Annotated in this window: 104 protein-coding genes (2 of these 104 running past the window's edge); 72 read left to right on the top strand and 32 right to left on the bottom strand. The window is 64.3% G+C overall.

Features of this window, described 5'->3' with window-relative positions; all coding sequences use genetic code 11:
- The 18 genes from GCN78_RS13940 to GCN78_RS13855 form a co-directional block, all read left to right on the top strand.
- A protein-coding gene (locus GCN78_RS13940; RefSeq protein WP_152252249.1) for a methyltransferase crosses the window boundary here: on the top strand, positions 1–446 show its 3' portion. It extends 157 nt beyond the left edge of the window; 446 of the gene's 603 nt are visible here — the last part of the coding sequence; its start codon lies off the left edge, out of view; its stop codon occupies positions 444–446.
- A 91-nt stretch (positions 447–537) separates the two neighbouring features.
- Positions 538–846 carry an FmdB family zinc ribbon protein gene (locus GCN78_RS13935; RefSeq protein WP_152252248.1) on the top strand — a complete coding sequence of 103 codons (309 nt, stop codon included), beginning with the start codon at positions 538–540 and terminating at the stop codon, positions 844–846.
- 40 nt (positions 847–886) lie between these two features.
- On the top strand, positions 887–1,528 hold the full coding sequence (locus GCN78_RS13930; protein WP_152252247.1) for a DUF502 domain-containing protein: 642 nt from the start codon (positions 887–889) through the stop codon (positions 1,526–1,528).
- Positions 1,529–1,597: 69 nt separating this feature from the next.
- On the top strand, positions 1,598–3,394 hold the full coding sequence (aspS, locus tag GCN78_RS13925) for an aspartate--tRNA ligase (RefSeq protein ID WP_070221635.1): 1,797 nt from the start codon (positions 1,598–1,600) through the stop codon (positions 3,392–3,394).
- 87 nt (positions 3,395–3,481) lie between these two features.
- Positions 3,482–3,946 (top strand): dihydroneopterin triphosphate diphosphatase, encoded by a 465-nt coding sequence (gene nudB, locus GCN78_RS13920; protein ID WP_152252246.1) that lies wholly within the window; start codon positions 3,482–3,484, stop codon positions 3,944–3,946.
- 19 nt (positions 3,947–3,965) lie between these two features.
- Complete coding sequence (locus tag GCN78_RS13915; protein WP_071079701.1) at positions 3,966–4,259, top strand: hypothetical protein; 294 nt, start codon at positions 3,966–3,968, stop codon at positions 4,257–4,259.
- A gap of 85 nt (positions 4,260–4,344) precedes the next feature.
- A complete protein-coding gene (locus GCN78_RS13910; protein ID WP_152252245.1) occupies positions 4,345–5,166 on the top strand; it encodes an endonuclease/exonuclease/phosphatase family protein in 822 nt (273 codons plus the stop codon).
- A 9-nt stretch (positions 5,167–5,175) separates the two neighbouring features.
- Positions 5,176–6,339 carry a cardiolipin synthase ClsB gene (gene clsB, locus GCN78_RS13905; protein WP_152252244.1) on the top strand — a complete coding sequence of 388 codons (1,164 nt, stop codon included), beginning with the start codon at positions 5,176–5,178 and terminating at the stop codon, positions 6,337–6,339.
- On the top strand, positions 6,336–6,725 hold the full coding sequence (locus GCN78_RS13900; RefSeq protein ID WP_077398991.1) for an RNA-binding S4 domain-containing protein: 390 nt from the start codon (positions 6,336–6,338) through the stop codon (positions 6,723–6,725). Before clsB ends, GCN78_RS13900 begins: the two co-directional genes overlap by 4 nt.
- A 257-nt stretch (positions 6,726–6,982) precedes the next feature.
- A complete protein-coding gene (locus tag GCN78_RS13895; RefSeq protein WP_034753385.1) occupies positions 6,983–7,585 on the top strand; it encodes a TetR/AcrR family transcriptional regulator in 603 nt (200 codons plus the stop codon).
- Positions 7,586–7,663: 78 nt separating this feature from the next.
- Entirely contained in the window at positions 7,664–9,454 is a 1,791-nt protein-coding gene (locus GCN78_RS13890; protein ID WP_152252243.1) for an acyl-CoA dehydrogenase C-terminal domain-containing protein, read from the top strand.
- A gap of 14 nt (positions 9,455–9,468) precedes the next feature.
- Complete coding sequence (locus GCN78_RS13885; protein WP_152252242.1) at positions 9,469–11,868, top strand: 3-hydroxyacyl-CoA dehydrogenase/enoyl-CoA hydratase family protein; 2,400 nt, start codon at positions 9,469–9,471, stop codon at positions 11,866–11,868.
- A gap of 11 nt (positions 11,869–11,879) precedes the next feature.
- Positions 11,880–12,377 (top strand): PaaI family thioesterase, encoded by a 498-nt coding sequence (locus GCN78_RS13880; protein WP_226939635.1) that lies wholly within the window; start codon positions 11,880–11,882, stop codon positions 12,375–12,377.
- A gap of 68 nt (positions 12,378–12,445) precedes the next feature.
- On the top strand, positions 12,446–13,642 hold the full coding sequence (locus GCN78_RS13875; protein WP_076565392.1) for an acetyl-CoA C-acyltransferase: 1,197 nt from the start codon (positions 12,446–12,448) through the stop codon (positions 13,640–13,642).
- 74 nt (positions 13,643–13,716) lie between these two features.
- Positions 13,717–14,496, top strand: a complete 780-nt coding sequence (locus tag GCN78_RS13870) for an enoyl-CoA hydratase (protein ID WP_152252241.1) — start codon at positions 13,717–13,719, stop codon at positions 14,494–14,496.
- 137 nt (positions 14,497–14,633) lie between these two features.
- On the top strand, positions 14,634–15,245 hold the full coding sequence (locus GCN78_RS13865; protein ID WP_152252240.1) for a TetR/AcrR family transcriptional regulator: 612 nt from the start codon (positions 14,634–14,636) through the stop codon (positions 15,243–15,245).
- A gap of 81 nt (positions 15,246–15,326) precedes the next feature.
- Positions 15,327–16,484, top strand: coding sequence for an iron-containing alcohol dehydrogenase (locus tag GCN78_RS13860; protein WP_152252330.1), 1,158 nt, complete (start codon positions 15,327–15,329; stop codon positions 16,482–16,484).
- 22 nt (positions 16,485–16,506) lie between these two features.
- Positions 16,507–17,184 (top strand): type 1 glutamine amidotransferase domain-containing protein, encoded by a 678-nt coding sequence (locus tag GCN78_RS13855; protein ID WP_152252239.1) that lies wholly within the window; start codon positions 16,507–16,509, stop codon positions 17,182–17,184.
- A 7-nt stretch (positions 17,185–17,191) separates the two neighbouring features.
- Here GCN78_RS13855 and GCN78_RS13850 read toward each other — a convergent pair whose 3' ends face one another.
- Entirely contained in the window at positions 17,192–17,779 is a 588-nt protein-coding gene (locus GCN78_RS13850; RefSeq protein WP_193316733.1) for a TetR/AcrR family transcriptional regulator, read from the bottom strand.
- Positions 17,780–17,820: 41 nt separating this feature from the next.
- On the opposite strand from GCN78_RS13850, the gene GCN78_RS13845 reads away from it, so the two are divergent.
- Complete coding sequence (locus GCN78_RS13845) at positions 17,821–18,348, top strand: dihydrofolate reductase family protein (protein ID WP_152252237.1); 528 nt, start codon at positions 17,821–17,823, stop codon at positions 18,346–18,348.
- On the opposite strand, the gene GCN78_RS13840 is transcribed toward GCN78_RS13845, so the two are convergent.
- Positions 18,345–19,202: a metallophosphoesterase family protein gene (locus GCN78_RS13840; RefSeq protein WP_226939634.1), complete on the bottom strand. Its 858-nt coding sequence runs from the start codon at positions 19,200–19,202 to the stop codon at positions 18,345–18,347. The two genes, GCN78_RS13845 and GCN78_RS13840, sit on opposite strands and share 4 nt — an antisense overlap.
- A gap of 86 nt (positions 19,203–19,288) precedes the next feature.
- Here GCN78_RS13840 and bla point away from each other — a divergent pair, with 86 nt between their 5' ends.
- The 3 genes from bla (at position 19,289) to GCN78_RS29345 (ending at position 21,903) form a co-directional block, all read left to right on the top strand.
- Positions 19,289–20,233, top strand: a complete 945-nt coding sequence (bla, locus tag GCN78_RS13835) for a subclass B3 metallo-beta-lactamase (RefSeq protein WP_152252236.1) — start codon at positions 19,289–19,291, stop codon at positions 20,231–20,233.
- A 276-nt stretch (positions 20,234–20,509) separates the two neighbouring features.
- Positions 20,510–21,718 (top strand): RtcB family protein, encoded by a 1,209-nt coding sequence (locus tag GCN78_RS13830; protein ID WP_152252235.1) that lies wholly within the window; start codon positions 20,510–20,512, stop codon positions 21,716–21,718.
- Between the two features lie 11 nt (positions 21,719–21,729).
- Complete coding sequence (locus GCN78_RS29345) at positions 21,730–21,903, top strand: hypothetical protein (protein ID WP_193316732.1); 174 nt, start codon at positions 21,730–21,732, stop codon at positions 21,901–21,903.
- A gap of 7 nt (positions 21,904–21,910) precedes the next feature.
- Here GCN78_RS29345 and GCN78_RS13825 read toward each other — a convergent pair whose 3' ends face one another.
- Entirely contained in the window at positions 21,911–22,714 is an 804-nt protein-coding gene (locus tag GCN78_RS13825) for a metallophosphoesterase family protein (RefSeq protein ID WP_152252234.1), read from the bottom strand.
- A 46-nt stretch (positions 22,715–22,760) separates the two neighbouring features.
- Positions 22,761–23,666: a LysR family transcriptional regulator gene (locus GCN78_RS13820; RefSeq protein WP_152252233.1), complete on the bottom strand. Its 906-nt coding sequence runs from the start codon at positions 23,664–23,666 to the stop codon at positions 22,761–22,763.
- 119 nt (positions 23,667–23,785) lie between these two features.
- Here GCN78_RS13820 and GCN78_RS13815 point away from each other — a divergent pair, with 119 nt between their 5' ends.
- Both GCN78_RS13815 and GCN78_RS13810 read left to right on the top strand, forming a co-directional pair.
- Positions 23,786–24,652: a pirin family protein gene (locus GCN78_RS13815; protein ID WP_152252232.1), complete on the top strand. Its 867-nt coding sequence runs from the start codon at positions 23,786–23,788 to the stop codon at positions 24,650–24,652.
- A 57-nt stretch (positions 24,653–24,709) separates the two neighbouring features.
- Positions 24,710–25,411: an isochorismatase family protein gene (locus GCN78_RS13810; RefSeq protein WP_226939633.1), complete on the top strand. Its 702-nt coding sequence runs from the start codon at positions 24,710–24,712 to the stop codon at positions 25,409–25,411.
- Positions 25,412–25,416: 5 nt separating this feature from the next.
- Here GCN78_RS13810 and GCN78_RS13805 read toward each other — a convergent pair whose 3' ends face one another.
- The gene (locus tag GCN78_RS13805; protein WP_226939632.1) at positions 25,417–26,172 is read right to left on the bottom strand and encodes a substrate-binding periplasmic protein; all 756 of its coding nucleotides are present in this window, start codon (positions 26,170–26,172) and stop codon (positions 25,417–25,419) included.
- 229 nt (positions 26,173–26,401) lie between these two features.
- Between GCN78_RS13805 and pnuC the strand changes: the two genes are divergently transcribed.
- Both pnuC and GCN78_RS13795 read left to right on the top strand, forming a co-directional pair.
- The gene (pnuC, locus tag GCN78_RS13800; protein ID WP_152252230.1) at positions 26,402–26,992 is read left to right on the top strand and encodes a nicotinamide riboside transporter PnuC; all 591 of its coding nucleotides are present in this window, start codon (positions 26,402–26,404) and stop codon (positions 26,990–26,992) included.
- 332 nt (positions 26,993–27,324) lie between these two features.
- Positions 27,325–29,883 carry a TonB-dependent receptor gene (locus tag GCN78_RS13795; protein WP_193316731.1) on the top strand — a complete coding sequence of 853 codons (2,559 nt, stop codon included), beginning with the start codon at positions 27,325–27,327 and terminating at the stop codon, positions 29,881–29,883.
- 2 nt (positions 29,884–29,885) lie between these two features.
- On the opposite strand, the gene GCN78_RS13790 is transcribed toward GCN78_RS13795, so the two are convergent.
- On the bottom strand, positions 29,886–30,692 hold the full coding sequence (locus tag GCN78_RS13790) for a response regulator transcription factor (protein ID WP_152252229.1): 807 nt from the start codon (positions 30,690–30,692) through the stop codon (positions 29,886–29,888).
- A 350-nt stretch (positions 30,693–31,042) separates the two neighbouring features.
- Between GCN78_RS13790 and GCN78_RS13785 the strand changes: the two genes are divergently transcribed.
- From GCN78_RS13785 to GCN78_RS13770, 4 genes are all read left to right on the top strand, one after another.
- Complete coding sequence (locus tag GCN78_RS13785; RefSeq protein WP_152252228.1) at positions 31,043–31,573, top strand: Csu type fimbrial protein; 531 nt, start codon at positions 31,043–31,045, stop codon at positions 31,571–31,573.
- Between the two features lie 12 nt (positions 31,574–31,585).
- Complete coding sequence (locus GCN78_RS13780) at positions 31,586–32,314, top strand: fimbrial biogenesis chaperone (protein WP_226939631.1); 729 nt, start codon at positions 31,586–31,588, stop codon at positions 32,312–32,314.
- Positions 32,315–32,378: 64 nt separating this feature from the next.
- On the top strand, positions 32,379–34,745 hold the full coding sequence (locus GCN78_RS13775; protein ID WP_152252227.1) for a fimbria/pilus outer membrane usher protein: 2,367 nt from the start codon (positions 32,379–32,381) through the stop codon (positions 34,743–34,745).
- Entirely contained in the window at positions 34,745–35,749 is a 1,005-nt protein-coding gene (locus GCN78_RS13770) for a Csu type fimbrial protein (RefSeq protein WP_193316730.1), read from the top strand. The genes GCN78_RS13775 and GCN78_RS13770 overlap by 1 nt, the downstream gene beginning before the upstream one ends.
- On the opposite strand, the gene GCN78_RS13765 is transcribed toward GCN78_RS13770, so the two are convergent.
- Entirely contained in the window at positions 35,746–35,982 is a 237-nt protein-coding gene (locus GCN78_RS13765) for a hypothetical protein (protein WP_152252225.1), read from the bottom strand. The two genes, GCN78_RS13770 and GCN78_RS13765, sit on opposite strands and share 4 nt — an antisense overlap.
- A gap of 253 nt (positions 35,983–36,235) precedes the next feature.
- On the opposite strand from GCN78_RS13765, the gene GCN78_RS13760 reads away from it, so the two are divergent.
- From GCN78_RS13760 to GCN78_RS13750, 3 genes are all read left to right on the top strand, one after another.
- Entirely contained in the window at positions 36,236–36,793 is a 558-nt protein-coding gene (locus GCN78_RS13760) for a winged helix-turn-helix transcriptional regulator (RefSeq protein ID WP_034753667.1), read from the top strand.
- 154 nt (positions 36,794–36,947) lie between these two features.
- Positions 36,948–37,385, top strand: a complete 438-nt coding sequence (locus tag GCN78_RS13755; protein ID WP_152252224.1) for a CHRD domain-containing protein — start codon at positions 36,948–36,950, stop codon at positions 37,383–37,385.
- Positions 37,386–37,484: 99 nt separating this feature from the next.
- Complete coding sequence (locus GCN78_RS13750) at positions 37,485–38,438, top strand: AEC family transporter (RefSeq protein WP_152252223.1); 954 nt, start codon at positions 37,485–37,487, stop codon at positions 38,436–38,438.
- Here the strand turns inward: GCN78_RS13750 and GCN78_RS13745 are convergent.
- Both GCN78_RS13745 and GCN78_RS13740 read right to left on the bottom strand, forming a co-directional pair.
- Positions 38,422–39,075 carry an FMN-binding negative transcriptional regulator gene (locus GCN78_RS13745; RefSeq protein WP_152252222.1) on the bottom strand — a complete coding sequence of 218 codons (654 nt, stop codon included), beginning with the start codon at positions 39,073–39,075 and terminating at the stop codon, positions 38,422–38,424. The genes GCN78_RS13750 and GCN78_RS13745 overlap by 17 nt on opposite strands.
- Positions 39,076–39,537, bottom strand: coding sequence for an OsmC family protein (locus GCN78_RS13740; RefSeq protein WP_152252221.1), 462 nt, complete (start codon positions 39,535–39,537; stop codon positions 39,076–39,078).
- A gap of 106 nt (positions 39,538–39,643) precedes the next feature.
- Here GCN78_RS13740 and pdxR point away from each other — a divergent pair, with 106 nt between their 5' ends.
- From pdxR to GCN78_RS13685, 11 genes are all read left to right on the top strand, one after another.
- A complete protein-coding gene (pdxR, locus tag GCN78_RS13735; protein WP_152252220.1) occupies positions 39,644–41,140 on the top strand; it encodes a MocR-like pyridoxine biosynthesis transcription factor PdxR in 1,497 nt (498 codons plus the stop codon).
- Between the two features lie 38 nt (positions 41,141–41,178).
- Positions 41,179–41,742, top strand: a complete 564-nt coding sequence (locus tag GCN78_RS13730; RefSeq protein WP_152252219.1) for a DNA-3-methyladenine glycosylase I — start codon at positions 41,179–41,181, stop codon at positions 41,740–41,742.
- Entirely contained in the window at positions 41,742–43,373 is a 1,632-nt protein-coding gene (gene mnmC1, locus GCN78_RS13725) for an FAD-dependent 5-carboxymethylaminomethyl-2-thiouridine(34) oxidoreductase MnmC1 (RefSeq protein ID WP_152252325.1), read from the top strand. The genes GCN78_RS13730 and mnmC1 overlap by 1 nt, the downstream gene beginning before the upstream one ends.
- A gap of 213 nt (positions 43,374–43,586) precedes the next feature.
- Complete coding sequence (locus GCN78_RS13720) at positions 43,587–44,084, top strand: rhodanese-like domain-containing protein (protein ID WP_152252218.1); 498 nt, start codon at positions 43,587–43,589, stop codon at positions 44,082–44,084.
- A gap of 19 nt (positions 44,085–44,103) precedes the next feature.
- Positions 44,104–45,090, top strand: a complete 987-nt coding sequence (gene epsC / locus GCN78_RS13715) for a serine O-acetyltransferase EpsC (protein ID WP_152252217.1) — start codon at positions 44,104–44,106, stop codon at positions 45,088–45,090.
- Positions 45,091–45,097: 7 nt separating this feature from the next.
- A complete protein-coding gene (locus GCN78_RS13710) occupies positions 45,098–45,322 on the top strand; it encodes a helix-turn-helix domain-containing protein (RefSeq protein WP_152252216.1) in 225 nt (74 codons plus the stop codon).
- Positions 45,323–45,439: 117 nt separating this feature from the next.
- The gene (locus GCN78_RS13705; RefSeq protein ID WP_092718515.1) at positions 45,440–46,369 is read left to right on the top strand and encodes a family 2A encapsulin nanocompartment shell protein; all 930 of its coding nucleotides are present in this window, start codon (positions 45,440–45,442) and stop codon (positions 46,367–46,369) included.
- Positions 46,344–48,149, top strand: a complete 1,806-nt coding sequence (locus tag GCN78_RS13700; protein ID WP_152252215.1) for a family 2A encapsulin nanocompartment cargo protein cysteine desulfurase — start codon at positions 46,344–46,346, stop codon at positions 48,147–48,149. The genes GCN78_RS13705 and GCN78_RS13700 overlap by 26 nt, the downstream gene beginning before the upstream one ends.
- A 157-nt stretch (positions 48,150–48,306) precedes the next feature.
- A complete protein-coding gene (locus tag GCN78_RS13695) occupies positions 48,307–49,026 on the top strand; it encodes a sensor histidine kinase (RefSeq protein ID WP_152252214.1) in 720 nt (239 codons plus the stop codon).
- A gap of 11 nt (positions 49,027–49,037) precedes the next feature.
- Positions 49,038–50,768: a tetratricopeptide repeat-containing response regulator gene (locus tag GCN78_RS13690; RefSeq protein ID WP_152252213.1), complete on the top strand. Its 1,731-nt coding sequence runs from the start codon at positions 49,038–49,040 to the stop codon at positions 50,766–50,768.
- On the top strand, positions 50,752–51,048 hold the full coding sequence (locus GCN78_RS13685) for a hypothetical protein (RefSeq protein ID WP_226939630.1): 297 nt from the start codon (positions 50,752–50,754) through the stop codon (positions 51,046–51,048). Before GCN78_RS13690 ends, GCN78_RS13685 begins: the two co-directional genes overlap by 17 nt.
- Before the next feature lie 21 nt (positions 51,049–51,069).
- On the opposite strand, the gene GCN78_RS13680 is transcribed toward GCN78_RS13685, so the two are convergent.
- Positions 51,070–51,786 carry a PhaM family polyhydroxyalkanoate granule multifunctional regulatory protein gene (locus tag GCN78_RS13680; protein WP_152252212.1) on the bottom strand — a complete coding sequence of 239 codons (717 nt, stop codon included), beginning with the start codon at positions 51,784–51,786 and terminating at the stop codon, positions 51,070–51,072.
- 149 nt (positions 51,787–51,935) lie between these two features.
- On the opposite strand from GCN78_RS13680, the gene GCN78_RS13675 reads away from it, so the two are divergent.
- The 8 genes from GCN78_RS13675 (at position 51,936) to GCN78_RS13640 (ending at position 61,476) form a co-directional block, all read left to right on the top strand.
- Positions 51,936–53,054, top strand: coding sequence for a DUF3108 domain-containing protein (locus tag GCN78_RS13675; protein WP_226939629.1), 1,119 nt, complete (start codon positions 51,936–51,938; stop codon positions 53,052–53,054).
- Between the two features lie 3 nt (positions 53,055–53,057).
- Positions 53,058–53,819, top strand: a complete 762-nt coding sequence (locus tag GCN78_RS13670; protein WP_152252211.1) for a DUF3108 domain-containing protein — start codon at positions 53,058–53,060, stop codon at positions 53,817–53,819.
- 223 nt (positions 53,820–54,042) lie between these two features.
- Complete coding sequence (locus GCN78_RS13665) at positions 54,043–55,413, top strand: hypothetical protein (protein WP_092608970.1); 1,371 nt, start codon at positions 54,043–54,045, stop codon at positions 55,411–55,413.
- Positions 55,406–56,152, top strand: coding sequence for a hypothetical protein (locus GCN78_RS13660; RefSeq protein ID WP_152252210.1), 747 nt, complete (start codon positions 55,406–55,408; stop codon positions 56,150–56,152). Before GCN78_RS13665 ends, GCN78_RS13660 begins: the two co-directional genes overlap by 8 nt.
- An 8-nt stretch (positions 56,153–56,160) precedes the next feature.
- The gene (locus GCN78_RS13655) at positions 56,161–58,992 is read left to right on the top strand and encodes an ATP-binding protein (protein ID WP_152252209.1); all 2,832 of its coding nucleotides are present in this window, start codon (positions 56,161–56,163) and stop codon (positions 58,990–58,992) included.
- Positions 58,993–58,997: 5 nt separating this feature from the next.
- Complete coding sequence (locus GCN78_RS13650; RefSeq protein WP_193316729.1) at positions 58,998–59,996, top strand: DUF4424 family protein; 999 nt, start codon at positions 58,998–59,000, stop codon at positions 59,994–59,996.
- Between the two features lie 4 nt (positions 59,997–60,000).
- A complete protein-coding gene (locus GCN78_RS13645; protein ID WP_193316728.1) occupies positions 60,001–60,579 on the top strand; it encodes a nucleotidyltransferase family protein in 579 nt (192 codons plus the stop codon).
- Positions 60,580–60,666: 87 nt separating this feature from the next.
- Positions 60,667–61,476 carry a hypothetical protein gene (locus GCN78_RS13640; protein ID WP_152252207.1) on the top strand — a complete coding sequence of 270 codons (810 nt, stop codon included), beginning with the start codon at positions 60,667–60,669 and terminating at the stop codon, positions 61,474–61,476.
- A gap of 6 nt (positions 61,477–61,482) precedes the next feature.
- Here the strand turns inward: GCN78_RS13640 and GCN78_RS13635 are convergent, their stop codons facing one another.
- The gene (locus GCN78_RS13635) at positions 61,483–62,001 is read right to left on the bottom strand and encodes a hypothetical protein (protein ID WP_152252206.1); all 519 of its coding nucleotides are present in this window, start codon (positions 61,999–62,001) and stop codon (positions 61,483–61,485) included.
- A 209-nt stretch (positions 62,002–62,210) separates the two neighbouring features.
- Here GCN78_RS13635 and GCN78_RS29340 point away from each other — a divergent pair, with 209 nt between their 5' ends.
- Both GCN78_RS29340 and GCN78_RS13630 read left to right on the top strand, forming a co-directional pair.
- Entirely contained in the window at positions 62,211–62,363 is a 153-nt protein-coding gene (locus tag GCN78_RS29340) for a hypothetical protein (RefSeq protein ID WP_180277129.1), read from the top strand.
- A 24-nt stretch (positions 62,364–62,387) separates the two neighbouring features.
- Positions 62,388–62,627: a hypothetical protein gene (locus GCN78_RS13630; protein ID WP_152252205.1), complete on the top strand. Its 240-nt coding sequence runs from the start codon at positions 62,388–62,390 to the stop codon at positions 62,625–62,627.
- Positions 62,628–62,701: 74 nt separating this feature from the next.
- Here the strand turns inward: GCN78_RS13630 and GCN78_RS13625 are convergent, their stop codons facing one another.
- Entirely contained in the window at positions 62,702–67,129 is a 4,428-nt protein-coding gene (locus GCN78_RS13625; protein ID WP_152252204.1) for a translocation/assembly module TamB domain-containing protein, read from the bottom strand.
- Positions 67,129–69,018 carry an autotransporter assembly complex protein TamA gene (locus GCN78_RS13620; RefSeq protein ID WP_152252203.1) on the bottom strand — a complete coding sequence of 630 codons (1,890 nt, stop codon included), beginning with the start codon at positions 69,016–69,018 and terminating at the stop codon, positions 67,129–67,131. Before GCN78_RS13620 ends, GCN78_RS13625 begins: the two co-directional genes overlap by 1 nt.
- Positions 69,019–69,239: 221 nt before the next feature.
- Between GCN78_RS13620 and queC the strand changes: the two genes are divergently transcribed.
- Entirely contained in the window at positions 69,240–69,953 is a 714-nt protein-coding gene (queC, locus tag GCN78_RS13615) for a 7-cyano-7-deazaguanine synthase QueC (RefSeq protein ID WP_101483693.1), read from the top strand.
- 78 nt (positions 69,954–70,031) lie between these two features.
- A complete protein-coding gene (locus tag GCN78_RS13610) occupies positions 70,032–70,937 on the top strand; it encodes a sterol desaturase family protein (protein ID WP_152252202.1) in 906 nt (301 codons plus the stop codon).
- Here the strand turns inward: GCN78_RS13610 and GCN78_RS13605 are convergent.
- Entirely contained in the window at positions 70,921–71,664 is a 744-nt protein-coding gene (locus GCN78_RS13605) for a helix-turn-helix transcriptional regulator (protein ID WP_152252201.1), read from the bottom strand. The two genes, GCN78_RS13610 and GCN78_RS13605, sit on opposite strands and share 17 nt — an antisense overlap.
- A gap of 199 nt (positions 71,665–71,863) precedes the next feature.
- On the opposite strand from GCN78_RS13605, the gene GCN78_RS13600 reads away from it, so the two are divergent.
- Positions 71,864–74,902, top strand: a complete 3,039-nt coding sequence (locus GCN78_RS13600; protein WP_226939628.1) for a sensor domain-containing diguanylate cyclase — start codon at positions 71,864–71,866, stop codon at positions 74,900–74,902.
- Here GCN78_RS13600 and GCN78_RS13595 read toward each other — a convergent pair whose 3' ends face one another.
- Entirely contained in the window at positions 74,903–75,277 is a 375-nt protein-coding gene (locus tag GCN78_RS13595; protein ID WP_152252200.1) for a hypothetical protein, read from the bottom strand.
- Between the two features lie 212 nt (positions 75,278–75,489).
- Between GCN78_RS13595 and GCN78_RS13590 the strand changes: the two genes are divergently transcribed.
- Together GCN78_RS13590 and GCN78_RS13585 are read left to right on the top strand one after the other, a co-directional pair.
- Positions 75,490–75,726, top strand: a complete 237-nt coding sequence (locus tag GCN78_RS13590) for a hypothetical protein (RefSeq protein WP_152252199.1) — start codon at positions 75,490–75,492, stop codon at positions 75,724–75,726.
- A gap of 123 nt (positions 75,727–75,849) precedes the next feature.
- On the top strand, positions 75,850–76,362 hold the full coding sequence (locus tag GCN78_RS13585) for a hypothetical protein (protein ID WP_152252198.1): 513 nt from the start codon (positions 75,850–75,852) through the stop codon (positions 76,360–76,362).
- A 120-nt stretch (positions 76,363–76,482) separates the two neighbouring features.
- Here the strand turns inward: GCN78_RS13585 and GCN78_RS13580 are convergent, their stop codons facing one another.
- The 5 genes from GCN78_RS13580 to GCN78_RS13560 form a co-directional block, all read right to left on the bottom strand.
- Entirely contained in the window at positions 76,483–79,653 is a 3,171-nt protein-coding gene (locus tag GCN78_RS13580) for an efflux RND transporter permease subunit (protein ID WP_152252197.1), read from the bottom strand.
- A gap of 25 nt (positions 79,654–79,678) precedes the next feature.
- Positions 79,679–80,884, bottom strand: a complete 1,206-nt coding sequence (locus GCN78_RS13575; protein ID WP_152252196.1) for an efflux RND transporter periplasmic adaptor subunit — start codon at positions 80,882–80,884, stop codon at positions 79,679–79,681.
- Between the two features lie 12 nt (positions 80,885–80,896).
- Entirely contained in the window at positions 80,897–82,129 is a 1,233-nt protein-coding gene (locus tag GCN78_RS13570; protein WP_152252195.1) for a TolC family protein, read from the bottom strand.
- Between the two features lie 107 nt (positions 82,130–82,236).
- Positions 82,237–82,599, bottom strand: a complete 363-nt coding sequence (gene czcI, locus GCN78_RS13565) for a cation efflux protein, CzcI family (protein WP_152252194.1) — start codon at positions 82,597–82,599, stop codon at positions 82,237–82,239.
- Positions 82,600–82,628: 29 nt separating this feature from the next.
- Positions 82,629–84,176 (bottom strand): C13 family peptidase, encoded by a 1,548-nt coding sequence (locus GCN78_RS13560; RefSeq protein ID WP_152252193.1) that lies wholly within the window; start codon positions 84,174–84,176, stop codon positions 82,629–82,631.
- Between the two features lie 185 nt (positions 84,177–84,361).
- On the opposite strand from GCN78_RS13560, the gene GCN78_RS13555 reads away from it, so the two are divergent.
- Positions 84,362–86,305, top strand: coding sequence for a GAF domain-containing sensor histidine kinase (locus GCN78_RS13555; RefSeq protein ID WP_152252192.1), 1,944 nt, complete (start codon positions 84,362–84,364; stop codon positions 86,303–86,305).
- A 133-nt stretch (positions 86,306–86,438) separates the two neighbouring features.
- Here the strand turns inward: GCN78_RS13555 and GCN78_RS13550 are convergent, their stop codons facing one another.
- Entirely contained in the window at positions 86,439–87,944 is a 1,506-nt protein-coding gene (locus tag GCN78_RS13550) for a DUF3369 domain-containing protein (protein WP_152252191.1), read from the bottom strand.
- A 434-nt stretch (positions 87,945–88,378) separates the two neighbouring features.
- On the opposite strand from GCN78_RS13550, the gene GCN78_RS13545 reads away from it, so the two are divergent.
- On the top strand, positions 88,379–88,882 hold the full coding sequence (locus GCN78_RS13545) for a DUF3016 domain-containing protein (protein ID WP_152252190.1): 504 nt from the start codon (positions 88,379–88,381) through the stop codon (positions 88,880–88,882).
- A 157-nt stretch (positions 88,883–89,039) separates the two neighbouring features.
- Positions 89,040–89,582 (top strand): DUF3016 domain-containing protein, encoded by a 543-nt coding sequence (locus GCN78_RS13540; protein ID WP_152252189.1) that lies wholly within the window; start codon positions 89,040–89,042, stop codon positions 89,580–89,582.
- Here GCN78_RS13540 and GCN78_RS13535 read toward each other — a convergent pair whose 3' ends face one another.
- From GCN78_RS13535 to GCN78_RS13525, 3 genes are all read right to left on the bottom strand, one after another.
- A complete protein-coding gene (locus tag GCN78_RS13535) occupies positions 89,583–90,368 on the bottom strand; it encodes a substrate-binding periplasmic protein (RefSeq protein ID WP_152252188.1) in 786 nt (261 codons plus the stop codon). It abuts the gene before it with no gap.
- Positions 90,369–90,420: 52 nt separating this feature from the next.
- Positions 90,421–90,864 carry a thioesterase family protein gene (locus GCN78_RS13530; RefSeq protein ID WP_034784316.1) on the bottom strand — a complete coding sequence of 148 codons (444 nt, stop codon included), beginning with the start codon at positions 90,862–90,864 and terminating at the stop codon, positions 90,421–90,423.
- Positions 90,865–90,965: 101 nt separating this feature from the next.
- The gene (locus tag GCN78_RS13525) at positions 90,966–92,408 is read right to left on the bottom strand and encodes a PQQ-dependent sugar dehydrogenase (protein WP_152252187.1); all 1,443 of its coding nucleotides are present in this window, start codon (positions 92,406–92,408) and stop codon (positions 90,966–90,968) included.
- 216 nt (positions 92,409–92,624) lie between these two features.
- On the opposite strand from GCN78_RS13525, the gene GCN78_RS13520 reads away from it, so the two are divergent.
- On the top strand, positions 92,625–93,731 hold the full coding sequence (locus tag GCN78_RS13520; protein ID WP_070217735.1) for an S-(hydroxymethyl)glutathione dehydrogenase/class III alcohol dehydrogenase: 1,107 nt from the start codon (positions 92,625–92,627) through the stop codon (positions 93,729–93,731).
- Between the two features lie 116 nt (positions 93,732–93,847).
- Positions 93,848–94,081 carry a hypothetical protein gene (locus GCN78_RS13515; RefSeq protein ID WP_152252186.1) on the top strand — a complete coding sequence of 78 codons (234 nt, stop codon included), beginning with the start codon at positions 93,848–93,850 and terminating at the stop codon, positions 94,079–94,081.
- Positions 94,082–94,085: 4 nt separating this feature from the next.
- Here GCN78_RS13515 and GCN78_RS13510 read toward each other — a convergent pair whose 3' ends face one another.
- Positions 94,086–95,090, bottom strand: coding sequence for a GlxA family transcriptional regulator (locus tag GCN78_RS13510; protein ID WP_152252185.1), 1,005 nt, complete (start codon positions 95,088–95,090; stop codon positions 94,086–94,088).
- A 115-nt stretch (positions 95,091–95,205) separates the two neighbouring features.
- Here GCN78_RS13510 and GCN78_RS13505 point away from each other — a divergent pair, with 115 nt between their 5' ends.
- The 3 genes from GCN78_RS13505 to GCN78_RS13495 all read left to right on the top strand — a co-directional run bounded on the left by GCN78_RS13505 (position 95,206) and on the right by GCN78_RS13495 (position 99,495).
- Positions 95,206–98,151, top strand: a complete 2,946-nt coding sequence (locus GCN78_RS13505) for a polymer-forming cytoskeletal protein (RefSeq protein WP_152252184.1) — start codon at positions 95,206–95,208, stop codon at positions 98,149–98,151.
- An 88-nt stretch (positions 98,152–98,239) separates the two neighbouring features.
- Positions 98,240–98,938 (top strand): dienelactone hydrolase family protein, encoded by a 699-nt coding sequence (locus GCN78_RS13500; protein WP_152252183.1) that lies wholly within the window; start codon positions 98,240–98,242, stop codon positions 98,936–98,938.
- 140 nt (positions 98,939–99,078) lie between these two features.
- The gene (locus GCN78_RS13495) at positions 99,079–99,495 is read left to right on the top strand and encodes an SRPBCC family protein (RefSeq protein WP_077399161.1); all 417 of its coding nucleotides are present in this window, start codon (positions 99,079–99,081) and stop codon (positions 99,493–99,495) included.
- A 38-nt stretch (positions 99,496–99,533) separates the two neighbouring features.
- Here the strand turns inward: GCN78_RS13495 and GCN78_RS13490 are convergent, their stop codons facing one another.
- Positions 99,534–101,150, bottom strand: coding sequence for a M28 family peptidase (locus GCN78_RS13490; RefSeq protein WP_152252182.1), 1,617 nt, complete (start codon positions 101,148–101,150; stop codon positions 99,534–99,536).
- Between the two features lie 127 nt (positions 101,151–101,277).
- Here GCN78_RS13490 and GCN78_RS13485 point away from each other — a divergent pair, with 127 nt between their 5' ends.
- The 3 genes from GCN78_RS13485 to GCN78_RS13475 all read left to right on the top strand — a co-directional run bounded on the left by GCN78_RS13485 (position 101,278) and on the right by GCN78_RS13475 (position 106,608).
- Positions 101,278–102,159 (top strand): alpha/beta fold hydrolase, encoded by an 882-nt coding sequence (locus GCN78_RS13485; protein ID WP_152252181.1) that lies wholly within the window; start codon positions 101,278–101,280, stop codon positions 102,157–102,159.
- Positions 102,160–102,359: 200 nt separating this feature from the next.
- Entirely contained in the window at positions 102,360–104,510 is a 2,151-nt protein-coding gene (locus tag GCN78_RS13480) for a DEAD/DEAH box helicase (RefSeq protein WP_152252180.1), read from the top strand.
- Between the two features lie 442 nt (positions 104,511–104,952).
- Positions 104,953–106,608 carry a methyl-accepting chemotaxis protein gene (locus GCN78_RS13475; RefSeq protein WP_152252179.1) on the top strand — a complete coding sequence of 552 codons (1,656 nt, stop codon included), beginning with the start codon at positions 104,953–104,955 and terminating at the stop codon, positions 106,606–106,608.
- A gap of 84 nt (positions 106,609–106,692) precedes the next feature.
- Here GCN78_RS13475 and bamE read toward each other — a convergent pair whose 3' ends face one another.
- From bamE to GCN78_RS13450, 5 genes are read right to left on the bottom strand one after another with little or no spacing between them, the layout of a single operon-like run.
- On the bottom strand, positions 106,693–107,001 hold the full coding sequence (gene bamE, locus GCN78_RS13470; RefSeq protein WP_152252178.1) for an outer membrane protein assembly factor BamE domain-containing protein: 309 nt from the start codon (positions 106,999–107,001) through the stop codon (positions 106,693–106,695).
- Positions 106,998–107,786: a hypothetical protein gene (locus GCN78_RS13465; protein WP_152252177.1), complete on the bottom strand. Its 789-nt coding sequence runs from the start codon at positions 107,784–107,786 to the stop codon at positions 106,998–107,000. Before GCN78_RS13465 ends, bamE begins: the two co-directional genes overlap by 4 nt.
- 48 nt (positions 107,787–107,834) lie before the next feature.
- A complete protein-coding gene (locus GCN78_RS13460; RefSeq protein WP_152252176.1) occupies positions 107,835–108,194 on the bottom strand; it encodes a nucleotide pyrophosphohydrolase in 360 nt (119 codons plus the stop codon).
- A complete protein-coding gene (locus GCN78_RS13455) occupies positions 108,191–108,652 on the bottom strand; it encodes a GNAT family N-acetyltransferase (protein WP_152252175.1) in 462 nt (153 codons plus the stop codon). The genes GCN78_RS13460 and GCN78_RS13455 overlap by 4 nt, the downstream gene beginning before the upstream one ends.
- 35 nt (positions 108,653–108,687) lie before the next feature.
- Entirely contained in the window at positions 108,688–110,130 is a 1,443-nt protein-coding gene (locus tag GCN78_RS13450) for a cytochrome P450 (protein ID WP_152252174.1), read from the bottom strand.
- A 113-nt stretch (positions 110,131–110,243) separates the two neighbouring features.
- On the opposite strand from GCN78_RS13450, the gene GCN78_RS13445 reads away from it, so the two are divergent.
- Complete coding sequence (locus GCN78_RS13445; RefSeq protein WP_226939627.1) at positions 110,244–111,101, top strand: helix-turn-helix domain-containing protein; 858 nt, start codon at positions 110,244–110,246, stop codon at positions 111,099–111,101.
- Between the two features lie 32 nt (positions 111,102–111,133).
- Here the strand turns inward: GCN78_RS13445 and ilvB are convergent, their stop codons facing one another.
- Positions 111,134–112,894: a biosynthetic-type acetolactate synthase large subunit gene (gene ilvB / locus GCN78_RS13440; RefSeq protein WP_152252173.1), complete on the bottom strand. Its 1,761-nt coding sequence runs from the start codon at positions 112,892–112,894 to the stop codon at positions 111,134–111,136.
- A gap of 99 nt (positions 112,895–112,993) precedes the next feature.
- Between ilvB and GCN78_RS13435 the strand changes: the two genes are divergently transcribed.
- A protein-coding gene (locus tag GCN78_RS13435; protein ID WP_034784295.1) for an Lrp/AsnC family transcriptional regulator crosses the window boundary here: on the top strand, positions 112,994–113,133 show its start. It continues 322 nt past the right edge of the window; only the first 140 of its 462 coding nucleotides appear in the window; its start codon is at positions 112,994–112,996; the stop codon falls past the right edge of the window.

Genomic DNA, 113,133 nt, shown 5'->3' with positions numbered 1-113,133 from the left:
GCGGCTCCGCGTATGAGCTGGTTTTCATGCTCGATCACGGCTGGGATGCCACGGCCATCGACTTTTCGCCGGCCGCCGTGGCCGCCGCGCGCGGGCAGCTGGGCGAACGGGCGGGGCAGGTGGTGGAAGCGGATTTCTTTGCCTGGGAACCCGTTGCGCCGCTGGACCTGATCTATGAACGAGCCTTCCTGTGCGCCATGCCGCGCGCCATGTGGCCGCAAGTGGCGGCCCGCTGGGCGCAGCTGCTGGGGCCGGGCGCCATGCTGGCCGGTTACTTTTTCTTTGACGACAATGCCAAGGGGCCGCCATTTGGCATGTCGCGCGAGACACTGCAGGAATTGCTGGCGCCGCATTTCGACTGCCTGGCCGACGACGCCGTGGACGATTCCATTGCCGTCTTCGCCGGCAAGGAGCGCTGGATGAGCTGGCGCCGCCGGGCGGACTGAGCCTGACTGGCCGAGCGGGCGGGCATTTTCCGCTGGGAATGGCGGAAAAGCTTTATAATTCAGGGTTTTTGATGATTTTCTCGGAGTAGAGATGCCGATTTACGCTTACCGTTGTGACGAGTGTGGTTTTGCCAAGGATGTCTTGCAAAAGATCTCCGATCCAGTACTGACGGTGTGCCTGTCGTGCGGCAAGCCCAGTTTCAAGAAACAATTGACGGCCGCCGGTTTCCAATTGAAGGGCACCGGCTGGTACGCGACCGATTTCCGCGGCGGCACGGCGCCCACCACGGCCATTCCGACGGGCCCGGCCGATGGCGCCAAGCCTGCCGCGGCCGCCGAGAGCGCGCCTGCCGCGGCGCCTGCGCCCGCGCCTGCCGCCGCTGCGCCGAAAGCGGACTGACACGCGCGCCGCGCCGACCCATTCCATTACCGAGAAACCGATGCGTAAATACTTTATTACCGGATTACTGATTTTGGTGCCCCTGGCCATTACGGCCTGGGTCTTGAATCTGGTGATCAGCACGATGGACCAGTCGCTGTTGCTGGTGCCCGGCAGTACGAAGCCCAGCGTCTGGTTCGGCCACCTGGTTCCCCCGCTGAGCAGCATTCCCGGCCTGGGCACGGTATTGACGGTACTGATCGTGTTCTTCACGGGCTTGCTGACGAACAACCTGGTCGGCAATTACGTGGTGAAACTGTGGGAAAAATTGCTGCAACGCATACCCATCGTCAATTCCCTGTATTCGAGCGTCAAGCAAGTCTCCGATACCCTGTTTTCCCCGTCGGGCAATGCCTTCCGCAAGGCCGTGCTGGTGCCGTATCCGCACCAGAACTCCTGGACCATCGCTTTCCTGACCGGCGTGCCGGGCGGCGATGCGGCGAACCACCTGGTGGGCGACTATGTCAGCGTGTACGTGCCGACGACGCCGAATCCCACATCGGGCTTTTTCCTGATGATGAAACGCAGCGATGTCGTCGAACTCGACATGAGCGTCGATGCGGCGCTCAAATATATCGTCTCGATGGGCGTGGTGGCGCCTGCGGAAGTTGTTGCTGTACCGGCCCCGGCAGCCAAAGAATAAAGGCAGGCGTCCCATGCGGGACGTGGCCGGATTGAACACTCACTAACCTGAACTGAGAATTTTATGTCTATGCGTACTGAATACTGCGGCCTCGTTACCGAAGCCATGCTGGGACAAACCGTCAGCCTGTGCGGCTGGGTACATCGCCGCCGCGACCACGGCAGCCTGATTTTCATCGACTTGCGCGACCGTGAAGGCCTGGTGCAAATCGTTTGCAACCCGGAACAAGCGGAGATGTTCAAGGTCGCCGAAGCCGTGCGCAACGAATTCTGCCTGCGCGTGACGGGCGTCGTGACCAACCGTATCGAAGGCACGATCAACAACAACCTGAAATCGGGCAAGATCGAAGTGGTCTGCTCGGAGCTGGAAGTGCTGAACCCTTCCGTGCCCGTACCGTTCCAGCTGGACGACGACAACCTGTCGGAAACGACGCGTCTGACGCACCGCGTGCTGGACCTGCGCCGCCCGCAAATGCAGAACAACCTGCGCCTGCGCTACAAGGTGACGATGGAAGTGCGCAAGTACCTCGACGCGCTGGGCTTCATCGACATCGAAACGCCGATGCTGACCAAGTCGACGCCGGAAGGCGCGCGCGATTACCTGGTGCCGTCGCGCGTGAACGCGGGCAGCTTCTTCGCCTTGCCGCAATCGCCACAGTTGTTCAAGCAACTGTTGATGGTCGCTAACTTCGACCGTTACTACCAGATCACCAAGTGCTTCCGCGACGAAGACTTGCGCGCTGACCGCCAGCCTGAATTCACGCAGATCGACTGCGAAACCTCGTTCCTGACGGAACAGGAAATCCGCGATCTGTTCGAAGACATGATCCGCGTCGTCTTCAAGAACACCTTGAACATCGACCTGCCGAACCCGTTCCCGGTGATGGATTTCGCCGAAGCGATGGGCCTGTACGGTTCCGACAAGCCGGACATGCGCGTCAAGCTGGCCTTTACGGACTTGACCGAAGTCATGAAGTCGGTCGAATTCAAGGTCTTCAACGGCGCCGCCAACATGAAAGGCGGCCGCGTGGTGGCCCTGCGCGTACCGCAAGGCGGCAGCATGCCCCGTTCGGAAATCGACGCCTACACCCAGTTCGTCGCCATCTACGGCGCCAAGGGCCTGGCCTACATCAAGGTCAACGAGAAAGCCAAGGGTCCTGAAGGCTTGCAGTCGCCGATCGTCAAGTTCCTGCCTGCCGACGTGCTGGCCACGATCCTCGAGCAGACGGGCGCGCAAGACGGCGACCTGATCTTCTTCGGCGCGGACAAGGCCAAGGTCGTCAACGACGCCATCGGCGCGCTGCGCGTGAAAATCGGTCACAGCGAGTTCGGCAAGAAAGCCGGCCTGTTCGAGGACGTGTGGAAGCCATTGTGGGTGGTCGATTTCCCGATGTTCGAGCATGACGAAGAAGCGGACCGCTGGACGGCGACCCACCATCCATTCACGGCGCCGAAAGACGGCCATGAAGACATGCTGGAAAGCGATCCGGGCGCCTGCATCGCCAAGGCCTACGACATGGTCTTGAACGGTTGGGAACTGGGCGGCGGTTCCATCCGTATCCACCGCGAAGAAGTGCAAAGCAAGGTCTTCCGTGCACTGAAGATCGACGCCGAAGAAGCGCAGCTGAAGTTCGGCTTCCTGCTCGACGCCCTGCAATACGGCGCGCCACCGCATGGCGGCCTGGCATTCGGCCTGGACCGTATCGTGACCATGATGACGGGTTCCGAATCGATCCGCGACGTGATCGCCTTCCCGAAAACCCAGCGCGCGCAAGACTTGCTGACCCATGCGCCGTCGGAAGTGGACGAGAAGCAATTGCGCGAACTGCATATCCGTTTGCGCAGCGCCGAGCCAAAAGTAGTGTAATGAAGCATGCGGCCGCTCAGGCGGCCGCTACCGTTTTACTTGCTGAGGCAAAAAAAGGCGCTGCGAGGCGCCTTTTTCATTCGTGATATGAGCCATAAAATTCCCGTTTCCGTGCTGGTCGTCATCCATACGGCCGACCTTGACGTTTTGCTGATCGAGCGCGCGGGCCAGCCCGGTTTCTGGCAATCGGTGACCGGTTCCGTCGACGCCGTCGACGAGCCGCTGCTGCAGACGGCCGCGCGCGAATTGGCTGAAGAAACCGGCATCGTCGTCGATGGACAGCACATCGCGCTGCGCGACTGGAACTTGTCGAATGTGTATGAGATCTATCCGATCTGGCGCCACCGCTATGCACCGGGCGTGACGCGCAACACGGAACACGTGTTCAGCGTGCAAGTGCCGCGCGACGTCGCCATCACCCTGAGTCCCCGCGAACACTTGCAGTACGCGTGGCTGCCCTACCTGGCGGCGGCCGACCGCTGTTTCTCGTCGTCCAACGCGGAGGCGATCTTGCAACTGCCGGCCATGACGGGCCTGGCGCGCCATAGTTGATCTCATTCGAAAGCCATCCATGTTGAACTGGTTTAATCTCTCCCTGCAACAAAAACTGGCCGGCACATTCTGCTTGGCGCTGTGTCTGGTCGTGATTGCGGCGGCCAGCCTGTACACGCCGCCCGAACGCACGCCGCCGGTCGGCTTGCCGCTGATGGCGATCGGCTGGCTGCTGCATCCGGGCGCCTTTGCCACGGGCAAGCGCACGGTGGCCTGGCGCGGCGCACCGTTGCTGGTCAAGGTGGTGTGGGCCGCCGGCATCGCGGCGGCCGGCGTCAGTGTTGCCAGCGGCCTGGCGCGCATGTTTGCCTGATTGCGTTCTTGATTGTGTCAGTTTAGGTGCGCACGCGCACCTACGCTGGCGCCGCGCGGGGCCCGTCTGGGAGTAGAATCAAGGCATGAAAATCCGCGTAGCAACTTATAATATCCACAAGGGTGTCTCCTCCGTGCGGGGCTTGCCCAGAGTTCATGCATTGAAGCAGGCGATCGCTCTCTTCCATGCCGATGTCGTCTTTTTGCAGGAAGTGCAGGGCAAGCACGACCGCAATGCGGCCCGCTATGGCGCCGAAAAACATGGCCACAAGCACTGGCCGGAAGCGTCGCAGCATGAATTCTTTGCCGGCGCCGAGCACCATTCCGCGTATGGCATGAATGCCGTGTATGACCATGGCCATCATGGCAACGCCTTGCTCAGCAAATTTCCCATCGCCTCGCAAACCAACCACGACGTATCCGACCATGCCTACGAGCAGCGCGGCATCCTGCATTGCGTGCTCAAGACGCCGCAGGCCGACGTGCACTGCTACGTGGTGCACCTGGGCCTGTTCGAATCGGGACGCGGGCGCCAGACGCAGGCGCTGATCGACGCCGTTCTGGAATCGGCGCCGAACGGCGAACCCGTCATCATCGCCGGCGACTTCAACGACTGGCGCAACACGCTCAGCGACAAGCTGCGCAATGCGCTCGGCGTGGTGGAAGTGTTCGACCAGCGCGCGTCGAACTCGGCCTTGGGCGACCTGGTGCGCACCCTGGCGCGGCGCCAGACGAAGCCGCCCGTGCCCGTGCCGGCGCGCACCTTTCCCGCGGCCTTGCCTTGGTTCCGCCTGGACCGCATCTACGTGCGCGGTTTTCACGTGGAAGGCGCGCAAGTGATGCATGGCACCCTGTGGGCAAAATTGTCGGACCACGCGCCGATCGTTGCCGCCTTGAAACTCGCGTAGACTGCCGGCATGCGCACAGTCAATTTTATCGCCCACAACGACATCGAGCTGCTGTATTGCGGCACCGAGTACTTTCCTGCCTTGATCGCGGCCATCGACGGCGCGCGTTCGGAAGTCTATTTCGAAACGTATATCTTCGCCGATGACGCCACGGGCATGCTGGTGCTCGACGCCTTGAAGCGCGCGGCCGCGCGCGGCGTGCTGGTGTGCATGATCACGGACTGGTTCGGCACGGGCAACCGCAGGGTCAAGGCCATGCATGCGCAGCTGGAAGCGGCCGGCGTGCACCACCGCATCTTCAATCCCTGGTTCCGGCGCGGCATCACGCGCACGCACCGCAAGATTTGCGTGGCCGATGGCGAAATCGCCCTGGTGGGCGGCATCAATATCAACGACGACATGTTTTGCGACTATGACCACAGCATCAGCCTGGAAGCGCCGCGCTGGGATTTCGCCGTGCAGGTGAAGGGCCCGCTGGTCGACGCCATCCACGAGGAAGTGCAGGCGCAGTGGGCACGGTTGGGCAAGATGAACCTGGTGCGGCGCATCAAGCTGTATCGCAAGATGCGCGTGGTCAGCAAGGAGCTGGCGAAAAACCCCGTCGTGGCCGGCTTTGTCGTGCGCGACAACCTGCGCAACCGCCGCACCATCCAGCGCGCCTACCTGCAGGCGCTGGGCCAGGCGAGGAAAAGCGTGATGCTGGCCAACCCGTATTTCGCGCCCGGGCACAAGCTGCGCCACGCCCTGGCCCAGGCGGCCCAGCGGGGCGTCGACGTGGTCTTGCTGATCGGCGTGGGCGAGTTCCGCCTGCAAGATGCCGTGGCCCACTCGTTCTACCCGAAATTGCTGGCCGCAGGCGTGAAAATCGTCGAATACCGCAAGACGCAGCTGCACGCCAAGGTGGCCGTCGTCGATGATGACTGGGCGACGGTGGGGTCGAGCAATATTGACGCGCTGAGCCTGTTCCTGAACCAGGAAGCGAACGTGGTGATCAAGGACGTGGCGTTTGCGCAAAGCCTGCGCCAGCATATCGAACAGGGCGTGGCCGACGGCATCGTCATTCATCAGGATGATTTCAAGCACATCGGCCGTTTCCGGCGCATCGGCTATGAAGCCGCGTTCCTCGTGTACCGGCTGGTGATGCGCATTTTTTCAGTAGGCAAGTACGCATGAACGAGATGACAACGGTCAGGCTGGACAAATGGCTGTGGGCGGCGCGCTTCTTCAAGACGCGCTCGCTGGCCAGCGAAGCCGTCGACACGGGTAAAGTAAAAGTGGGCGGCGAGCGCGTGAAACCGGCGCGCAGCCTGCGCGTGGGCGACGAGCTGGCCATCGACAATGGCGCGGAAACGTGGGAGGTGGCCGTGCTGGGCCTGTCCGACAAGCGCGGCGCGGCGCCTGTGGCGCGCCTGCTGTATGGCGAAACGCCGGCCAGCATCGCCCGCCGCGAGCAGCTGGCCGAGGAGCGCAAGCTGTTCCGCGAGCCGGGCACCACCATCAAGGGGCGGCCGACCAAGCGCGACCGCCGTCAATTGAGCAAGGCAGGCGACCTTTCCTGAGGCGCGCCTGCTGTGGCAGGGCAAGGGTGCGCGACGCTTTTTCCCTGCTGAAATCGCCATAAACACGCAGCCAAAGAATGCTGCGCTGCACCAATAGAACACCGGCTCTAAAGTTCCCGTTTGACTTTTACGTGGTAGTGGATAATAGTACGAGCGTTCGGATTTTTTCGGAGCGTGCTTTTTTTACCCTCGCTTCAGTCCGCCAAATCGGCAACATCACTTTTAGAACGGACATCTTGAATACTTCAGTCAAATTCATGCGCAAGGGCGAACTGACCCGTGCAGCCATCCTCGACGTGGCGCTGGACTTGTCCAGCCGCGACGGCCTGGAAGGCCTGACCATTGGGTTGCTTGCGGACAAAATGAACATGAGCAAGTCGGGCGTGTTTGCCCACTTTGGCTCGCGCGAAGACTTGCAGATGGAAGTGCTGAAGCTTTACCACTATCGTTTCGAGCAAGAAGTCTTTTTCCCCAGCATGAAAGAACCACGCGGTATCCAGCGCCTGCAATCGATGTTTGCGCGCTGGGTCAAGCGGGTCAGCGTGGAAATCGCTTCCGGCTGCATCTACATCAGCGGCGCCGTCGAGTATGACGACCGTCCCGGTCCCATCCGTGAAGCCCTGGTGGCCATGGTGCGGGCCTGGCAGGGCGCGCTGCTGCGCTGTGTCGAGCAATCGATCGCCACGGGCGACCTGAAAGCGGACACGGACGCCCAGCAGCTGGTGTACGAGATGTATGGCTTGATCCTGGCCCTGCATCACGACGCGCGCTTCCTGCGCGTGCCGGGCAGCATCGAACGGGCGCAAGCGGGCTTTATCCGCCTGCTGGCGTCGTACCAGAATTCCGTCACCAGCAAATAAGCCGTCAGGCAGTATCCGCAACAACGCATACGCACTTACAAGTACAACACTTTAGCTAATCGCCTTCAGGAGAAAATTATGGGTCAATACGTCGCGCCAATCCGGGATATGCAATTCGTCCTGCATGAGTTCCTGCAAGTGGAAGAAGAACTGAAGCAAATGCCGTCGTACGCCGACGTCGACGCCGACATCATCAACCAGGTGCTGGAAGAGGGCGGCAAATTCACCTCCGAAGTATTGTTCCCGCTGAACCACTCCGGCGACCGCGAAGGCTGCCACCACGATCCCGTCACGAAAAGCGTGACCACGCCGAAAGGCTTCAAGGAAGCCTACAAGCAGTACGTCGAAGGCGGCTGGGCGGCCCTGGCGTGCGATCCGGAATACGGCGGCCAGGGCTTGCCGGTCGTGCTGAACAATTCGTTCTATGAAATGCTGAACTCGTCGAACCAGGCCTGGTCCATGTACCCTGGCCTGTCGCACGGCGCCTACGAGTGCCTGAAGGAACACGGCACCGACCACCAGAAGGAAGTCTACCTGCCGAAACTGGTGTCGGGCGAGTGGACGGGCACCATGTGCCTGACCGAACCGCACTGCGGCACCGATCTGGGCCTGCTGCGCTCGAAAGCGCTGCCTGAGGCGGACGGTTCCTGGACCATCACCGGCAACAAGATCTTCATCTCGGCCGGCGAGCACGACATGGCGGAAAACATCCTGCACCTGGTGCTGGCCCGCGTGCCGGACGCGCCGGAAGGCTCGAAAGGGATCTCGCTGTTCCTGGTGCCGAAATTCCTGCCGAACGCCGATGGCACGGTCGGTGAGCGCAACCCGATCACCTGCGGCGCCATCGAAGAAAAAATGGGCATCCACGGCAATTCGACCTGCCAGATGAACCTGGACGGCGCGAAAGGCTGGATCATCGGCCAGCCGAACAAGGGCCTCAACGCCATGTTCGTCTTCATGAACGCGGCCCGCCTGGGCGTGGGCATGCAGTCGCTGGGCCTGACGGAAATCGCTTACCAGAACGCGCTGATCTACGCCAAGGACCGCACGCAAATGCGTTCGCTGTCCGGCATCAAGAACCCGGAACTGCCGGCCGACCGCATCATCGTGCACCCTGACGTGCGCCGCATGCTGTTGACGGGCAAAGCCTACGCCGAAGGCGCGCGCGCCTTCACCTCGTACGTGGCGCTGCAGATCGACCGCGAACTGCACCACCCGGACGCCGACGTGCGCAAGGAAGCGGCCGACGAAGTGGCGCTGCTGACGCCCGTCATCAAGGCCTTCATCACCGACAACGCGTGGATCGCCACCTCGGACGCGATGCAAGTGTTCGGCGGCCACGGCTACATCGCGGAATGGGGCATGGAGCAGTATGTACGCGACGCGCGCATCAACATGATCTACGAAGGCACGAACACGATCCAGTCGCTGGACCTGTTGGGCCGCAAGATCCTGGGCGACAACGGCGCCAAGCTGCGCAAGTTCGGCGAAAAGATCAAGGCTTTCGTCGAAGACAACGGCACCGATGAAGCGATGAGTGAGTTCGTTACGCCACTGGGCGACCTGGGCGACAAAGTCACCAAGTTGACCATGGAAATCGGCATGAAGGCATTCCAGAATCCGGACGAAGTGGGCGCGGCATGCGTGCCTTACCTGCGCGTCGTCGGCCACATGATCTACAGCTACCTGTTCGCGCAGATGGCCAAGATCGCCCTCGAAAAAGAATCCAGCGGCGACACCTTCTACACCGCCAAACTGGCTACCGCACGTTTCTACTTCGCCCGCTTGCAACCTGAGACGGCAACCCTGATCCGTCAGGCGCGTTCCGGTTCGGCCAACCTGATGGCACTCGACGCAGACCTGTTCTAAGACTTGAGGAAAATATGACCAATTTCATCGTTAAAAAAGTAGCCGTCCTCGGCGCCGGCGTGATGGGCGCGCAGATCGCCGCCCACTGCATCAACGCGAAAGTGCCGGTCGTGCTGTTCGACCTGCCGGCAAAGGAAGGCCCAAAGAATGGCATCGTGCTGCGCGCCATCGAGAACCTGAAAAAGCTGTCGCCTGCTCCGCTGGGCAACAAGGATGACGCTGCGCTGATCCAGGTGGCCAACTACGAAGACAACCTGGACCTGCTGGCCGGTTGCGACCTGATCATCGAAGCCATCGCCGAGCGCATGGACTGGAAACACGACCTGTATCAAAAGGTCGCACCGCACATCGGCCCGAACGCGATCTTCGCCTCGAACACCTCGGGCCTGTCGATCACCAAGCTGGCCGAAGGCTTCGACGCCGACCTGAAATCGCGCTACTGCGGCGTGCACTTCTTCAACCCGCCGCGTTATATGCACCTGGTCGAGATCATCCCGACCGAGTTCACCAAGCCCGAGATTTCCGACCAGCTGGAAGGCTTCCTGACCACCACCCTGGGCAAGGGCGTGGTCCGCGCCAAGGATACGCCGAACTTCATCGCCAACCGCGTTGGCGTGTTCGGCATCCTGGCCATCGTGCATGAAGCCGAGAAATTCGGCCTGTCCGTGGACGTCGTCGATGACCTGACCGGCTCCAAGCTGGGCCGCGCCAAGTCGGGCACCTTCCGCACGGCGGACGTGGTTGGCCTGGACACCATGGGCCATGTGATCAAGACCATGCAGGACTACCTGCCGAACGACCCGTTCGCCGCCGTCTACAAGACGCCGGCCGTGCTGGCGCAGCTGGTGGAAAAAGGCGCGTTGGGCCAGAAGAGCGGCGCGGGCTTCTACAAGAAAGTCGGCAAGGATATCCTGCGCCTGGACTTCGCCACCGGTGAATACGTGGCCGGCGGCGCCAAGGCTGCCGACATCATCGCCCGCATCCTGAAAGAAAAGGATCCGGTCAAGAAGATGAAGGCGCTGCGCGAATCGACCAATCCGCAAGGCCAGTTCCTGTGGGCGATCTTCCGCGACGCTTTCCACTACATCGCCATCCACCTCGACACCGTGGCCGACAATGCGCGCGACATCGACTTCGCCATGCGCTGGGGCTTCGGCTGGAACGTCGGTCCGTTTGAAACGTGGCAGGCATCGAACTGGCTGCAAGTGGCCAACTGGGTCAAGGAAGACATCGACGCCGGCCACGCGCTGTGCAACGCACCGTTGCCTGCCTGGGTATTCGAAGGTCCGGTCGCTGAAAAAGGCGGCGTGCACACGCCGGAAGGCTCCTACTCCGCCGTGTCGAACAGCTTCGTGCCCCGTTCGAGCCTGGCCGTGTACGACCGCCAGCCATTCCGCGCGCCCGTCCTGGGCAGCGGCGCCATCGACGGCAAGACCGCCGGCACCACCGTCTTCGAAGACGAATCCGTGCGCGTCTGGCATACGGGCGACGACGTCCTGATCATCTCGTTCAAGACCAAGATGCACGTGATTGGCGAAGGCGTGATTAACGGACTCAAGCTCGCGTTGGCCGAAGCCGAGAAGAACTTCAAGGGCCTGGTGATCTGGCACGCCGACGCAGCCGAAGGCGGTGCCTTCTCGGCCGGCGCCGACCTGCAATCGGCCCTGCCGGCGTTCATGCAAGGCGGCGTGAAAGCCGTCGATCCGATCATCGCCGAACTGCAGAACACCTTCATGTCGCTGAAATACGCGAACGTGCCGGTGATCGCCGCGGTCGCTGGCCTGGCGCTGGGCGGCGGTTGCGAGCTGGCCCTGCACGCATCGAAGCGCGTGGCCTCGATCGAGTCCTACATCGGCCTGGTGGAAGTGGGCGTGGGCCTGATTCCAGCCGGCGGCGGCTTGAAGGAAGCGGCGCAGCGCGCCTACAAGGAAGCCAAGGGTAACGACATCCTGCAATTCCTGAAAACGGGCTTCACCAATGCAGCCACCGCCAACGTGTCGAAATCGGCGCTGGAAGCGAAGAAAATGGGCTACCTGAAGGAAGACGACGTGATCGTGTTCAACGCCTACGAGCTGCTGCACGTGGCCAAGGTCGAAGCGCGCGCCATGTTCGACGCGGGCTTCCGTCCAGCGCTCCCTTCGCTGATCCAGGTGACGGGCCGTTACGGCTGGGGCACGATCAAGGCGCAGCTGGTCAACATGCGCGACGGCGGCTTCATTTCGGCGCACGATTTCAAGCTGGGCGAGATGATCGCCGAGATCGTATCGGGCGGCGACGTGGACCAGGGCAGTTTCGTCAGCGAACAGTGGCTGCTGGATATGGAACGCAAGGCATTCCTGGAGCTGTTGAACCATCCGAAAACCCAGGAACGGATCATGGGCATGATGCAGACCGGTAAGCCGGTACGCAACTAAGCACAACGTCGATGACGATCCTGTCCCTCGTATTTAAAGTATTGCTGCGCGTGAGGCCAAGCATGGTGTATGACCGTATCAAACAACAGATGATGGACACCTTGCCCTTCGTGCGGCTGCTGGGGATCAGCATCGACGACATCGGCGCCGGCACCTCGAAGGTGTCGATGCCGGAAGATCCCAAACTGCATAATCACCTGGGCACGCAGCATGCGGGCGCCTTGTTTACCCTGGCCGAAACGGCTTCCGGCGCGGCCATGGCTGGCGGTTTCGCCGAGCTGATACTGGGCTTGCGCCCGGTGGCCAAATCGTCGCGCATCGAGTACCAGAAGGTGGCCCGGGGCGCGACGCGCGCCGAAGGCCGGGTACCGGGCGACCTGGCGGCCTTGAAGGCGCAGCTGGCACAGGATGGCAAGGTGGCGTTTCCCGTGGAGGTCGATATCTTCGACTCCGAAGGCACGCTGGCGGCACAGGTGACGGTGGACTGGTATCTGTCGCAGAAGCGCTAAGCGGCAACCTGACTACCCCGGACATTCGACAGAACACGAACCTCGTTCAACATCTTTGAAAGCATAAAATGAGCAAACAACTTCAAGACGCGTACATCGTCTCTGCAACCCGCACTCCGATCGGCAAGGCGCCGCGCGGCATGTTCAAGAACACCCGCCCGGACGACCTGCTGGTGCGCGTGCTGCAATCGGCCCTGGCGCAAGCGCCTGGCCTCGACCCGGCGCTGATCACCGACGCCATCATCGGCTGCTCGTTCCCGGAAGCGGAGCAGGGCTTCAACATCGCGCGTAACTCGGTGCTGCTGGCCGGCCTGCCGAAAACCGTGGGCGGCGTCACCGTCAACCGTTACTGCGCTTCGGGCATCACGGCCATCGCCATGGCGGCCGACCGCATCCGCGTGGGCGAAGCCGACGTGATGATCGCCGGCGGCATCGAATCGATGTCGATGGTGCCGATGATGGGTCACCACCCATCGATGAACCTGGACATGTTCAGCGATGAAAACATCGGCATGGCCTATGGCATGGGTTTGACGGCCGAGAAAGTGGCGCAGCAATGGAAAGTGTCGCGCGAACAGCAGGATGCGTTCTCCGTCGAATCGCACCGCCGCGCCATCGCCGCGCAGCAAGCCGGTTTCTTCAAGGCGGAAACGACGCCCGTCGAAATCATCACGCGCACGCCGAACCTGGCCACCGGCCAGGTGGACGTGAGCCGCCGCACGGTCGACACCGACGAAGGCGCGCGCGCCGATTCGTCGATGGAGTCGCTGGCCAAGCTGAAGCCCGTCTTCGCCGCCAAGGGCACCGTCACGGCCGCCAACAGCTCGCAGATGTCCGACGGCGCCGGCGCGCTCTTGATCGTCAGCGAGAAGATCTTGCGCGAACACAACCTGACTCCGCTGGCGAAATTCTCGTCGTTCGCCGTGCGCGGCGTGCCGCCGGAAATCATGGGCATCGGTCCTAAATTCGCGATTCCCGCTGCGTGCGCCGCCGCCGGCATCACGCAGGACCAGCTGGACTGGATCGAGCTGAACGAAGCGTTTGCCGCGCAAGCCCTGGCCGTGATCGGCGACCTGGGCCTGGATCCATCGAAGGTCAACCCGATGGGCGGCGCGATCGCCCTGGGCCACCCGCTGGGCGCCACCGGCGCCATTCGCGCGGCCACCGTGATCCACGCGCTGCAGCGCACCAAGCAGAAGTACGGCATGGTCACGATGTGCGTGGGCGCCGGCATGGGCGCCGCCGGAATTTTTGAACGCGTCTAAGTTCGACGGGCTAAAGCAATAAAACAGGGCGCTGCGGGATTACCCCGGCGCCCTTTATCTTTTTTGGAGACGACATGGATATTGTGTGCAGCAAGAGCGAGGGCATTCTGACCCTGGAATTCAACCGCCTGGAACGCAAGAATGCGATCACGGGCGCCATGTACCAGACCCTGGCCGATGCGCTGGTGGCGGCCGAGACGGACGACGAAGTACGCGCCATCCTGATCTGCGGCAAGCGCGAGATTTTCACGGCCGGCAACGACCTCGATGATTTCATGAAGACGGCGCGTCCGAAGGATGGCTCGCTCGACCACGACCGCCCCGTGTTCCAGTTCATGCGCGCCCTGTACGGCAGCAGCAAGCCCGTGGTGGCGGCCGTCTCCGGCCCGGCCATCGGCATCGGCACGACCCTGCTGATGCACTGCGACCTGGTCTACGCGGCCGACAACGCCAGCTTCTCGATGCCGTTCACGCAGCTGGGCCTGTGCCCGGAGTTCGGTTCCAGCCTGCTGCTCACGCAACTGGCCGGCTACCCGCGCGCGGCGGAAAAGCTGATGCTGGGCGAAGCCTTCCCTGCCAGCGAAGCGCTGGAAATGGGCCTCGTGTCGAAAGTCGTGCCCCTGTACGAATTGATGACCTTCGCGCAAGGCCAGGCCGCCAAGCTGGTGGCCCTGCCTGCCGCCTCGATTCGCGCCACCAAGCGCCTGATGAAGCAAAGCCGCATGGAGCCGATGAAGGCCGCCATCGCCGACGAAAACAAACTGTTCAGCGCCATGCTGGGCGGCGCCGAGGCGAAGGAAGCGTTTACGGCCTTCTTTGAAAAGAGGAAGCCGGATTTCAAGAAGTTTGCCTAAGCTGACCGCCGGGGTCAGACCCCCGCGCCCGTGAATGCAAGCCGCTGAGTTAGCGGCCTTGAGGGTCTGACCCCAGAATTTTTCTCTGGGCTCGCTTTAATCTAGACGACTGGTCTAATTGTGCTACAATGCCTCGCATGAAAGCTGAATACACCGACGTGCGCCAGCACATTATCGACCAGGGCAAGGCCATCATCACGCGCAAGGGTTTTGCCGGGGTGGGGCTCAACGAGATCCTGTCGGCCGCCGACGTGCCCAAGGGCTCGTTCTACCATTACTTCAAGTCCAAGGAATTGTTTGGCGAGGCGATGCTGGAAGATTACGTCACCGGCTACCTGGCCGCGATGGAAGACGTGCTGGGCCAGCCTGGCCGGAGCGCGGCGCAGTCGCTGATGGATTACTGGGCCAGCTGGACCAGCGAGAGCCTCGATGGCAGCGCTTGCGACTGCCGTTGCCTGGTGGTCAAGCTCAGCAGCGAAGTGGCCGACATGTCGGAACCGATGCGCGTGGCGCTGCTCGATGGCACCCATCGCATCATCGCCCGGCTGGCTCTGGCCATCGCGCGGGGCAGGGTGGACGATACGCTGCCATCGGTGGCCGATCCGGCGCAGATGGCCGCCACCTTGTACCAGTTGTGGCTGGGCGCGGCCTTGCTGACCAAGCTGCGGCGCGATGCCAGCGCCCTGCAAACGGCCTGGCGGGCGACCCTGGCCATGTTGCAGCTGCCGCCGGACAGCTACGACCGATAAATAGCAGGCAAGCGGACGCACCACGTCCGCATTTTTTGAAACTCATTCTAGACGACCAGTCTAATAATCAGGAGCGGCATGATGAAAAACTTTGAATTCCATAATCCGACCCGTATCGTGTTCGGTCTTGATACCGTCGCCAAATTGTCCACCCTGGTGCCGCACGATGCGCGCGTGCTGATCTTGTACGGCGGCGCCAGCGCGGAAAAGACCGGCACCCTGGCCGAGGTACGCGCCGCGCTGGGCCAGCGCAGCGTGCAGGAGTTTGGCGGCATCGAACCGAATCCCAGCTATGAAACCCTGATGCGCGCCGTCGCCCTGGTACGCGGCGAGAAAGTGGACTTCCTGCTGGCCGTCGGCGGCGGCTCCGTGATCGATGGCACCAAGTTCGTCGCCGCCGCCGCCCTGTACGACGGCGAGCCGTGGGAAATCGCCGAGCGCGGCGGCGCCAACGTCCAGCGCGCCCTGCCGTTTGGCACGGTGCTGACCTTGCCGGCCACGGGGTCGGAAATGAACAGCGGCGGCGTGGTGACGAAAAAAGCCACGCACGACAAGCTGAGTTTCCGCAGCCCCTTGCTGTATCCGCAATTTTCCGTGCTCGACCCCAGTAAAACGTTCACCTTGCCGGCCACGCAGGTGGCCAACGGGCTCGTCGACGCCTTTGTGCACACCACGGAGCAGTATTTGACTTATCCGGTGCAGGCGAAGGTGCAGGACCGCTTTGCCGAAGGCTTGCTGCAAACCCTGGTCGAGATCGCGCCGCAAGCCGTCGCCGCGTCCGACGATTACGCCACCCGCGCCAATCTGATGTGGACGGCCACCCTGGCCCTGAATGGCTTGATCGGCGCCGGCGTGCCGCAGGACTGGGCCACCCACATGATCGGCCACGAACTGACGGCCCTGTACGACATCGACCATGCGCGCACCTTGGCCCTGGTGCTGCCCGCACTGCTGGACGTGCAGCGCGAGCAGAAACGCGGGAAGTTGCTACAGTATGGCGAACGTGTCTGGAACATCAGCAGCGGCAGCGACGACGAGCGCATCACCGCGGCCATCGCCCGCACCCGCGCCTTCTTTGAAGGCCTGGGCATCCCGACCCGCTTGTCCGCTTACCAGCTGGGCCAGGACGCGGTGGAAGCGGTACTGACGCAATTGGCAGCGCATGGCATGACCTCCCTCGGCGAACACCGCGATATCGACCTCGCGCGCAGCCGCCGTATCCTCGAAGCAGCACTGTAACCCTGACATAAAAGGACGCAACATGAACATCCTGATGGTACTGACCTCGCACGACCAACTCGGCGACACCGGCAAGAAAACCGGCTTCTGGCTGGAAGAATTCGCCGCGCCCTACTATGCCCTGCAGGAGGCGGGCGCCAGGCTGACGGTGGTGTCGCCCCACGGCGGCCAACCGCCGCTGGACCCGAAAAGCGACGAACCCGATTCGCAAACGGATGCCACGCGCCGCTTCAAGCAGGACGCCGCTGCCCAAGCCGTGCTGGCCAACACGGGCAAGCTGGCCGACGTGAAGGCGGCCGACTTTGACGCCGTGTTTTACCCGGGCGGCCATGGTCCGTTGTGGGATCTGGCCGAAGATGCGCACTCGATCGCGCTGATCGAGCAGATGATCGCCGCCGGCAAGCCCGTCGCCGCCGTCTGCCATGCGCCCGGCGTGCTGCGCCACGTGAAGGCGGCGGACGGCACGCCGCTGGTGCGCGGCAAGCAGGTGACGGGCTTTACGAATACCGAGGAAGACGCCGTCGGCCTGAGCGCCATCGTGCCTTTCCTGGTCGAGGACATGCTCAAGCAAAACGGCGGCGTCTACTCCAAGCTGGGCGACTGGCAGCCGTACGCCGTCACCGATGGCTTGCTGGTCACGGGCCAGAATCCCGCGTCGTCGGAAGCTGCCGCCCAGGCGCTACTCAAGCTGCTGGCCTGATGCCAGGCTAGTTCCGGGCGGCCATGCCCGCCAGGATCAGGCCGACCGAAGCATGCCAGGCCGTCTCGCTGGCCGGCCTGCCCGCCAGCGCATAGCCGTGCAGGAAATCGACGAGCGCGTCGCGCCCGCGCAGCCGGGTTTTTTTGTCCAGCGCGAGCCCGTCGATGGCCAGCTCGAACAGTGCCGTGAAGCGTTCGGCCACGTCGGCTTGTTCTACCAGCCCGCGCGCCATCAGGCGCACGAAATACGGCGTGGCGCTGACCAGTTCCAGGTATAGCGCGCACAGCGCGAGCACACGTCGTGGCGCTGCCTGGCGTCGCGTGAACGGCGGCCGCTGCGGATCGAGCGCGGCAAAACGCTGCGCCATCAAGGCCCGCAATAATTCCTCTTTTCCCGCGTAATAGTGATACACGGCCATGGCATCGACGCCCAGGCGTTGCGCCAGCGCGCGCATGGAAAACGCTTCGCCTTGCTCTTCGAGCAGGGCCAGGGCCGCGTGCAGGATGCTGGCGCTGTCCAGCGCGGGCGCGACGCGACGCGGACGCCCCGCGCGGCGCACGGGAGAGGTGATGGCTTGAAGTTTTGTGGTTTTCATGGGCATAATTCTACACCGTAGAATTAAATGAAAGCACACCCATGCAAAAAACTTCTGTCAGCGTTTTTCTCGGCATCAGCATCGACGGCTGTATCGCGGGAGAGAATGGCGACCTGTCCTGGCTGGCCGAGCTGGCGCCCGACTCGCCCGAGGCGACCGGCTACACGGCCTTGATGGAGCAGGTCGATACCCTGCTGATCGGGCGCACCACGTATGACGCCGTGCTGGGTTTTGAGCCATGGCCGTATGCGGGCAAGCGCGTGGTGGTCTTGAGCCACCGCGACTTCGCGCCGCGCCATGGCGAGCAGCGCCGCGAAGGCAGCGTGCGGGAAGTGCTGCGGGAGCTGGCAGAGGAGGGGTGCCGCCACGTGTATCTGGACGGCGGCGCCGTCATCCGCGCCGGTTTGCGCGAAGGCGTCATCGACAGTGTCACCTTGTCCGTGCTGCCCGTGGTGCTGGGCAAGGGCGTGCGCCTGTTCGAGGATGGCTTGCCGCGCAGCGACTGGCGCCTGGACGGCACGCGCCAGCTGCCCAGCGGCGTGGCGCAGCTGCGCTATCGAAAAAATTAAACCGCGCTGGCGATGTCGACGATGAAGCCGGGATCGTAGCGTTCGTTTTCGGGCGTGCCGTCCGGCCGCTTGTAGCCGCACGGGTTGCACACGACGCGGCAGTCCTCGACGCGATAGTCGAGCGAGGCATGCATGTGGCCATGCACCCACAGGTCCGCTTGCGCCACCAGCGCGTCCAGCCGCGAGGCGAAGGCGGGCGAACCGAGGTTCGTCGCGTACTGCTCTTCCACCGACAGCATCGAGGGCGCCATGTGCGTGATGACGACGGTCTTGCCATCGAAAGGCTGCGTCAGCTGCTGTTCCAGCCAGGCGCGGTGCCGCGCGTGCAGCTGCGCCGTGTCGGCCGCGCACAAGAGGCGCGGCGCATCGCCGCCAGTGCTGATGCGCTTGTAGTCGGGCATGTAGGCTTGCGCCGCATTGAGCGCTTCTTCCCGGCGCTCGGCGCCGAACAGCAGGAAATCCGTCCACAGGGTCGCGCCGAGGAAGCGCACGCCGCCCAGTTCCACGGCGTCGCCATCGAGCAGGCGGATGTTGGCGCCGCGCGCATTCGCGCTGGCGCAGGCGTCGCGCACGGCGTCCTGCATGCGTTCGAGCTGATGGCCATAGCCTTCGTGGTTGCCATGCACGTACAGCACGGGCAGGGCGCCGAAGGTGCGCGCGGCCCAGGCGATGGCATGGCTGCCCGTGTCGATGTCGCCGGCCAGGATCACCACGTCGGGGCGGCAGGCGGCAAGGTCGATGGCGGGCGTGTCTTCACCCCAGACTTCCAGGTGCAGGTCGGACAGAATCAGCAAACGCATGGCGGTGGGCGCGGCAAGGCGCACGGCAGTCGATGGGCCTCTATCGTAGCGCAAGTGGCCGCGTCCGTCCGCTTGACCGCGCGAGGCTGGCGACGTTACTCTATGGCATCGATTCATCCCGCCTATCTTCCTGGAGCCGCATGCCGCCTTTCTTCTTCCCCAAGACCTTGCTCAGTGTCGCGCTGGCCGCCATGGCGCTGCCGTTGACGGCGCATGCCGCCACACCCGCCGTCGATCCTTTGACGCAGCCGATCGCCTCGCCGTATGCGGCGCAATGGAACCGCCCGCAGCAGCCGGCGCGCATCCACGGCGACACGTACTACGTGGGCGTGGGCGGCTTGAGCGTGGTGCTGATCGATACGCGCGCAGGCTTGATCCTGATCGACGGCGCGTTGCCGCAATCGGTGGCCGCCATCAAGGAACACATCCTCGAGCTGGGCTTTCGCCTGCAAGACATCAAGTTCATCCTGAATACGGAAGCGCATTTCGACCATTCGGGCGGCGTCGCCGCGCTGGCCCGCGACAGCGGCGCGCAAGTGGTGGCCAGCCCGCTGGGAGCTGAGGCGCTGCGCGCCGGAGCGGTGCTCGCGATGGACCCGCAGGCGGGCGAAATCGATCCCATGCCGGCCGTGGAGAACGTGCGCGAGATCGCCGATGGCGAAACCCTGCAACTGGGCGACGTGACCGTCACGGCGCGCTACACGCCCGGGCATACGCCGGGCAGCACCAGCTGGACCTGGGTGTCGTGCGAGGATGCGGAGCGTCAGGAATGTCTGAACGTGGTGTTCGGCGCCAGCCTCACGCCGGTGGCGGCCGACGATTTTCATTACCTGGGCGATGAACGCCACGCGGACCTGACGCCAGCCTTCCGCCGCGTCATGCAGGACTTCGCCAAACTGCCATGCGACATCCTGATCTCGGCCCACCCCGACCACTCCGGCGGCGACCAGAAGCTGACGCAATTGCTGGAAGGCGTCACGCCGAATCCCTTCATCGATGCGCAGGCGTGCAGCCATTACGCGGCCAAAAATGAAGCCAAGCTCGATGCCCGCATCGCGAAAGAAAAAGCGGCTGCGACAAAATAACAACGTTGGCGTCTTCGCCATGAAAAGCGGTTGACGCACTGCGGCATAAAGTGCAGAATCATTGTCCGCAGTTCAGATTAACCAGATAAAGGAAAGGAAACCCATGTTCGAGCAGGCTGGCAGCAAGTACGACCACTAGCCCCGCGCATGACGCTCGGGGCCATCGGCACATTGCCGATCCCGAGCCGGTGTCCTTCAAAACCCCGGTGAGGAAACTCGCCGGGGTTTTTTGGTTTACCAGGACCCCGGCATAACGACAAGACCAAGGAATACGTTATGCCCATCCATCAGACATTGCACGGCGCCCAGGTGCCCGTGCATATTTTTACCGACGATATCGACGCGCAGGCGCAGCGCCAGCTGCACAATATCGCCAGCCTGCCCATCGTCCATCCGCATGTGGCGGCCATGCCTGACGTGCATGCCGGTATCGGCGCCACCGTCGGCAGTGTGATTCCCACGCGCGGCGCCATCATCCCGGCCGCCGTCGGCGTCGACATCGGCTGCGGCATGAATGCCGTGCGCACGACCCTGACGGCCAGCGACCTGCCCGACAATCTGGCGCGCCTGCGCAGCGCCATCGAAGCGGAAGTACCCGTCGGCTTCGAGCAGCACGAATGGAGCCGCGTGCAAGGCTCGCGCCAGGCGCGCGCCGTGCGGCCCCTCGGCGACCGCCTGGCGCACATCGTCGAGCGCCACCGTGGCATCGCCAAGATGCTGCGCCAGTTCGAGCGCACGTGGATCTGCCAGGCAGGCACCCTGGGCGGCGGCAATCACTTCATCGAAATCTGCCTCGACGAGGAACAGCGCGTGTGGATCATGCTGCATTCGGGGTCGCGCGGCATCGGCAACGTGATTGGCCGTTACTTCATCGCCGCCGCGCAGAAGGACATGCGGCGCCACCAGCTGCAGCTGCCGGACGCCGACCTGGCGTACTTCAGCGAAGGCTCCGCGGTGTTCGACGACTATGTGGAGGCGGTGGACTGGGCGCAGGATTATGCGCTGCTCAACCGCAGTGAAATGATGCGCCGCGTGCTCGACGTGCTGGCGAAGCATGCGCCGCCGTTCCGCCTTGATGGCGAAGCGATCAACTGCCATCACAACTACATTGCGCGCGAAACGCATGGCAATGAGGATTTGTATGTGACGCGCAAGGGTGCCATTTCGGCGCGGCAGGGCGAGCTGGGCATCATTCCCGGCAGCATGGGGGCACGCAGCTTCATCGTGCGCGGCAAGGGCAATGCCGAATCGTTCTGTTCCTGCTCGCATGGCGCGGGACGCAGCATGAGCCGCAGCGAAGCGAAGCGCCGCTTCAACCGCTTCGACCTGGCCGAGCAGACGGCCGGCATCGAGTGCCGCAAGGATGGTGGCGTGGTCGACGAGATCCCGGCCGCCTATAAGAATATCGACGCCGTCATGGCGCACCAGAGCGACCTGGTGGAAGTGGTGCATACCTTGCGCCAGGTCGTCTGCATCAAGGGCTGAAAGGAGCAACCATGAAGATCAAAGTGAAAGCCACACCGAAGCCGCGCAATCGGCTGGTGGCGGCCGGCAGGCTGCGCGGCGGCGCCGGCGCGCACCAGTCGGAGGCATCGCCGCGCGCGGCGCGCCGGGCCGGCAAGCACCGCCTGCAGCAATGGCTGGCGGGCCGCTTGAAGCCCGATGATTAGCGCATGATTAACGCGGCGGCAGCTCGACGATGAAGTTCGGGTTGAACCGGGGATTTTGCGGCGTGCCGCTGCGCGACTTGTAGCCGCACGGATTGCTGACGACGCGGCACTGGCCCAGCTGATAATCGCGCGAGACGTGGATGTGGCCATGCACCCACAGGTCCGCCTGCGCGGCCAGTTCATCGAGGCGCGAGGCATAGGCGGGCGAACACCCCTCGCTGCCGTAGGCATCGTCGACCGATTGCAGCGACGGCGCCATGTGGCTGATGACCACCGTGCGGCCGTCGAAGGGCTGCGCCAGTTCGCGCGCCAGCCAGGCTTTTTGCTGCGCGTGGAACATGGCCGTGTCGGCCGCGCGCAGCTTGCGAAAGCCCATGTTGGCCAGGCGGATGCGCTTGTAGTCGTTCATGACGGCTTCCGCGTCGCGCATGGCCGCCTGCCGCGTGTCGTCGCCCAGCAGGCGGAAATCCGTCCACAGGGTGGCGCCCAGGAAGCGTACCTTGTTGCCTGCCTGGTCCGTGATGAGGTGGCTATCGGCATCGAGAAAATGCACGTTGTCCGTGGCGGCGCAGGCCGCGCGCAGCTCCTGGCGCACCTTGTCCAGATGGTGGCCATAGCCTTCGTGGTTGCCATGCACGTACAGCACGGGCAGGCCCGCGAACGTGGTGGCGGCCCAGGCGACGGCGCGGCTACCCGTGTCGATGTCGCCGGCCAGGATCACGGCGTCTGGGCAGCTGAGCGCGAGGTCGCCTTGCGGCGCTTCGTCGCGCCATAATTCATGGTGCAGGTCAGACAAAATCAATAAACGCATGCGGCATCCGGGCGATTGGCGAATGCGCCATCGTACCTGAAAACCCTCACTCTTCCTCCAGCGCGGCGAAGCCGTGCGCCAGGTGGTCGATCAGCGCGCGCACGGCCGGCAGCAGGCCGCGCCGCGACGGGAAGACGGCGTGGATGATTTCGCGCTGCGGCCGCCATTGTTCCATCAGCGGCAGCAGGCTGCCATCGGCCACCTGCGCGGTGATCATCATGGTCGGCAGCTGCACCACGCCCACGCCGGCCACGGCCGCGTCGCGCAGGGTCAGCATGTCGCCCGTGACGAAGCGCGGCGTGTGGCGCAGCTGGGCGCGCGCGCCATCGGGACCGTGCAAATCCCACTGGTACTGCTGTTGTGGCGTGCCCAGGGCCAGGCTGGGCCAGTCGGCCAGGTCGGCCGGCGCTTGCGGCAGCGGCGCGCCGGCGAACAGCAGCGGGCTGCCCACCATGCACTGGCTGCGTTCGGCCAGCACGCGCAGCACCAGGTCGCTGTCGGGCAGCGGCGGCGGGCGCACGCGGATGGCCACGTCGATGCCTTCGGCCACCAGGTCGACGCGGCGGTTGCTCGCTTCGAGCAGCAGGGTCACCTGCGGATGCTCGCGCATGAAGCCGGCCAGCATGGGCGCGACCAGGGAATGCAGCAGGGCGATGGGGCAGGACAGGCGCACCGTGCCGCGCGGCGCGGCCCGCGTCAGGTCGATCGCGTCCTGCGCCGCCTCCGCTTCCACCAGCATGGCCTTGCAATGCTCGTAGAACGTCTGACCCACGTCGGTGACGGAAAAATGCCGCGTCGTGCGCTGCAGCAGGCGCGCGCCCAGGCGCTCTTCCAGCAGCGCGATGCGCCGGCTCAGTTTGGATTTCGGCATGCCCAGCGCGCGCCCGGCCGGCGCGAAACCGCCATGATCGACCACCTGCACAAAGTAATACAAGTCATTCAGGTCCTGCATGCCGCCTCCTTGATCGTTCTATTTTTGGAACGCTGATGGCGAATTTTACCGTCTACCGCCTTCATCGTTGCAAGCGTATTCTGTTTTCATCGTATGGCAACCCCCAACAGGAGATCGAGATGAACACAGTCACAGGTATCTACAGCGCGCCGCGCCGGCATTGGGTCGGCGACGGTTTTCCCGTGCGCTCGATGTTTTCCTACGGCGGCCATGGCAAGCAGCTGAGTCCCTTCCTGCTGCTCGACTATGCCGGCCCCGCCGAATTTGCGCCCGGCACGCGTCCGCCCGGCGTCGGCTCGCACCCGCACCGGGGCTTTGAAACGGTGACCATCGTCTACAAGGGCGAGGTGGCGCACCGCGATTCGACGGGCCAGGGCGGCGTGATCGGCCCCGGCGACGTGCAATGGATGACGGCCGGCGCCGGCATCGTGCATGAAGAGTTTCACTCGCCTGCCTTCACGCAGTCGGGCGGCACCCTGGAAATGGTGCAGTTGTGGGTGAACCTGCCGGCGAAAGACAAGATGACGGCGCCCGGCTACCAGGCCATCACCAGCGACACGATTCCCACGCTGGCGCTGCCGGACGATGCCGGTTCCGTGCGCGTGATCGCCGGCGATTTCGCTGGCCAGCATGGCCCGGCCCGCACGTTTTCGGCTATGCAGGTGTGGGACGTGCGCCTGGCCCAGGGCAAGCTGACGCAGCTGCCCGTGACGAGGGGTTGGAGCACGGCGCTGATCGTCCTGCACGGCACGGTACTGGTGAATGGCGAGAGCGTGGTGCGCGAAGCGCAGATGGCGCTGTTCGGGCGCGACGGCGACAGCATCACCGTCGAGGCGAACAACGATGCCGTGGTGCTGCTGCTGAGCGGCGAGCCGATCGATGAACCCATCGTCGGCCACGGTCCCTTCGTCATGAACACGGAAGCGGAAATCGCGCAGGCGTTCGAGGACTTCAACAGCGGCCGCTTCGCCCGCATCGCGACGTAATTCACTTTATGCCGTACCCATGCCGCATCCCGCGGCATGGTTTTTCAGGAGACCACCATGAGCACCCCCGCCAACTTCCAAGGTTTGCCACCGATGATCGATCCCGACGACGCCGTCATGCTGCTGATCGACCACCAGAGCGGCTTGTTCCAGCTGGTGCGCGACATCGAGCAGCACGTGCTGCGCGGCCACGTCACGGCGCTGGCCAAGCTGTCGCGCCTGGCCAACATGCCGACCTTCACCACCGCTTCCGTGCCAGACGGCCCGAACGGTCCATTGATCCCGGAAATCCACCATTTCAACCCGGACGCCGTCTACATCCCGCGCACGGGCCAGATCAACGCCTGGGACAATCCGGCCTGGGTCGAAGCCATCGAAAAGACGGGCCGCAAGACCCTGCTGATCGCCGGCACGCTGACCAGCGTGTGCATGGCTTTTCCCACTATCAGCGCGCTGGCGGCCGGCTACAAGGTGTTTGCCATCATCGACGCCTCGGGTAACTGGTCGAAGATGGCCACCGACATCACCATCGCGCGCGTGACGCAGGCGGGCGCCGTGCCGATCGACACGTATGCCGTGCTGGCCGAGGTGATGAGCACCTGGAACCGCGCCGATGCGATGGAATTCGCCGCCATCATGACGGACCACATCGTGCCGCCGTACCGCGCGCTGATCGAAAGCTACGACAAGGCGCAGGGCGTGCAAAAGAATGGCCGCGAGACGAAGCTGGAAATCCTGGAAGCGGCCAGCAAGGGCTGATCGCCTCAGGGCGCGTCGTAGCGGGCGCGTATCGCCGCCAGCGCGCCGCGCTGTTCCAGGTGCGTGATGGCGGCGTTCAGGCGCGCCAGGTCGGCGGCGCTGGTCGTGTGCGCATTGAGCATCAGGTGCACGGGGGCGCGCAGGACGAGGAAGGGCAGGGTGTTCAAGGCAACGCCCTGCAGGCGCGCTTCGTGGCGCACGGCCAGCACGTCGCCCAGCAGCAGGTCGGCGCGTCCCGCCTCGAGCATGCGCACGCCCTGCTGGAAGCTGCCGAACGCGTTCAGGCGGCCGGCCTTTTCCAGCGCCGGCCGGGCCGCCGCGTATTGCGCGCCATACCAGCCCACCTTGGGCGCCAGCAAGGTCGACTTGCCGCGCGCGAGCTGCGCGAAGCTGGAGATCTGGCGGTGGGCGGCGGGCGCGCCGGATTTGCTGAAGAGCCCTACGGCTTCGTCGCGATACGCAATGGAAAAGCGCGCATACGACTGGCGTTCCGGCGTCTCGGACGCGGCCAGCATCAGGTCCAGCCCCCCTTTCTGGAACAGCAGCTGGCGCCGCGCGGTGGGCAGTTCCGGCAGGGTGACGAGGGTGCAGTGCGCTTCCTTGAAGATGGCGCGCAGCAGTTCCAGGTCCAGGCCCGTAGCGCGGCCCTGGGCATCGCGGTAGAGATACGGCGGCCACTGTTCCAGCGCCATCGTCATGCGGCAAGCTACGGCGGGAACGGCGGATACGCCGAGCACTGCCGCAAACAGGAGATGGCGCATGCGCATATGGGGACTTCCCTGGAGTTTCAACTTGATATTCAATTTGCCAGAATGGCCATGGAAGTCAAGGGCTGCGGCTGCCGAAGCCCGGCCTGACTCGCATTTCCTCGATTTACGCGCGTTTTTTGCCGCGTGCCCCCATGGGCGTCGCTTCCGGCATGGCGAACACCGTGCAGTGTAATCGGCTATAGTGGCGCGGTGCAACCACTGCCCCGCAAAGGAAATCCGCTTGACTCCCCCGCTCGAGATCGCCGCCAATGTGCTGATGACTGCCTCCATCATCCTGGCTGGACGCAATAATATTCATTCCTGGTGGATCGGCATGGTCGGCTGCGTGCTGTTTGCCGTGCTGTTTTTCCAGGTCAACCTGTACGCCGACGTGATGCTGCAGCTGTTCTTCATCGTCACCTGTGTCATCGGCTGGCTGCAATGGCGGCGCGGCGCCGGCGGCAAGCCCTTGCCGATCACGCGCACGCGCTGGCGCACCCTGGCCTGGGTGGTGCCGGCCGGCATCGCCTCCGTGGTGATCTACGGCATGCTGCTGCACCGCTTCACGAATGCCTACGCACCGTTCATCGATTCCGCAGTGTTGGTATTTAGCATCATCGCGCAATTTTTGCTGATGAGCCGGCGCATCGAAACCTGGGCTTTCTGGCTGCTGGTCAACACCGTGGCCGTGCCGCTCTACTACAGCCGCGGCCTGCACCTGACGGCCGTGCTGTATGCGGCCTACTGGGTCAATGCCCTGATTTCCTGGTACTGGTGGAACGTGCAGGCGCGCCGCGCGGCGCTGGCGCCAATGGCGCATGCCGATGCCTGAATGTTGTCAAACGACAAGTCCTTAGATTCAAATCGTATATACAATCAATTTTTAATTCGTTCACGCCATAAAGACACCGGGATATAGTGGCCTTTCCCCGCTTACCGGTGTTTTTTATGTTGCGATTTAGTCCTTCTGCCTGTTTTTATGCCGCCCCGCACCAGCTGACCATGCAACGCATGGCGCAGTCGATGCCGGTGCGTGCCCGTCCACGCATCCCGTAACTGCTTCATCCCCCCCGTCGTCGTTTTGCCCGTAGGCCCACCCGGCCCGCGTGCCCCTGTTCGGCCTTTTTTATCGGAAAAAGGCTGCAATCCCAATAAGAGGAAACCATGTTCAAACCACTCGCCATCAGTCTTGCCATCGCCGCCGCCTTTCCCGCCTTCGTCCACGCCGAAGACGACATGCTGCGCGTGAATGTCACCGGATCGAATATCCGCGTCAGCGAAAAGGAGGGCGCCAGCGCCGTGCAAGTCATCACGGCCAAGGAGTTGAAAGCCGGCGGCAAGACCAGCGTGTCGGACGTGCTGCGCGCCATCTCCGCCAACAGCGGCAACAGCTACAACGAGCAATACACGGGCAGTTTCTCGGCCGGCACCTCGGGCCTGTCGCTGCGCGGCATAGGCCAGCAAAACACCCTGATCCTGGTGAATGGCCGCCGCGTGGCCAGCTATGCCACGGCGCAGGACTTGCAGCAGACCTTCGTTGACCTCAACAGCCTGCCGATGGCGGCCGTGCAGCGCATCGAGGTGCTCAAGGATGGCGCCTCGTCCGTGTACGGCTCCGACGCCGTGGCCGGCGTGGTCAACATCATCCTGTACAAGGAATTCACGGGCACGGACATCACGGCGCAATGGGGCGGCTCGACGCAAGGCACGGGCCAGCACGAAAAGAGCGCGGCGCTGCAAACGGGTTTCGGCAAGCTCGAGGAAGATGGCTACAGCGTGGTCTTCTCGGTCGGCGCGCAGCAGCGCGACAAGCTGCAGCAAAGCGACGTGGCATGGCTGCGCGACGCCGATTACCGCCAGCAGCAGCGCGGCAGCCTGGGCTGGACCGCCACGAATTACGCCGGCAACGATCCCACGCAGACCCTCGGCGGCGTGCGCGGCCCGCTGCAACTGGTGCCGTACCACGACATCAATCCCGATCGCAGCGGCCAGGTGCTGGCCTACAATCCGGCGCCGTATAAGACGCTGATCCCGGGCATCCAGCGCATCCACTCGTCGCTGCGCGGCACCCTCAAGCTGAACGCGGACACGGAAGCCTACGTCGACCTGCTGCACAGTTATTCGCGCGCCGACCAGACCTTCAGCGCGCCACTGACGGTGAATAACGCCACGCGCGTGTGGAACAACAGCAGCAAGCTGCTCGATACCATTCCCGTGGTGCTGCCCGTGGGCCACCCGAACAATCCGGGCACGACGCCCTTGCCCTTCACTGCCACGCTGTTCGACCTGGGACCGCGCCTGAAGCAGGACCGCGTCACCTTCTACCGCGCGCTGGCCGGCGCCAAGGGCACCTGGGCGGGCTGGGACTGGGATACGGCCGTGGCCCACTCCAGCAGCAAGCTGGAGGAAACGGTGCAGAACTTCGTCAACCGCTATGAATTCCAGAAAGTGCTGGCCGAGGGCAGCTACAATTTCTTTGACCAGTCGCAAAACAGTGAAGCCGTGCGCAACCGCCTGCGCCTGTCGACCCTGCGTCCAGCCGAGTCGACCCTCGACACGCTCGACTTCTCGGCGGCCAAGGATATCTGGGACTTGCCGGCCGGTCCGCTGGGCTTTGCCGCCGGCGCTCAATGGCGCCGCGAAAAGATGGATTCGCAAACCTCGACGGCGGTGCTGTCGGGCACGGAACTGCGCCCCGCGCTCAACATCATCAACGGCTCGCGCAATGTGTCGGCCCTGTTCGCCGAGTTCAACGTGCCCGTCGTAAAAGACCTGTCCGTCAACGTGGCGGGACGCGCCGACCATTACAGCGACTTCGGCAATGCGTTTTCGCCGAAAGCGAGCGCGCGCTATCAGGCGGCGCCATGGTTGCTGCTGCGCGGCACCGTTTCCCGCGCCTTCCGCGCCCCGTCGCTGCCGGAAATCACCGACAGCACGGCCGTCAGCTATACCAGCGTGATCGATGCCCGCGATCCGCTGACGCCGACACAGTCGCGCGGCGTGACGGTGATGACCATCGCCAATCCGAACCTGCGCCCCGAGCGGTCGAAAAACCTGAACCTGGGCGTGGTGGTGTCGCCCACCAGCAGTTCCAGCATCGGCCTCGATTACTACCGCATCAAGCAGGATGGCGTGATCGGCACGGCCAGCGCCACCACCATTCTCGCGAATGAAAATACGGCGCCGCAACAGATCACGCGCGGCGCCGATGGACGCATCACGACCCTGTACCGCCAGTTCCGCAACCAGGGCCAGCGCGAAGTGTCGGGCATCGATATCGACCTGCGCCAGCGCTTCGTCGACAAGGACTGGGGCAAGCTGACCCTGGCGGGCCAGCTGAGCCGCGTGCTGCGCTTTGCCGAGCCGCTGTCCGATGGCGCGCCGCTGACCAATGGCGCCGGCACCAATCACTTCGGCTCCATCCCGAAATGGCGCGGCGTCACGTCGGCCACCTGGGAACAGGGCAAGTGGTCGTCCACGCTCACCTGGAATTACGTGGGCAGCTATGCGCAGGAGACGCATCTCGATGAATCGGTGGCCGCCTTCAGTACCTTTGACGCGACCAGCAGCTGGCAGGTGACGCCGCAGGCGAACGTCACCTTCATCGTGCAAAACCTGGCTAATAAACGGGCGCCCTGGGACTATGCCTCCACCGGCTTTGACTTTACCCAGGCCGATCCGCGCGGCCGCGTCGCGGCGCTCAAGCTGAACTACAAGTTCTAGCGTTAGTGTCCGTTGGCCGCCTGCCGCTGGCCCGTCTGCTCCTGCAGGCGCTGGCGGTAGGCGCTGGGCGTGACACCCATGCGCTCGCGGAAGGCGGTGGCGAAGTTGCCCGCGTTGTGAAAGCCGATCAGCAGGGCGATGTCCTGCACGTCGATCTCGGTCTGCTGCAGCAATTCCACGCCGCGGGCAATGCGCGCTTCGCGGATGAAGGCGAAGACCGTCATGCCCGTCTGCTCGCGGAACATCAGGGTCAGCTTCTCGCGGTACGTGCCCACGCTGCGGGCGATCTCGGACAGGTTCGGCAGGCTGCCCAGGTTGTCGAGAATCAGTTGTTTGACCGCATTGACGAACACCAGGTCGGGATGCTGCAGCCTGTCGCTGATCGGCGTCGCTACCGGCAAGGTACTGTTGCTTTTACGCATCAAACCCAGGTGAATATGGATGCGCGCGGCCAGTTCTTCCGGCGTGAACGGCTTCGAAATGTAGTCGACGCCGCCCACCTGCAAGCCCATGATGCGTTCCTTGGCGGCATCGGCGCCGCTGAGAAAGATCACGGGAATCTCCTGCGTTTCGGGATTGGCCTTGAGCAAACGGCATGCCGTGTAGCCATCCATCTCGGGCATGCGCACGTCGAGCAGGATCAGGTCGGGATGCGTGGCCAGTGCCAGCTGGTAGCCCTGGTAACCGTTGAACGCGATGCTGAAACGGTAGGGCTGCTCGCTGAGCAGCTCCATCAGCATGCGCTGCTCGAACGCGGAATCGTCCACGATCAGGATGTTCTTTTTGATGGTTTCGCTGGTCAATGGCATGGCATGGATGACTTAACCAAATAGCAAGTTGTGGCTTATTATGCCTCGCTTTTTCTTTTTTTTCTGCTTTTCTCGTGTTTCAAAAGAGGTTTCTCCGCAAGAAGAAGCGCGGATTTCTCAGATCGCCAATAATTCACTCATGCATTGATTTAAAGCAATGTCGCTTGTTAAAAAATCTGTTTTGCAAATGCTGCAAAAAATGCCGGAGTCCCCGGGTTCCTGACTCTCGGCACAAGTTTTTTTGTCGTCCTGGTTTGCGTGCCCAAGAAAACGCCGGCAATACCGTGACTATCCTCAAAGCCCGTCTGTTGAAGGGCCCATGCAATGATGTTCCATCATCAGGAGGTATCATGTTGCGAGTTAATTTTTCCCGCTGTGCCGCTGCCGCCAGCGTCGCCATCGCCGGTACGGTCCTGCTGTCTGGCCAGGCCGACGCCGCCGTTTATCTGAACGGCAGCAATACTTCCACCTTTGATGTCACTTTGAAAATCATCGCCAACTGCACCATTTCGGCGGCCAACCTCGACTTTGGCCAAAGTCAGGGCGTGCTGGCTACTGCCGTGAACGTCAATACGACCGTGAATGTCACCTGCACCAATACCACGCCGTATAACGTGGGATTGACGGCCGGTTCGGGCACGGGCTCGAGCGGCACCACGCGCTACATGAGCGGCACCGGCGGCAATCTCGGCAAGGTGCAATTCAATCTGTACCAGACGGCCGGCGCCACCCTGTGGGGCGATACGCAGGGTACCGATACGGTCGGCGCCACCGGCAACGGCACCTCGCAGCCGCTCACCGTGTACGGCAACATTCCGCCACAGGCGACACCGGCGCCCGATACCTACAAGTCGACCATCACTGCCACCGTGTACTTTTAAGACGGGCCCCGCGTGAAGGCCCGTCTTGCCTCCGTGCTCAGGTACTTGCCGGCGTTGCTGGCCTGCCACGCCGTGGGTGCGCAGGGCGCGAACCTGCAGATTTCGCCGGTGACGCTCAATTTCCGCGCGGAACAGAGCGCGACGGGGATCAACCTGCAAAACCTGGGCGAGCAGCCCATGTATGGCCAGGTGCGCGTGTTTGCCTGGGATCAGCGCGACGGCGAGGAAGTGCTGGCGCCGACGCAGGAGCTGGTGGCCAGCCCGCCTATTGTCGAGATCGCTCCCAACAGCCGGCAGACCATCCGCCTGGTGCGTGCGCAGGCGGGCCCGGTCGCGCAGGAAAAGACCTACCGCGTGCTCATCGACGAGGTCAGTCGCGAGGATGACACGGGCCGCAGCGGCGTCGATATCCGCCTGCGCTACTCGGTGCCCGTCTTCGTGCTGCCGGGCGGCGCGCCAGGCAAGGAAGTGCTCGCCTGGCAGGTTTTTCGCGAGCAGGGCGAGTGGACGTTGCGGATCAAGAACAGCGGCAACTTTCATGCGCAGATCGGCGCGTTGACGCTGACGAACCAGCGCGGCAAGGAATTTGTCATCAGCAAGGGCTTGTTCGGCTACGTGCTGGCGGGACGCATGCGCGTGTGGCGCCTGCCCGTCGCCCGGGAGTCCGAACTGGATGGACCGTTGAGTATTGCGGTGAACGTGAATGCCAAGGCGCTCATTGCCGCGAATTCCACACCTTGAACACTGCCGTCCTGGTGCGCGCGCCTGGCGCGTGCCGCCGCAGCGGGCGCAAGCGGCTTAAACCATGAGACGCGCACTGACATGGCGGACTTGCTGGACCTTGCTGCTGCTGGCGCTGGCGCCGCTGCAGCGGGCCGAGGGGGCGGCGGCGAATGGGGCGACGGGGGCCGATCCTGGCCCGGCCAGCCTGCCCGCCGATCCGGCGGCACCGAATGAACTGTATCTGGAGGTAAGTGTGAATGCTGAATCAACCGGACTGATCTTGCGTTTTACCCAGGCGGGTAAACGCTTGCGCAGCAGTGTGGCGAACTTGCAGCAGCTGGGGCTGGACCCGGCGCGCCTGGTCGCGCCCGGTCAGACCGAGGTGGCGCTCGATGCCATACCGGGGCTCAGCTACGATTATGACGCCGCGCGCCAAAGCATCTCGCTGCAGGTGGCGGACGATTTGCGCGCCCCTTACCGCATCAGCGCGCGCACGCCGGCGCAGGCGCCGCCAGCGCAGGTCACGCCCGGCGCCGTCCTCAATTACGAAGCCTATGCGGAGCTGGGCCAGTCGCGGCGCGCCGCCATCTTCAACGACTTGCGCTATTTCAACGACAGCGGGGTCTTCAGCAATACCGGTACCTTGAATCTGGGGGCGGGCCAACGCCAATACATGCGTTTCGACACCTTCTGGAGCCATGCCAACCCCGAGACCTTGCAGACGTGGCAAGTGGGCGACCTGATTTCCTCGTCGCTGAGCTGGAGCCGCGCGGTGCGCATCGGCGGCGTTCAGTGGCGCAAGAATTTCCAGCTGCGTCCCGATTTGCTGACCTTTCCCGTCGCCTCCGTCGACGGCACGGCGCTCGTGCCTTCGTCGCTGAGCCTGTACGTCAATGGTGTGCAGCAATATGCTGCCAGCGTGCCCAGCGGTCCATTCGTCCTGAACCAGGTGGCCGGCATCAATGGCGCGGGGCAAGCCACCCTCATCACGCGCGATGCGCTGGGACGCAGCGTGACGACCGTGCTGCCCTTGTATGTCGACACGCGCCTGCTGGCCAGCGGCTTGAGCGATTACTCGTTCGAGGCGGGCGCCGTGCGGCGCGACTATGGTCGCCGCCTGTTCGGCTATGACGCGCGGCCGGTCGCCAGCGCTTCGGCCCGGCATGGCGTCAGCGACAGTGTGACCCTCGAAGGCCATGCGGAGCTGGCCGCCGGCTTGTACCAGGCGGGGGCGGGTGCCTTGCTGCGGCTGGGACAGGCGGGCGTGCTCAACGGTACGCTGTCGGCCAGCGCCGGCCGCAGCCGCGGTGCGCAAGTGGGCGCCGGCTATCAATACCTGGGGCCGCGCTTCAGCGTCGATGCGCAAAGCGTGCGCGCCAGCGCCGGCTTTGGCGACCTGGCCTCGCGCGACGGCAGCCCCGTCGTGCGCGCGGCGGACCGTTTCACCGTCAGCTTGCCCTTGCCGGCAGGAAGCAGCATCAGCACCAGCTATATCAGCTACCGCACGGCGGGCGCGCCGCCGTCGAAGATTGCCACCGCGGGCTATTCGGCCACCCTGTTCCACGGCCTGTTCTTCAACGCCAGCCTGTTCCAGGATTTGCGGCAGCGCGAGAAGCGGGGTTTCTACTTTGGCTTGAGCATGGCGTTCGACAACAATCTCGCCATCAGTGTCAACAGCAGCCGGCAAAATGGCCAGAGCGGCCGCAGCGTCAGCGCGCAGCGCGCGGCGGACTTCGGCGGCGGCTTCGGCTGGAATATGCAGGCGGGCACGGCGGGCGGCAATGCCTACCGCCAGGCACAGCTCGAATATCTGGGCAATGAGGGCCGCGTGTCCGCGCGCGTGCAGGGCGGCGACGCAGGCAATGCTTCCTCGCTCGGTGCTGCCGGCGCGCTGGTGCTGATGGATGGCCATGTCGAGGCGGCGCGCCAGGTGGGCAACGGTTTCGCCCTCGTCTCCACGGGCGGCGTGCCCGATATCCCCGTGCTGCATGAAAACCGCCAGATCGGCATGACGGGCAGGGACGGCTATCTGCTGGTGCCGAATTTGAATCCCTATGGCAATAACCAGATCAGCATCGCCACCGAAGACCTGGCCGTCGATGCGCGCGTGCCGGTGATCAATATCAATGTGGTGCCGCAACAGCTGGCCGGCGTACTGGCCGCCTTCCCCATCGAACGCTACAGCGCGGCCACCGTCATCGTCCAGGATGCGCAGGGCAAGCCGCTGGCCACGGGGCTGCCCGTGCTGCACGTGCAGAGCGGCAAGCAGACGGTGGTGGGATTTGACGGCATCGTTTTCGTCGACGATCTGCTCGAGCAAAATCAGTTGCAAGTCGGTGAAGGTGACAACGCATGCACGGTGCGCTTTGCCTATGTGCGTCCGGTAGCGGGCGGCTTGCCCGTGATCGGCCCGCTGCGCTGCAGCGCCGGCGCCGCGAGGGGCCACTGATGCGCCGCCTGCTGCTCTGGCTGACCGTGCTGCTGGGCTGTGCCTGGGGCGGCGCGGCGCAGGCCGATACCTGCTCGGTCAGCATGACGAATATCGATTTTGGCAATGTCAGTCCGATTTCCGGCAGCGATTATGTTGCGCAGGCAACGGGGACCTTCAGCTGCGTGTTTTCATCCCTGAACCTGGGGCAGTTGCTCACGCCCAATGCGCAAGTGTGCATCTCGCTGGGGCTGGGCACGAATTCCATCTCGGCCCTGCCGCGCAACCTGGGCAATGGCAGCAACCGCATGGAATACAACGTGTACGTGGACAGTTCGTATGCGACGGCGAAGATCTGGGGCGGCGCCGGCGTGGCGGGCGCGCCATCGACCTTCGGCCTGATCCTGTCGGCAGGCTTGCTGGCCCCGCCCGGCACGTATTCGACGACGTTTACCGTGTACGCGAAGATTCCCGCAGGCGCCAGCCTCGCGGCCGTGCCCACGGTGGGCAATGCGAATACCGCGTACACGTCGAGTTTTGCGGGCGTGGGCACGTATACCTACACCACGTATGGCCTCGTCAACCTGTTCGGCTGCACCGTCAACAGCGGCAGCTTCGGCTTTACGGTGAATGCCACGGCCGTCAATGACTGCACCATCACGGCCAGCCCGATGGCGTTTGCCAACGCCTCCATCCTGACGGGCAATCTGCGCAGCACCAGCACGCTGTCGGTGCGTTGCGTCAATAACAATGCCTATCAGATCGCCCTGAACGGCGGCAGCGTGGCGGCCAGCGTGGCCAACCGGCAAATGAAAAATACGCTGACGACGGACCAGCTCAGTTATCGCCTGTCGGCCACCCTCGATGGCGCGCTCTGGGGCGACGGCACGGCAGGCACCAGCATGGTGACGGGCACGGGAACGGGCGCCAGCGTGCCGCTGACGATTTACGGCCGTGTGCCGGCGCAGGCTGCACCGCGTCCCGGCGACTACAAGGACACGGTGACGGCGACGATTTATTTTTAGAAGGTGACGGTGACGAGGCCGGCGCCGGATGGCGTGGCCTGCTGCTGCATCAGGTAGGGCGAGTCGTGCTGGCACTGTACCCGGGCGATGCCGCGCTGCGAGACGACGGTGCACGCTTCGTGGATGACGAAGGAGGCCTGGAACGATGCGGAGGAGACAGTACCGGCGGTGGTGGTCTGGCAAACGGCGAGGGCGAACAGGGCGGGCAGTACGGCAAGCTTCAAAGGAGTCATCGAGCATCTATCGAGTAAAAAACGCCTGTTGGCAGTCGCGCGTGCTGGGCTGGCTGGCAACGTTTTTCGCACCGGGATCAGGGTGGTTGAACAAGACATTATTGTAATAGAGCAATAAGAAAGTGATTTTTTGCGTATTTTTATGCCGTTGTCATGGGCGGCAAGTGGCTTGCAAATGAATAGTAACTGAAGTGTTGATGCCGCAAAGGGCATTTTTTGATCGATGTGCTGGAATTTATGCGAGGAGATGGTCATGAAACATACCAACTTTAATAATTTGCCTTGCCCGATAGCTCGCAGCCTCGGCAAGGTGGGCGAATGGTGGAGCATCCTCATCCTGCGCGAAGCGTTTTATGGCAAGACGCGTTTCGACGAATTTGAAAAAAGCCTCAAGATCGCGCCCACCATCTTGACGCGCCGTCTGGCCGACCTGGTGGAAGGAGGCTTGATGACGCGCCGCCTGTACTGCGCCAAGCCGCCCCGCTACGACTATGTGCTGACCAAATCCGGGCGCGCCTTCAAGCCCGTGCTGCTGGCCTTTATTGCCTGGGGTAATGAGAACTTCGCGCCGGAAGGCGCCAGCCTCGTCATTGCCAGCCGCGACACGGGCCTGGCCGCCGACCCGGTGCTGGTCGACGCCACGACGGGCTTGCCCATCAATGATGAGTACTACGCGTTCGCGCCTGGGCCGGCCGCCAGCGACAGCATGCGCAGCATCATCCTCGATGCGGAAAAAAGCAGCGGCATCGCACCCAAGCCGAAGGCGCCGGCCGCCAACCGCGGCTGGGTGGCGGAAGGACACCTGGCCTGAAGATGCGCTGCAGGCGAGCAGCAAGTTTGGCGTACAGCAAAGCGGACAAGGCGGCATGGCGTTACTGTCGCACCATGCATCAAGTGCGGCGCAGGCCCGGCAGTGCAGGGCAGGGCGCCATCCGTGAGCCGATGTCCGTTGAAGGAGTACCGCGATGACCACATTGCCACAACACGTACGCCGCGCCGCCAGCGTGCTGGCGCTGGCCGCCCTGCTGGGCGCCTGTTCCCATGGGCCGCATCACCCGGGTGGCCATGACGTCACCCTGACGGGCGCGCAGGAAGTGCCGGCCAATACCAGCACGGCCAGCGGCAGCAGCAATATCCGCGTCGCCCATGATCGCAGCGTCAGCGGCGGCGTGCGCTACACGGGCATGGTGGCCACCGTCGCGCATATCCATGAAGCGCCCGTCGGCGCCAATGGTCCCGTCATCGTACCGCTGGTGAAAACCGCCGAAGGCAGGTTTACCGTACCGGACGGCACCATGCTCACGCCGCCCCAGTATGCGAGCTACCAGGCCGGCAATCTGTACGTGAACGTGCACAGCGCCGCCTACCCGGCCGGCGAGATCCGCGCCCAGCTCAAGCGCTAGCCGGCTGCCGGCGTTTTCCCCGCAACCTCCTTGGGCCGCGCGAGCGGCCTTTTTTTGCCTCCGACGTCCAGCCAGTGCGGCGCGCTACAATGGCGCTCCATGCTGACCATCCTCGCCATCACCTTTCCCTTCTTCGCCCTGGTGCTGTGCGGCTACCTGGCCGTGCGGCGCACCTTGCTGCCGCTGGCTGCCATCGGCGGCTTGAACAGTTTTGTCCTGTACTTCGCGCTGCCCTGCATGCTGTACCGCTTCGGCGCCGCCACGCCCATCGCGCAACTGCTCGACGCCAGCGTGTTCGGCGTGTATCTGCTGTGCGCGCTGATCATGGTGGGCGTTACCATGGCCATGACGCTCAGCCACCGCATCGACTGGAACAACGCGGCCTTCGGTGCGCTGGTGGCGGCCTTCCCGAATACGGGCTTCATGGGCGTGCCCCTGCTATTGACCTTGCTCGGTCCCCGTTCCTCGGGCCCCGTCATCGTCACCATCGTCGTCGACTTGCTCATTACCAGCTCGCTGTGCATCGCCCTGTCGCGCATCGGCAGCGGCGGCGCGCACGGCAGTCGCATCGCCGTCGTCAACGCCATGAAGGGCATGGCCGGCAACCCGATGCCATGGGCGATCGTGCTCGGTGCCCTGTCGTCGTGGGGGGAACTGGTCTTGCCCAAGCCATTGATGCAGACGGTGGGCTTGCTGGCCGACGCCGCCTCTCCCGTTGCCCTGTTTACCATCGGCGCCGTGCTGGCCCGTTCGCAAATGAGCACGAGCGATCCGGCGCCGCTGGCGGAGTATGTGCCGGTGGCGCTGAAAAAACTGTTGCTGCATCCGCTGCTGGTGTGGGGCATCGGCCACGCGGCCATCGCGCTGGGCGCGCCGCTCGATCCGTTCGCGCTGACCTGCATGGTGCTGGTGGCCTGCCTGCCCAGCGCCAGCAATGTGTCGCTGCTGTCGGAACGTTTTGGGGCAAACACGGCGCGCATCGCCCGCATCATCCTGGTGTCGACGGCGCTGTCGTTCCTGACGTTTTCGGCGGCCGTCAGCTGGCTGGCGTGACGTTGGCGGCGATCAGCGCGCCGAGCGCCTGCGCCGCACCGGGTTGATGGTCCAGCGCCAGGCCGTGCGCCATGCTGGCCTGGTCTTGCATGCTGCGGTTCTGCCCCAGCTTCCATTTCCCTTCCAGGCGCGTGAGGGGGATTTCGATGCCGACGATGGCTTTTAACAGCTTGTCGATATAGTCGGCCGGCGCATCGCTGACCCGCCACGGCGCAGCTTGACCCGCCTCATGGCGCGCCGTCAGCCGCTCCAGCAAGTCCATCAGCCACGCCGCATCGTCGATCGCGCGCAGGCGGCCGTGGGCATGCACGACCGCGTAATTGAAGGTCGGCACTTCCTTGCCGCTGCGCTGCTTTTCCGCATACCAGGCGGGCGTGATGTAGGCGTGCGGCCCCTGGAAAATCACCATGCAGTCATCGCTGCCGCCGGCGGCGCGCCACAGCGGGTTGGCGCGCGCCACGTGGGCGCGCAGGATGCCGAATGGCGCATCAAGCGTGGGCGCGGCGATCTCGAACGGCAGGTGGTCGGCGCAGAAACCGTCGTCGCCGTGGCGCACCAGCGCGCCCAGCGGATGCGCCTGGACCAGGCCATGCAGCACGTCGAGGCGCTCTTCGCGGAAGGTGGCGGGCGTGTACATCTAGTGCGCTCCTTCCACGACCACGTCGGCCGTCAGCGAATTGGCGATGTAGCAGCGCTCGTGCGCAGCGTGGTGCAGGGCGGCCAGCGCCTCGGGCGAAGGCGCCTCACCCGCGAAGACGATGCGGGGACGCAGCACGATGCGCGTCATGCCCAGGCGCCCGGCGGCATTTTTTCCCAGCTCGCCGACGGCGGCGTCGCGGTAGTCGTCGATGACGTAGCCGCGCTGCGCTGCCAGCGACAGGAAGAACAGCATGTGGCAGCTCGACGTGGCGGCCACCAGCGCTTCTTCCGGATCGATATTTTCCGCCACCGACATGGGCAGCGGCACGGACAGGGGCGACGACGAGGCGGGGACCGTCAGGCCGCCGTCGAACTGCCATTCATGGCCACGGCTGTAGCGCTGGCCGGCGAAATCCTGGCCGTCGCGCTGCCAGGCCACGGTGGCGAAAAACTGATGCATGGGTGCTCCGCAAGAGTGGAAGGGGAAGCGCCATCTTAGCGCCAGTCTTGGCTATTTAAAACAGCCAATAAGTGCTATCTTGAAGCTACCAATGTCGAGACTAGCCATGCCCGCTTCCCACCTGAACCAGATCATCGCCGCCTTGCCGCTGCGGCGCGACGCCGTCGAACCGCTGTTTCGCCAGCTGTATGCGGCCATCAAGGCAGCCATCCTCGATGGTCGCCTCAGTCCCGGCATGCAGTTGCCGCCCACGCGCGATTTTTGCCGCCTGCTGGCCGTGTCGCGCCAGACGGTGCTCAATGCGTATGCGCAGCTGGCGGCCGAAGGTTATCTCGATGGCGCCGTCGGGCGCGGCACCTTTGTCAGTCGCGACGTGCCGCTGCCCGTGCCCCGCACCGCGCCGGTCGGCAAGGCGGAGGCGCCCGGCCTGTTGCGCCCCCTGTCGGCGCGCGGGCAGGGCGTGGTGGCGGCCATGCGCCAGGTGGCCTTCCACCGGAGCCCGCTGCGCGCTTTCCGCGTCGGCATGCCGCGCATCGACCATTTCCCGTTCGACGTGTGGAACCGCCTGGAAGCGCGCCGCTGGCGCCGGCCCGACCATCATTTCGGCTACAGCGACCCGGCCGGCTACCTGCCGCTGCGCGAGCTGTTGTGCGTGTACCTGAAGGCGTCGCGCGGCGTCCAGTGCACGCCGCAGCAGATCGTCATCACCTCGGGTTCGCAGCAGGCGCTGTTCATGCTGTCGACCATCCTGCTGGCGCCGGGCGACGCGGCCTGGATGGAGTCGCCCGGCTACCGGGGCGCCAGCGGCCCGCTGCGCGCGGCCGGCGCGCAGGTTTTTCCGGTGCCCGTCGATGCGCAGGGGCTCGACGTGGCGTACGGCGTGGCGCACTGCCCGCAGGCCAAGCTGGCGTACGTGACGCCATCGCACCAGATGCCGCTGGGCGTGAGCATGAGCTTGCCCCGCCGCCTGGCCTTGCTGGCCTGGGCCGCGCACAACAAGGCGTGGCTGGTGGAAGACGATTACGACAGCGAGTACCGCTACACGGGCGCGCCACTGGCCTCGCTGCAAAGCCTGGACCGGGCCGGTTGCGTGGTGTACGTGGGCACCCTGTCGAAAGTGCTGTTCCCCGGGCTGCGCCTGGGCTATATGGTGGCGCCGCCCGCGCTGGCCGAGGCGCTGGTGCAGGCCAAGGCCGTGATGGACCGCCACACGGCCATCGTGCCGCAGATGGCGCTGGCCGACTTCATCGCCGAGGGCCACTTTGGCCGGCATATCCGCCGCACGCGCGACAGCAATGCCGAACGGCGCGACCTGCTGGTGCGCGGCCTGGCGCGCGAACTCGATGACCAACTGCTGTGCGGCCCGGCCGACAGCGGCCTGGAACTGTGCGCGTATTTTCGCGCCGGCCACGATGAGGAAACGGTGTCGCGCGCGGGCCTGGCACGCGGCATCGAACTGCGCCCGCTGGGCCACTATGCGGATCCGGCGGCGGGGCCGGCGTGCGCCACGCCGCCAGGGCTGCTGCTAGGCTTTGCGGCGATCCCCCCGGCCGAGATGGCGCACGGCTTGCTGGAACTGGGGCGCCTCCTGCGCGGCCGATAAACTATACTGGTGCTTGCCCGCACATGAAGAACACGACCATGAATATTCCCCGCTGCTCCTGGGCCAATCCGGCCAATCCCCGCTATCTCGATTACCACGATACGGAGTGGGGCGTGCCCTGCCACGACGAGCGCCGGCTGTTCGAGATGCTGAACCTGGAAGGCGCGCAGGCGGGCCTGAGCTGGGAAACCATCCTCAACAAGCGCGACACCTACCGCGCCGCTTTCGACCACTGGGATGCGGAAAAGATCGCCGCGTATGGCCCGGACAAGGTGGCGCAGCTGCTGCTCGATCCCGGCATCGTGCGCAACCGCCTGAAGGTGGCGGCCGCCATCACGAATGCGCAAGCCTACCTGCGCCTGCGCGCGCAAGGGCAGACCCTGGACAGCTTCCTGTGGGCGTATGTCGATGGCCAGCCCATCGTCAACAGCTGGCAGCCGGGCGAGTTTCCCGCCAAGACGGCCTTGTCCGACACATTGTCGAAAGACTTGCTCAAGCGGGGCTTCAAGTTCGTCGGCTCGACCATCATCTACGCCTACATGCAGGGCATCGGTATGGTCAACGACCATGCGCCGACCTGCTTTTGCCGCGCGGGGCAATGATGCGCCGCGCGCTGGTCCTGCTCGACACGGATTTTGACGGCGCCCGCCTGCGTGCCGTCTGCGCGGCGCATGGCGGTCGCCGCCTGCACTACATCGCGCTGGCGCCGCGTCCCGTCGATGCCAGCCACTTGCCCGAACAGTGGCGCGTGCAGTGGCCGCTTTGCGTGCCGGGCCTGCACCGCATGGTCTCGCGCGATGGCCTCGTCACGCTCGATGTGCTGATCGGCGAGCCCGATGCCTGCCTGGCGCAATTGTCGGCGCGCGTCGATGAAGTACACCTGGCCTGGGTACCTGCGGCCACGCCGGTGCTGGCGCGCCTGATGGTCGATGGCGCCCGCCTGCAGGCAGTGCACCTGGACGAGGCGCAGCGCGCGGCACTGCAACAGCATGGTTTTGTATTTGACGAGAGCCGCTTGCGCGCCGTGTTTTATGCGCGGCGCGAAGAGTACGCGGCCGTCACCGCGCCCGAGCGGCGCGCCATCGTCATCGGCGCTGGCGTGGCCGGCGCGGCCGCCTGCGAAAGGCTGGCCGCGCGCGGCTGGAAGGTGACGCTGGTCGAACGCCACGCGCAGCCGGCCAGCGAAGCGTCGGGCAACCTGGCCGGTATCTTCATGCCGCTGATGTCGAAGGACGACAATATTCCCACCCGCCTGGTGCGCGCCGCCTACCTGTACTCGCTGCGCCGCTGGCAAGACCTGGGCGGCATCGGCGCCTCCATCGAGGGTGTGCAAAGCGGCGTGCTGCACCTGGCGCGCGACGCCGCGCATGCGCAGGTGCAGCGGCAGATCGCCGCCAGCGGCGTGTATCCGCGCGAATTCGCCCGCTGGCTGGAAGCGCCCGAGGCGACCGCCATGCTGGGCGCGCCGGCGCCCGACGGCGCCTGGTGGTTCGAACAGGGCGGCTGGGCGCGCCCGTCTTCCGTCTGCGCGGCCATGCTGGGCGCCTGCGGCGCCTTGCTCACGCGGCGCTTTTCCAGCAGCGCCCTGCGCCTGGAGCGTGGCGACGAGGAATGGCTGGTGCGCGATGCGGACGGCGCCCTGATCGCGGCGGCCCCCACCGTCATCCTGGCGGCGGGCACGGGCGCCGTGGATTTCGAACAGGCGGCCGGCCTGCCGCTGGACGCCGTGCGCGGCCAGGTCACGCACCTGGCCGAAGGCAGCTTGCCGTCGTTACCCTTCGTCCTGTGCCGCGAAGCTTACATGACGCCGGCGCACCAGGGCGTCGTGTGCGTGGGCGCGACCTATGATGCCGATGCGGACGGCAGCCTGCGCGTGGCCAGCCAGCAGGACAATATCGCGAAGATCGCCGACATCCTCGGCGTGACTGCGTTCGAGGCGCCGCTGGCCGGGCGCACGGGCTTTCGCTGCATGGCGCCGGACCGCCTGCCGCTGGCGGGCGCCTTGCCCGACCCGGGCGTGCCGGGTCGCTGCGAGCGCTTGCGGGACGTACCGCGCTGGCCCGGCCTGTTCGGCTTGCTCGGCTATGCCTCGCGCGGCCTGATCTGGGCGCCGCTGGCGGCAGAGCTGCTGGCTTGCCAGCTGGAGGGCGAGCCGCTGCCGCTGGAGAGTCAATTGGCCGCTGCTTTGGACCCTGCGCGCTTTTTGCTGCGCGAGCGCCGCCGCGCTGCTTGAGCGTTGGCGCAGAGCAGGTGAGGGCTGGGGTCAGACCCCCAACACCGCTGACGCCAAGCCTGGCGCCAACGCGTGTGAGGGTCTGACCCCATACACCGACCCCATATACGTTTTTCAGCTTTCCAAACTCTTTTTAATTTGTTTTCCGAACAACATAAGTTCGCTACAGTGGACTCGTGCTGGTTTTTGACGACGGAAAAAAGAGGTGGAACGATGGCTGCTGCAGAACTGATTTTCGATCCCCGCGCCGCGCACGGCGAGGCGGCGTTTGACGAAGTGCTGAATAACGCGCGCCTCCAGGCGCAGGCGCAGAGTTTGCCGTATGCGGGCATCGTCAGCGCGCAGGATGCGTGGCAGCTGGTGCAGGCCGGCAAGGCCGTGCTGGTCGACGTGCGCACCAATGAAGAACGCACCTTCGTCGGCTACGTGCCGCAATCTTTGCACGTGGCGTGGGCGACCGGCACGGCCATGAATCGCAACCCCCGCTTTGTGCGCGAACTGGAAGCGAAGGTGGGTGGCAAGTATGGCGTCGTGGTGCTGCTGTGCCGCAGCGGCAAGCGTTCGGCCGCAGCCGCCGAAGCGGCGGCCAAGGCCGGTTTCACGCACGTCTTCAATATCGCGCAAGGCTTCGAGGGCGATCTCGACGCGCAGCAACAGCGTGGCCACAGCGGCGGCTGGCGCTGGCATGCGCTGCCCTGGCTGCAAGACTAATTCTCTTCCCGGGACCACCATGCACCAGCGAGTCACTCCCCCCGCCTCCCTTGCCGCGCAGCCGCAGTGGGAGCTGCGCCAGATCGTCGATGAATTGCGCGCCGTGCGCGCGCAGTGGCGCGAAGGCCTGGCCAGCAATCAAGAGTGCGGCGCGCGCGAATTCCCGTCGCGCCAGCATTTGCACGACATCATCAAAGCCCTGTGCGCGGCCCTGTTTCCCATGCGTCTGGGTCCCCTCGACCTGCAGCAGGAGAGCGAGGATTTCTTTGTCGGCCACACGCTCGACACGACCTTGACTGGCCTGCACGAACAGGTGCGGCGCGAACTCAGTTACCACGCGCGCCAGCACGGTTTGCAGCAGACGGTGTCCATCGAACAGCAGGCGCTGGCCATCGTGCAGCGCTTCGCCCGCGCGCTGCCGCGCATCCGCGCCCAACTCGACACGGACGTGGCGGCCGCCTTCCAGGGCGACCCGGCCGCGCACAGCGTCGATGAAGTGCTGCTGTGCTATCCGGGCATCCTGGCCATCATCCATTACCGCCTGGCGCACACCTTGTATGCACTGGGCGCGCCGCTGGTGGCGCGCATCATCGCCGAAGTGGCCCATTCGCAGACGGGCATCGACATCCACCCGGGCGCCATCATCGGCAGCAGCTTTTTCATCGACCATGGCACGGGCGTGGTGATCGGCGAGACGGCCATCATCGGCGAACGCGTGCGCATCTATCAAGCCGTGACCCTGGGCGCCAAGCGCTTTCCCGCCGGCGCAGACGGCGTGCTGAAAAAGGGGCTGGCGCGCCATCCTATCGTGCAGGACGACGTGGTCATCTACGCGGGCGCCACCATACTCGGGCGGGTGACCATCGGCCAGGGTTCCGTCATCGGCGGCAATGTGTGGCTGACCCGCAGCGTGGCGCCCGGCAGCCATGTCACGCAGGCGCACAACCAGCAGGAGGCAGCGGATTTTCCGGCGCCATCCCACCCCGCTTTTGCCCACCACCCATGAGGACAGCATGTTGATCAAACAGTTTGGACTGGCCGTGCGCCAGTTGCGCGAAGGGCGTGGATGGTCGCAGGAGCGGCTGGCCGAAGCGGCCGACTTGAACCGCTCGTTCATCGGCGAAATCGAACGGGGCGCCGCCACGCCGTCGCTGCTGACGGTGGAAAAACTGGCCAGCGCGCTGGGCATCGGCCTGGCGGGCTTGATGGCGCGCTGCGAACCGGAATTGGTGGATTGAAGCGGGTCGATTAAACGCCGCGTTGATGGCGATAGCATGTTGAGAGATCAGGGGAGACGCTTGATACTTTATTTGTTTTTCAGATAAGCATATTCACTTTTCTCATCAGGAGTAGTCATGACAGTAGCAACAGAGAGCCAGTTCGCGCTGGGCGATAACGCCGCGCGCCAGCTGGCCAATGCAAGCAAGAGCGTCCCCCAGCTGTCCACGATCACGCCGCGCTGGCTCGTGCACCTGCTGCAATGGCTGCCCGTGGAAGCGGGTATCTACCGCCTCAACCGCGTAAAAAATCCGAAGGATGTGCGCGTGGCCTGCTCGCAGCGCGACGAGTCGGAATTGCCGCAAACCTTCGTCGACTACGACGAGCAGCCGCGCGAGTATTTCCTCAATGCCGTCAGCACGGTGCTCGACGTGCACACGCGCGTGTCGGACCTGTACAGCAGCCCGCACGACCAGATCAAGGAGCAGCTGCGCCTGACCATCGAGACGATCAAGGAGCGCCAGGAAAGCGAATTGATCAACAATCCTGATTACGGCCTGCTGGCCAGCGTGCACGACGACCAGCGCATCTTCACCCTGACGGGCGCGCCCACGCCGGACGACCTCGACGAACTGCTGACGAAAGTGTGGAAGGAGCCGGGCTTCTTCCTCGCGCATCCGCTGGCCATCGCCGCCTTCGGCCGCGAATGCACGCGCCGCGGCGTGCCGCCACCGACCGTCAGCCTGTTCGGTTCGCAGTTTTTGACGTGGCGCGGCGTGCCGCTGGTACCGTCCGACAAACTGCCCATCGAAGATGGCAAGACGAAAATCATCCTGCTGCGCGCGGGCGAACAGCGCCAGGGCGTGATCGGCCTGTTTCAGCCTGGCCTGGCGGGCGAGCAAAGCCCGGGTCTGTCCGTGCGCTTCATGGGCATCAACCGCCATGCGATTTCGTCCTATCTGATTTCGCTGTATTGCTCGCTGGCCGTGCTGACCGACGATGCGCTGGCCGTACTGGAAGACGTGGAGATCGGTAAATACCATGACTACCCAGACACCTACAAGTGATGGCGCGGCGGCCCTGGCGCCGTCGTCCCTGTTGCCCGACGAAGCGACCTTGAACCGCCTGGCCGGTGAATTCTTTGCACGCCTGCCGGGCTTGGCGCCTGTGCTTGACAAGTCGCCCAGCCTCGGCGGCTCCGGCAGCGTGCTCGATGCGGCGCCCCGCTATGCGAATCGTCCGCCGCCGCAGCCCGGCCCTGCGTTCGCCGCCGTCGCCCCCGGCGTGGCGACGGCGCAGGTGCCGCCCGTGACGGCGCCGCTGGAGTCGCCCATCGCGCCGGCGCCCGCATCGCTGCCCACGCCGCGCACGTCGAGCCTCGGTGCGCCGTCGCCCTACTATTTTGTCGGCGGCGCGCATGGCTATCCCGTGTCGAACAATAAGCTCGATGGCCTGGCGCAGCAGGGGCTGGGACAGGCCGCGCCCGACGATGTGCGGGGGCTGTTTGCCACACCGCAGCAGGCGCCGGCGCGCCAGCTGCCCGTATCGCCGGCCAGTGGCCAGCCTGAATTCTATTTCCAGACTGTTTTGCCGGCGACAACGACGCCGGGCCAGCACCGGACGCCGGCGCCGTTCGACGTGCACGCCGTGCGGCGCGATTTTCCCGTGCTGGCCGAACGGGTCAACGGCAAGCCTTTGGTGTGGTTCGACAATGCGGCCACCACGCACAAGCCGCAGTCGGTGATCGACCGGGTGTCGTATTTCTATGCGCACGAGAATTCGAACATCCACCGCGCCGCCCACGCGCTGGCGGCGCGCGCCAGCGATGCGTACGAGGCGGCACGCGCCAAGGTGGCCAGTTTTCTTGGCGCCGCCTCGGCCAATGAAATAATCTTCGTGCGCGGCGCCACGGAAGGCATCAACCTGGTCGCCAATACGTTTGGGCGCAAGTACATCGCCAGCGGCGACGAGATCATCGTCTCGCAGCTCGAGCACCACGCCAACATCGTGCCGTGGCAGCAGCTGGCGGCGGAGAAGGGCGCGACACTGCGCGTGATTCCCGTCGACGACAGCGGGCAGATCCTCCTCGACGAGTTCCGCAAGCTGCTCAACGGGCGTACCAAGCTGGTGTCCGTGACGCAGGTGTCGAATGCGCTGGGGACGGTCACGCCCGTGGCGCAGATCATCGCGCTCGCGCATGCGGCCGGCGTGCGCGTGCTGGTCGACGGGGCGCAAGCCGTGTCGCACCTGCGCGTGGACGTGCAGGCGCTGGACGCGGATTTCTATGTATTCTCGGGGCATAAAGTGTTCGGCCCGACGGGCATCGGCGCCGTGTATGGCAAGGCGGACTTGCTCGAGCAGTTGCCGCCGTGGCAGGGCGGCGGCAACATGATCGCCGACGTCACGTTCGAGCGCACCGTCTATCAGGGCGTGCCGAACCGGCTCGAGGCGGGCACGGGCAATATCGCCGATGCCGTGGGCCTGGGCGCGGCCATCGACTATGTGCAGCGCATCGGCCTGGACAACATCGCCGCCTACGAGCACGCGCTGCTGGCATACGCGACGCATCATTTGCAGGCGATTGCCGGCGTGCGCCTGATCGGCACGGCGCTGGACAAGGCCAGCGTGGCTTCGTTCGTGCTGGCCGGTTACGCGCCGGCGGAAGTGGGGCGCGCCCTGAACGACGAGGGCATCGCCGTGCGCTCGGGCCACCACTGCGCCCAGCCGATCTTGCGCCGCTTCGGCGTGGAAGCGACGGTGCGCCCGTCCTTCGCCTTCTACAACACGTATGAGGAAATCGACCGCATGATCGCGGTGGTGCGCCGCCTGGCGGGCGCGCGCTGCTGATCTTGCCAGCTTGTCAAGCTGATGCCGCCCCTGCGCCAGCGGGGGCGGCATTGTTGCGTCATGTCACGGACTTTGCGCGCGGCTGGCTGGCGCCCGCAGGCTGGCGGTATAATTTATCCTTGGCAATATTGAAGCTGCGGCCCCAAGGAGATATCCGGTGGAAGATCAACACAGCTCGCCCGAGCTATTCCTGTTCCTGGCGTCGACCGTGCACGACATGAAAAATTCGATCAGCGTTGTCAGCGGCACCCTGGAGTCGCTGCTGGCGGCCGAGCAGGCCAAGCCCGCGCCCCAGGCCGACCCCGCCTACCTGCAGATGGCGCAGATGCTGTACCAGACCAAGCGCCTCAACGATAACCTGATCCAGCTGCTGGCCCTGTACAAGGAAGTGGGCAAGCCCGGCTACCCGTTCGACGTGCAGCCGCAACTGGTGAGCCAGGTCATCGACCAGGTGGTGGACCAGGAAAAGATCCTGCTGGCCTCGAAAGGCATCCACCTGGAGACGGCCTGTCCGCCCGAGCTGATCTGGACCCTCGATGAAGACCTGGTCATCGGCGTGCTCGCGCATGCGATCAACAACGCCATCCGCTACACGAAAGACACGATCCGCCTGTCGGTGCGGGAGCACGATGCCATGCTGGAACTGCGCGTAGAAGACAATGGCGACGGCTATACGCAGGCGCTGCTCGACGCGGGCAGCGCGGCCATGCACGGCATGGCGGCCGGCGTGAACTTTTCCACCAACAGCACGGGCCTGGGCCTGTATTTTTCCAGCGAGGTGGCAAAGATGCACAAGCACCGGGGCAGCAGCGGCAGCATCGCCCTGGAAAATGGCGGCGCGCTGGGCGGCGGCTGTTTCATCCTGCGCCTGCCCTGAACGAGGATGCCATGACGACAGACAGCCACGCCACCGCCGCCGAAGCGGGCAGCACCGACTGGGCCGACAAGCATTATCTGCTGGTCGACGATTTCATCGGCATCCGCATCCTGCTGCGCGAATCGCTGCGCAACCTGGGCGCGCGCCATATCGACCAGGCGGCCAGCGGCGGCGAAGCCATGAAGCTGCTGGCCAAGACGCGCTACGACGTGGTGCTGTGCGATTACAACCTCGGCGAAGGCAAGAATGGCCAGCAAGTGCTGGAAGAGACGCGCGTGCGCAACCTGACGGCGCCATCGAGCGTGTGGCTGATGGTGTCGGCCGAGAAAAGCGTGGAATCCGTGATGGGCGCGGCCGAGCACCAGCCCGACGCCTACCTGATTAAGCCGATCACGGAAGGCGTGCTGCTGACGCGGCTGAACCGCGTGTGGCACAAGAAACAGGTATTCCGCGAAATCGACCAGGCCTGCATGGAAAAGGATTATCTGCGCGCGGCCAAACTGTGCGACGCGCAGATCGAGGTCAACAAGCTGCACGAGCTGGAACTACTGCGCATGAAGGCCAGCTTGCTGCTGAAAAGCGGCGAGCCGGAAAAGGCCCGCGCCGTGTACGAGAAAGTGCTGGCCGAGCGCGATTACAGCTGGGCCAAGGCGGGCCTGGGCAAGATCCGCATGAACAACGGCGAGCACGAGGCGGCGCGCCAGATCTTCCAGGGCGTGATCGTCGAGAACAAGTATTACATCGACGCCTACGACCAGATGGCCGTCGCCTACCAGCTGATGGGCCAGCACGAGGAAGCGTGCGGCGTGCTGGAAAAGGCGGCGCGCCTGTCGCCCAATTCCGTGCCGCGCCAGCGCAACCTGGGGCTCGCGGCGCTAAAAATCGGCAATGTGAGCATGGCGGAAAAGGCCTTTCGCAAGTGTATTTCCATCGGCGAGTTTTCCGTCATGAAGACGCCGGACGCCTACCTGGGGCTGGCGCGCGTGTGCGGCCTGAAGAAGGATGCAAAAGAGGCGCTGCAATGGCTGCTGCTGGCGCAGCGCGAATTCTCGCCCGAGCAGATCGGCTTGCGCGCGAAGATCACGGAAGGCATGGTGCACCACGAAACGGGCGACTACCGGCGCGCGCGCAAGTGCGGCGACGAGCTTGAAGCCATGCTGGCAGAAGACCCGGCACGGCCCGAGAAGGCCATCTGCATGGAACTGGCCACCTTGCTGTTCGCCGTCGGCGTCAAGGATGCGCCGGCCGGCCTGCTGTGTTACGTGGTGAAGAACAACCATGATAACCAGGTGGTGCAGGATGAGGTGCAAAAGATTTTTGACAAGGCGAAGATGGGCGACGAAGGCACGAGCCTGATCATCGCCTCGCGCAAGGAAGCGTCGGACTTGATGAACAAGGGCGTGCTGCTGTGGAAGACGGACAAGCTCAACGAAGCGGTGGCCTGGATGCGCTCGGCGCGCGAGAAACTGCCGAACAACTTGCGCATCCTGTTCAATTCCGCGCAAATCATCGTCTCCTTCCTGGAGCAGCGGGGCTACCAGGCGGAATTGGCGGCCGAAGCCATGGAAGTGTTGTTATACGTAGACAAAATTGCACCAGGACAGCAGCGCTTCGCGCAATTGATGGAGCAACTGGTACGACTGACGCCGCCGCCCGGGCCGGAAGACGCCGTCGTGGCGCCGGAAAATGCGCCGCCGGCAGCGGAAAAAGGGGGAAAAACCGTGCGTGAGCGTGCCGGATGATAAACTAGGGGCCAGCGTGGGTTCGCCTGCGCTTGAGTTGCTTTACAACAATAAGGAAGAAACTATGCGTGATGTGGTCAATGAAGTGTACAAAAAAATGAAAGTCGGCAGTATTGCCTGGGTACGCCCGGTCGCCGCCAAGGGAGACACGCTGGAAACATTCCAGTCTTCGTACGAGCACGCCAAGGCGCTGGCCGACGAAGGCCTGATCACGATCGGTGACGTAAAACGCCAGGCCGACAACATGATCGAGGCGATCCGCATTCATCGTATCGCCTGATCATATTGCCGGCTTGCAGTATCAGGCCTTGCCTGGTGCTTTAGCCTTGGGCGCTGCGCGTTTCGCGGGCGCCTTGCGCAGCGGGGCCTTGGCCTTGGCTGCCGTGCCTGCCTCGGCAGGTTTGGCGGGCTTGCTGGCCGCTGGCTTGGCTTTGCCTGCGCTGCCAAAGCTGGCCGCTGCCGCGCTGGCAGCGTCGGGCGACATGGCCGTCGACACGGCTTGCTTGAACTGATCTTGTAATAAATTCCACCAGGCACTTGGATTGGCCAGCTGGGCCGCCGCCTGGCCGCCGGCATCGGCGGGCGCCGCCGCGGCCGGTTCCGGCGCAGGTGCAGGCGCCGGTTTCGGTTCAGGCGCTGGCGCCGCAGGTGTGGCATGCTGGAAAAACGCGGAAGCGTAGGGCACGGATTCAAACACGGATTTCTCGCTGGCGCCCGGTTGCGTGATGGCCGCCGCCAGTGACGCACCCATCGATTTCAGGGTGGCGATGGTGCCGCGCTGCACTTCCAAGGCCTGGATACTGCCGCGCAGCATGCTGGTATTGAGGTTCAGCCAGGCTTCGACGGCTTTCAAGTCGCTGATTTTCTTGTCCAGCTCTTCCACCGACATGGTGGGCGCCGTGATGCCAGGCATGCCCATGCCGGGCACGCTCATGCTGCCCCACAGGTTTTTGACGAAGTCGAGCGTATCGGTCACAACTGCTGCGCCCGGTATTTGGGGCATTTGCGGGTTTGCCATGCGAAATCTCCTGGTAGGTGGATGTGCCTAGCGTAGCAGATATCAGCTTGCAACTGACGCAAAGCCGCCAACATTTTCTTACATAAAACAGCGGGAGTTGAGCACGGGCAAGAAGCGGGAAGCACGGTGAAAGCGTTACACTACGGCCTATGATGCCTGACTCCTTCTTTTCGCCACCGCGCCGCCGCACCGTCGTCTTTGTCGCGGTCATCGGCGTACTGCATTACGTGGCGCTGGAATGGCTCACCTCGCATGCCAGCATGGTGCCGCTGGGGCGGAATCATGCGCAGGTGGTCAGCATGGCCTTGATCGCCGAGCCGCCCAGGCCCCTGCCGGTGCTGCCGCCACCGCCGCCGCCCGAGCTTCCCATGCCCAAGCCCAGGCCGCCGCCACCGCCGCCACCGACGGAACTGGCGTCGAGCGAAACGCCCCAGTTGACGGCGCCTGCCAGCGACCTGCCGCAAGGCCCGGCCACGACCGAACCGGCCGCGATGGCGGCCCCGGCCATCACGGCGCCGGCGCCCGCCGTGGCGGCCGCGCCCGCGCCGGCCAGCGCGCCGCCGCCAGCGCCCGTCGAGCAGGCGCGGCACTACAAGACGAATGTGCCCGCCTCGGCCCAGTTCGACCTGCACGTGGACCGGCGCGATGCGGACGGTACCAAGTGGCAGGGTGTGGCCGCGATGGCGTGGGACAACCGGGGCGACATCTACCAGCTGAAGCTGGAAGTGGGCTTGAGCATGCTGATCACGCGCATCAACCTGCTGGTGCTGACCAGCGAGGGCCAGATCGATGGCAGCGGCATCGTGCCCGTCACGGCCACGGAGAAACGCAAGGGCCGCGCGCAAACGGCCACGCATTTCAACCGCGACGCCAAGGCCATCACGTTTTCGGCCACGACGGCCACCGTGCCATGGCAGGAGGGGGCGCAGGACAAGGCCACCGTGCCATTCCAGCTGGCCGCCATCGGCCGCGCCGACGTCAACCAGCTGGCGGGCAATATCGACATTCTCGTCGGCGAGGAAAAGGAAGCGACCGTGTTCCGCTTCCAGCTGGTGGGCGAGGAAGAACTGGATACCAAGATGGGCCGCCTGGTGACCTGGCATCTGCGCCGGCCGCCGAAGCCCGGCACGTATTCGTCGCAGCTCGATATCTGGCTGGCGCCGTCCATGCAATGGTATCCGGTACAAATACGCAATACCGAAGCGAACGGGGCGCTGACCACGCAAACCGTGACCAAGATCTCCGTAAATGACTCAACAGGAAAATAAACAATGACTTTGACTACTTTGAAACGCGTCCTGGCTGCCAGCCTGCTGGCTGCCACCCTGACGCCCGCCATGGCGGCGGACGAGCCGGTGGACCATCCCGTCATCAAGCGCCCGTACAAGCTGGCGCCGTCGGCCGACCTCGTCTATTCGATCAAGGCGAAGCAGCGCGGCATTGCGCTGTCCGGCGAATCGGTCAGCAACTGGCGCGCCGGCGATGGCAAGTACTCGCTGCTGGCCGAAACCAAGGCCGCGCTGTTCGGCAAGATCCTCGAGCAGCGCAGCGAAGGCGCGGTCGACGATTACGGCCTGGCACCGGCGCAGTTCGTGGAAAAACGCTTCCGCAAGGAAGCGGCCACGACCACATTCAAGCGCGACAGCAAGAGTATCGTCTTCAGCGAAGGCGATGACAGCTATCCGCTGAAAGGCGGCGAGCAGGACCGCAACAGCACCGTCTGGCAACTGGTCAGCGTGGCGCGCGCCGCCCCCGAGAAATTCACGCCCGGTTCGGAATGGAGCTTCTTCGTGGCCGGCCGCCACGACGCCGAGCCGTGGAACTTCAAGGTCGTCAAGGAGGACAAGATTGTCACGGGCATGGGAGAGGTCGCCGCCATCCACCTGGTCAAGGCGCCGCCGCCGGATAAGAAGGGCCAGCAAGTGGACCTGTGGCTGGCGCCGTCGCTGGAATGGTATCCCGTGAAGGTGACGTTCGCCGATGAAGACGGTGATTACGTCGAGCAAACCTTGCAGAAGATCATTAAAAAGTAAGTGCCCGCCAATGTGCCGGGCCAGGCATGCAGGGTTTGGCGCTCTGTTTTGCCATCCTGGCCCGGCACGGCGCCGCCGCCGTGTTGCGCCGCGTCCGCAGCGCCCCCTCCCGCACGCTAAATTGCATGTCAGAACTGATATACTGACGCCCCCGCCCCGCAGCGCAGCGTTAGCCCGCTGCGCCGCCCGCTGAACACTCATCCGGAAAAGAATGATTGATATAATGGCAAGTGCAGCCGTGGCTACGGATGCAAATCAGACAGAGCAAGAGCATCACGATTCCTTGCAGGCGCATTTCCAGCCCAATATTTCGGCCGATGAAATCGAGCAGGTGTTTCACTTGAAGCGGGCGCAGCCCTTGCTGCAAGTGTTCACGGCTCTGTTCCATGGCGGTTTCGATGGCGTGCTGGTGCGGCTGCTGGTGTTGCGCGAGCTGGCGTCCGATGCGGCCACGTCCGCCTACACGCGCGCCGATATCAACACGAAACTGGCGTATCTGTTGCCGGAAAGCCTGGAAACGGTCTTGCTGCGCCTGCGCTCGAACCAGTTGCTGGCCTGGGATGCGCAGCAGGGCGTGTACCGTGTCACGCCCATGGCGCGCAATGTGCTGTCCGCCATCGACAGCTTGCTGGGCCTGGGGCAAACGGAAGACGAAGCGGAAATGGGTTTCCTGCTGTCGCAGGTGGCCGGGGCGCAAGCCGTGGGCGGCGTGTCGGTCGAGCAACTCCAGCATTTGCTGGGCCGCCTGGTGGACTTGACGGAAGAATTCTCCGACGCCATCGCGTCCGGTTCGGAATTTCGCCTGCGCACGGCGCAAGCGAAGTGGAACATGGCGTGCGACTGGGTCGAGAAGGGTTCCGAGATTCTCGTGGCCATCACGTCCGATGAAAACGCGGACAGCGCCACGCACAAGGCGGCGCAGGCGATCGGCCGCGCGCAAAGTAAATTGCTGAACATGCAAGGCATGTTTTCGCGTGCCCTGAACCAGATCGAGCGCCAGCGCGTGCACCTGGGCCAGTCGGGCCTGTCGACCACCGACATCAAGCGCTGGCTCTTGCTGCATGACGACCTGGCCAGCCTGGCCGAGGGCGCCATCGACCAGCCCGTCGTGCCGCTGTTTTCCACGCCGGCCGAGATGATCGACGTGGCGGAAACGGAACTGCTGTCCGAACGGGCGGCAGGCGTCATCAACACGGGCCTGCCCAGCGGAGAGGATGCGCCCACCACCATCAGCGACGGACCCGCCATGCAGCTTGAACTCGATGACTTGCTCGAACGCCTGTCGAACTTCGCCAGCCTGGGCAACTTCCCCAGCATCGGCGAAGAGGGGCCGAAGAGCGTACCCGTGCAGGATTCCCTCCTGCCGGCCAGCTTTGCCGTGGCGTCCTACCGCGCCTCGATGCTGCCGCTGCTCGGCGACGTGTCCGAAGCGAGCTTGCAGGGATCCACGGCCGAACTGGCCCGTCTGCCGATCACCTTTACACCGACCGACGAGATGGTCCAACTGACCGACCCCCACGTGGCGGCCATGTCGATCGCCTCGCTTTCACTGAATGTTTCACTTGATTTAGATAGCGGCACTGCCGATGAATGACGATTCCCAAATCCTGATTGCGCGCCTGCTCACGCATCAAACCCTGCGCCGCGACGACAAGCTGGTCAAGCGCGTGCTGTCCGACGAGCTGTTCCGCGCCGAGATCGATGCGCGCCTGCTGGCCTGCGGCTTGAAACTGCTCGACAACGTATATGCCGACCATGTGACCCTGGCCCTGACGCGCACCATCGAGCCGAAGATCTTCGGCGCGCGCGACGTCTGGCAAAACAACAATTTCGGTTTGGCGCGCGATGGCGTGGCCTTGCTGGTGGTGCTGTGGGCGCAGATCATCCTGCCCAAGCGCGAACGCCAGGAAACGCACCAGCACGCCGATGACGATCAAAATGATATGTTTGGCACGGAAAAACCGCTGCCGCGCGCGGAAGACGCGTCGATCGGCATTTCCTACAAGGCGCTGCTGTCGGACTTCGGCGACAAGCTGGGCAAGAAGACGCGCATGGACATGAATCTGGGCACCCTGGCCAAGCTGGGCTTCATCGAGCGGCGCGGCGACGTCATCCTGGAAGGCCCGCTGCTGGATCTGATGATGGACACGGATGTCTTGAAAGAACGCATCATCAACGGCGCCCTGGCCGACGTGTTCAAGCGCGCGCCGGCGCGCCTGGTGGCCGTCAGCGGCGATACGCTGCTCGACGCCGACCTGGCGGACGACCTGTCCGCCGACATCGGCGACCTGCCTGACGCGGGCGACGAGCCCGCGTCCGACCTTCCTCACTGAAAGCGCCCATGTTTCATATCAAATCACTTGAACTGGTGCACTGGGATTACTGGCAGCGCATCAAGAATATTCCGCTCGACGCGAAGATCATCACCATCGCGGGGCAGAACGGCTCGGGCAAGACGACCTTGCTCGACGCCTTGCGCACCCTGTTCGGCCTCGATTGCTCGATGGGGCGCACCTATAAACACTATGCGCGCCACTCGGGCCAGCAGACGGCCTGGCTGCGCGCCGTGGTCGACAACAAGAACGTGGGCAAGCAGCTGTCGAACCGGCCGTTCCGCAGTTCCGGCTTCTTCAGCGACGATGAAGTGACCCTGTTTTGCCAGATCCAGAAAAATGGCGGCGACTGGAAGCGCCAGTATCTGATGCGTCCGGGCAATGTACAGATCGAGGACATCACGGACGCCAACGACTGGCTCGGCGTGGAAAACTACCGCAAGCGCCTGGCCAATGCGGGCCTGTCGCCCGCCATGTCGAAAGTGCTGGCGCTGGAGCAGGGCGAGACGGACAAATTGTGCGAATACGCGCCGCGCCAGCTGCTCGACCTGGTGTTCCAGGTGTTCGGCGACAAGGAAGTGCTGGACGCCTACGACGAAGCCAAGCGCCATCAGCGCGACACGGAAGTGGAGCTGAAACGCTTCGAGACGGAGCTGGAAGCGTCGAAGACCAACCTGGAAGGCTTGCGCCTGCGCGTGGCCAATTACCACCAGTGGGAAGGGCTGCATAAGGAACGCCGCAATCTGCTGGAAGAAGTGCTGCCCAGCTTGCAGTACCACGAGGCGCGCGAAAAAGCGGCCATCGCCAGCCGGCAATTGCGCGATGCGCGCAAACCGATGGCGCAGGCCGACCAGCAACTGACGGATAAACGCAATGCGCTGGCCGCGCAGGCGAAGGCCCTGTCCGACGCGCAAATGAACGAGACCTTGCTGGAGCAGGAATCGATCGGCTTGCAGAGCCGTTTGTCCTTGATCAATGCGAAACTGAAACCGCTGGACAGCTTGCTGGAACAGAAGGATCGCCTGCACAAGCTGGCTGCCGATTCGGGCAGCGATATCGCCGAAGTGGCGGCGCAGCTGGAACAGAAGGAAGCGCAATTGCTGCAGCAGCGCCAGCAGCGCGACGCCCTGTCGGCGCGCATCGCGGCCGAGCAGGCGACGATTGCCGCGCTGCAAGGCAAGACGGCCATGCCGGAGCCGGACAATGTGCGCGGCATGCGCCGCGCGCTGCGCGACGCGGGGATTTCCCACGCCATGCTGTCGGACATCGTCGAAGTGACGGACAGCCGCTGGCAGGGCGCCGTCGAAGGCGTGCTGGGCGGCTACGCTTCGGTGGTGTTGCTCGACAAGGCCAAGGATGCGGCGGCCGCCTATCGCCTGGCCGAGAAGGAACGCTATCGCCACTTCATCGTGCCCGAGCTGGTCACGGCGCCAGTGGCGAAAGACGAGAGCCTGCTGGCCGTGGTGAAATTCTCCGCGCCCGTCCCAAGCTGGCTGATCGAGCAACTGTCGCGTATCGCGCGTGTCGATTCCGTGGAAGCGGGTTTTAAACTGGGCAACCACGAAGAGTGGATCACGCCCGAGGCGTATCACCGCGAACGCCGCGGCGGGCGCTCGCTGTTCGTGGAAGCGTCGCGCTACCGCTTCGGCCAGGCTGGCCGCAGCGGTCGCCTGGAAGCGCTGCTGCGCTCCCTCCCGGGCCTGGAAGGCCAGGAAGACACCCTGACCCTGGCGATCTCGAAGCTGGCGGCCGAAGTGGGCGCCTTGAAAGCGCGCATCGCCGGCGTCGACGCGGCCAAGGAACTCAGCGCCCGCCAGGAAGAATTCGCCGAAGCGCTGCGCAACTCGAAGCCGCTGAAGGAAGAGCGCCTGGAAGTGGGCGGGCGCCTGGGCGAGTTGCAAAATCTCACCAAGAACGCCACCGTGGCGCGCACGCGCGCCGATACGGTCTGGCAAAACGCCCGCCTGGCCCTGTCCGAGGCGGAAGCGGGAGCGCGCCTGGGCTACAAGAAGCAGATTGAACAGCGCGCCGAGCATGCGCGCGCCTTGCTGGCCCTGCGCCATGCGTGGCGCCACCTGCCGAAAAGCTGGCGCCGTCCCGCGCGCCGCGCGGCGCTCGTCGCCGAGCACCAGAATGCGCACCAGGTCGACCTGCGCGTGGCCAGCCTGCAAAACAGCCTGGCGCGCGACGACTGGGAACTCGACGCCACCGTCATCGACCAGCATCACCGCCTGTCGGACCAGTTGCATGGCCGCCAGTCGGAAACGGACGAGCGCCGCTACCAGAACAACCGCGCCATCGAAGCGACGGGCAATGCGCGCGGCGCCTACATGGAGCGCTTGCGCTACACCATCAAGACCTACAGCAAGAACATCAAGGAGCTGGGCGAACTGGCCGGCATCGAAGTGCATGCCGACCCCGTGCGCCTGGAAAACGACGACGTGCAGCTGTCGCAGGCGGGCTTGCACGTGCGCTTCAAGTTCGACGGCAAGGGCGTCATCGGCATGAACGATGGCGAAGCGTCGGGCGGCCAGCAGGTGATGAAGTCGCTGGTGCTGCTGATCGGCCTGCTGAAATCGGAAGACGGTTCCGGCGGCTTCGTCTTCATCGACGAACCGTTTGCCCACCTCGACATCCGCAACATTCAATTGGTGGGCGAGTTCCTGAAAAACACGGAAGCGCAATACCTGATGACGACGCCGCTGACGCACAACACGGATGTCTACGATCCATCGGAGCTGACCTTGATCACCAGTAAGAAGAAAAAGGATACCCAATGGGCGCAACCGATTTTCGTGCTGCAACGCCGCGTCGATCCCGTCTCGGGCAAGGCGGCGTGATGGTCGTGCGCAAGCTTGTTCTGGCCGCAGCCTTGGCGCTGGCGTGTTCGGCGCCGGCCGTGGCCAACGACGGCATCGGTTCCGTGAGCGCGGGCGGCATCCTGTTCGGCAAGACGGATGCCGTGGCCATGAAAAAGGAAGTGCTCAGCGTGAGCGCGGAATTGATCAAGGTCGAGTACGAGTTCCTCAACGAATCGAAAACGGACGTGGAAGAGACGATCTTCTTCCCCTTGCCCGAATACTCGTCCGGTTATCACGGCTCGCCCACGTATTACGGCCAGCCGCAGCAGTTTACCGTCGACGTGGATGGCAAACGCAAGGAGTATCAAACCACCTTCGTCGCCAAGCTCGACGCCAAAGATGTGACGGCCCGGCTGCGCCAGCTGGGCCTGTCGGACGCGCAAATCGCGTATTTCCCCTCGCATACGCCGTTCGACAAGAAAGTGGCGCCGCTGACGGCCGCGCAGAGCAAGATCATGATCCGCGAAGGCTTGCTGGCCCAGCTGTACGACGAGGAATGGGTACCGGCCTGGACCGTGAAAGTCATCTACCTGTGGCAGCAGAAGTTCCCCGCCGGTAAAGTCGTGCGCGTGCGCCATCAATATGCGCCATTCGTCGCGGCCGGTCCGGGCGCGTCCTACCTGGGTGACGGTAACGAGTTCGAAAAGAAATACTGCGGCGACAAGGCCTTCTACAAGACGTGGAACCGCCTGGCGGCCAAACAGGGCGAAAGCGGCTTCGTCAATGCCGTATGGGTGTCGTACATTTTGACGACCGGTAACACCTGGAAGAATGGCATCGAAGACTTCACCTTGAACCTCATCAAGGGCAAGCCGGACGAGCTGGTCAGCCTGTGCTTCCCCGGCACGTTCACCAAAATCAATCCCACCACCTTGCAAGTCAAGCTGCGCAACTTCCATCCGAAGCAGGATCTGGATGTGTACTTCGGCAATGTCGAAGGCACGGTCAGCCACGACGGCGTGGCGCCGCAGATCCGGCCATAGCCGCATGCGCACGCAGGAAGCGCTGGCCGCGCGCCTGCGCGCCATCGCCCGCGCCACGCCATGGTGCATGCAGGCCTTGCATGCCGTGGCGCAGCTGGGCTTGCCCCACTGCTGCATCGGCGCCGGCGCCGTGCGCAACCTCGTGTGGGATGCCTTGCACGGCTACGCGCAGCCGTCCGCATTGAGTGATATCGACGTCGCGTATTTCGATGCGCACGATTTACATCCCCAGCGCGAGGCGGAACTGCGCCAGCGCCTGGAAACGGTGCTGCCCGGCGTGCCGTGGGAAGTGTGCAACCAGGCCAGGGTGCACCTGTGGTTCGAAGACGCGTTCGGCTATGCCGTGCCGCCCTTGCGCTCGCTCGATGACGCCATCGCTTCCTGGCCCGAGTTTGCCACGGCCGTCGGCATCTATCTGCGGTCCGATGGCGAGATCGGCATCGTCGCGCCGCATGGTCTCGATGACCTGTTCGGCATGGTGGTGCGGCGCAACCCGGCGCGCATCAGCGAAGACGGCTATGCGCAGCGCCTGGCCGATAAACGCTATGCGGCGCGCTGGCCGCGCGTCACCATCATCGCCTAGGTAGGTGTGGTGTAAAACATAATTAAATGCACTGTGGATACAGATTGCCTATAATTGCCAATTTTCCAATAGTGTTTTCCTGATCCCATGTCCCTGTCGATTTCCATGCCGTTGCGCCGCCTCGGCCGGCTGTTCTGCCTTTCCTCCGCTCTCGTGGCGCCCGCCGCCTGGGCTGACAGTTATACCGATTTCCAGCAAGCCAGCGGCCAGCTGGAAGCGCTGATGGCCAAGGCCACGCTGCAAAGCGGCTTGCCGCGCCTCGGTGACCCTGAAGTGGCAGCGTTGATTGCCCAGATTACCGACGCGCCGGGCCTGTTCCGGGCGCCCGTTGCGGCGTTGCAGGACATCAACCCGAGCGTGGCCCTGTGCGAGCGGGCAACCAACATCGGCAAGGCGTATTACACGTTTGGCAGCGAGCGGCCGCTGCCGCTGTCCGGCGCCGAATTGCAGCAGGCGCGCAATGACCAGGTAACGCAGAACCTGGCCAATTATGGCGATGAGATGAGTACTTTTTTTGCCTTTGGCATGCATTGCCATGCGCACTTGATTGGCTTGATGGAGCAGGAATTCAGCAGCCAGCCGCTGCAGGTAGTGAGCAGCACGGAGCGCATGCGCGCCCGCGCCTTCAGCAAGGGCTCGACCACCTTGTATGTCGGCGTGGTGCAGTTCGTGCAAGTGCCGTTCTGGACCGTGGCGCAAAAGAAGCGGATGCTGGAAGCGGCGGCGCAGTACGCGACACCGAATGTCGCGCTGATGGCGCCGCCGTTGCGCGAGCGTTTGCTGGGCAGCCTGGCTGATGCGGACAAGGACCTCGATCCGGCCCTGGCGCCGGCGCTGGCGACGATACGCCAGGCGCTGACGGTGACGACCTGTACCGGCCTGTGCCAGTACTACTGACTTGGCTTACTCTGCGGCTTCCAAGGGTTTGTTGCGCTGGCGCCAGCGCACCAGGCCCCACGCATACACGGCGTAGTAGCCGATGACGAGGCCGTAGGCGGCCATCGTCAGCGGGCTTTGGCCGAACGGCGGCGGCGGGACGGGCACGTCCAGGCGCGTGTTCAGGTAGATTTCCATGCCGCGGTACAGCAAGCGGGCGATGAACAGCATCGTGATGGCCAGGCCCAGGTAGCGGTGCTGGGTAAAGAAGAAATTCTTGCCGACCTGTTCGAAGCGCGTCAGCTTCAAGCCCAGCACGCCCAGCCAGCCACCGGCCAGCGCCGCCGCGCCCAGGCTGGACAGGGGCAGGACCTCGAATTTCGTCGTCGTCGCCAAAAACAGCAGCAGCGCGGGCAAGGCGACCGCCACGCTCCAGTGCCGCCACAGCTGCGACTTCTGGCGCGCCACCAGTTTCTTCAGGCGCGAATAGATGCGCCAGACCAGCAGCGGGACCAGTAACAGCAGGGCGAGGGTGGTGGTTTCCATGTAGGCAATCGGGTACGGGTAAAACAGCGATTGTAAGCCAGATGGGGGCGGGCGGCGATGCTTGTCAAACGGTAAAAGTTGCTTGTTGACATTTACATGCCATGCAAGCACTATGCCTTGTCACGCCATGCCGCCGGCCGGCAGGCAAATAAGGGCAGCGGCGGGCATCTCGTGGTATGGTCTTCTTTTGTCCGCAGGGGAGGTCCGCCATGTCAGTCATCCATGCCCACCGCGCGCCCGATCCGGCGCCTGTCGATGAACCCATGCCGGTGCCGGAGCCGCAAGAAGCGCCCGGGCACCATCCGGGGCCCGTGCATCCGGTGCCGCAGGACGATCCCGTGCCGCACCCGCATCCCAGTTAATCTCGTCAAGAAAGGCTGTTTTAGATGGCAATTGTCAAGGAAGTCTACACACGCAAAGTCAGCGGAGAATCGTTCGACTATGAACTCGATTACACCCAGGGCACGGACGTGGCCTGGATTGCGCGCGTGTACCACGACGGCGTGCTGAAAGGCTCGCCGCACGGCGCGCTGACGGCCAACGTGCTGTCCGGCCCCGCGCTGGAACAATATCTGCGCGCGTATGTCGAAGGCATGATCGAGCGGGGGCTCGACATGGCCGAGTAAGCTCGCCTTCGCGACAGGGCAAAGAAAAAGGGCGCCGAGGCGCCCTTTGTTGTTTCTTGCATTTCAACGTCTGATTAGTCGAACGCCCACGTGTACAACACGTCCAGGGCATTGTTCGTGCCGGTCTGGAATTGCAGGGTGATGCGGCGGTTCAGCTTGTAGCGCAGCTTGACCAGGCTCGTCGCCGTGCTCGTGCCCTGCTCGAACGTCAGGTAGGCGCGCGAGGAGAGGCGCTTGCCGACGGTGACGACCGTGCTTTCCAGCCCCTGCGCCTGCGACAGTCCCACTTCATCGAGGCCCAGCGAATTGGCCAGCTTGCCCTGCAAGCCGCCGCCCGAGCCGCCGAAGAGGGCGCCCGCGGCCGTCGTCAGGAGGGCCATTTCATCGCCGGCCGCCGTTTCCGCGCCGTGGCCCAGGATCAGCCAGGCCAGCTTGTCGCTGTCCGACACGCTCGGCGTGGAGACCAGCTTGGCCGTCGGCGCCTGCGCCGTGCCGCGCACTTCCACGCCCGCTTCGACGTTCGTTTCCGACAAGGCTTCGCCTTCGGGACGCTTGCGCACGGCCAGGATGTTCAGCGACGGGTTGTCGTAAGCGCCCGTGAAGGCGATCAGGCCCCGCTCGATGGCCAGCTTTTGCCCATACGCCGCATACAGGCCGTTGACGACGCGGATGCTGCCCGTCACGCGCGGCGCGGCGCGGTTGATGACGCGGGCGCGCACATTACCCGCCAAGTCCGCGTCCAGGCCCATGCCGCGCAGGTGGAAGTTATTGCCCAGGTCAAATTCCAGGTCGATATTCAGGGGCAGCGACGGCGCTTCCTTGCTGCCCTTGACTTCCTTGCCCAGCACCACCACGTCGCTGCTTTGCGTCGGGGTATCCTGCGGCGCCAGTTCGATCAGCGCGCGGTTGGCCTTGAATTTGCCCTCGAAGCTGAAACGCTTGTCGTTGCGCACCAGGGTGCTGTTGCCCGACAGGATCAAGGTGCGGTCGGGACGCGACAGCGCCTGCAGGCGGTCGGCCAGCAGTTTCAGTTCCAGGCTCGCCTCGCCATTCGCAAAGCGTACCCAGCCATCTGCCTGCACCTTGCCATCGCCGCCGTCAAAGCTCAGGCGCTGCAATTGCAATTGATCGCCGGCCAGCTTGGCTTGCAGCACGCCATTGCGCAACTTCAAGCCCTGGTCGGCCCAGTTCACCAGCAGCTTGCTGCCGTTGATGTCGCCATTCAATTGCGGCGCGCCGATGGTGCCGCTGCCGGACAAGGCCACTTTCAGGGCGCCGCCCAGCTCCAGGCCCGGCTGGCCCGTCAGCGGCGCCAGCCACGCCAGTGTATCGATATTGGTGGTGCCCGTCAGCGAGAGCGCGCTGTCGTTGCTGATGCGCCCGCCCAACATTTGCACGGTGGCATTGATGTCGCTCTGGCCCGCGCGCGCGCCATCGAGTTTCACGGCCAGGCGCAGTTGCTGGTTGGCCACGTCGATGCGCGCATCGAAGGTGCGCAGTCCCAGCGCCAGCGGTTGTTCCACGCCCACCGTCACGTCGCCTTTTTCGCGGTAGACGTGCAGCATGCCGGCCAAAGAGGGATCTTTCTGCTTGGCCGTCGGCACCTGCATGTCGAGCGCCCATTGCGCGCCCAGCGTGAGGTCGCTGCGCGCATTGGCTTGCAGCGAGGGAATCACTTGCGCCAGGTACGTCAGCGCCACGCCGGCCGCCTGGCCGGAACTGGTCCAGCGGGGACCGTTCTTGACGAGGCTTTGCATGGTGATGCTGCCAGCTGGCAATTTGATGACGGTGTTGCCCACGCTGATCTGTTCCGGCTGGCCCAGGCCCGCCACGCCATTGCCGGCCGGGCCCGCCACTTTCACGGCCACGGGCGCTTGCAGCACCAGCGCATAGCGTCCCTTGTTTTGCAGGCTGTCGATGCTGCCCGTCCAGCTGGCGCCGCTCTGGCTGCCGCGGATGTGCACGCTGGCGTCGAAATCGTCATTGCGCGCCGCCAGGTTCACCGTATGGCTGCCGCGCGTGCCAGAGGTACTCAGGCGGGCGCTGCCCAGTTTGAAGGTGGGCGTGCTGTAGCCCGTGATGTCCAGGCTGCTGACCATGGGGTCGAGCGCGCCTTGGCCGGCGCCCACGCTGGCGCTGCCTTTGATGGATTTCAATTGCTGGTCGCCAAAGAAGGTCAAATCTTTGCCATCGAGCGTCAGTTGCGCGGCGGGCGCGTCCATCTTGCCGCTGACGGAGCCGGCCGCCTGCAGCACGCCGGCAAAGCGGGGACCCAGGGTCGACAGTTGCGGCGCATCGAGTTTCCACGTCAGCTTGTCGGTGGCGCCGCCCAGCGCGCCCTTGGCCAGCAGGCTGTTCGGTCCCAGGCGCAGTTCCGCATCGACGCTGTCAACGCGCTTCGCGTTGGCCGACAGTTTGGCGTAGCCGGCCAGCGGCGCGTTTTGCAGGGTCGATTCGCGCAAGGCCAGGTTGAGGGCCACCTGCCAGTCGCTCGTCAATCGTCCGCTGCCGTTGAAATCCGCGTTGACGTTGCCGTTAGGTAGTGATGCGCCAAAGGCGGCCGGGTTGATCTTTTGCAAGGAACCCGTCATTTTCAGTTCCGCTGCCTGCTTCGGTCCCGTCAAGCCCACATCGCCGCTGGCGTGGATGGCGCTGTCCGGCGCGGGGCGCTTGCCGCTGGTGAGGCCCAGCCCTTTCGCATCGGCAACAAACGTCGTGCGCGGCTGCTGCAGGGTGCCTTGCACCACGCCGCTGGCCAGCACGCTGCCCAGCAAGTCGCCCTGCAGCGCGGACAGCTGGCGCGCATCGACGTTCCAGTTGAGTTTTTCGCCGGCGCCGCCAAAGTTGCCCTTGGCGGTCACGTTGTTTTTGCCCAGCGCCAATTGCACGTCGATGCCGCTGAAATGGGCCGCATCGGCCGTCAGCTTGCCCTTGCCCGACAGGGGCTGGTCGAGCAGCTTGCTGGGGCGCACGGTGAAGTCCGCATTCGCCAGCCATGTCGGCGCCACATGACCGTTGGCGCGCACGTCGAGGTTCAGGTCGGCCACGGGGAAGGCGCCGAAGTCGGCGGGATTGAGACGGCTGGTGCTGGCCACGGCCTTGAACGGTTGTTCATCCTTCAGGCTGATCTGGCCCGTCGCGTTGACGCTGCTTTTGCCTGCTTGCAAGGTCGCCTTGCGCAATTGCACGAGGGAATCGGCAAGCGTCGCTTCCACGTCCAGGCGCAGCTTGGCTTCGCCCAGTTTGGCGCGCAGGGTTTGCGTCTTGCCATCGCTGTCGAGCACGATATCGCCGACGATCTTGGTGCTGTTGATGCTGCTGTAGATGTGCTGCAAGTCGATCTTGTCTGTGTGCAAGGTCAGCTGCGCATTGCCGATGGGCGCGTCTGCCGCGTCGCGGTTGAGCTTGCCACTGCCCGTGAATTTGCCCGCGTTGCCGAAGTCGATGATGGCCGACTCCAGGGTCGTGGCCGTCAGGGTGCCGCCCAATCTCGCCTCGAACTGGCGCAGCGGCAGCTTTTGCTGGTCGATGGGGCCCGGCGTGGCGTGGTTGACGATGGCCAGCTTGCCCGACACGGTTTGCGCGTTGGGCCGGGTGTCGATGGCCGCGTCGAGTTCCAGGCTCAGGTCCGCCTGCGGCAGGGTCGCGTCGAATTTGCCCGGATTGATGTTGCGGCCACGGATGCTGGCCGAGCGCAGGATGATGACGGGGTCGAATGGCGCCAGCGCCAGCTGGGCGTCGGCCGTGGCCGCGCCCGCATTGCCCTTGGCCGTCACGTTCAGCACGTTCAAGTCGCCGCCCAGCTGCAGAGCCAAGGCGGCCGGTTTTTCGCCGGCGGCAGGGTTGAGCTGCGTCAAGCCGGCTTTGCCGCTCAGCTTGAACGGCTGCGTGGCGGCGATCGTTGCGCTGGCCGTGGCCTGGCCGAACGGCGTCTGCGCCGAGGCGTCTTCCAGCTGCCATTGCGACTTGTCGCCCGACAAGGTGAAACGGATCTTTTCAAACACCATGTTGCCGCCCGCGCTCACCAGGGTGACCTTGTCCAGGCGCGCGTCGGCAATGCCGATCTTGAACGGCGAAGCGAGGCTGGCCGGCATGGTCGACGGTTCCTCGGACGGCGCCGTGCTTTCCACGGACAGGCTGGCCACGTGCAGTTCGCTGATGGCGATGCCTTCCGAGAAGAACTGGAACGGCGACCAGTTGATGTCGATGTTGTCGGCCGTGATGTACTGCGTCTTGCTGCGGTAGCTGACGTGGCCCAGGTGCATGCGGTTGTACAGCGAGCCGGACACGCCCGACACGGCGATCTCGCCGCCGCTGGCGCTGGCCACTTTTTGCACCAGCATTTGCAGGGTCGATTCGCGGCCCAGGAACCAGAAGGCGCCGCCCAGCAGCACGGCCAGGCTGGCGACGGCGATCAGCACATTGCGGGGCCAGCGGCGCGCCTTTTTCGCCGGCGGTGGCGGCGCGGCGCCGTTGGGGGACTCGGTAGTAAGATCGGACATCAGAAAGTGAATCCCAGAGAGAAGTGCAAACGGTAAGCTTGGACGGCGTGGCCATACGCCACGTCGACATTGATGGGGCCGACGGGGCTCTTGTAGCGCCCGCCCAGGCCGTAGCCCGATTTCGGCGTCATGGCCGCTTTGACGGTGTCGGCCGCGTTGCCGGCGTCATAGAAGGCGGCAATGGCCCACTTCGGCTTGAACCAGTACTGGTATTCGGCGCTGCCGGTGAGCATGTAGCGCCCGCCGACGGTGGCGTCGCCTTCCTTGACGCCCAGTTCCTGGTAGCCATAGCCGCGCACGGACTGGTCGCCACCCGCGCGGAACAGGTAGACGGCCGGTACGCCGCGTTTTTCTTTCGAGCCCAGCGCGCCCATTTCGCCGCGCACGATCAGTTCGCCTTTTTCACCGAGCGGACGATAATACACGGCCTTGCCGGCCACGCGCACGAAGCGCTCGTCCGTCAGCACGGGCAGCAGGGCGCCGCCCACCTGGGCGTTGATGACATAGCCCTTGGTGGGAAACAGCAGGCTGTCGAGGCTGCGCTTGGTGATGGCATAGGTCAGCGGCAAGCTCTTGCTGCGCGTCTGTTCCAGGCCGACGACCGTCTTGTCTTCGCTGAGGAACTCGAACGTCAGGCTGCGTTCGAGGTTGGTGCCGCCCCAGTTGCGCTTGGCCGAGATGGTGGTGACGGCCGTGATTTCGTTGGAAATGTCGCTGCGCTCGAACGAGGCGCCCGCGCTGTCGTTGTAGCCGCGTTCGGTCGTTGGAAAGTAAAAATTGGCGTGCGCCGCCTGTTTCTTCGTTTCCATGGTGATCGCGCTCTTGAAGCGCGTGCCCCATACGTTCAGGTTGTCATAGTTGAGCTGGGCGCGGTTACCCGTATTCGTACTGAAACCGAGACCGGCGCTGACGTTCTGCTGCTTGTTTTCCGTTACGCGCACCACCAGCGGCAGCAGCGGCGCGGGGCCGCGGTTGGCGGGCTTGGCGTCAGGAGCGGCCTCGGCTTGCTGGCTTTCCTGGCCCGCTTCGATCTGTTCGCTGAGTATGCTGCTCATGTCGGCGCTCACTTCCACGCTGGCAAAGTAGCCCGTGTCCTGCAGGCGCGCCTGGAACGATTGCAGCGCCGATTCGCTGTAGTACTCGCCCGGGCGTATCTTGTCGAGGTTGCGGATGATGCTGGCATCGTAGCGCTTCAAGCCTTCGATGCGTAGTTCGCCGAAGCGCAGCTCGGGGCCGCTGTCGAGCACTACCAGCAAGGACACCTTGTGCGTTTCCGGGTCGACCACGGCTTGCGTATCGACCAGTTGGGCGCGCGGGTAGCGCGTCTGCACCACTTCGCGCAGCAGGGCGCGCTTGGCCGCTTCCCAGTCGGACTGGCGAAACACGCTGCCCGTCTTCAGCGACCAGCTGCGCTTCAGGGCGTCCGTATCGTAGGGTTCGCTGGCGGCCAGCGGCGGCGTGGGGTCGAAGCCGCGCAATTCCAGCTCGACCTTGTCGATGGTGACCGGCTGGCCCGGGTCGAGGTCGACGATGACGACGGGTTTGGCGCCCGTCGTGTCGACGCGCACCGTGACGACGGGCGTGTAATAGCCGGCCGTGGCGACGAGGTTCCTGGCTTGCTCGGGCGTATCGCGCACGAGGCGCTGCAATTGCTCGCGGTCCATGCGCGGGTTGCCGCGGAAGCGTTCCAGGTCCAGGTTCTTTTCGAGCAACTCATCGAGGTCGCCGGGCGCGTTGACCTTGACCTCGTACTGCAGCGGGATGGGCGCCGCTTCCGTGGCGCTGGCGCTTTCTGGAGCGGCATCTTGCGTGACCTCCTGGGCGCCGGCATGGGCGATGGGAAACAGCCAGATGGCACCGCCGGCGGCCGCCAGTGTCAGTTGACCCATTACTTTTGTCACTACTTGTGCCAAAATTCGTGGTCGTATCGCCTTGCCGGCAACCGTATGCCGTATGGGTCGTGCAGAAAACATGGTGCTCCAGATGAGTAAATGCTGACTGCATGTTACCGGAATAGGTAAACTGATGGCGGACGAATAAGTATTTTTTGCATGGGGAATCTCGTTTCCCCGCGCACTATTGGACAGAATAAAACTCAAAGAAAGAAATTATGCTAGCAACGGACTCCGCACTGGTGCTCTTTAGCGGTGGACAAGATTCCACCACCTGCCTGGCCTGGGCCTTGAAACACTATAGCCGCGTGGAAACCATCGGCTTCGACTATGGCCAGCGCCATGCGATCGAACTGACCGTGCGTCCCGGCGTGCTGGAACAGATGCGCCAGCAGTCGCCCGAGTGGGACAGCCGCCTGGGCCAGGATCACATGATCGACCTGTCCCTGATTTCCGCCATTTCCGACACGGCCATGACGCAGAACGTCGAGATCGTGATGCAGGAAAACGGCTTGCCGAACACCTTCGTGCCTGGACGTAACTTGCTGTTCATGACGGTGGCCGCCACCGTGGCCTACCGCCGCGGCTTGACGGTGCTCGTCGGCGGCATGTGCGAGACGGATTTCTCCGGCTACCCGGATTGCCGCGATGACACGATGAAGGCCCTGCAAGTGGCCCTGAACCTGGGCATGAATACGCGATTGAAACTGGAAACGCCGCTGATGTGGCTGGACAAGGCGCAAAGCTGGGACCTGGCGGAAGACCTGGGCGGCCAGCCGCTGGTCGATCTGATCCGCAGCGGTACGCACACCTGCTATCTGGGCGAGCGGGGCGAGCTGCACGACTGGGGCTATGGCTGCGGCACGTGCCCGGCCTGCGCCCTGCGCGCCAACGGCTACCAGCAATACGCCGCGCGCAAGGCCCTGAAATAAGCAGTTTGCGCCGTTTCTTCAAGCGGCGGGGAGAGGGACAAGGCCATGCTGTGGTTTTTGCCACAGGAGCGTCTTGCCATGAAATCCCTCTTTGCCGCGCTGTACGGCCCCGTGTTCTGGGCCGGCTTCATCGGCGCCGCCAGTTACCTGATCGCCGCGTGCCACGCTTCTCTCTGGGTCTTGCCGCCCTTGCTGCTGCTGGCCCTGCTCACTTCCTTCTTTGCCGAACGCTATCTGCCGTATGACGGCGCGTGGAACGACGGGCACGGCGACGGCTGGCGCGACATTGTGCATGCGCTCGTCAACGAGGCGCTGCACCTGCTGGGCCTGGCCGCCTTCCCCTTGCTGGCCGGATACCTGGCGCTGGGGCCGTTCTGGCCGGTCCAGCTGCCGTTCTGGGTGCAGCTGGCGCTGGCGATCGTCATCGCCGATTGCGGCATCACGCTCGTGCATTACCTGAGCCACCGTTCTTACTTGCTATGGAAACTGCATGCCGTGCACCACAGCGTGCAGCGCCTGTATGGTTTGAATGGCTGGATGAAACACCCTTTGCACCTGCTGCTGGAAGCGGCAGGCGGCATGCTGCCCTTGCTGCTGCTGGGTATCCCGGAGCCAATCATGGCCGTGCTGGCGTTTGCCGTGGCGATCCAGCTGTTGCTGCAGCACGCGAATGTCGACATGCGCATGGGGCCGCTGCGTCACGTGTTTGCCTGGGCGCCATTGCACCGTTTTCACCACATGAAATACGGCACGGCCGGCGACGTGAATTTCGGCCTGTTTTTTACCTGCTGGGATCGCTTGCTGGGCACCGCCTTCGACGCGCCGGGCTACCGCATGCGGGGCGAGGACCTGGGCATCGGCAGCCGACCCGACTACCCGGTGGCTTACCTGCCGCAACTGATCGAACCGTTACGCGCGGAAGAGGGCGTGCGCGCGCCCGCATTGCCGGCGGACTTGCGTAAAGCCATCAATCGAGCAGCTTGACGTCGAGCCGGCGCAAGCTGCGGTCGGCGCGCACGCCGAACAGGCTGCGCATGGTGCGCGAAAAATGCGCGGCATCGGCAAAGCCGGCGCTGTGGGCCGCCTGCGTCAGGGTACTGTCGAGCACAATGAAACGGATGGCCAGGCGCAAGCGGCGCCACAGCACCAGGCGCCGCACGGGCAGACCCAGTTGGGCGCTGAACAGGCGTTCCAGCTGGCTCAACGACACATGCGCGGCCTCGGCCACGGCGGTCGCGCTGACCTTGCCTGACAGCAGCGCGTCGACCTTGTCCAGCGCCCGCCGCAAGCGGGGATCGGGCAGCTGCTGGCGCGGCTGCGCCTGCAGTGCGGCGGACAGGCTGTCCAGGCTGGGTGCGCCTGCGCTGGCGGCCGCCGCCAGCAGGGCCGCCCCGCTCAGCCGCTGCGGTTCCGCATAGATGGTCAGCAGGGGCGCAGGCGCGCTCAGGATGGCGTGCGGGCGCAGGCTATCGACCAGCAAATGCCGCGCCGTGTGGACGATGCCGTCGAGCTCGGCCGTGAAGGGCGCCCCGGTGCTCAGCATCAGCTGGTGCGCGTAATGGGCGTGGCTATCCGTGGCGCCTGCCGCGCCATGCAAGATGGCGAAGTCCGGCGCCAGCCAGAGCGTTCCCTGCCAGCTATCCTGCTGCAAATGCGCCTCCTGCGTGGTGGATGGCGGGCGATCATACCAGCCGCCGCGGATAGTTTTCATGGCATCGAATTTTCCGGGAGTACGTATCATTGCATTGACGAAATATGTGATTTTTTCAATACAATATTCGGCATTGCAAGGGCGCCCGCTGTAACGTACTATCATTCTCATCGACTACCGAAGGTAGTCGTGCAGCCCGCCGCCAGCCATGTTGCTGGCCGTGTAGCGGTTTGATGTCCGTTCTGCCTGTCAGTCTGTCATGCCTACACGCGCGTCTTCGTCATGGTTTGCCCGGCCAGTGTCGCACTGGATGGGAGGGCGCGCATTGGCCGCGCTGGTGCTGGCGCTGTGCCTGGGATTGACGTATGGCGCCTGGCGCAATGCCCACGACGCCATCGAACAGCAGGTGCAGGCCGATTTCGATTTCCGCGTGCGCGAACTGGTGGGCAACATCGTCGGCCGCATGCAGACCTATATCCAGGTGCTGCACGGGGTGCAGGGACTGTATGCCAGTTCGCAGGAAGTCACGCGCCGCGAATTCCATACCTATCTGGCGGTGCAGCAGGTGGACCGCCACTTTCCCGGCATTCACGGCATCGGCTACCTGCCGCTGTTGTCCGGCGCCGCCCTGGCGCGGCACGAGGCCGGCGTGCGCGCGGAAGGCTATCCCGGCTATGCCGTGCGTCCTTCCGGTCAGCGCGCCTGGCATGCGCCCATCACCTATCTGGAACCTTTAAACGATAGCAACCTGCTGGCCTTCGGTTACGACATCGCGTCCGAACCCGTGCGCCGCGCCGCGCTCGAACAGGCGCGCGACACGGGCGAAGCCGCCATGACGGGCAAGATCCGCCTGGTGCAGGATGGCGACAGCGCCCAGGCGTATGGCTTCCTGATCGTGCTGCCCGTGTATGAAAGTGGTGTGCCGCATGCCAGCGTGGAGCAGCGGCGCGCCGCCTTGCGCGCCTGGGTATTTGCGCCATTTCGCATGGGCGACCTGATGGCGGGCGTGGGCGGCGAGGGCGCGCGCCAGCTGGACCTGGAAATCTATGATGGCGCGCAGCTGGCCGAACCGGCCCTGATGTATGACAGCTTGCCAGGCGCCTTGTCGTCTGCCGCCTCGGGCAGCCTGCTGTCGCGGCAAGCCATCACCATCGCCGGCCATGCCTGGACCTTGCGCGTGCGCGCCATGCCCGGTTTTGACGGCGAACTGCTGGCGCGGCCCCGCCTGGTGGTCTGGACCGGTTTGCTGGCCAGCATCGTGCTGGCGCTGGCGGCCTGGCTGCTGGCGGTGGGCCGCGCCCGCGCCCAGGCGTCGCTGGCGCGCTCGAGCGAGCTGACCGCTCAGCTGGAGCAGGGGCAGGCGAGCGTGCTGGCGATGGCCGAAGCGGCGCAGCGCAGCCAGGCCATGCTGCGCAGCATCCTCGATTCGACCATCGACGGCATTCTGGTCGACAATATCGATGGCCGCATCTTCACGTCGAACCGGCGTTTCCGCGACCTGTGGCAAGTGCCCGACGCGCTCGACTGGCAAGCCGATGGCGCGGCGCTGGTGCGCCATGTGGAAAGCCAGCTGGAGCAGGCGGCGCCGTTCCTCGGGGCACGCCTCCACGCGCCGCATGGCCACCGCGAGCGGCGCGACGTGCTGCACCTGCGCGATGGACGGGTGGTCGAGCAATATGTGCGCAGCATGCAGCTGGGCAATGAGCAGGCGCGCTTGTGGACCTTCCGCGATATCAGCGAGCGCAGCCAGATGGAGCGGCGCGAGCACACGCGGCGGCAAGTGCTGGAAATGCTGGCCACGGGCGCGCCGCTGGAGCGTGTGCTGGAAAGCGTGGTGCTGAGCGTGCAAGCCGACCATCCCGCCATGCTGTGCAGCATCTTGCTGCTCGATGAAAGCCGCCACCGTCTGGTGCTGGGCGCGGCGCCGAGCTTGCCCGCGTTTTTCAACCTGTCCAGCCATGGCCATGACCTCGATACCCTGCAGGGCGTGCATGGCATCGCCGCGCAAGCCGTGCGCGACGGCCAGCGCGTGGTCGTCCCCGACCTGCATGCGGATGCGCGGGAAACGATGGAACTGGCGTGCCAGGCCCAGCTGCAATCGTGCTGGGCCGAGCCCGTGCGTGGCGGCTCGGGCAAGCTGCTGGGCGTGCTGATGGCGTATCACCGCCAGCCTGCGCTGCCCAGCGCGGCGCATCTGGCACGGCTGAGCGAGGCGGCGCACCTGGCCGGCATGGCCATCGAGCAGGCGCAGGTGGCGCTGGCCCTGCGCGCCGGCGAAGCGCGTTTCCGCAGCCTGTACGACCATGCGCCCGTGGCCCTGTGGGAACAGGACTGGTCGGCCGTGCGCGCCGCGCTCGACGCTCTCGAGCAAGCGGGCGTGCGCGACCTGGGCGCCCACTTTCAGGCCAATCCGGACGCGCTGCAGCGGCTGGCGGGGCTGGTGCGCATCATCGATGCGAACGGCGCCGCGCTGGCGCAGGTGCGCGCCAACGAGGACGACCAGCGCCGCGGCGCGCTGAGCCTGGCACAGAATTTCGACGACAGCGCCTTGCCCCGCTTCGGCGATGCGCTGCTGGCGCTCGCTGGCGGCGCCCACCTGTACGAGTGCGAAAGCAGCTTCGTGCGTCTCGATGGCGCGGCGCGGCAAAATGAGCTGAGCCTGCTGGTGATGCCCGGCCATGCGGACAGCCTGGATTTCGTCATGGTGTCCTCGCTCGATATCACCGAGCGCAAGCGCATGAATGCGGAACTGCTGCAGCTGGCCACCACGGATTTCCTCACCGGCTTGCCGAACCGGCGTCACTTCATGGTGTCGCTGGAAAACGAGCATGCCCGCTTGCAGCGCGAACTGGCCAGTTGCGCCAGCGTATTGATGCTCGACATCGATCACTTCAAGCGCGTCAATGACGAGTATGGCCACGCCGTGGGCGATGCCGTGCTGCGCCACCTGGGCGCGCTGATGTGCCAGGCGCTGCGCAAGGTCGACGTGCCGGGCCGCGTGGGCGGCGAGGAATTCGCCATCCTGTTGCCGGGCACGGACCTGGCCGCGGCGGCCGTGTTTGCCGAACGGCTGCGCCGGCGCGTGGCGGAAAGCGCACTGACCACCGATGGCGGCATTGTGATCACCGTCACGGTGAGCATCGGCATGGCCGCCATGGCCGGCACCGATGCCGATTGCGACGCCGTGCTGGCGCGCGCCGATGAGGCGCTGTACCGGGCCAAGCGGGGCGGACGCAACCGCATCGAACAGAATGGTGGCGGCGGCGACGGCGTGCTCAGCAAGTTCATGGCGCAGTGATTACAGGTTGTGCTGACGCGCTTGCGCCTGCTTGCGGTTGCGGCTGACGATCAGCCAGACGATGGCGACGGGAATCAGCAGCGGCAGCAGCACGGGCGTGCTCAAGGCCAGCGCCAGCACCACGCAGAAGGCCACCACGGCGATCAGCACCACGCCCACGCCGGCCAGCACGACTCCCGTGATGACGGCGGCGCACACCAGCGCAATGGCGGCGATCAGCAAGCCGCCGCCGGCAAACACCAGGCCGAACAGCCATTCCAGCGGACCGTCGACATCGTCGCCGTTGAATTGCATGTGCATGTCGCTGCCGCTGATCTTGTCGAGGAACAGGCAGGCGAGCATGACGATGAGGACGAAGGTGAGCAATTTTTTCATGGTAAGCCTCGGTGTGTGGGGAATCGGGTGTTGCATGCTCACACTCTAGGGGCGCGCCCGGCTCGCCGCCAGCGGCGTGCGACAGACCGTCATTTTCACGGTATGGAAGGCGCTGGGGGCCAGAAAAACGCTGATCTGGAACAAGATTTCTTTTCTTGTAATGTGCGCAAGCCGTCCTATACTGAATACCTCAGTCTCGCAAGGAGGGCAACATGCTTTTGTTTGCAGATACCGGGGATCAATCGCTATCCCCCCCTGACCATCGCATCACGCGCCAGCGTAGCGCCACGCAGTCCTGCGCCGAGCCCGTCGGTGCGCCATCGGCGATACCGCCGATCATCATCACCCCGTTCAATTACCATGCGCCGCTGCCGGCCATCGACCCGCGCTGGTTACCGCCCGGTCCACCGCTGACCTGGCCCAACCGGCCTGCCATGTCCATGTGCTGACGGCTGCCGGGGCGCAGGTGCCGGACGGCAGTGCTGGACGTGCCGCCATGCCACCGGCAAGGCGGCACGGGCGGCTGATTTCGTCTATCATGCTAGCCCCGACCTTCCATCACGAGCACCGCCATGAGTACCGATTTCCCCGACTTTTCCGACGAAGCAGCCGAGCAGGACAATGACGCCCCGATCCAGGAGCCGCGCCTGTGGGTAGGCAATGGCTGGACGGCGCGGGTGATCAAGAACGAGGAAGATGAAGGCTGGGCCGTGGCCATGATCAAGGATGGCGAACCGGAGCCGGCCCTGGTGGGCCCGTGGACCATGGGCCGCGACAAGAAAAACCCGAAGCCGCTCGACGTCAACGCCTTCAATACGCTGGTCAAGACGGCCTCGGAAGTGCTGCGCCGCCACGAGCAGCAGCTGCATGCGCAATTGCACAAGAACCTGTTCGTCGCCACCGATGAGGGGCAAATCAAGGTGATGTTCGACATCGTGCCCGACGAAGACCACCCGTACGCGGAACTGAGCGCCTACGACGCCGACGGCGAACAGATCGCCAAGGTGCGCACCTCGGCCGCCTTCAAGTTCAACGCCACGTCGGCCGCGAACTGGATCGAAGGCGGCTACCGCCGTCCAGGCTAGCAAAATCTACTGCGCGGCACGCTTTGCGGCCTCCGATGCTCGCTGTACGTGAGTACAGCTGCGCTTCTCAGCCACAAATCGGAGCCGCTCGCTACGATTTTGCTACGCCTGGCTTCATGACTACACCGCCGCGCCTGCGGGCGCGGTGTGCATTTCCACCTCTTCTTCCTTGCGGTACGCCAGCCGGTACAGCAGCGGCAGCACCAGCAGGGTCAGGGCCGTCGACGACAGGATGCCGCCGATCACCACGGTGGCCAGCGGGCGCTGCACTTCGGCGCCCGTGCCCGTGGCGATCGCCATCGGCACGAAACCCAAGGACGCCACCAGCGCCGTCATCAAGACGGGCCGCAGGCGCGTGAGCGCCCCTGTACGTATCGCCTCCCGCAAGGGCATGCCCTGTTCGCGCAGCTGGCGGATATAGGCGATCATCACCAGGCCGTTCAGCACGGCCACGCCGGACAGGGCGATGAAGCCGACCGCCGCCGAGATCGACATGGGAATGTCGCGCAGCCACAGGGCGACGATGCCGCCCGTCAAGGCAAACGGGATGCCGCTGAACACGAGCAAGCCATCCTTCACGTTGCCGAACATGGCGAATAGCAATACAAACACGAGGGCCAGCGCCACCGGCACCACCAGCTCCAGGCGTTTCGTGGCCGACTGCAGTTGCTCGAACTGGCCGCCCCAGCTGGTCCAGTAGCCGGCCGGAATGGCCACCTGCGCCTGCAACTGCCGCGTGGCGTCGGCCACGAACGAGCCGATGTCGCGGCCGCGCACATTGGCGCTGATGACGATGCGGCGCTTGCCGTCTTCGCGGCTGATCTGGTTCGGCCCCGGCGCCACGTGCAGGCTGGCCACCTCGCCGAGCGGGATGAAGCGCGCGCGGCCTTCCGCCGCCGCGCCCAGGGGCAGGGCGATGGGCAGGCGTTTGAGTTGCTCCAGGTCGCTGCGCAGGCTGTCGGGCAGGCGCACGACGATGTCGAAGCGGCGGTCGCCCTGGAACAGGGTGCCGGCCTCTTGCCCGCCGATGGCCGTGGCGATCGCCGCCTGCACGTCGGCAATGTTGAGGCCGTAGCGCGCCGTCTGCTCGCGGTCGATCTGCACCGTCAGCATGGGCAGGCCCGTGGTCTGCTCGACCTTCACTTCCGTGGCGCCCGGAATCTTGCCCAGCACGCCGGCGATCTTCGCCGCCGTGCCGTCGAGGACAAGCATGTCGTCGCCGAACAATTTCACGGCCACATCGCTGCGCACGCCGGAAATCAGTTCGTTGAAGCGCAGCTGGATCGGTTGCGAAAACTCGTAGTTATTGCCCGGCAAGCTGGTGGCCGTCGCTTCGATTTCCGCCAGCAATTGCTCGCGCGACTTTTTCGGTTCCGGCCATTCCTTGCGGGGTTTCAGCATGATGTAGCCGTCGGAAATATTCGGCGGCATCGGGTCCGACGCGATCTCGGCGGTTCCCGTGCGGGCGAACACGCGGGCGATTTCCTTGTGGTTTGCCATCAGCTTGTTTTCCAGCTGCTGTTGCATGGCCAGCGATTGCGTGAGGCTGGTGCCGGGGATGCGCAGGGCCTGGATGGCGATGTCGCCCTCGTTCAGGCTGGGCACGAATTCGCTGCCCATGCGCGTGGCCAGCAAGCCCGACAGCACTACGGCCACGGCCGCGCCCGTCAACACGACGGGCGTGTTGCGCATCACCTTGTCCAGCAGCGGCGCATACCAGCGCTTGGCGGCGCGCATGATGGCGTTTTCCTTCTCCGCCACCTTGTCGCCGATGAACAGTGCCACGGCGGCGGGGATGAAGGTGATCGACAGCAGCATGGCACCGAGCAGGGCGATGACGACCGTCAGGGCCATCGGCGTAAACATGCGGCCTTCCACGCCCGTCAGCGCGAAGATGGGCAGGTACACGACCATGATGATCAGCTGGCCATACAGCAAAGGACGGCGCGCTTCTTGCGATGCCGCAAACACTTCGTGAAAACGTTCTTGCAAGGTCAACGGGCGTCCCAGTTTTTGCTGCGCATGGGCAAGGCGGCGCACGCAGTTTTCCACGATCACCACGGCGCCATCGATGATGATGCCGAAGTCCAGCGCGCCCAAACTCATCAGGTTGGCGCTCACATGGTATTGCACCATGCCCGTAAACGTGAACAGCATGGCCAGCGGTATCACCATGGCCGTGATGACGGCCGCACGGATATTGCCGAGGAAGAGGAACAAAATCGCGATCACCAGCACCGCCCCTTCGAGCAGGTTTTTCTTCACCGTATTGATGGCCTTGTCGACCAGCACCGTGCGGTCATACACGGTGACGGCGTGCACGCCTTTCGGCAGGCTGCGGTTGATCTCCACCATTTTTTTATCGACGGCTTGCGACACGGCGCGGCTGTTCTGGCCGATCAGCATGAACACCGTGCCGAGTACTACTTCGCGGCCGTTTTCCGTCGCCGCGCCCGTACGCAGCTCGCGCCCCAGCACCACGTCGGCCACGTCGCGGATGCGAATCGCCACACCTTGCACGTTGGCGACGACGATGTTGCCGATGTCGCTTTTCGAGGCCACCTGGCCCGGCGCGCGGATCAGCAGCTGCTCGCCCTGTTTTTCGATGTAGCCGGCGCCCACGTTGCTGTTGTTGCGCTCGAGCGCCGTCACCACGTCTTGCAGGCTGATACCGTAGGCGGCCAGTTTTTCCGGATACGGCGCCACCTGGTATTGCTTGGCATAGCCGCCGATGGCATTGATCTCCGTCACGCCCGTGACGTTGCGCAACTGCGGCTTGATGATCCAGTCCTGGATCTCGCGCAAGTCCGTCGGCGTGTACGGCGTGCCGTCCGGCTTTTTCGCGCCGTCCTGCGTTTCCACCGTCCACAGGTAGATCTCGCCGAGGCCCGTGGAAACGGGCCCCATCTTGGGCGTGATGCCGGCCGGCAAGCTTTCCTTCGCTTCCTGCAAGCGCTCGTTGATCATCTGGCGCGCAAAATAGATGTCCGTGCCATCCTTGAAGATCACCGTCACTTGCGACAGGCCGTAGCGCGACAGCGAGCGCGTCTGTTCCAGGTTCGGCAAGCCGGCCATGGCCGTCTCGATGGGGAAGGTGACCCTTTGCTCGGTTTCCAGCGGCGAATAGCCGGCGGACTGGGTATTGATTTGCACCTGCACATTGGTGATGTCGGGCACGGCGTCGATGGGCAGCTTCTGGTAATTGTAGATGCCCAGGCCGGCGATAAAGGCCACGGCCAGCATCACCAGCCAGCGCTGGTCGATGGCGAAGCGGATCAAGCGTTCAAACATGATGGTTTCCTTAGCTTTGACGTGATCAATGTTCGTGGCCGGCGGAGTCCTTGCCCAGCTCGGACTTCAGGACAAAACTGCCTTGCGCCGCGTACGGCGTGCCGGCGGCCAGGCCCTGCTTGATATGCGTCAAGCTGCCATCGCTGCGGCCCGGCACCACGGGCGTGGCCTGGTAGCCATCTTTCACCTGCACGAAGACGACGGGCTTGTCTTCCACCGTCTGGATGGCCGTGCTGTGTACCGTGACGGGCGCGTCCGCTTCGCCGGACACCACTTCCACCGTGACGAACAGGCCCGGGCGCCAGGCCATGTCGGGATTCTGCAAGCTGATGCGCGCCTTGGCCGTGCGCGTCTGTTCGCCCAGCAGCGCGCCCACGTAGGTGATCGTGCCTTGCGCGCTGGCGTCGAACGCGGACGCTTTCACTTCCGCCTTGCCTCCCATGCGCACGGTGGCCAGGTCTTTCGTCGGCACGGCGATTTCCGCCCACACGGTCGACAGGTCGGAAATGACGAAGATGTTCGCGTCTTCCTTGACGGCTTCGCCCAGGGTGATGTGTTTTTCCAGCACCATGCCGTCGAACGGCGCGCGGATGTCGTAGCGGTTCAGCGGGCCCTTGCTGGTGGCGTTGGCGCCCAGCGCGCTGAGCTTTTGCTGCGCGTTCTGCACGGCGATTTCCGCCTCGCGCCACGCTTGCTGCGCCTGCAGATAATCCTGCTCGGCCGAAATTTTCTCGCGCCACAGTTTTTCCTCGCGCTCATACGTGGAGCGGGCCAGTGACAGCCGCCGCTGCGCCGACAGCAGGGCGCTGCGCTGTTCCGACAATTCCGTGCTGGCGATGACGGCCAGCACTTGTCCCTTCTTGACCAGCTGGCCCAGGTCGGCGTGCACGGCTTCCACCACGCCGGCCAGACGCGGCACGACGTGGGCCGTGCGGTCTTCATTGAAACGGATCTCGCCGGGCAGGGCCACCGTCGTCTTGATGCGGCCGGGCGCGGCCGTGGCGATGACGACGCCAGCGGTCTTGCTTTGCGCCGCCGTCAGTTCCAGCCGGCCTTCCACTTCCTCGTGACCATGTTCGTCTTTCTTTTCAGCATGTGCTTCCACCTTGGCGGCGGCGGGCGGCGGGGTCCTGGAATTGCCCGTGCCGAGGATGAGAACGGCCAGCACGATGCCGGCGGCCGCGATGGCCGCGATGGCGAGCGTTTGTTTCTTGTTGAGTGTGATGTTCATGTCGGGTCTTCCTTACAGGGGAGCTGGTGTGCCCAGCAGGCGCTCGATGTCGGCGGCGGCGTGCTGCGCTTCCGTCAGCGCGTGCAGGTATTGGTTTTTGGCTTGCAGCAAGGTGCGCTGCGCGTCGAGCACGTCGAGAAAGGCGAACTTGCCGAACTCGAAGCCCTTGCTGGCCGCGTCGTAGGCGCTCTGCGCGCCAGGCAAGATGTCCTGGCGCAAGCTTTCCACGTCGAGCCGGGCCGTGGCCAGGCGTTCGCTGGCGGCGGCAACCTTCGTCTGCACATCGATGCGGGCGGCGGCCAGCTCGTCGCTGGCCTTGTCGCTGCGGCGCAGGGCGTCGAGCTTGTTACCCGCATTGCGGTCGAACAGCGGGAGCGGCAAGGCCAGGCCGATGATGGCCTGGTTGCGGCCCAGCTCTTCCGAGCGCTTCATGCCGACGCTGATCGTGACGTCGGGCGTGGCGCGCCGCTGTTCCACGTCCAGCATGGCTTGCCGCTGCGCCAGCGCGCTGTGCGCCTGGCGCACGGCCGGGGCTTGCTCCAGGCGCGCCGCCAGTTCGCTGGCCGGGGGCAGCTCCGGCAAGGTTTCCAGGCGTCCCTCGGCGAGGGTGAAGCGGGGTGAGGCGTTGCCCCACAGGGCGGCCAGGCGCTTGCGCGCGCTGGCCAAGGTGCTGCGTGCCAGGTTCAGTTCCAGCCGCACGCTCGCCTCGGCCACCCTGGCGCGGGTTTCCTCGACCGGGGACGCCTTGCCGGCCGTCACCCGGCGCGCCGTAATGTCGCTGGCGCGCGCCGCCAGGGCTTGCGCGCTGTCGGCCAGGCGCAAGCCTTCCTGCGCCGCCAGCACGTCGACAAAGGCGGACCTCACGGCGGCGCGGGTTTCCGCCTGCTGCAGGGACAGGCCCGCTTGCGCCAGGTCTTCGCCGCGCTGGGCGACGGCGGCGCGCGCTCCCCGCTTGCCGCCCAGCTCAATGAGCTGGTTGAGTTGCACGGTGGTGCTGCGCGTGGCGCGCCGCGTGTCTTCCAGCACGGTTTGCAGTTCCGGATTGGGCAGGGCGCGCGCCTGTTGCAGGGCGCCGCCTTGCGCCGCCAGTTCATGGCGGGCGGCCGACAGGGTGGCGTTGCCGCCTTCGGCGAGCAGCAGCGCGGCGGGCAGGGTCAGCGGCGCGGCGGCTTCCACGCTAGATTGCGCGTGGGCAAAGTTGCCGGCCAGCAGGCCAGCGGATAGTAACAAGATGAATCGGTGCATCGAATTCTCCAAAAAACATGGAAAAGAATTCGACGGGACGCGCAGGCTGGCGCCCGAGCTATGTCAGGGCGCGCGTTGCGACAAGTGGAATGGGACGTCCCGTCGGCCTAGGCGGCCGACGACCAGTCGGGGCGCTTGGGAGCGTCCGGGATGTGGGAAGCGTAAAAGAAGGGGGCGGTGTCCGCGTTCACGGACGCCATGTCGCCGACGGGCAGGCTGGAGCCGGCCGGCAGCCATGCATGGCCGATGCCATGGCAGACGTTGCAGTCGCTGTGCGGCTGGCCTTTGGATTGCTTGTCAGCCTTGTCGGCGACCGGTTTTTTGTCCGCATCGGCCTTGTGCTGGTGGCTGTGGTGGCCCAGGTGCTGCGCCGCCTTGCCTTCCTCGTGCAGGCAATACGCGCTCGCCGCTGCCCAGGACATCTGGAGCGGAAGCACGAACAGCAGCAAAATGAGGAAGAATTTACGCATGGTCACGGCTATTGTACAGAAAGAAGCGCTTAACGTGGCTGGGCGCGCCACGCCTTCAGTTGCGCGGCGATGGCCTTGCCCTGGAACAGCTGCGGCTCGGAATGCTCTTCCGCTTCCATGCCGCCTTCGCGGAAATCGGCCGCCTCGCGCGCCTGCACCAGCACCTTGGCCTGCTCGAACGCTTCGGCAAAGCCCGCGCTCTTCGGCAGCGCTTCCTTGAAATATGCCTCGCTGAAGTAGGTGAAATCGTTCTGGTCGTCGCAGCCGAACGAGGTGCGGTCGCCGCGCGCGGCCGTGATGATGAGAGTATGGTCATCTTTCAGCGGCGCAATAAAACCGCCCGCATAGCAGGCCGAGATCACGATGACTTTCCAGCGGATGCCGCTGTGCTTGAGCATGGTGGCCAGTTCCTGCGCGGGCAGGCTGTGCAGGTCCATGCCGTTTTGCGCCAGCGCCAGTTCATGCTCGGGCGAGCCGTGGCTGGTGAGGAACAAAAACAGGATGTCGTTCTGCTTGTCCATCTTCGTGCCCAGCGCGTCGAGGCTGGCGGCGATGCTGGTGCGCGTGGCCATCGGCTGCTGCGCCACCGTGTTGCGGCTGTTGACGAGCATCAGGGAGCGGCCCACGGTGCCGTAATCGCGGTCGAACTGGCGCTGCACGAAGGCCGTTTCGCGGTGAAACACTTCCTGCGCGCCATCGCCGGCCACGCCCAGCAAATACAGATTGATCTTTTTCGCCGCATCGCGCGGCGCGATGCGGGCCAGGGCGCCGTCGAGCAAGGTGCGCTGGTGGTACAGGGCCAGCTCGATATTGTCGCGCGTGAGCTTATCCAAGGCCGGGTCGTCCAGCTGGCCTTCCGTCCAGTTGCCGCTGTCTTCGCGCCGCCCGTCCGCCTGCGCCACGGCATAGCGCAGCACGCCCTGGCCGTCGAACTGGCCATTCTTGAAGCCGCCCCGGTATTCGTCACCGTCGGCCGTGCGCAGCACACCCTGGCCCTCGAATTTCCAGTCTTTCAGCTCGCCTTCGTAGTGGATGCCGTCGCTGGTGGTCACGGTGGCCTTGCCCTGCACCTGGCCCTGGACGAAGTCGCCTTCGAAGACGGTGCCGTCCGTGTCGGTCAGCTTGCCGGCGCCGTGCGGGCGCCAGTGCTTGAACTGGCCTTCGAAGGTGGCGCCGTCGGCACCCTGGAAGCGGCCTTGTCCCTCGAAGCTGCCCTTGACGAAGCTGCCCGCATAGATTTCGCCCTTGGGCGAGGTGTAGCGGCCGACGCCGTCGAAGGCGCCCTGGCGGAAGGCGCCCGTGTATTCGACGCCGGACGCCTGGCGCAGCTTGCCCTGGCCGGAAAACACGCCGCGCGCGAAGCCCCCCTCGTAGAACGCGCCGCTCGCATATTCGAGCCGGCCCTGGCCGTGCATCTTGCCCGCGACGAGGGGGCCGAAATAGCGTCCGCCATCGGCCGTTTCCGCCGCCGGCGCCTTGGCCGGCGCGGCGCACAGGGGCGGCATGCCCAGCGCGGCGAAGGCCAGCAGGCCGGCGAGGGTGTAGGGACGAAGCGAGGCGCGTAGCGTGGCGGTCATGAGGACGGTCTGATCTGTAGGAAGGGGCCTAGTCTGCCACTGTATCGCCAAGGTGGCAAATGCGTGCGTGGCGTGTGTTGCTATGCCTTAAGGCAAGATTGTCCGTTTTATGCCGTGCCAAGGCCGGGCTGAACTGATAATATTGATTTTCAGAAAATATACTTGCACAAGGTACATAGCCATCCATGGAAAGCCGCCTCAGCCGCCTTGAAGCCGTTCAAACCGTGTTGCTGGAAATCGGGCAGCGCTCGAGCACCTGCAGCGATATCAGTGAATTCCTGCAGGCGGTGCATGCGGCACTGGGACGCATCATGTATGCGGCGAACTTTTATGTGGCGCTCAGCGACCATGACGACGGCCTCGTGCGCTTTCCCTATTTTGTCGACGAATTCGACGCCGCGCCCGATCCGGACGAAGGCGTGCGCCTGGCCAGTGCCGCGCAGTCGCCCACGGCCTGGGTGATCGTCAACCGCAAGCAGCTGGTGATGACGGCCGACGACGAGGCCATGCGCGCCATCGGCGGCGGCGCATGGGGCGGCGGCACGGCGGCCGAGCACTGGATCGGCTGCCCGCTGCTGGACCAGCAGCATCAGGTGCTGGGCGCCATCGTCATCCAGAGCTACGACGCGCAGCACCGCTTCAGCCTGGAAGACCAGGCCCTGTTCGCGCTGATCGCCACGCACGTGTCGAGCGCACTGCAAGGCATGCAAAGCATGGACCGGCTGGAAAAGGCGGTGCAGGAGCGCACGGCCCTGCTGGCGCACGAGGTGGCCGAGCGGCGCCGCGCGGAAAACCTGCAGCACGCGCTGTATGAAATCGCCAACCTGTCGGCGCAGGCGGCCGACGCGACGACCTTGTACGCGCGCCTGCACGCCATCATCAGCGAGCTGGTGACGGCAAAGAATTTCCTCATCGCCCTGTATCACCCGGACAACAAGGACATCACGATCCCGTATTTCGTCGACGAGAAGGATGCGCAGGCGCCCGTGAAACGCTTTCATTACGGCATAGGCATGAGTTCTTACGTGCTGGCGCGGCGCCAGGCTTGCCTGCTCGATGCGGGCAGCTACGCGGCGCTGGTGGCCAGCGGCGAGATGGAAGAGCCGCTGGGCAATACCAGCATCGCCAGCTGGATGGGCGCGCCCATGCTGCTGGGCGAGCGCAAATATGGCGTGATCATCGTGCAAAGCTATGACAGCTCCGTCGTATATGGCCAGGCGGAACTGGATGTGCTGGCCTTCATGGCCAGCCACGTGGCCGTGGCGATGGCCCGCATCCAGGCCGACAGCGCCATGCGCCAGGCCAAGGAGGCGCTGGAAGAGCAGAACGCGGCCCTGAACAGCGCCCTGAACGCCTTGCAGGAAGCGCAGTCGGAACTGGTGCGCCAGGAAAAGCTGGCTTCCCTGGGGCGCCTGGTGGCGGGCGTGGCGCATGAAATCAATACGCCGCTGGGCATTTGCGTGACGGCCACCAGCCACCTGGTGCAGGAATTGAAACTCACGCGCGAAGACCTGGACGGCGGCCAGCTCGATGAAGACGGCTTGCGGCAATTCTTCGACATCATCGACCAGACCCTGCGCATCATGACGACGAATACCCAGCGCGCCGCGGCGCTGGTGCGCAGCTTCAAGCAGGTGGCCGTGGACCAGTCCTCGGACGAATTGCGCAGCTTTAACTTGCGCAAATACCTCGATGAAATCCTGCTGTCCTTGCAGCCCAAGCTCAAGGGCAAGCCGGTCAGGGTGGACATCGATTGCGCGCCCGAGGTGCAGCTGCGCAGCTATCCTGGCGCCGTCTCGCAGATCGTCACGAACATGGTGGTCAATTCACTGGTGCACGGTTTTGTCGAAGGCGAGCCGGGCAAGATCAAGCTGTCCGCCCGGACGGCCGGCGAGATGCTGGAACTTGACTACAGCGATGACGGCATGGGCATGGACAGCGCCACCCTGGGCCAGCTGTTCGACCCGTTTTTCACCACCAAGCGCGGTTCCGGCGGCAGCGGCCTCGGTGCGCACATCCTGTATAACCTGGTGACGGGGCCGCTTGGCGGCACGGTGAAGGTGGTCAGTGCGCCGGGGATGGGGTTGCATTACAAGATACGCTTCCCATTGGAGCCTAAGAGCACCTGAGAAAACGTCCATGGCTGCGTTGCTTGGTCTTGCCGTGCTATTCGCACTGTCTGCGACCGCGCGCCTTGCCCTGAACGTTTTTCAGGCGCTCTTGCGGCGCGGGCTCGCAGAATGAAAACGACGGCCGTGAATATCAGTCAGGGAAACGCTGATTCAACGCCAGCGCCTCATCCAGATTCGCAATCAGCAATTCCACATAGCGCGGATCGAGGTGGCTGCCGCTCACTTCGCGCAGGTAGCTGACCACGCGTTCGAGCGGCCAGGCGTCCTTGTAGCAGCGCTTGTGCATGAGGGCGTCGAAGACGTCGGCGACGGCGGCGATGCGCGCGTATTTGTGGATGTTTTCGCCGACCAGGCCTTGCGGGTAGCCGCTGCCGTCGTATTTTTCATGGTGCTGGTGGGCGATCACGGCGGCCGCCTTCAGCAGCGGGCGCTGCGAGCCGTCGAGGATGGACATGCCCACCGTCGGATGCTGCTTCATGATTTCCCATTCGGCCGCATCGAGCTTGCCCGGTTTGAGCAGCACGGCGTCGGGCGTGGAAATCTTGCCGATGTCGTGCATGGGCGCCGCGTGGCGCAGCACCATGGTTTCTTCTTCCGACATGCCGGACGCCTGCGCCAGCAGCTGGCACACTTCGGCCATGCGGCGCACATGGTTTCCACCTTCGTGCGAGCGCGATTCGACCACATCGCCCAGGCGCAGGATCAGCTCGGCCTGGGTATCGGTGATTTCCTGCGTCAGCAGGATGTTGTCGAAGGCGATCGCCACGCCGGAGCAGAAGACTTCCAGCAATTGCGCGTCGAGGTCGGAAATCTCTTCCACGCCCTTGAGTACCAGCAAGGACGCCTTGCCGCTGCTGTTCGGGAAATAGCCGACATAGGTGTCGCCGTGCAGGCGCGAGATCTTGTTGCTCTTGGCATGGTCCAGCTGCGACAGCAGGGAAGGGCTGAGGATGCCGTCGTCCGTGTCGCCGATTTGCGCGAGGATTTCATAGTCCTGCTCGCCCGTGATGGCGCTGGCGCCGCGCAGGCGCAGCAGCATGCTCGTTTCCAGGCGCAGCAGGGCGACGACTTGCTGCAGCAGGCCGCTGGCGAAGTCGCGCAGGTTGCGCTGCTTGAAAATGTGCGCCGAGGCGGCGATGACGCGCTCGAGTCCCTCGCGGTAGTGCAGCTGGGCCTGGCGCGCCTCTTCCACCTTCATGATGTCGCGGTAGGCGCGCAAGGCGGCAAAGGTGGTGGTAAACAGCTTGGTGCGGTCGAGTTCCGTCTTTTCCTTGTAGTCGTTGATGTCGTAGTTGACGATCACCCGCTCTTCCGGCGCCTGTCCCGGCTGGCCCGTGCGCAGCACGATGCGCGTAAACTGGTTGCCCAGGTCTTCGCGCATCCAGCGCGCCACTTCCAGGCCGCTGTCTTCACGTTCCATCACCACGTCGAGAAACACCAGCGCGATGCCGGCCTCGCGCGCCAGCACCTGCTTGGCCTCGGCGCCGCTGTAGGCATGCACGAAACTCAGGGCGCGGCCTTCCAGGCGGAAACGGCTCAATGTCAGCTCGGTGATGTCATGGATGTCGGGTTCATCGTCGACGAGCAAGACTTTCCAGGGGGGTAACTTGGGTGAGGCTGAAGACAAAAATGACATAAGGGCGAGTTCCGCTAAAAGGCATAACTGACGCAATGCTGAGACGCCCGCGCCAGGCTTGCCTGTGCGCCACTACTGGCGTTGCGCGTTTTTCGGGCGCATTTTGTCGATTGTAGACTGACAGCTAAGTATTAACAATAAGCAAGAACAATTGACTAGAATCATGCAACACGCTTGCCAAAAAAGCACTGCAAATCCATGCGGCTGACACGTTCTATACTTTATCGCTTAGGCAACTATATTTTCAAGACAATACTTTGTTTTAGTTAATATTGCCAATGAATCTGCAAAAAATACGGCGTATCGCCTTTCTGACGGAAAATCAGAAAAGTAACAAGGTATGAATTCCGCGCCAGAATGGGATGCGGCGCGCTATATTTAAATAGGCATAAGAAGTGGCGCCATGCCACTCACATTTCCTGAAAGGGTACATCATGCAAAAGCAAACGACGCGCGCCCTGGTCGTGGGCCTGGCCTTGCTGGCCAGCAGCGCCGCCTGGGCAGGAACAGAAGTGCGGTTCAGCAAACCGGATCAATTCACGGATATTCCGTTCAATCCGCAGGAACGCGATGAGGTGTTGAAGGAACTGGGCCGGCATTTCGAGAAACTGGGTGCATCGCTGCCGCCCGGGCAGACCTTGAAAATCGACGTGACGGACGTGGATCTGGCGGGACGTGAGAATCCATCCCTGCGTGCCGGGCGGGATATTCGCGTCCTGAATGGCCGGGCCGACTGGCCGCGCATACGCCTGCACTATGTGCTGGAACAGGATGGCAAGGTCATTCGCAGTGGCGATGCAGCCCTGTCTGACATGTCGTACATGAGCCGCGTCAATCGTTACTTCAGCGATGAAAAGCTGCGCTATGAAAAGCTGATGATCGATGACTGGTATGCCGATACCTTTGGCGTCAAGGTGAAGCGCCAGGCGCGCAAGTAAGCAGTACAGCTTGCCTGGCATAGCTAGCCGCGTGGTCTGCGGCCGCGCGAAACGTATTGCGCTCCGGAAATTTTCACTTCGGTCTATAGTCGGACGTGAGCAGGCAGATGCGGCATTGCAGCGTCTGCCTGCCGTGAATTTTCTGAAAGGAATGCATATGCGTATTTCCAGAATGACGAAAACATGGGTGGCCGCATTGGCGCTGGCCGCTGGCGGCAGCGCCTGGGCGGGCGTCCAGGTGACGTTCGACAAGCCCGACGATTATTCCGATGTACCGTTCAGCTCGCGCGACCGGGAGCAGGTGCTGGCGGGCCTGGCCAATCACTTCACCTGGCTGGGCAAGAGTTTGCCCCATGGCCAGGACCTCAGGATTGAGATCACCGATGTCGATCTGGCGGGACGCGAAGACCCGGCGCGCCGTGGCGCCTTCGATGTGCGCGTGTTGACGGGCCGTGCGGACTGGCCGCGCCTGCGTTTGCGCTATACGCTCGAACAAGATGGCAAGGTCATTGCCAGCGGCAACGCCTATCTGTCGGATATGTCGTATTTGCAGCATATCAATCGTTATTCCAGCAACGATGCCTTGCGCTATGAAAAGCGCATGATCGACGAATGGTTCAAGAATACGTTCGGCGTCAAGCCCCAGGGCCGCAGTAGTCCCGTGATCACCTTGCAGCCGCGCGACGTTCAGCGCAGGTAATCAACGCAAATAAGCCTCTTCGATGCGCGCCAGCTGGCCGCTCTGCCGCATGGTGAGCAGGGCGGCATTCATTTTCTCGATGAAATCGGCCTTGTAGGCCGGCGTGTTGCGGGCGCTGTAGGCGATATACGTGGCTTCGGACGACAGCTCCAGCACTTCATGCAAGGTAAAGCCGAAACTGGCCAATTCACCTTGCAGCCGGCGCGCCGTGTGGCGGGCCGCGCCGCGGTCGCTGGCGTAGCAATCGATGCGCCCCAGGGCGAGTTTTTTCAGATTGGCTTCATTGCCCTTGGCCGCCTCCAGGCGCAACAGTCCTGCGCGGGCCGGCGCCATCAATTTTTCCGAGAGCAAAAAACCTGTATTCACGCCGATGGTCAGGCCGGCAAAGTCGGCCGGAAAGTGCGTGCGCGGCGTGCGCATGACGGCGTCGCGGCAGAACAGCACCACCGATTCGCTGTACAACATGGCCGAATACGGTTGCACATACGGCCGTTCCGTCTTGCGTCCGGGCGGGAACAGGCCGAAAACCTGTCCCTTTTCCAGCGCATCGAGCCCCCGCTTCCACGGACGCGGCTGCAGTTCCAGCCGGTAGCCGGGCATCCTGCCCGCCGCCTGGCGCAGGATGTCGACATACATGCCCTTGAAGACGCCGTTTTCCACATAGCTGTACGGCGCATAATCGTCGTCGCCATACAGGATGACGGTTTGCGGCGCGGCCACGGCGCATGGCGAGACGCCCAGCAACGCCAGGGTGAGGCACAGTCCTGCCCTTATCGCTAATCGCATGCGGCTCCAGAATTAATTATCTTCCTGGCAAGCATACAGCATGGCGCGCGAATTAATCGATCCAGTTCACCTGTGGGAACTTGCTGCCGAAATCTTCCGCCATGGGCACGACCTGGCTGAGCTTATAGTTGAAAAACACAAAGCCGGACTTGGCCATGGCGATCAGGGTGTTGTCGCGCGGGCGCGTGATGCGGAAGGTGATGTCGCCGCCATACTTGTTGAAATCCATGACGCCCACCTCGAACAGCAGCTGGTCGCGCGCATGGGCTTCGGCGCGGTAGGTGGTGGCCAGGTCGGTGACGATGATGCCGGTGCCGTCCGCTTCGATGTCGCGCACGCCATATTCGAACAGGAAGCGGGCACGGGCCTCGGAAATCATGGAAATCATGGAATCGTTGCCGAGATGGTTGCCGGCGTTGATGTCTGTCGTGCGTACCGTCAGTTGCGAGGAATAGCAATACTGGTCTTCGGGGAATTCAAGTTTCAAACGGGCCATGGTGTTCTCTTGGGCTAGGGCGCAGGGCGCGGCGGAAAATGCAATTCTAGCCGGTTCCCCGCGCGCCGTCGAAAAACGCCGCCTGCCGCACGCGCTGCGCTTCAGTTGCGCACAATGCGGTACACCTTGCCCGTGCCGCTCAGCATGTACAACTCGTTCTGCGCATCTTGGCCAAACGACAGGATATTGCCCACGTTCGTGATGCCCCAGTCCGTCACGGCCGAGGCCGTGCCATTGCTGTAGCTGAAACTTTTCAACCAGCCGCTGCAATAGTCGGAATACAGGTACTGTCCCGCCAGTTCCGGCAAGGCCGTGCCCCGGTACACATAGCCGCCCGTGATCGAACAGCCGCCGGCCGTATCGTGGCCGTATTCGATGGCGGGCGGGACCAGTCCCGTCTGGTTGCAGCTGGCGTTGTTATAGCAGTGCAATCCTTCCATGATGTTCCAGCCATAGTTGTTGCCCGCCTGACCCACGGGACGCACATCGACCTCTTCCCAGTTGGCCTGGCCCACGTCGGCGATGTACAGCAGCTGGGCCTGCACGTCGAAGGCGTAGCGCCATGGATTGCGCAAGCCGTAGGCCCAGATTTCAGGGCGTCCGCCTGCCGTGGCAAATGGATTGCCAGGGGGAATGGCATATGGCTGGGCCACACTGCTGGCGTTGACGTCCAGGCGCAGCAGCTTGCCCAGCAGAACGTTCGTGTTTTGCGCGTTGCCGGGCGGGTCGCCCCCGCTGCCGCCATCGCCCGTGCCCGCGTACAGGTAGCCATCCGGCCCAAAGCTGAGCAAGCCGCCATAGTGGTTGCTGAATGTGGGATGCGGTATCGTGAGGATGGCCAGCGCGGACAGGGGATCGGCCACGTTGGCGTTGCCGGCCGATACTTGCCGCCGCTCGATGGCTATCTCGCCGGCCAGGTTGGTGTAATAGATGAAGAAATAGCCGTTGCTGGTGTACTGCGGATGGAAGGCCAGCGACAGCAGGCCCCGCTCGCCGTCGGTGGTGGTGAGTGGAGTGATGTCGAGGAAGGCCGTGGCCAGCAGGTTGCCGTCTTGCACCACGCGTATGCGCCCGGGGCGTTCAAGGATGAACAAACGGCTGTCGCCCGGCGGCGCCGTCAGGAAGATGGGGGCATTCAGTCCGCTGGCCACTTCCTGCAGGCGCATGGCCAGCGGCGCGCCGGCCGCATACGTGACGGTGACGCTGGCCGTGGTGCCGGCAGCAAGCCGCACTTGCTGCGTCGCCGGCACGGGCACCAGGCTGGCTGTTCCTTGTAGCACGCTGGCGGCGCTGACCGCATAAGCGCCGGGCGCCAGGCCATCGAGCGTGCGGGACGCCGTCAGCAGCTTGCTGTACGACGCGGGGCCCGTCACCGTGACGGCGGCGGCCACGCCGGCTGGCAAGCCGCGGATGGTGACGTTCAGGCTGCCGCTGCCGGGCGCAGGGGTAGCGTCGCCGCCGCCGCACGCGGCCAGCAAGCCCAGGCAGCAGGCCAGCAGCAGGGCCAGCCAGGTGGGGGACAGTCGGCGTAGGGGGTGGCGCATGTCGGTCTCCTGCGGGAACGACGCAATGGCGGCTCAAGAGGGGATGGGCTTGTGCCTAGAATGCGCGTCTTCGTGGCGGGAAGTTTGAGCTGGCGCAAACGTACGGCGGCATCGGACAAATGCGCCGCGTTTTCAGACAAGCGCGAAGTCCGCCGCGCCACCGCGCCCGCCGGCGCCCGATAATGGCGCATCTGAAACCGAGCAGGAAGACATCCCATGAAAACCAAAGCCGCGATTGCCTGGAAGGCGGGCGCCCCGCTGACCATCGAAGAAGTCGACCTGGCCGGCCCGCGCGCCGGCGAAGTGCTGGTCGAGCTGAAAGCGACGGGCATTTGCCACACCGATTACTACACCTTGTCCGGCGCCGACCCGGAAGGCATCTTCCCCGCCATCCTCGGCCATGAAGGCGCCGGCGTCGTCGTCGACGTGGGTCCGGGCGTGACGACCCTGAAAAAGGATGACCACGTCATTCCCCTGTACACGCCGGAATGCCGCCAGTGCAAATTCTGCCTGTCGCAAAAGACGAACCTGTGCCAGGCCATCCGCTCCACGCAGGGCCGCGGCCTGATGCCGGACGCGACTTCGCGCTTCTCGCTGAATGGCCAGCCGCTGTTCCACTACATGGGCACGTCCACCTTTTCCAATTACATCGTCGTGCCGGAAATCGCCCTGGCGAAAATCCGCGAAGATGCGCCCTTCGATAAAGTCTGCTACATCGGCTGCGGGGTGACGACGGGCGTGGGCGCCGTCCTGTTCTCGGCCAAGGTCGAGGCGGGCGCCAACGTGGCCGTCTTCGGCCTGGGCGGCATCGGCCTGAACGTGATTCAGGCGGCGAAGATGGTCGGCGCGGATAAAATCATCGGCGTGGACATCAACCCGGCGCGCCAGGCCATCGCGCGCAAGTTCGGCATGACGCATTTTATTAACCCGAACGAGGTGGACAACGTCGTCGACGCCATCGTGCAGCTGACGGACGGCGGCGCCGACTACAGTTTCGAATGCGTCGGCAACACGACCCTGATGCGCCAGGCGCTCGAGTGCACGCACAAGGGCTGGGGCAAATCGTTCATCATCGGCGTGGCGGCGGCCGGGCAGGAAATTTCCACGCGCCCGTTCCAGCTGGTGACGGGGCGCGAATGGCGCGGTTCGGCCTTCGGCGGCGCGCGCGGCCGCACGGACGTGCCGAAGATCGTCGACTGGTACATGGAAGGCAAACTCAATATTGACGACCTGATCACGCACCGTTTGCCGCTCGAACGCATCAATGAGGGCTTCGACCTGATGAAGAGCGGCGAGTCGATCCGTTCCGTCGTGTTGTATTAATTTTATCTGACTGTACTCATTGCGCAACACATGACGGGCTGGGCGGGGCGGCAGGCTGTACTTCACCGCCTGCCCCTGCTAGTGTGAAGACATCCGCCTTGCTCTGGGAGCCGTCCATGTTTGCCACCGCCTACCTCGCGACTTTGCGCCGCATGCTGCCCGTCTTCCTCGGCGCGGCCCTGTCATCCCTGCTGGCCTTGTGGTGGAGCAATGCCGCCATCCTCGCCACGCCCGCCATCTGGCTGGCGCTGCTGGCCACCTATCTGCTGTGCGCACTCCTGTTTACACCGCTGGCCCGGCAGAGCCGCCAATTGGCCACGCGCCACGTACGTCACGGCAAGCCGCGCTGAAGTCCTAGCGCGCCGTGCTGGAAAAGCGCTCGCGGTAATCGCGCGGCGTGATGGCGAGTTTCTTTTGAAACAGGCGGCGCAGCCTTTCCTCGCTATGCAAGCCCGCCTGCGCGGCCACCTGTTTTAGGGATGACACATTGTCTTCCAGCAAGCGGCGCGCCACTTCGAAACGGGCCGTGTCGATGAATTCCGTGGGGCTGGTGCCCGTTTCGCGCTGGAACACGCGCGTAAAATTGCGCTCGCTCATGGCCAGCCTGGCCGCCAGCAGCGGCACCGTGAGCTCTTCGGCCAGATGTTCCATGATCCAGCCCTGCAACTGGCGAATGGTCGGATGCGTCGTCATCTGGCTCGACAGGTGCACGGAAAACTGCGACTGGCCGCCGGGCCGCTTCAAGTACACCACCAGGTCGCGCGCCACTTCCAGCGCGATATCGCGGCTGAAATCGTCTTCCACCAGGGCCAGCGCCAGGTCGATGCCGGCCGTCACGCCGGCCGACGTCCAGAATTTCCCTTCCCGTACGAAAATCGCATCGGCATTGACCTGTATCAATGGATAGCGCTGGCGCAGGCTGTCCACGGCGCTCCAGTGCGTGGCCGCGCTCTTGCCGTCCAGCACACCGGCCTCGGCCAGGAAGAAGCAGCCCGTGCACAGGGCCGCCAGCGTGTCGATGCGCGGCGCCGCCTCGGCCACCCAGGCGGCGAGGGTGGGGATATCCTGCAAGACTTGCTCGACGTGGTGGCAGCCGACGATGACGGCCAGGTCGGGCAAGCGGCTGGCATCGAGCGCCTTGCTGGCGTGCAGCGACATCAGGGTGTCCGACTCGACCGGGCCGATGGCCGTCGAGGCGATGCGCACGTCGTAGCCGCCGGGCAGATTGCGCAGGCGCAAATGGGTGTTGGCGTAGTCAAACACTTTCATGGCGCCGATGGCTTCGAGCGCCTTGAAGCCGGGATAGACGATGATGTCGACGGTGCGCAGGGGGAATTCTTTGGGGCTTTGCTTGATCATGCGATATGCGCGAGGGGGATAAATACTGCCATAATGCAACAACAGCGATGGCGTAGGTTAGCATGAAATAATCCGCGCGCCCGCTGGCTTCCCACCCACCGGATTCCTCGATATCGTGCGCTTACTCCACATTTTTGCCGCCCTGACATTGCTGCTGGGCGCATCCCTTGCCCACGCGGCCACGCTCAACTTCAATGGCGGCGCCGTCAACGGCTGCAGCCTGCCGGCATCCAGCACCCAATATACTTGCACCTCGCTGGCGCTGGGCTCTACCGACGTCATCGTCATCGGCAGCGCCTATGCCGTGACGGTCAACAGTTCCCTGGCGATGAGCTATAACCAGGGCTTGACGATGAGCGGCGATGCCACGCTGACGGTCAAGGGCAACCTGGATATCAAGGATATCAATCCGCCGAACCTGAAAGTAACGGGCGGCAACCTGACAGCCGAGGGCGGCACTTTCCTCATGGGCTCGCAGGAACAGACCGTCACGGCAAATATTTCGGCCACGACCATCAAGATGGGCTCGAACAACGTCACGGTGACGGGCAAGATCAGCGCCAAGGGCCCGGTGGAAATCGCCTCGGGTTCCGTCATCAACGGGGCCATCAGCGGCACCGTCGTCAACATCCTGCCCGCCAGCACCCGCATCCAGGGCGATATCACGGCGACCACTTCGCTGACCATCGGTTCCGGCAGCCAGGTGACGGGCAACCTGAAATCACCGACGATCGACCTGAAGGCGTCCGGCCTGCTCGTTACCGGCGACGTGGACGCGAGCAATTCCTTGTCGATTGCTTCCGGCAATGGCATCAAGGGCAATGTGGACGCCGGCGAGGTGACCCTTGACTCGTCCAACGCGTATATCACGGGCAACGCCAAGGTCGACCACATCACCCTGGGCTGGCAGGGGCGGGTGCAGCAAATCATCACCTGCAAGGCGTATACGCCGTCGAATCCGTGCAGCTGCGTGACGAACAACAGCGGCTGGGCCTTCAATGAACCGATGGGGCCGAAATGCGGCCCCGGCACGCCGAGCGGACTGCACCATTTCCAGATCGAGCACCCGCTGACGGCGCTCACGTGCCAGGTGCCCACGGTAACGGTGACTGCCTGTGCCGATGCCAGCTGCAGCGCGGTCTACAAGAATAGCCCCAGCGTCACCGTCAGCCCGGGCGGCGTGCCGACGCAGATCGATGCCACTGGCGTCAACCCCAATGTCACGCTGCGCCAGACCACGGTGGGCATCGCCACGCTGAGCCTGGTCAGCACGCCCGCCACGACGGGCGCGCTGGTGTGCAAGAGCGGCGGTAGCACGAGCAATTGCCAGATCAGCTTTCTCTCCAGCGGTTTCCAGGTGAGCGGTGTTCCGCGCTACGCGGAAGTGGCGGGCCCATTGGAAATCAGCGCCTTGCAGACCTCGTCCGGCAACAGGGACGTATGCGTGCCCTTGTTCGCCAGCCAGACCAAGCAATTGAACCTGACTTGCGCGTACAGCAATCCGGGCAAAGGAACATTGCCTGCGCGCATCTTTGACAGCGCCAAAAATAACTATGTCGCCCTGGCTGGCAGTGACCAGAGCAGCTGCGCCGTGGCGAGCACCAAGGTGAATGTGACGTTCGGCGTCGACGGCGTGGCCAGGCCGAACATGCTGTATGCCGACGCGGGAGCGCTGATCCTGACGGCTGCCTACAAGCCGGACAGCGGCAGCGACAAAGGTTTGGACATGAGCGGCAGCGGCACGGTCATCGTGGCGCCAGCGAAATTTCAGTTCACGAAGCTGGCGCCGATTCAGCGCGCCGGCCTGGCGGCGGCGCCCTTGACGCCCGATGCGACCATCATGCTGTCGGCCGTCAACGCGCTCGATGCCGTGACGAAGAACTTTGGCAACGAAAGCGGTGTCGCTGTGCAGAAAGTCGTGCTCGACCGTAATCTGCAGGCGCCGCTCTACACAGGCGTAGTCAATCCGCAGGTCGGCGGCGATCTCGATTTCGTGACGAAAGGGGGCGTCATCGCGGCGCCGCCGCTGATCTGGCCCGAAGTGGGCAAGGTCAATTTCACGGCGGCGCTGCAAAACGGTTATCTGGGCAGCAGCCTGACGTCGCCGGGGACGAGCGACCCCGTGCTCTTCTATCCGCACCACTTTGTGACGGAACTGGTCATCAAGAAAGTGGACCTCCCGGGGGGGGCGAAGACGGAGTTTCCTTTCCCGTGCAGCGCGCCGCTCGCCTGCGCCGGCAACCGCGCCGTGTATTCGCGCCAGCCGTTCGACCTGACCATCCGCGCCCAGACGGCCGCCGGCAAGGAGACGAAGAACTTCGACGCCAGGAATGACGACATCAACAAAACGCAAGTGACGCTGGTCCCGTATGACGTGGCCACGGGGAAGAACAACTATCCGCCCACGGCGCCATCGGGCAGCACGCTGACGGATGGGGCAAAAGTGCCTGCGGCCGTAGCGGGCGTGCCCGTCACCAGTTTTACCAATGGCGTTGCCACGCGCACCATCGCCTACAGCTTCCCCGCCGCCTATGCCGTGCCCAAGGAGCCGACAGCGCTGGCATCGCCGACGGGGCTGCTGCTGCGCGCGACGTATGCCTATCCGGCGGCCGGCAATGTGAGCTCGGCGCCGGCCGATGGCCAGGAAGCGCAACTGACCGTGCTCACGGGCCGCCTGATGGTGCCGCATGACTACGGTTCCGAGCGCTATCCCGTGCGGCTGGCCGTGCAGGCGCAGTACTGGGATGGCAAGACCTGGGTTACCAGCCTGCTGGACAGCATCAGTGCGTTCGACAGCACGCTGGTCACGTTTGCCAATTGCAAGAAAACCCTGGTGTGCAAGGATTTTGTATTGCCTGCTGGCACTATCATTACTTACACGTTCGACAAGGGCATCTTGCCGCCGAAGAATCGCCTGGTCCTCGCGGCGCCCGGCGTTGGCAAGAGCGGCAGCGTCGATGTGTCCGTACCCGGTATTGTGTACTTGCCCAGCACCGTGGGCACCGTCGTCTTTGGCGTCTTCAAATCGGGTCCCGTGATTTATCTGCGCGAGATGTATTGAGCCAGAACAAAGGGTGGGCGCGGAAAGGGGGAAAAACCAGTAACATGCCTGGCTGTGGCATTTCCCCCAACCTCAGACTGGAGTTTCTATGAGCACAACATCGCAGTGGATCGATATCGCCGGGCCGGACGGCAACTTCCAGGCTTACCTGGCCGTGCCGCACGTGGGCAAGGGCCCCGCCATCATCCTGTTGCAGGAAATTTTCGGCGTCAACGAGCACATCCGCGCCGTGGCCGACCAGTACGCGGCCGACGGCTACGTGGTGCTGGTGCCCGACCTGTTCTGGCGCGCCGGCGCGCACATCGAGCTGGGCTATGACGCGGACGGCTGGAAGCGCGCCGTCGAACTGATGCAGGCCACCGACAATGCGCATGCCGACAGCGATATCGCCGCCACCGTCGCCGTCCTGCGCGCGCGCCCGGAAGTGACGGGCAAGCTGGCTTCGGTCGGCTACTGCTTTGGCGGCCGCCTGTCGTTCCAGACGGCCGCCGCCGGCCTGGTCGACGCGGCCATCGCCTATTACGGCGGCGGCATCCAGAACAAGCTGGACCTGGCCGACCGCATCCAGGTGCCGCTGCTCATGCATTTCGGCGGGCAGGACAGCCATATTCCGCCGCAAGCCGTGCAACAGATCGCCGAGCGCTTCGAAGACCGGCAAGACGTGGAAATCCATATCTATCCGGGCGCCGAGCACGGTTTCAACTGCACCCACCGCGACAGCTACCAGCAGCGCGCGGCCGCCCACGCGCATGGCAATTCCTTGATTTTCCTGGCAGAAAATCTGTAAGACTGTCTGTTCAGCCCGGCCCGCCTCCATTTCCCGCCCAGCAGCAAAGCCGCATGGGCGCTAAAATAGCGGCTGTGCCGGGCAACTCCGGCCGGCCGGGCGCGGCGCCCGGCAAACCTGGATGAGGAACCGAATTAAAGATGGCCCAAGTAATTGTTTCTGTAACATTGGCGGCAAGCGCCGAAAGAGTGTGGGATTTTATCGGCGGCTTCCAGTCGCTGAATGAATGGTCGAGCTCGATCAAGACCAGCTTGTCCGAACATGGCGGCCGCGTGCGCCGCCTGAAAACCACGGACGGCGCCATCATCGCCGAGCGCCTGCAAAGCTACAGCGAAGCGGACAAGAGCTACAGCTACACCATCGTCTCGGGCCCTATCCCCGTCAAGAACTACCGATCCACCCTGCGCGTCACGGGCGAACCGGGCGGCGCTTCCTGCGTGGCGGAATGGTCGAGCGAGTTCGACGCGGCCGAAGGCGTGGAAGAGGTCATGGTGGGCGCGTTCCAGCACTTGTATGAAACGGCATTCATTGATTTAAAACGCATCATGGCGATTTAAATGAAAACACCGGCCCGGGCCGGTGTTTTTCATGGCGCCTAGCGTTTGACCTTGCCAAACGCCTCGCCCTTGTTCCATGTCGGCAAATTCTTGTCATTCGCCACTTCATAGCCGAGGTTCAGGGTGAACTGCGCCTGCTGCAGCATGCCCGACAAGTCCCACGACGGGTGGTATTCATCGCTCACCTGGTGGTAATCCTTCTTGAACGCCACCAGGCGTTCGCCGGAGACTTTCGGCTCCTTGACGAAGTCGAAGGAGCCGTCACCGGAGAATACTGCCGAGCCCACGTTGAAGGCGGGCACGCCAGCCTTGGCGAAGGCAAAATGGTCGGCGCGGTAAAACGCGCCGGACAGGTCGGGAATGGTGGGCGCCAGGCGCAAGCCCATGCGCTTGGCCACCTTGGCGGCGCTCGCGTACAGGCTGCTGCGCTCGGCACCGGCCACGCCGATGTCGTGCGTCTTGCCGACAAAGTTCATGCTGTCGAGGTTCAGGTCGGCGGCGGTTTTCGCCAGCGGCCACAAGGGCTTGCGCGTGTAGGCCGTGCTGCCCAGCATGCCCGTTTCCTCGCCGGCCGGCCACAGGAAGATCTGCGTGCGGCGCGCCGGTTGTTTCACGGCCACTTGCGCCATGGCCAGCAGGGCCGCCGCGCCCGAGGCGTTGTCGATGGCGCCGTTGTAGATGTGGTCGCTTTGCCCGCCGCGGCTGCCGCCGTCGTCATCCTTGCCCAGGTGGTCCCAGTGCGCCGAGTAAATGACGGCCTCGTCCTTCAACTTCGGGTCCGTGCCGGGCACGATGCCGGCCACGTTGAATTGCTCGATGCTGCGGATCTGGCTGTTCAGCGCCACCTTGACCGTCGCGTTCAAGGCCACGGGGCGGAATTCGCGCGTTTCCGCCTGCGCGCGCAAGGCGTCCAGGTCCTGCCCGCCGGCCTGGAACAGCGTGCGCGCCATGTCTTCCTGCAACCAGCCTTCCATCGCGTTGCCCGCGCCGGCCAGGTTGAAGCGCTCATGGCCGAAACCGTTGGCCGGCACCGACCATGGATACGACGCGGATGCCGTCGTGTGGATCAGCAGCACGCCGGCGGCACCCTGGCGCAGCGCTTCCTCGTACTTGTAGACCCAGCGGCCGTAATACGTGAGCGACTTGCCGGCGAAGCGGTTCGGCTCGGCGCTTGTGGGCTGCGGGTCGTTGACCATCATGATGACCAGCTTGCCTTTCAGATCGATGCCCTTGAAATCGTCCCACTGCTCTTCGGGAGCGCGGATGCCGTAGCCGGCGAACACGACGGGGGCGTCGAACGCCACTGTCTGCTGGCCGTTGGCCGCGCCAAAGACGATGTCCTTGCCGAAGGCGGGGGACAAGGTCTTGCCGCCCGCGCTGAAGGTTACTGTGCTCGATGGCAAGGCCTTGCTGCCGACGATGGTCAGCGCCTGGCGATACGTACCATCAGGCAAGGGCTGCAAGCCGGCCACGGCCGCCTGGGTTTCCAGGTAGCGCACGGCCAGGTCGCCGCCGCGCTGGCCCGTGCCGCGTCCTTCCAGCAAATCGTCGGCCAGGAAGGACAGGTGGGCGCGCAGGGGCGCCTCGGCCACGAGCGGTTGGGCGAAGGTAGCCGTGCTGAGCAGGCTGGCGGCGAGGACGAAGGCGAAACGCATGAGAACTCCAAAAGTGAATACAAAGCAGCGGCAATCTTACTCTACCGCAATGCTCTGGCGTAGCGCGCGGCGCGCACCAGCCGATTGCGGCCACAATGGCCGCTGGCCCACCGACAAGGAGCGTTCCATGACTAGCCCTGAATTGCAATCGAGCAATACCCTGCGTATCGCCGACGGCACCCTGATCCACTACAAGGACTGGGGCAGCGGGCCGCCCGTCGTCTTCAGCCACGGCTGGCCCCTGTCGTCCGACGCCTGGGAAGACCAGATGTTTTATCTGGCCTCGCGCGGCTACCGCGTCATCGCGCACGACCGGCGCGGCCATGGGCGCTCGAGCCAGCCCTTCGATGGCAATGACATGGATACCTATGCCGACGACCTGGCCGCCCTGATCACGGCGCTGGACTTGACGGGCGCCACGCTCGTCGGTCATTCGACGGGCGGCGGCGAAGTGGCGCGCTACATCGGCCGCCATGGCACGGACCGCCTGGCGGGCGCCGTGCTGGTGGGTGCCGTGCCGCCGCTGATGCTGCAGACCACGGACAACCCGCTGGGCTTGCCGCTGTCGACGTTTGACGCCATCCGCGCCGGCGTGCAGGCCGACCGCAGCGCCTTCTTCCGCGACTTGAGCGAGGCGTTCTATGGCTACAACCGGCCCGGTGCGACACCGTCGCAGGGCGTGCGCGAGCATTTCTGGTTGCAAGGCATGCAGGCGGGCATGCCCGCCGCCTACCTGTGCATCAAGCAATTTTCCGAGACGGATTTCACCGCCGACCTGGCCAAGTTCGACGTGCCGACCCTGGTGATCCACGGCGACGATGACCAGATCGTGCCGATTGCCGCCTCGGCGCGGCGCACTGCCGAGCTCATCATCGGCAGCAAGCTGCTCGTGTATGCGGGCGCGCCGCACGGCCTGGCGACGACGCACAAGGACCGCTTGAATGAGGACTTGCTGGAATTTTTACGCCACTCGGTCGATGCGGCAAGCAATATCGAAGCGCACCTGTAAAAGCGGCATATCTATTGCAAAACACATAATATTGCTTGCTTTTTGCACCAATTGCGTGCGGATCGCCGATTTTTCTGCGTTTTAGAATGCAAAAAATGGCGTTCTGCCACGCCGTTCCACCCGGTACGGTCCAGTAAAGAGTAAACTAGCGGATACACTCTTTCGCATTGGGCGATTCGAGCGAACTTGTGAGTGATTTCATGTCTGATACACCAATTTCCTTATTTTCCGACCTTAACCTGAGCGAGCCGCTGATTCGCGCGCTCAAGGATGTCGGTTACGAAACACCGTCGCCTATCCAGGCGGCCACGATTCCATTATTGCTCGCGAACCGCGACGTGCTGGGCCAGGCGCAAACGGGCACGGGTAAAACCGCCGCCTTCGCCTTGCCGATCCTGTCGCGCATCGATCTGAAACAAAGCTCACCCCAAGCCCTGGTCCTGGCACCGACGCGCGAACTGGCCATCCAGGTCGCCGAAGCGTTCCAGGTGTACGCCGCCCACATTCCCGGCTTCCACGTGCTGCCGATCTACGGCGGCCAAAGCTACGGCCCGCAACTGTCGGCCTTGCGCCGCGGCGTGCACGTCATCGTCGGCACCCCTGGCCGCGTCATCGATCACCTGGACAAGGGTTCGCTCGACCTGTCCAAGCTGAAAACCCTGGTGCTCGATGAAGCCGATGAAATGCTGCGCATGGGCTTTATCGACGACGTCGAACGCATCTTGAAAGAAACGCCGGATGGCCATCAAACGGCCCTGTTCTCGGCCACCATGCCTTCCGTCATCAAGCGCATCGCCACGACCTACCTGGTGAACCCAGCCGAAGTGACGGTCGCCGCCAAGACGGGCACGGCCGACAACATCCGCCAGCGCTACTGGCTGGTGTCGGGCATGCACAAGCTCGACGCGCTGACCCGCATCCTGGAAGCGGAAGCGTTTGACGGCATGATCATCTTCGCCCGCACCAAGCTGGGCACGGAAGAGCTGGCCGGCAAGCTGCAGGCGCGCGGCTTCTCGGCCGCCGCCATCAATGGCGACATCCAGCAAGCGCAGCGCGAGCGCACGATCCAGCAGTTGAAAGATGGCAAGATCGACATCCTCGTGGCAACCGACGTGGCCGCCCGCGGCCTGGACGTCGAGCGCATCAGCCACGTCGTCAACTATGACGTGCCGCACGATCCGGAAAGTTATACCCACCGCATCGGCCGCACGGGCCGCGCCGGCCGCAGCGGCGAAGCGATCCTGTTCATCACTCCGCGTGAAAAGAACCTGTTGAAAGCCATCGAACGCTCGACCCGCCAGCCGATCGGCATGCTGGAACTGCCGACGATCCAGGCCGTCAACGACGTGCGCATCGCCAAGTTCAAGGAACAGATCAGCGAAACCCTGGCCCTGGGCGAACTGGAACAGTTCCAGTCGCTGATCGAAGATTTCGAACGCGAACAGAACATTCCCGCCATCGAAATCGCCGCCGCCCTGGCGAAGATGGCGCGTGGCAATGTGCCGCTGTTGCTGGACAAGAACAAGGCGCGCGAGCAAGCCACGTGGCAAGACGACCGTCCTGTGCGCCAAGACCGCTTCGAGCGCAACGACCGTCCGGAACGGGGCGACCGCTTCGACCGCAACGAGCGCAGCGAACGCCCGGCCTTCCCGAAAAAGGAACGCATCTCCCGTCCTGCCGACGCCGGCATGCAGACTTTCCGCATTGAAGTCGGTCATCAGCATGGCGTGAAGCCGGGCAATATCGTGGGCGCCATCGCCAACGAAGCGGGCATCGATTCGAAAAACATCGGCCGCATCGAAATCTATGACGACTACAGCGTCCTGGACTTGCCGGACAGCATGCCGAAAGAATTGCTGGACCAGCTGAAAACCGTGTGGGTCGCGGGCCAGCAGCTGCGCATCAGCCGCGACGGCGACGCGCCGGACCTGGCGCCGCCAGCCGCGCCGCGCAAGCCGTTCGCCGCCAAGTCCGCGCCAGCGTTCAAGGATGCGCCAGCGGATGCGGGCGACGCAGCGCCAGCGCCGCGCGCGCCGAAGAAGGAACGTCCACGCCCAGGCGTGACGGCCTACCGCATCGAAGTGGGTCGCGAGCACGCCGTAACGCCAAGCAACATCGTTGGCGCCATCGCCAACGAAGCGAACCTGGAAGCCAAGCATATCGGCCGCATCGATATCTTTGACAATTACAGCGTGCTGGACCTGCCGGAAGGCATGCCGCCGGAAATCCTCGACCACCTGAAATCGGTCGTGGTCTCGGGCCAGAAACTGCGCATCAGCCTGGACGACGGCACGACGGAGCGCAAGCCTGCGCCACCGCGTCCGAAATCGCCGCGCAAAACGTTCAAGTAAGCGATCCCATCACAGGCGTCTCCCCGGCGCCTGTGTCGCGGATTGGAGACACATCCCCGACTGGCGCGTTCGCGCCAGTTTTTATTTCCCTCCAGTAAACGAACCATGTCCCTCCGTTACTAACGCGGATGGTTGCGCCATGGATTTTCCCTATCGAACTGTGGTTGCCGTCATTTAATCGGCATATACGGCTTGTTTCTCGCGCTCGATAACAATAAATATTATTTAATTAATTATCCATACTGCATGTCATTAAGATTTTGCATTTCAATAAAGCTAATCAAGTTGAGTTAAAGTAAATTGTAAAACATAAAATAATTGACTTTTATTAAATTGTTTGACCAGCGTCACTGTCGCCGAGGCGATATATCATGGGTGCTTGATGTGGTATATTGTTTTTATGTTTTTGTTATGCTAGTTGAAAAAATATAGAGGAGCGACGATGCGGGTCAATACGCCTATCACGCAAAATGAATACGTATTAAATGAAGGCATGACGATTGTTTCCACCACGGATTTGCAGGGAAACATCAATTACGCCAATCAGTATTTCATTGAGGTCAGCGGTTTTTCAGAAATGGAATTGCTGGGTGCGCCACAGAATATCCTGCGGCATCCCGATATGCCGGCCGAAGCGTTTGCCGACCTGTGGGACACCATCAAGACGGGCATGCCCTGGACCGGCATGGTCAAGAACCGCTGCAAGAATGGCGATTTTTATTGGGTCTTCGCCAATATCACGCCCGTCATCGAGAATGGCCGCCCGATCGGCTATATGTCCGTGCGCACCAAGCCCACGCGCGAGCAGATCAACGAAGCGGCAGCCCTGTATAAAAGTTTTAAAGATGGCAATACCGCCAAGCTGGCGATCCGCAAGGGCCGCGTCGTGCGCCAGGGCTGGGCCGCCAAGCTGGCCGAGTGGCGCAAGCTGAGCCTGTCGCAAGACCTGGCCCTGCATTGCATCGTCTTTGGCGTGGTGCTGGCCATCCTCGGTTGCGCCGTGTGGAATATCGACGGTGACACGAGCACGGCCACGCGCAGCTGGCTCAGCGGTGCCGCCGCCGCCGCCGTGGCGCTGATGCTGTATTTCTGGGCCCATCTGCACAATTCCCTCGTCGCCCCGCTGGGCGAGGCCATCACGGTGGCGCGCAAGATGGCCGGTGGCGACTTGACGGGCGTCATCGACAAGGTGCGCGACGATGACATGGGGCAATTGATGGCGGCCTTGCGCCAGACGAATATCAATTTGCACAGCATCATCGGCGACGTGCGCGCCAACTTCGAGGATATCCGCATCACCACGGCGGAAATCGCCACCGGGAACATGGACCTGTCCAGCCGCACGGAATCGCAGGCGTCCAGCCTCGAGCAGACGGCGGCCAGCATGGAAGAGCTGACGTCCACGGTGCAAAACAGCGCCGACCACGTGGCCACGGCCAACGACCTGGCGGCGCAGGCGTCCAAGGTCGCCGCCAAGGGCGGCACCATCGTCAGCGAAGTGGTGACCACGATGGACGAGATCAGCACTTCGTCGCGCAAGATTCTCGACATCATCGGCCTCATCGACGGCATCGCCTTCCAGACGAACATCCTCGCCTTGAACGCGGCCGTGGAAGCGGCGCGCGCGGGCGAGCACGGCCGCGGCTTTGCCGTCGTGGCCGGCGAAGTACGCAGTCTGGCGCAGCGCTCGGCGACGGCGGCGAAAGAGGTGAAAAACCTGATCGACCATTCGATCGCCACCGTGAATGCGGGCAGCGTGCTGACCAGCAATGCGGGCGCCACCATGACGGAAGTGATCGCCTCGGTGGCCCGCGTGACGGAAGTGATGGACGAGATATCCTCGACCACGCGCGAGCAGAACCAGGGCATCGGCCAGGTCAACCAGGCCGTCATCCACATGGATGGCATCACGCAGCAGAATGCGGCGCTGGTGGAGCAGGCGGCGGCCGCCGCCACCAACCTGGCGCAGCGCACCGACAGCGTGGCCCAGTCGATCGGCATCTTCAAACTGAAGGCGTCGCCCAAGCGCAAGGTTGCCGGCGTGGGCCGCAGCGTGGGCGCGGGCGTGGCGGCAAGGGCCTTGCTGAAGGCGAGATAATTACCCCAACGGCGAAAGGCTGGGGTCGTACGGGGACGCCGAGTCCTTAAGGTGCGACCCCGGGTTTTGTCTGTAGGGTACTTTTTACTTCTTCACCCGATACACTTCTCCGCTGCGCACCTTCTTCACCACCCCATCCCCGCCAAACAGAATCACATATTCTCCCTGCGCACCCGAGGCCGCCGGGTAGGTGTACATCCATACTTCATTGCCGCTGTCGAAGCGGATCGACGTGCTCTCGCCCAGCGCGGCGCGCACCTGCTCGCGCGTGCTGCTGCCCGGCCGCACCGTCTGTTCCAGCGTAGCGTACGGTACGTTTTTGCTTGCCTGCAAGGCGCGCGTGCCCGAGCACGCGGCCAGCAGCATCAGCACGATCAGCGACAGCCGTTTCATGGCGCCACCTCGTCCATGTAAGTAAATTCCAGCAGGGTGTCATCCGGCCAGTTTGGGTCCCACAGTGGCGCGTAATACGTGCGGTCAAGCAAGACCTGGCAATCGCAATAGGGCAGCGAGGCGGGCGTTTGCTCGCCGCCCGCGTACAGCATGGTGAACGGCAGCGCCAGGCGGCGCTCGCCGTGCACGAGGGTCACGCCGAACAGGGGCCGGTCCGTGAAGAACAGATAATTGCCGTCCGGCTCGGAACACACCTTGTCCGTGCTGTAGAGCATGCTGGACAGCCAGGCGATGATTTGCGGGTCGTTCGAGATCAGGCCCGAATCCATGCCGGCGCGGCATTCCAGGCGCAGGTCGCCCAGGCGTCGCGTGCCGGGCGGCAAGCCGGGTGTGATGACCTGCGCGCGCCAGCTCATGGTGGAAGCCCTGCGGTTGGCGATCAGGATCGCGTCTTCGCGCGCGGCCTGCGCGTTGCGCACGGGGGCAAAGCTGTTGTCCTCGGCCAGGGGCAAGGGGATGCTGACGGTGTCGCCGGCGATGCGCAGCTGCACGCCCGTCATGTCCACGCCGGGCTGGCGCGGCAGCAAGCGAAAGCGCAGCACGGCCTGCGGCGCCAGCGCATGGTCGCGCTCGAAGCGGTCCACGCCCTGCAGCATCTTGCGGTAGGATTTGTCGACGGGGTCGCGCGTGGCGTCCACTTTGACTTGCGGCACGGGCGCGGTTTGCGCCAGCGCAACAGCGCCAGGAAGCAGCAAAGCCAGCAGGAGAGGTAAGTAGGCACGCATGCCTTGATGCTACGCCTTTTTGCGCATCAGCCACGCACGGCTGGGGGATCAGTACTCGCTGTATTTGCGCGCATCGCCGCGCACCTGCTGCGCCGGGTATTTCTGCGCGTTCAATTCCATCTTGTCCAGCACGGCCGCGTGCAGGTCGACGCCGCTCTTGTCGGCCAGGCGCACCAGATACATCAGCACGTCGGCCAGTTCGTGGCGGATGCCCGTGCGCTTCGCCTCGTCCAGTTCGCAATTCGCGCCTGTGGCCAGCCACTGGTAGTGCTCGACCAGTTCCGCCACTTCCACGGACAGGGCCATGGCCAGGTTTTTCGGCGTGTGGAACTGGTCCCAGTCGCGCTCGTCGGCAAAGGCGCGCAGGCGGGCACGGATGTCGAGCAGGCTGTCGAGCGGCGCGTTCATGCGGCCACCTGCAATGGTTTTTCCATGAAGACACTGAACGGATCGTCGGGATAGTCGCCGTACGGTCCGCGCCGCTGGTAGCCGTGGCGCGCGTACAGGGCGATGGCGGCGGGCTGGTGGATGCCCGTTTCCAGGGTCAGCAAGCGGCAGCCGCGCGCCAGCGCCTGTTCTTCCAGCAAGGCCAGCAGGCGTTGCGCCAGGCCCAGGCCGCGGCTGTCCGGGTGCACGTACATGCGCTTGAGCTCGCCGAAATCGGGCGTGACGACGATGGCGCCGCAGGCGCGCGCCGTGCCTGCGGCATCGCGGGCGACGGCGAACAGCAGGCTGTCCTGCGGCACGGACGCCAGATCCAGCGAGTAGACGCACTCGGCCGGATACAGCGTTTGTTGATACGCATCCAGTTCGGCGATCAGGGTTTGCACGTCGGCTTGCTGCGGCGATTCGAGGCGGATAGTCATGGGGAGGTCGAATGAATGGGACTTCCCCCATGGTATCACCGCGGCGGCGCCAGGCGCATGCTCAGGCCGATGGGCGACATCACAAAACCCATCAGTTCCTGCGCCTCGCCGCCATCGGGCGTGTCGACGCCGGCGATGTCGAAGCTGCCCAGCAGCATGGCCATGGCGATCTTGATTTCCAGCAAGGCCAGGTAGCGGCCCGGACACGTGCGCACGCCGGCGCCGAAGGGCATGGCGGCGCGCTTGTTGTTTGCCTCCGCGCCGTCCGCCAGCCAGCGCTCGGGCTGGAAGGCTTGCGCGTCGGGAAAGTGCGCGTCGGACACGCTGTCATGGCGCATCACGCACCACAGCATGCTGCCGGCGGGCACGGCCACGTCGCCCACCACCGTGTCGCGCAGCGCTTCGAGCGGGATGTAGGGCGCCACCGGTTTCAAGCGCATGGCTTCGCTGGCGCAGGCGCCCAGGTAATCGAGGCTGTCCATTTGCGCCAGCGTGAAGCGCGCCACGTCGGGCGCCAGGCGCCGCACTTCCTCGCGCGCCTGCGCCAGGCAGTGCGGGTGGCGCTGCAGCAGGTAGATCATCCATGACAGCGTGTTGGCCGTCGTGTCTTCGCCCGCCAGCAGCATGGTCAGCACATTGCCGGCCACGGCGCGGTCGTCCACGCCGCTGTCGGGCTCATCGGCGGCGGCCAGCATCGCTTCGAGCAGGTTGGGCGGGCGCACGCGCCGCGCGGGGTCTTGCTCCAGGCGGGCGCGCGCCTGCCGCACCAGGTCGGCCACGGCCACGTCCAGCGCCGCCACGTCGCGGTCCAGGCGCCGGTCGACGGGCAGCTTGAAGTAGCGCCAGTACGGCAGCATCGACAGGCTGCGCCGCGCCACGGCGGGCAGGATCGCATCGAGGTGGCGCTGGATCACGTCCTCGCCCGATTCCAGTGTATTGACTTCCGTGCCGAAGGCCAGGCCGGCGATGATGTCGACCGTGTAGCGTTTCAGATCGTCATCGAGGGTGATGGCCCGGCCTTGCGTGGCGGCAACTTGCCAGCGCCGCTGCAGCCGCTGCGCCACCGTCACGAGCGCGGGGAAGTAGGCCTTGATGGCGCCCGGCGCCATGCCGGCCATGACCATGCGCCTCTGGTTGCGCCACGCGCCGCCTTCGGCCAGGAACAGGCCGGGGTTGCCGCCCATTTCCACCGAAATCTTATAGCTCGACAGCGGGCGCCGGAAGCCGTCCGGGCGGTCGCGCAGCACGGCCGCCACGGCGTCGCTGTCGGCCACCACCAGCACCAGGGTGCGGCCGAACCAGGCGCGCATGAAGGGGCCATAGCGCCGCACCCAGCCTTCCACGTCGCGGTGGATACGCGGCAGTTTCACTTGCAGCGCGTTGCCGATGACGGGCAGTGCAAATGGCCCCGGCAGCTGGCGGATCTGGCGCAGGGCCGTGCTGGCGGCGGGCGCGGCGGCGTGGTCGAGCGGGGGCATGGCATTCTCCTGGTGGATGGCGACAATGACACCACTGTAGCGCGCTTGCGTTTGCGCGTCTTGAACGAATACGACATCGCGCGCAAGCAGAAAATGCCGGTACAATCGTCGCCATGCCTGCCGCCCCTACGCCCCTGACCCGTTTGATCGCGCCGCGCACCGCGCTCGCTTCCTGCGTGCGCGCCTTCCTCGTGCGCGACACCACGCGCTGCGCGCCGTTGCCGCCAGCGCAGCGCCTGAACCGGTTTCCCGCCACGCCCATGTGCTGCCTGCTGTGGACCGTCGCCGGCGAGGTCGAGGCGGCGGCGCCTGGCCCCGACCTGCTGCAGGTGCGCATGCCGCCCGCGCTGTTCAGCGGCCCGCGCGGCTATCCGCTGGTCAGCTACAACCCCGGCCCCGTGCACTCGTTCATGGTGATGCTGTATCCGGCCGCCCTGCATGCGCTGACGGGCATCGACATGGCGCTCCTGTTCGACCAGGTGCGCCCGCTCGAACCCCTGTTCGACGCCGACTGGCTGGCGCTGTCCGATGCCGTGCTGGCCGCACCCGACGACGCGGCACGCATCGCGCTGGTGGAAGCGTTCCTGGCGCCGCGCTGGGCGGTGGCGCGCAAGAGCGGCGACCATCCGGCCGGCGCCATACAGGACTGGGTGCGCCGCCTGGGCGTGCAGGCGGCATCGACGGGCCTGGCCAGCAGCGCGCGCCATATCGAGCGCCGCATCAAGGCCTGGGCCGGCCAGCCCATGCGCACCTTGCGCCGCATGCGCCGCGCGGAACAGTCGTTTCTCGACGCGCGAGAGGCCATGCTGCAAGGCAATGTCTCATGGAGCGATATCGCCGCCGAGGGCGGTTACGCCGACCAGGCCCACCTGTGCCGCGAGGTGCGCGCCATCACGGGCCTGACTCCCACCGAACTGGCGCGTGCCAGCCGCGATGATGAAAGTTACTGGATCTATCGAATATGGACGTAGGTCGGATGAGGGCCGAAGGGCCGTCATCCGACCTACCGCTCGCTGTACACCTTTCCCTTGGATAAAGTGACCTCATGGTGCCCGGCGCCGGGCGCCAGCATGGGGAAGCAGTTTTCCGCGCCATGCACGCGCACGTCGAGAAAATACGGGCCGTCGGATGCCAGGCAGGCCGTCAATGCCGCGTCGAGCTCGTCGCGCCGGCTTACCGTGTGCGCCTGCCAGCCGAACGCGCGCGCCAGGGCGACGAAGTCGGGCAGCGCTTCCGTGTAGCTGTGGCTGTAGCGCCCGCCGTGTATCAGTTCCTGCCACTGGCGCACCATGCCCATGTAGCCATTGTTCGACAGCACCACCTTGATGGGCAGGCGGTGCTGCATGGCCGTGGCCAGTTCCTGGATATTCATCAAAATCGACGCGTCGCCGCTGACGCACACCACGCATTTTTCGGGATGGGCGATTTGCGCGCCGATGGCGGCCGGCAAGCCATAGCCCATGGTGCCGGCGCCGCCCGACGTCAGCCAGCGGCGCGGCTGCTCGACGCGCAAATGCTGCGCCGCCCACATCTGGTGCTGGCCCACGTCGGTGGAGACGATGGCGTCGACGCTATCCATTCCGTCCAGCGCCGCCTGCAGCCGCCGCATCAGCGCCTGCGGCGCGATCACGTCCGGCGTGTCGTCGAACGCCAGCGAATCCTGTGCGCGCCAGCCGTCGATGCGCCGCCACCACGGCTGGCGGTCCGCCAGCAAGCGTCCGCGCAGCTGCGCCAGCAGGGCCGTCAGCACGGGCGCGCAGTCGCCGCGCAGGGCCACGTCGGCGCGCACCACCTTGCCGATCGACGCCGGATCGATATCGACGTGGATGATTTTCGCGCCGGGGCAGAAGGCGTCCAGGCGGCCCGTGACCCGGTCATCGAAGCGGGCGCCGACGCAGACGATCAGATCCGCATGGTGCATGGCCAGGTTCGCTTCAAGGGTGCCATGCATGCCCAGCATGCCGAGGAAAGCCGGGTGCGAGGCGGGAAAGGCGCCCAGGCCCAACAAGGTCAGGGTGCACGGCGCGGCCGCCAGTTTCACCAGCTGGCCGAAAGCGGCGCAGGCATCGAGGCCGGAATTGATGAGGCCCCCGCCGCCATAGAACACGGGCCGGCGCGCGCCGGCGATCAGGCTGGCGGCATGTTCCAGGTCGGCGAGCTCCGGCAGGGGCAGCACTGCCGGCATGCAGGGGGCAAGCGCCGCCGTTCCCTCCACGGTCGCCAGCTGCATATCCTTGGGGAAATCGACCAGCACGGGGCCGGGCCGGCCTTGCGTGGCCTGGATAAATGCTGCGCGCACGACGGCCGCCGTCTCGTCGGCCGCGCGGATTTGCCGGTTCCACTTGGTGACGGGGCGCGAGATGCCCAGCGCGTCGCATTCCTGGAAGGCGTTGGTGCCGATGCTGGTGGTGGCCACCTGGCCGCTGATGCAGATGACGGGAATCGAATCGCACAGGGCGTCGAGCAAGCCCGTGGTGGTATTGCTCATGCCGGGACCGGACGTGACGAAGACGACGCCGGGCCGGCCCGTGCTGCGCGCATAGCCCTCGGCCGCGTGCACGGCCGCCTGTTCGTGGCGCACCAGCACGTGCCGCAAGCGGGGTTGGGCGTGCAGCGCGTCGTACAGGGGCAGCACGGCGCCGCCCGGGTAGCCGAAGACGGTGTCGACGCCCAGGGCCAGCAGGGTGTCGATCAGGACGACGGCGCCGTTGCGCGGCGCAGGATCGTGGGCGGGAGCGAGGAGGGGAGCGGGATCGGGTTTCATGGCCTTATTTTCTGCCTGATGCGGCAGAAAAGGCTGCTGGTTTTCTCGTATAGAATGCATATTTAAGCAAAATTTGCTGCAAAATATAGAAAGAGCAGAATGAAGCTGGACAAATTCGACCTCGCCATCCTGACGGCCCTGCAGCAGGATGCCCGCATCAGCCTGCACGAGCTGAGCGCCAAGGTGGGCCTGACCTCGTCGCCGTGCTGGGCGCGCATCAAGCGCATGGAAGACGATGG

Source organism: Janthinobacterium rivuli, from assembly GCF_009208735.1.
Taxonomy (GTDB): Bacteria; Pseudomonadota; Gammaproteobacteria; order Burkholderiales; family Burkholderiaceae_D; genus Janthinobacterium.
Note: the sequence above shows the minus strand (reverse complement) of the source record. Positions and strands in the feature narration are given on the sequence as shown.

Bases quoted from the DNA above. Each gene is read 5' to 3' on its own strand.
- GCN78_RS13850 (WP_193316733.1), bottom strand. From the start codon at position 17,779: ATGAAAACCACAAAACTTCAAGCCATCACCTCTCCCGTGCGCCGCGCG.
- GCN78_RS13915 (WP_071079701.1), top strand. From the start codon at position 3,966: ATGTTGAACTGGTTTAATCTCTCCCTGCAACAAAAACTGGCCGGCACA.
- GCN78_RS13675 (WP_226939629.1), top strand. From the start codon at position 51,936: ATGATGCCTGACTCCTTCTTTTCGCCACCGCGCCGCCGCACCGTCGTC.
- GCN78_RS13830 (WP_152252235.1), top strand. From the start codon at position 20,510: ATGCCCATCCATCAGACATTGCACGGCGCCCAGGTGCCCGTGCATATT.
- GCN78_RS13865 (WP_152252240.1), top strand. From the start codon at position 14,634: ATGAAAGCTGAATACACCGACGTGCGCCAGCACATTATCGACCAGGGC.
- GCN78_RS13610 (WP_152252202.1), top strand. From the start codon at position 70,032: ATGAAATCCCTCTTTGCCGCGCTGTACGGCCCCGTGTTCTGGGCCGGC.
- GCN78_RS13825 (WP_152252234.1), bottom strand. From the start codon at position 22,714: ATGCGTTTATTGATTTTGTCTGACCTGCACCATGAATTATGGCGCGAC.
- GCN78_RS13755 (WP_152252224.1), top strand. From the start codon at position 36,948: ATGACCACATTGCCACAACACGTACGCCGCGCCGCCAGCGTGCTGGCG.
- GCN78_RS13660 (WP_152252210.1), top strand. From the start codon at position 55,406: ATGAATGACGATTCCCAAATCCTGATTGCGCGCCTGCTCACGCATCAA.
- GCN78_RS13555 (WP_152252192.1), top strand. From the start codon at position 84,362: ATGGAAAGCCGCCTCAGCCGCCTTGAAGCCGTTCAAACCGTGTTGCTG.
- GCN78_RS13670 (WP_152252211.1), top strand. From the start codon at position 53,058: ATGACTTTGACTACTTTGAAACGCGTCCTGGCTGCCAGCCTGCTGGCT.
- GCN78_RS13720 (WP_152252218.1), top strand. From the start codon at position 43,587: ATGGCTGCTGCAGAACTGATTTTCGATCCCCGCGCCGCGCACGGCGAG.
- GCN78_RS13625 (WP_152252204.1), bottom strand. From the start codon at position 67,129: ATGTCCGATCTTACTACCGAGTCCCCCAACGGCGCCGCGCCGCCACCG.
- epsC (WP_152252217.1), top strand. From the start codon at position 44,104: ATGCACCAGCGAGTCACTCCCCCCGCCTCCCTTGCCGCGCAGCCGCAG.
- GCN78_RS13475 (WP_152252179.1), top strand. From the start codon at position 104,953: ATGCGGGTCAATACGCCTATCACGCAAAATGAATACGTATTAAATGAA.
- nudB (WP_152252246.1), top strand. From the start codon at position 3,482: ATGAGCCATAAAATTCCCGTTTCCGTGCTGGTCGTCATCCATACGGCC.
- GCN78_RS13860 (WP_152252330.1), top strand. From the start codon at position 15,327: ATGAAAAACTTTGAATTCCATAATCCGACCCGTATCGTGTTCGGTCTT.
- GCN78_RS13465 (WP_152252177.1), bottom strand. From the start codon at position 107,786: ATGCGTGCCTACTTACCTCTCCTGCTGGCTTTGCTGCTTCCTGGCGCT.
- GCN78_RS13515 (WP_152252186.1), top strand. From the start codon at position 93,848: ATGTTTGCCACCGCCTACCTCGCGACTTTGCGCCGCATGCTGCCCGTC.
- GCN78_RS13585 (WP_152252198.1), top strand. From the start codon at position 75,850: ATGAGTACCGATTTCCCCGACTTTTCCGACGAAGCAGCCGAGCAGGAC.
- GCN78_RS13760 (WP_034753667.1), top strand. From the start codon at position 36,236: ATGAAACATACCAACTTTAATAATTTGCCTTGCCCGATAGCTCGCAGC.
- GCN78_RS13485 (WP_152252181.1), top strand. From the start codon at position 101,278: ATGACTAGCCCTGAATTGCAATCGAGCAATACCCTGCGTATCGCCGAC.
- GCN78_RS13875 (WP_076565392.1), top strand. From the start codon at position 12,446: ATGAGCAAACAACTTCAAGACGCGTACATCGTCTCTGCAACCCGCACT.
- czcI (WP_152252194.1), bottom strand. From the start codon at position 82,599: ATGCGTAAATTCTTCCTCATTTTGCTGCTGTTCGTGCTTCCGCTCCAG.
- GCN78_RS13445 (WP_226939627.1), top strand. From the start codon at position 110,244: ATGCCTGCCGCCCCTACGCCCCTGACCCGTTTGATCGCGCCGCGCACC.
- GCN78_RS13895 (WP_034753385.1), top strand. From the start codon at position 6,983: ATGCGCAAGGGCGAACTGACCCGTGCAGCCATCCTCGACGTGGCGCTG.
- GCN78_RS13655 (WP_152252209.1), top strand. From the start codon at position 56,161: ATGTTTCATATCAAATCACTTGAACTGGTGCACTGGGATTACTGGCAG.
- aspS (WP_070221635.1), top strand. From the start codon at position 1,598: ATGCGTACTGAATACTGCGGCCTCGTTACCGAAGCCATGCTGGGACAA.
- GCN78_RS13595 (WP_152252200.1), bottom strand. From the start codon at position 75,277: ATGAAAAAATTGCTCACCTTCGTCCTCATCGTCATGCTCGCCTGCCTG.
- GCN78_RS13885 (WP_152252242.1), top strand. From the start codon at position 9,469: ATGACCAATTTCATCGTTAAAAAAGTAGCCGTCCTCGGCGCCGGCGTG.
- ilvB (WP_152252173.1), bottom strand. From the start codon at position 112,894: ATGAAACCCGATCCCGCTCCCCTCCTCGCTCCCGCCCACGATCCTGCG.
- bla (WP_152252236.1), top strand. From the start codon at position 19,289: ATGCCGCCTTTCTTCTTCCCCAAGACCTTGCTCAGTGTCGCGCTGGCC.
- GCN78_RS13930 (WP_152252247.1), top strand. From the start codon at position 887: ATGCGTAAATACTTTATTACCGGATTACTGATTTTGGTGCCCCTGGCC.
- GCN78_RS13740 (WP_152252221.1), bottom strand. From the start codon at position 39,537: ATGCATCAGTTTTTCGCCACCGTGGCCTGGCAGCGCGACGGCCAGGAT.
- GCN78_RS13495 (WP_077399161.1), top strand. From the start codon at position 99,079: ATGGCCCAAGTAATTGTTTCTGTAACATTGGCGGCAAGCGCCGAAAGA.
- GCN78_RS13525 (WP_152252187.1), bottom strand. From the start codon at position 92,408: ATGCGCCACCCCCTACGCCGACTGTCCCCCACCTGGCTGGCCCTGCTG.
- GCN78_RS13450 (WP_152252174.1), bottom strand. From the start codon at position 110,130: ATGCCCCCGCTCGACCACGCCGCCGCGCCCGCCGCCAGCACGGCCCTG.
- GCN78_RS13705 (WP_092718515.1), top strand. From the start codon at position 45,440: ATGACAGTAGCAACAGAGAGCCAGTTCGCGCTGGGCGATAACGCCGCG.
- GCN78_RS13550 (WP_152252191.1), bottom strand. From the start codon at position 87,944: ATGTCATTTTTGTCTTCAGCCTCACCCAAGTTACCCCCCTGGAAAGTC.
- GCN78_RS13775 (WP_152252227.1), top strand. From the start codon at position 32,379: ATGAGACGCGCACTGACATGGCGGACTTGCTGGACCTTGCTGCTGCTG.
- GCN78_RS13770 (WP_193316730.1), top strand. From the start codon at position 34,745: ATGCGCCGCCTGCTGCTCTGGCTGACCGTGCTGCTGGGCTGTGCCTGG.
- GCN78_RS13690 (WP_152252213.1), top strand. From the start codon at position 49,038: ATGACGACAGACAGCCACGCCACCGCCGCCGAAGCGGGCAGCACCGAC.
- GCN78_RS13540 (WP_152252189.1), top strand. From the start codon at position 89,040: ATGCGTATTTCCAGAATGACGAAAACATGGGTGGCCGCATTGGCGCTG.
- GCN78_RS13795 (WP_193316731.1), top strand. From the start codon at position 27,325: ATGTTCAAACCACTCGCCATCAGTCTTGCCATCGCCGCCGCCTTTCCC.
- GCN78_RS13500 (WP_152252183.1), top strand. From the start codon at position 98,240: ATGAGCACAACATCGCAGTGGATCGATATCGCCGGGCCGGACGGCAAC.
- GCN78_RS13665 (WP_092608970.1), top strand. From the start codon at position 54,043: ATGGCAAGTGCAGCCGTGGCTACGGATGCAAATCAGACAGAGCAAGAG.
- GCN78_RS13790 (WP_152252229.1), bottom strand. From the start codon at position 30,692: ATGCCATTGACCAGCGAAACCATCAAAAAGAACATCCTGATCGTGGAC.
- GCN78_RS13520 (WP_070217735.1), top strand. From the start codon at position 92,625: ATGAAAACCAAAGCCGCGATTGCCTGGAAGGCGGGCGCCCCGCTGACC.
- GCN78_RS13620 (WP_152252203.1), bottom strand. From the start codon at position 69,018: ATGGGTCAACTGACACTGGCGGCCGCCGGCGGTGCCATCTGGCTGTTT.
- GCN78_RS13630 (WP_152252205.1), top strand. From the start codon at position 62,388: ATGGCAATTGTCAAGGAAGTCTACACACGCAAAGTCAGCGGAGAATCG.
- GCN78_RS13600 (WP_226939628.1), top strand. From the start codon at position 71,864: ATGCCTACACGCGCGTCTTCGTCATGGTTTGCCCGGCCAGTGTCGCAC.
- GCN78_RS13490 (WP_152252182.1), bottom strand. From the start codon at position 101,150: ATGCGTTTCGCCTTCGTCCTCGCCGCCAGCCTGCTCAGCACGGCTACC.
- GCN78_RS13750 (WP_152252223.1), top strand. From the start codon at position 37,485: ATGCTGACCATCCTCGCCATCACCTTTCCCTTCTTCGCCCTGGTGCTG.
- GCN78_RS13640 (WP_152252207.1), top strand. From the start codon at position 60,667: ATGTCCCTGTCGATTTCCATGCCGTTGCGCCGCCTCGGCCGGCTGTTC.
- GCN78_RS29340 (WP_180277129.1), top strand. From the start codon at position 62,211: ATGTCAGTCATCCATGCCCACCGCGCGCCCGATCCGGCGCCTGTCGAT.
- GCN78_RS13820 (WP_152252233.1), bottom strand. From the start codon at position 23,666: ATGCAGGACCTGAATGACTTGTATTACTTTGTGCAGGTGGTCGATCAT.
- GCN78_RS13730 (WP_152252219.1), top strand. From the start codon at position 41,179: ATGAATATTCCCCGCTGCTCCTGGGCCAATCCGGCCAATCCCCGCTAT.
- GCN78_RS13590 (WP_152252199.1), top strand. From the start codon at position 75,490: ATGCTTTTGTTTGCAGATACCGGGGATCAATCGCTATCCCCCCCTGAC.
- GCN78_RS13890 (WP_152252243.1), top strand. From the start codon at position 7,664: ATGGGTCAATACGTCGCGCCAATCCGGGATATGCAATTCGTCCTGCAT.
- GCN78_RS13785 (WP_152252228.1), top strand. From the start codon at position 31,043: ATGTTGCGAGTTAATTTTTCCCGCTGTGCCGCTGCCGCCAGCGTCGCC.
- GCN78_RS29345 (WP_193316732.1), top strand. From the start codon at position 21,730: ATGAAGATCAAAGTGAAAGCCACACCGAAGCCGCGCAATCGGCTGGTG.
- GCN78_RS13635 (WP_152252206.1), bottom strand. From the start codon at position 62,001: ATGGAAACCACCACCCTCGCCCTGCTGTTACTGGTCCCGCTGCTGGTC.
- GCN78_RS13570 (WP_152252195.1), bottom strand. From the start codon at position 82,129: ATGCACCGATTCATCTTGTTACTATCCGCTGGCCTGCTGGCCGGCAAC.
- GCN78_RS13935 (WP_152252248.1), top strand. From the start codon at position 538: ATGCCGATTTACGCTTACCGTTGTGACGAGTGTGGTTTTGCCAAGGAT.
- GCN78_RS13810 (WP_226939633.1), top strand. From the start codon at position 24,710: ATGAGCACCCCCGCCAACTTCCAAGGTTTGCCACCGATGATCGATCCC.
- GCN78_RS13745 (WP_152252222.1), bottom strand. From the start codon at position 39,075: ATGTACACGCCCGCCACCTTCCGCGAAGAGCGCCTCGACGTGCTGCAT.
- GCN78_RS13605 (WP_152252201.1), bottom strand. From the start codon at position 71,664: ATGAAAACTATCCGCGGCGGCTGGTATGATCGCCCGCCATCCACCACG.
- GCN78_RS13765 (WP_152252225.1), bottom strand. From the start codon at position 35,982: ATGACTCCTTTGAAGCTTGCCGTACTGCCCGCCCTGTTCGCCCTCGCC.
- GCN78_RS13700 (WP_152252215.1), top strand. From the start codon at position 46,344: ATGACTACCCAGACACCTACAAGTGATGGCGCGGCGGCCCTGGCGCCG.
- clsB (WP_152252244.1), top strand. From the start codon at position 5,176: ATGCGCACAGTCAATTTTATCGCCCACAACGACATCGAGCTGCTGTAT.
- GCN78_RS13880 (WP_226939635.1), top strand. From the start codon at position 11,880: ATGACGATCCTGTCCCTCGTATTTAAAGTATTGCTGCGCGTGAGGCCA.
- pdxR (WP_152252220.1), top strand. From the start codon at position 39,644: ATGCCCGCTTCCCACCTGAACCAGATCATCGCCGCCTTGCCGCTGCGG.
- GCN78_RS13575 (WP_152252196.1), bottom strand. From the start codon at position 80,884: ATGAACATCACACTCAACAAGAAACAAACGCTCGCCATCGCGGCCATC.
- mnmC1 (WP_152252325.1), top strand. From the start codon at position 41,742: ATGCGCCGCGCGCTGGTCCTGCTCGACACGGATTTTGACGGCGCCCGC.
- GCN78_RS13530 (WP_034784316.1), bottom strand. From the start codon at position 90,864: ATGGCCCGTTTGAAACTTGAATTCCCCGAAGACCAGTATTGCTATTCC.
- GCN78_RS13870 (WP_152252241.1), top strand. From the start codon at position 13,717: ATGGATATTGTGTGCAGCAAGAGCGAGGGCATTCTGACCCTGGAATTC.
- GCN78_RS13580 (WP_152252197.1), bottom strand. From the start codon at position 79,653: ATGTTTGAACGCTTGATCCGCTTCGCCATCGACCAGCGCTGGCTGGTG.
- queC (WP_101483693.1), top strand. From the start codon at position 69,240: ATGCTAGCAACGGACTCCGCACTGGTGCTCTTTAGCGGTGGACAAGAT.
- GCN78_RS13645 (WP_193316728.1), top strand. From the start codon at position 60,001: ATGCGCACGCAGGAAGCGCTGGCCGCGCGCCTGCGCGCCATCGCCCGC.
- GCN78_RS13845 (WP_152252237.1), top strand. From the start codon at position 17,821: ATGCAAAAAACTTCTGTCAGCGTTTTTCTCGGCATCAGCATCGACGGC.
- bamE (WP_152252178.1), bottom strand. From the start codon at position 107,001: ATGAAACGGCTGTCGCTGATCGTGCTGATGCTGCTGGCCGCGTGCTCG.
- GCN78_RS13680 (WP_152252212.1), bottom strand. From the start codon at position 51,786: ATGGCAAACCCGCAAATGCCCCAAATACCGGGCGCAGCAGTTGTGACC.
- GCN78_RS13510 (WP_152252185.1), bottom strand. From the start codon at position 95,090: ATGATCAAGCAAAGCCCCAAAGAATTCCCCCTGCGCACCGTCGACATC.
- GCN78_RS13455 (WP_152252175.1), bottom strand. From the start codon at position 108,652: ATGACTATCCGCCTCGAATCGCCGCAGCAAGCCGACGTGCAAACCCTG.
- GCN78_RS13535 (WP_152252188.1), bottom strand. From the start codon at position 90,368: ATGCGATTAGCGATAAGGGCAGGACTGTGCCTCACCCTGGCGTTGCTG.
- GCN78_RS13855 (WP_152252239.1), top strand. From the start codon at position 16,507: ATGAACATCCTGATGGTACTGACCTCGCACGACCAACTCGGCGACACC.
- GCN78_RS13545 (WP_152252190.1), top strand. From the start codon at position 88,379: ATGCAAAAGCAAACGACGCGCGCCCTGGTCGTGGGCCTGGCCTTGCTG.
- GCN78_RS13460 (WP_152252176.1), bottom strand. From the start codon at position 108,194: ATGAACGCGCCGCTCGACAGCCTGCTCGACATCCGTGCCCGCCTGCGC.
- GCN78_RS13480 (WP_152252180.1), top strand. From the start codon at position 102,360: ATGTCTGATACACCAATTTCCTTATTTTCCGACCTTAACCTGAGCGAG.
- GCN78_RS13560 (WP_152252193.1), bottom strand. From the start codon at position 84,176: ATGACCGCCACGCTACGCGCCTCGCTTCGTCCCTACACCCTCGCCGGC.
- GCN78_RS13805 (WP_226939632.1), bottom strand. From the start codon at position 26,172: ATGCGCCATCTCCTGTTTGCGGCAGTGCTCGGCGTATCCGCCGTTCCC.
- GCN78_RS13710 (WP_152252216.1), top strand. From the start codon at position 45,098: ATGTTGATCAAACAGTTTGGACTGGCCGTGCGCCAGTTGCGCGAAGGG.
- GCN78_RS13900 (WP_077398991.1), top strand. From the start codon at position 6,336: ATGAACGAGATGACAACGGTCAGGCTGGACAAATGGCTGTGGGCGGCG.
- GCN78_RS13910 (WP_152252245.1), top strand. From the start codon at position 4,345: ATGAAAATCCGCGTAGCAACTTATAATATCCACAAGGGTGTCTCCTCC.
- GCN78_RS13815 (WP_152252232.1), top strand. From the start codon at position 23,786: ATGAACACAGTCACAGGTATCTACAGCGCGCCGCGCCGGCATTGGGTC.